This is a genomic window from Burkholderia sp. GbtcB21, from assembly GCF_019091065.1.
In the GTDB taxonomy this organism is placed as follows: domain Bacteria; phylum Pseudomonadota; class Gammaproteobacteria; order Burkholderiales; family Burkholderiaceae; genus Burkholderia; species Burkholderia pyrrocinia_C.
The window spans coordinates 515,419-630,761 of the sequence record NZ_JAGXKA010000001.1; the positions used below are offsets into that span (position 1 = coordinate 515,419).

Genomic DNA, 115,343 nt, shown 5'->3' on the forward strand with positions numbered 1-115,343 from the left:
GTCGCGCTGATCGTGTCGGTGATGCTCGGCGCGGGCCCGGAGAAATCGGGCCTCGCGCGCGACACCGTGTTCGCCGCCGTGATGATCATCTGCAACGGCATCGTCGGCATCTGCCTGCTGGTCGGCGCGTGGAAGCACGGCGAACAGGACTTCCAGGGGCGCGGCGCGAGCAAGGCGCTCGCGGTGCTGGCTTCGCTGTCGGTGCTGTCGCTCGTGATGCCGAATTACCTGAACGCCGCACCGGGCCCGTTCTTTTCGAAATCGCAGCTCGCGTTCGCCGGCGTGTCGTCGCTCGTGCTGTACGGCGCATTCGTGTTCGTGCAGACCGTGCGCCACCGCGACTACTTCCTCACCGAGCACGACAGCGCGAACGAATCGGTGCACGCGGCGCCGCCGAGCAACCGAACCGCGGCGATCAGCATGCTGCTGCTGTTCGCGAGCCTCGTCGCGGTCGTGCTGCTCGCGAAGCTGCTGTCGCCGGCCGTTGAGCACGCGGTGCTGAAGCTCGGCGCGCCGGAAGCCGCGGTCGGCATCGTGATCGCCGCGCTCGTGCTGCTGCCGGAAGGGCTCGCGGCCGTCACCGCCGCGCGCGCGAACCGCCTGCAGACCAGCATGAACCTCGCGCTCGGTTCGGCGCTCGCGAGCATCGGGTTGACGATCCCGACCGTCGCGGCCGTGTTCATCTGGATCGGCCAGCCGCTCACGCTCGGCATCGGCGCGATGGAAACCGTGCTGCTGGCGCTCACCTTGCTGGTCAGCACACTGACGCTCAGCCAGGGGCGCACGACGGTGCTGCACGGCGTCGTGCACCTGTCGCTGTTCGCCGCGTACCTGTTCCTGTCGATCACTCACTGACGCCAATATGCGCGCGGCCCGGCGGATCGCCTCCGCCGGGCCGCGCGTTTTTGCTTCCTTTCACAGACCTTCGTCCACGTCACGCCTCAGCTACCGGACCGGAATCACGAGATGCTGGCCCGCCAGGATCAGGTTCGGATTGGCGAGGTTGTTGCGGCGCTGGATTGCTTGCCATCGCGGCGCCGCAAGCTTCCGGATTGAAAACCTGTGACACGGCCCGAACGTGCTACGCCGCCGCGCCGCCCTGCTCCTGCGCGAGAAACCGCTCGACCATCGCGTTGAACACGGGCAGCGCCGGGTTGTCGTTGTCCGCCCGCCACGCGAGATACAGCTCCGCTGCGGCGTCGACGCCAGCGAGCGGCCGGAACACCACGCCGTCCACATGCAGCTCGCGCGCCGACGCCGGTACGAGCGCCGCGCCGAGCCCGGCCCGCACGAGGCCGAGGATCGTATGCGTCTGCCCGACGTAATGCAGGTAGTTCGGCAGCCTGCCTGCGTTCGCGAACAGGCCGGAGATCATGTCGTGGAAATACTTCCCCTCGTTCGGCGAATACGCGATGAACGGCTGCCGGTCGAGATCGTCGGGGCCGATGCGCTCGCACGCGGCGAGCGGCGCGCCTTGCGCGACCGCGACCAGCATCGGTTCGCGCTGCACGAGCCGGTATTCGAGCGGCTGGCGCGCGGCGCGCTGGCGCACGAAACCCGCGTCGAGCATCCGCGACGCGAGCGCGTCGATCTGCACGGTCGACACCATCTCGCGCAATTCGACGTCGACGTCCGGCAGCGCGTGCGCGGCGTGCGCCAGCAGCATCGGGATCATCCGGTACGCGCTGACGGCCGTGAAGCCGAGCGTGATGCGGCCAGCCCCGCCGTGCGCGACGCGCTGCGCGGCCTGCTCGGCCCGCGCGGAGAATTCGAGGATGTGCCGCGCGTCGCGCAGGAAACGCTCGCCGGCCGCGGTCAGGCTCACCTGCCGGCTGCTGCGTTCGAGCAGCGCGATGCCGAGCGCGTGCTCGAGCAACTGGATCTGCCGGCTGAGCGGCGGCTGCGTCATGAAGAGCCGCCTGGCCGCGCGGCCGAAATGAAGCTCCTCGGCCACCGCGACGAAGCAGCGAAGCTGGTGCAGTTCAATCATCCAGATTTTGTATCGATCGATGGTCTTTCGAGGTTAGACCGATATCGATACGATTTCCATGCTCGGTTGCACCTGATGCGCGGCCGCGCCCGCCCACACCGTCAAGCGCGCTTGCGGCCGCCCGGCATCTGCTCGACCGTCAGACGGTCGAGTTCGCGCAGGTCGTTCTCCAGCGCGGGCGTGAGCGTCGTGCGCAGGTGATCGAGGAACGTGCGGATCTTCGCGTCGAGATAACGGCGCGTCGCGTAGACGGCGTACACGCTCACCGTCTGCAGCCGGTACTCGGGCAGCACGCGGATCAGCCGCCCGGCGCGGATGTCGTCGAGCACCGTATACAGTGCGACGCACGCGATCCCGCGCCCGGCGCGCACCGCGACGCACAGCGCGTCCGGCACGTTGACCTGGAACGGTGCCGGCTGCAGTTCGTAGACGGCCACTTCTTCGTCATTGCGCTCGAGCCGCCATTCGCCGGCCGGCGATGCAGGCGTATCGAGGCGCAGGCACACGTGGTTCGGCAAATCGTCGGGCGACTGCGGCGTGCCGTGCCGCGCGAGGTATTCGCGCGACGCGACGAGCACGCTGCAGCTCGTGCCGCAGGTCTGCGCGACGTAACCCGAATCGGGCAACTGCGAAGCCGTCACGATCGACACGTCGTAGCCTTCCTCGACGAGATTCGGCATCCGCTGCGCGAGCGTCAGCTCGACCGACACGTCGGGGTTGTCCTCCTGGTAGCGGACGATCGACGACACGACATGACTCTGCCCGAGCCCCGTCATCGCATGAATGCGCATCTTGCCGCTCGGCCGCAGCAGTGCGTTGCGCGCCTCCGCATTCGCGTAGTCGATTTCCGCGAGGATCGATTTCGCGCGCTCGAAATAGCGTTCGCCGCTTTCGGTAAGGCCGAGATGGCGCGTCGTGCGATGCAGCAGGCGCGTCTGTACGTGCGCTTCGAGGTTCGATACCGCGCGGGAGACCTGCGCGGTAGTCGCGTCGATTTCCTTCGCGACCGCCGTAAAACTGCCGGCTTCGACAACGCGCACGAACAGGCGCATGTTTTCGAGCATGTCCATTGATTTGGCTTGGGGAGAGTCAGTGGGGAGGCGTCGGTGGCGCTCGCGTCAGGTGGGGAACGGAGCGCGGCCGCGAACCACGCCGAATCGATGAGCACCGTGCCGGGGGAAAGGCGGGAGAGCGGGCATCGCGTACGTGGTTCTGGTATGTCGGGGATTCAGTGGGCGGAATTGTACGCCGCCGCAGACAAATTTGCGCTATTGCCAACCACCCAAGCTTTCGTCCGATGAAAGGTTTATGCAAGGCGCGTACGTCGTGCGCGCGCAACGGCTTGATGCAGCGCGACAATTTGTATCACAACGCGATATAATTTCGCCCTTGTCGCCGCGCATACCCGCGCTGTCATTTTTACCGCTTACCCGTCCATGTCGTCAGGCTCCTCTTCGTCGCACCGCACGTTGCGTCAATGGCTGCACAGTTTCATTCCCCATCCGATGTCGCTCGGCTGGCGCGAGCGACTGCGTTCATGCACGGGCGCGCTCGTCGGCATCGCGACGGTCGGCGTCACGATGCGGTGGCTGCCCGGCGTGCCGGGCCTCGTGCCGCTGCTCGTCGCGCCGATGGGGGCATCGGCCGTGCTGTTGTTCGCGGTGCCGGCGAGTCCGCTCGCGCAGCCGTGGTCGATCATCGGCGGCAATCTCGTCGCGGCGACGGTCGGGGTCGCGTGCGCGTTATGGATCGCCGATCCGATTACGGCCGCCGCGGTCGCGATCGCATGCGCGATCGGCGGCATGTTCGCGCTGCGCTGCGTGCACCCGCCGTCGGGCGCCGTCGCGCTCACGGCCGTGGTCGGCGGCCCGGCAATCCATTCGCTCGGATTCAGTTTCGTGCTGGAGCCGATCGCACTGCAATCGGCGATCCTGCTGTCGGCCGCGCTCGCATATCACGCACTGACCGGGCACCGCTACCCGCATGGCGGCGCGCGCGCCGAAGCGAAACCGCAGGCAGGCGCCGCGCCGGCGCGCGGCGGCTTCACGCGCGGCGACCTCGACGCGGTGCTGAAGCGTCGCGGCGAGTGGCTCGACGTCGATCCGGATGATCTCGAAACGCTGCTGCGCGAAACCGAGATGCAGGCCTATACACGCACGTTCGGCCAGCTCAAGTGCGCCGACCTGATGACGAAGAATGCGATCGAGGTCGCGCCATCGACGTCGGTGACGGCCGCGCTCACGCTGCTCGACCGCCACCGCGTGAAGGCGCTGCCGGTCGTCGACGGCGAAGGCCGCCTGGCCGGCATCGTCACGCGCGCCGACCTCACGCGCCAGCTGCGCCGCCCGACCCCGCTGTGGCAACGCCTGTCCGCACGGCTGCCGCAATCGTTCGGCGGCCAGCCCGCGAGCGTCGCGGCGGTGATGACGCGCGACGTTGCGTTCGTGCAGGAAACGATGCCGATCACCGCGCTCGTGCCGCTGTTCACGCATTCGGGCCATCACCATATTCCGGTCGTCGACGCGTCACGCCAGCTCGTCGGGATCATTACGCAGACGGATCTCGTCACGGGCCTTTACCAGCAGACGCAGATGCCCGAGGCTGCTTGACGCAACGCGGAATGCAGTCATTCCGCATTAATTCGGCCATTTATATCATGTTGTGATATATTTATCGCTTCCGAAACCGACTGCCCGACCGACCTCGATGAACGATACCAGACGCGCGCTGAACAAAAGCGATTTCCAGCAACTGTCCGAGTTCCGCTACCAGATGCGCCGCTTCGAGCGCTTCTCCGAACGCGCCGCGCAAAGCGAAGGCGTGACGCCGCTGCAATACCTGCTGCTGCTGCACATCAAGGGTTATCCGCATCGCGAATGGGCAACCATCGGCGAGCTCGCGGAACGCCTGCAGGCGCAGCATCACGGCGTCGTCGCGCTGGTGACGCGCTGCGAAGCGCTCGGGCTCGTGAAGCGCAAGACGAGCGAAGCCGACCGCCGGCAGGTCGAGGTCCATCTCGAACAAGCCGGCGAGACGCTGCTCACCCGCCTCGCGGCGATGCATCGCGCCGAGCTGAAGTCGCTCAAGGGCACGTTCCAGGTTCCCCAGATCGATTACTGACCCTTGCTTTTACCACTCCGATGAACGCACCGCACAAACGCGATTTCTCGACCAACGAACGCCTGCCCAGGATCGCGTTGCTTGCCGCCGGGATCGGCCTGCTCAGCACGCTCGCCGCATTCGTGCTGTTGAGCCTGATCCACCTGTTCACGAACCTGTTCTTCTTCCAGCAGTTCTCGTTCGCCGACCGCTCTCCGGCGAACCATACGCTCGGCGCATGGGTGATCGTCGTGCCGGTGATCGGCGGGTTGATCGTCGGGATGATGGCGCGCTTCGGTTCGGAAAAGATTCGCGGCCACGGCATTCCGGAAGCGATCGAGGCGATCCTGTTCGGCAAGAGCCGCATGTCGCCTAAGGTCGCGATTCTCAAGCCGCTGTCGTCCGGCGTCGTGATCGGCAGCGGCGGCCCGTTCGGCGCCGAAGGCCCGATCATCATGACGGGCGGCGCGCTCGGCTCGCTGATCGCGCAGTGCGTACACGTGACCGCGGCCGAGCGCAAGACGCTGCTCGTCGCCGGTGCGGCCGCAGGGATGACGGCCGTGTTCGGCACGCCGGTCGCCGCGGTGCTGCTCGCGGTCGAACTGCTGCTGTTCGAATGGCGTCCGCGCAGTTTCCTGCCGGTTGCGCTCGCGTGCGCGGTGGCCGGTTTCGCACGCGCGCTGTTGTTCGGCGTCGATCCGCTGTTTCCGCTCGCCACGGCCGCGCCGACGCCCATCGCGCTGCTGTCGTGCATCGTCGCGGGCCTGTTGTCGGGCATGCTCGCCTGCGGCCTGTCGGCTGCGCTGTACCGCGTCGAGGACACCTTCGCGAAGCTGCCCGTGCACTGGATGTGGTGGCCCGCGCTCGGCGCGATCGTGATCGGCATCGGCGGCTGGCTCGAACCACGCGCGCTCGGCGTCGGCTACGACGTGATCGGTGATCTGCTGCACCAGCACATCGCGCTGAAGATCGCGCTCGCGCTGCTGATCGTGAAGGCCGTGATGTGGGTGATCGCGCTCGGCTCGGGTACGTCGGGCGGTGTGCTCGCCCCGCTGCTGATGCTCGGCGCCGGCCTCGGCACCGTGCTGTCGCCGGTGCTGCCGGGCGGCGATCCGGCGCTGTGGCCGCTCGTGTGCATGGCCGCGACGCTCGGCGCAACGCTCGGCGCGCCGCTGACCGCGATCGTGTTCGCGTTCGGCCTCACGCACGACGCCAACGCGCTGCTGCCGCTGCTCGCGGCGACGCTCGTCGCGCACGGCTTCGCGACCGTCGTGATGAAGCGCTCGATCATGACGGAAAAGATCGCGCGCCGCGGCTATCATATCTACCGCGAATACGGCGTCGATCCGCTCGAGCGGCATGACGTCGGCGAAGTGATGACGTCCGCCGACCGGCTCGTCGCGATCGACGGCGCGTCGACGCTCGACGCCGTCGACATGCAGTACTTCGGCGCGAAGCAGACGCACCGTGCGTACCCGGTCGTGCAGAACGGCCGCCTGCTCGGCCTCGTCGATCGCGCAACACTCGACGCGCAGCGCGCACACGCCGCGGCCGACACGCCGATCTCGGCCGCGTTCGCCGACCGCGTGCCCGCCGTCGCACTTGCGCACGAGACGTGCCGCGTCGTCGCATCGCGTCTCGCGATGCTCGGCCTCGAACGCCTGCCGGTCGCCGACGACGAGCAATCGCTGCGCATCACGGGCATCGTGTCGCGCAGCGACCTGATCAAGCCCGCGCTCCAGCACTTCGATGACGAACAGAAGCGCGAGCGCTTCCGTCCGATCGTCCCGGCCAACCTGCGCGACATCGGCGCGCGCAAGGCCGGCTGACACATCCCGCATGCGCGGGCGAGCAACGTGCCCTCGCCTCACCTCGCTGCACGATGCGGCGCGCGCCTCGCGCACCGCATCGCATTCCGCTGCTTCCCGCGTTTAAAGTTGGTTAACAATCCGACCGACGAAAGTTTGTCATCATGGTCCTCATGCGACGGGGCCAACACAATCAAGCCATTCCACTTCGCGATCAGATAAAGAGTCGCGGCACGGCATGCAGACACATGCCGCTCGCCGCGACCGTCATGTCACCACACGACCGGGCAGCGCGCCGACCGGGCAACGCATGACGTCGTTGCCGCATCGCCCGTCCACCGACGGGCCGCACACGATGCATGCCGCGCCGCAGCAGAGTGCACAGCACCGCAGCCGCCGTTTGGCAAGCGCGTTAACAACTTGTTTCGGAATAGCCGGAACCGTGCTTGTCCGCTGCGATCTCACTAGCACGCAGTACTGCTGCGCATCCCACTCAATCAATCACGACTCGAGGGAGATAACGTGAACGTGAAATACTTACCGCTCATCGCATTGACCGTGGCATTTTCTGCTCATGCAGCCGATTCTGCCCTGCAGAACGTGGGACAAAGCCAGAAACCCGCCGACCAGGTGGCGCAGTGCATCGCGAAGACCTGGGCCGACAAGTCGCAGCAACAGGTGACGTCGCAGTATGAACTGGCGAACGGCCTCGCGATGGCAGTTTATGCACCGGGCCAGCAGCCGCCGAATGGCGCCGCTGCCGTGGTGCGCCCGGCCAACGCCGCAAACGCGAAGACCTGGGTCGGTTTCCGCGGCGGCGATGCGTCGTCGGCCGGCGACATCAACGCCTGCCTGTAACGAGACGAGAACAGGCGCTCCGGATGGCCTTGCGCCATCCGCTTGCGACAAGCCCCGCTTCGGCGGGGCTTTTCTTTTTGTGCCGCCCGCGCTTACAGGTAGCTGCAGACGTAGTCGAGCGTCTCGAGCACTTCGATGTCGAAGCGGCTCTTGCCCGGCACCGAGAACGATTCGCCGGCGCCGTAGGTCTGCCATTCGCTGCTGCCGTCGAGCTTCACGCGGCACTTGCCGGCCTGCACTTCCATCAATTCGGGCGCGTCCGTACCGAAGTTGAGCGCGCACGGCAGGATCACGCCGAGCGTCTTGCGCGTGCCGTCCGGGAAGAGCACGGTATGCGACACGCACTTGCCGTCGAAATAGACGTTCGCGCGCTTGACGACCGATACGTTGTCGAATTGGGTTGCACTGGTCATGTGATGCCTCTGCTTGCTGGATGCCGGATGGCGATGTTGTTGGAAGCCGGCCGGAGCGGCGGGCCGGCCGCTATGATACCGGCTCGCGCGGCGTGCGCCGGAACTGCGCGCCCGGCGGGCAAGCGTCGTGCCGTTCAAACGACAGCGCGGCGCACCATATCGTCAGGATGACTCTGCGATGACGGTCGCTGCCCGAGATACCGGCTCACCGCAGCCCCTTGCGTCGCGCCGAATCGCGCAGGCAATCGAGCAGCATCGCCGCGGCCGGCGTCAGCGGGCTGTCGCGGCGCGTGACGACCTGCACCGACACGGCCGGCAAACGCTCGCGAATCGGCAGCACCGTCAACTGATCGCGTGCCCACTCGCCCTGAAGCAGTTGCTCGGGCATCGACGCGATCAGGTCGCAACCCGTCATCAGGCTGTGCGCGAGCCCGAAGCTCGGGCATTCGACGATGCGCGCCGGCACCGGCAACCCGTGCGCGACGAACGAATTGAACAGCGCCTGCGTCGAGCTTTCCGGTGACGGATTCATCAGCCAGTCGGCCTCGACGAGATCGGCGAGCGACGTGGCCGACGCGAGCGGATGCTCGTTGCGCGCGACGATCAGCGAGCGGCTCGCATAGAGCTCCGCATGATCGAACTCGGCCGCCAGCAATTCGGGCACGACGACAGCCACCGCAAAATCGAGCGAGCCGTCGTGCAGGCGCGGCAGCGCCACGCCCGGAAACCCTTCGATCAGGTTGACGCGCGCCACCGGAAAGCGGCGCCGGAACGCGCGAAACGCATCGGGCAGGATCGTCACCGCGGCGGCCGGCGTGATCGCCGCCGCGACGGAGCCCGTCGTCGCCCCCTGCGCCTGCTCGATGTCGTCGCGGGCGCGCTGCATCTCGGCGACGATCAGCCGCGCGCGCACCTGCAATTGCTGGCCGAACGCGGTGAGCTGCACGCCGCGCGCGGTGCGCACGACGAGCGACACGCCGAGCGCGATCTCCAGCTCCTTGACCGCCTTCGTCAGCGCCGCCGGAGACACGTTCAGGCGCCGCGCGGCCGCGCGGATGCTCCCCTCTTCCGCGACGGTAACGAACGCTTTCAACTGATGGTATTTCATGGCGGCGATGCGTGATCCGTGGAAACCCTGTGCGTGGCCGTGCGCGCCGGTTCAGGGTATTCCCGAGCGGCAACCGGTGGTGTGCACCAAAGCAATTTAGCAGCTTCTGGTGTGCAAAAGAAATTTATATGCTTGCACGTCATATGCGCGTCAAACGCCCCACCGGCCCCACAGGAGAGACCATGTTGCAAGCCGTGAACCCCGTCATCCCCGGCATCGCCGCGATCGCCCCCGAGCTGGTCGAGGTGCGCCGCCGCATCCACGCTCATCCCGAACTCGCGTTCGAAGAGACGCTCACGAGCGATCTCGTCGCCGAGCTGCTCACCGGCTGGGGTTATGAAGTGCATCGCGGCATCGGCAAGACGGGCGTCGTCGGCGTGCTGCGCGAAGGACAAGGCACACGCACGGTCGGCCTGCGCGCCGACATGGACGCGCTGCCGCTCGCGGAAGCCACGGGCTTGCCGTACGCGAGCCGCCATGCGAACAAGATGCACGCATGCGGCCACGACGGTCACACCGCGATGCTGTTGTGCGCGGCGCGCCACCTCGCGGCGACGCGCCAGTTCTCCGGCACGCTGAACCTGATCTTCCAGCCGGCCGAGGAAAACTTCGGCGGCGCGAAGGCGATGATGGACGACGGCCTGTTCGACCGCTTCCCGTGCGATGCGATCTTCGCGATCCACAACATGCCGGGCCGCGCGGCCGGCGACATGGCCTTCCGCACCGGTGCCGCGATGGCGTCGGCCGACCGCGTGACGATCACGCTGCGCGGCGTCGGCGGCCACGGCGCGATGCCGCATTTCGCGCGCGATCCGATGTCGGCCGCGGGCAGCATCATGGTCGCGCTGCAGACGATCGTCGCGCGCGAGGTCGACGCGCAGCATGCGGCCGTGATCACGGTCGGCAGCGTGCAGGCCGGCGAGACGTTCAACATCATTCCCGAAACCGTCGTGATGAAACTGTCGGTGCGCGCGCTGAACGCCGACGTGCGTGCGCTGCTCGCGCGCCGCATCGAAGCGCTCGTGAAAGGCCAGGCGGAAAGCTTCGGCGTCACCGCGGAAGTCGACTACGACTACGGCTACCCGGTGCTCGTCAACCACGCGGAACCGACCGCGTTCGCGGCCGACATCGCGCGCCGGATGCTCGGCGCCGAGCGGGTCGAAACCGAGGCCGCACCGCTGATGGGCAGCGAGGATTTCGCATTCATGCTGGAAGCGCGCCCCGGCTGCTATGCATTCATCGGCAACGGGATCGGCAGCAAGGGCGGCTGCATGGTGCACAACCCCGGCTACGACTTCAACGACGACATCCTCGCGATCGGCGCGAGCTACTGGGTTCGCGTCGCCGAAGCCTGGCTCGCGGCCTGACGGCCCTTCACCACGCAGTTTCGCGCTTACCCGGGGGAATCCCATGGAAACGTCTGTCCTTTCGTTCGCCGGCACGCCGGCCGATGCCCGCGCCGCCGCGAAGAAACGCCGGCTGATCGCGGCCGCCGCCGTCGGCAACGCGCTCGAGTTCTACGACTTCACGGTCTACAGCTTCTTCGCGATCCTGATCGGCAAGCTGTTCTTCCCGGTGCATTCGTCGTTCGGACAGCTGATGCTCGCGGTCGCGAGCTTCGGCGTCGGCTTCGTCACGCGTCCGCTCGGCGGGCTCGTGATCGGCATGTATGCCGACCGCGCGGGCCGCAAGAAGGCGATGATCCTGACGCTGCTGCTGATGGCGCTCGGCACCGCGATGATCGCGGTCACGCCGACCTTCGCGCAGATCGGCCTCGCGGCGCCGCTGCTGCTCGTGCTCGCGCGCCTGCTGCAGGGGTTCGCGTCGGGCGGCGAAGTCGGCGCGTCGACGACGCTGCTGCTCGAGCAGGCGCCGCAGCATCGGCGCGGCTTCTACGCGTCGTTCCAGTTCTCGAGCCAGGGGCTCGCCGCGCTCGCGGGCGCGCTCACCGGCGTCGCGCTGACGTCGACGCTGAATGCCGCGCAGCTCGAAAGCTGGGGCTGGCGCGTGCCGTTCATCATCGGCACGCTGTTCGTGCCGATCGGCTATTGGTTGCGCCGCACCGTCGAGGAAGTGCCGGCCGCTACGCCTGTCGCCGCGCACGACGAGCCGGTCGCGTCGCTGCCGCTCGCCGACGTGCTGCGCCATCACGGCAAGGCCGTGTTCGCGGGCCTCGGCGTGACGATCGGCGGCACGTCGATCCACTACATCATCGTGTTCTACATGGCGATCTACGGCGTGCAGGTGCTGCACCTGCCGACCTGGCTGTCGATGACGGCCGGCTGCGTCGCCGGCGCGATCCTGATGTTCGTGACGCCGATCGGCGGCCACCTGTCCGACGTGTACGGGCGCAACCGGATCGTCTGGTGGACGCGCATCGTGCTGATGGCCGCGATCTACCCGGCGTTCATCGCGCTGAACCGCTGGCCGGGCGCCGCGTCGCTGCTGTCGATCATCGCGGCGCTGTCGATCGTGCATGCGATCAACATCGGCGCAACGGGCGCGATGCTCGGCGAACTGTTCCCGCGTACGGTGCGCGCGACCGGCGGCGCGCTCGTGTACAGCGTCGGCGTCGCGATCTTCGGCGGCTTCGCGCAGTTCTTCGTCACGTGGCTGATCGCGGCAACCGGCAACCCGAATGCACCCGCTTGGTATGCGATCGGCTGCGGCGTGCTCACGCTGCTCGCGATACGCTGCATGGACGAAAAGGCCGGGAAGTCGCTCGATTGAGCGGCGGCCGATGCACGGCACGCGATTGACGCGGTGCGTGCGCGTCGGGCATGATCGCTCCATGCGCCACGCCACGACCACTTCTTCGACCACGACGCGCACGACCGCCTTCGGCGGGCTCGTGCGGCAAGTGCGCGCAAGGTCGTAGCGCCACCGATTCCTCACAGGCCCCGCCGGTTCCGGACGGGGTCTTTCCGCTTCTCCGTCCGTACCGGTCACTCAGGAGAATGCGATGTCCGAAGCCCCTTCCCCCAAACGCGCGCTGCTCGTCGTCGACATGCAGGTCGGGCTGTTTCATGGCCTCGATCGTCCGCACGACGGCGACCGTGTGCTCGCGAACATCAACCGGCTGATCGGCCGCGCACACGAAGCCGGTGCGCCCGTGTTCGCCGTGCGTCACACCGGCCCCGCCGGCTCGCCGATTGCGCCCGGCTCGCCGCTCACAGCGCTGCTGCCGGAACTCGCGATTGATCCCGCGCGCGACACCGTGTTCGACAAGACCAGGCCGAGCTGCTTCGCGGGCACACGACTCGCCGAGTGGCTGCGCGCGGCCAACATCGGAGAACTCGTCGTCACCGGGATGAAGACGCAGTACTGCGTCGATACGACCTGCCGCGCGGCCGCCGATCTCGGCTTTCGAGCGGTGCTCGTTGCCGACGCGCACACCTGCATGGATACGCCGGCCCTGTCGGCCGAGCGGATCGTCGCGCATCACAATGCGACGCTCGACGGCCCGTTCGCGATGCTGACGACGACCGAGGCGTGTCTGTTCTGACCGGCACCAGCCTCACGCCGTAAACGCAACAACGCACGGACGATTACCGCCCGTGCGTTGCTTGGTAGCTACCCCGCTCAGAACGTATGCATCATCCCCACATACGCCCCCGTCTGCGACTCGCCCGTCAGCGGGCTCGTGCCCGACGTCGCGTCGCGCGGCGTCGCGAGCAGCGAGAAGTTCGAGTTGCCGCCGTTGCGCACGTACGCGACGGTGCCGTACAGGAACGTGCGCTTCGACAGGTTGTACGTGGTGCCGAGCACGTACATCATCGCGTGGCCCGACGGATCGTGCGACGCATCGCCGCCGCCGTCGCCGACCTTCACGTAGTACCCGCCGCCCGTCACCGCCCACTGCGGCGTCGCGGTGTAGGTTGCGCCGAGCCAGTAGTGATCGGCGCGATCGGCGACACCGGCCGGGCTGTCCGGCGCCTGGTAGTGCGTATACGCGCCCTGGATCTTGAACTTCGACACCTTCACGTTCGCGCCGACGAAATACTCGCGCGACGCGGTGAAGATGTTGCTGAACTTGCCGTTGTTGTCGCGCAGTTCGTCGTAGATGCCGCGCACGTCGAGCACCGGCGAGTGGTACGAGATCATGATCCCGTCCGAGCGGCCGAAATCGTCGGCCGCGCCATAGTTGAAGCCGCGCGACTGGTTGCCGAACGCGTATTGCGCCTGCACGTCGAAGCCGCCGATCACCGGGCTGTGATATTCGATGTTGTTGCTGCTTTGCTGCCAGTTGCGGCCGCGCACGAGCGACGCCGACGAAAACGCCTGCTGGACGAACGGATCGAATTCCCACACGCCGTCGCTGTCGATGAACAGGTTGCGGCCGGCCTGCAGCTGGCCCCACGTGTCGCTCTTCAGGCCGACATACGCGCGCCGCGACCACATGCGGCCGCCGCCGGTCTGGCCGTTCATCACCTGGAACGCGGTTTCGAGGTTGAAGACCGTCGACAGCCCGCCGCCCAGATCCTCGATGCCCTTCAGCCCGAACATGCTGGTGCCCCAGTCGCCGCTTTCCGCGCTCCAGCGCGACTTGCTGCCGTTCGGCGTCGCGATGTGGTTCAGGTATTCGACGCCGCCGTCGACACGGCCGTAAAGCGTCACGCTCGTTTGTGCAAAAGCGGCCGCCGGTGTGGCGGCCGCGATCAGCCATGCGAAATGTTTGAGTCGCAAAATGATGCCCCCTCGGAGTCTCGACCTTCCAGCGCGCGCCCCATGCGCGCGCCACGGGCCCGTTTATCCGCGATCGATCGAAAAACGTCCGGGGCCCGCCGCGCAGAGCGCGAGCAGGCCGCCCGAGATCGCGATGTTCTTGTAGAAATGAATCATGTTGTTGATCTGCTCGCCGCCCGTCATCGTCCAGTAGTGGTGGCCGATGATGGCGGTGCCGATCGTATACAGCGCAAGCAGCAGCGCGAGCGGCCGCGTCTGGAAGCCGGCCAGGATCGCGACCCCGGCGAACAGCTCCATCGCGACGGAGATGGCCGCGGACACGATCGGCGCGGGCGCGCCTTCCGAACCCATGAACGCGATGGTACCGGGGAAGTCGACGATCTTCTTCCAGCCGAACATCACGAACAGGATCATGAGCAGGATCCGGGCAAGCAGCAGCAGCACATCGCGCTGGGACGCGAGAAACGGTTGATTCGGTGTCATGGTGTCGATCAACGAAAAACGATGCGCGGCTCGCGCACCGGATTGCCAATGAACCGGGACGGGCAGCCGCCTGCACTGCCCGCCCCGCTCTGCAACAACCGGCATCGGGGTCCGCCCGATGTGCTGTGCCCCTCCTCTCGTTCGATGCCGCTCTTCTTCGATGTTGCGCTGCGACGCCGTCGCGCGCCGCGTCAACGCAGCTTCGCGACGTCCTGCTCGGTCACCTTCGCGGCCGGATTGCCGAACTGCCCGGTCAGGTAGTTCGTCAGCGCGGCGATCTGCGCATCCGACAGCTCGTGGCGGAACGCCGGCATCCCGACGTCCTCGCTGCCGGCCTTGCGCTGCACGCCGTTCAGGATCACCTGCACGAGGTTGGTCGGATTCGGTGCGCCGACCGTCGAGTTGTGGAACAGCGGCGGGTAATACCCGTCCGGCGTGCCCTTGCCCTGCATCTGGTGGCAGGTCGCGCAGTTGCCGAGATACAGCCGCGCCGGATCGATGCCCGACGACGCGAGCGCGACGCCGCGCAGCTTCAGGCCATCCTCGGCCGGCTTGCCCCACGACGAGCGCGACTGCTTCGCGTCGCCGCTGGCGACGGCCGGCACCGTGCGGATGTACGTCGAGATCGCGCCGATGTCGGATTCCGTCATCTTCGAGAAGCTGTGCTCGATCGCCTCGGCCATCGGGCCGGCCGCCTGCGCGACGCCCGGCACGCTGCCGGTGCGCAGGTACTGCACGAGCTGCTGCTGCGTCCAGCCGCCGATCCCCGCGTTCGGGTCGGACGTGATGTTGTAGCCGTCCCAGCCCGCGAGCACCGAGCCCGACAGGAAGCTGCCGCCCGACTCGTCGAGCGATTTCTCCTGCATCGCGATGCCGCGCGGCGTGTGGCACGTGCTGCAGTGCGCGAGGCCCTGCACGAGATACGCGCCGCGGTTCCACTCGGCGCTCTGTGCCGGCTTCGGCTGGTACACGCCGTCCTTCAGGAACAGCCAGTTCCAGATCTTGAGCGGCCAGCGCATGCTCAGCAGCGCGGGAATCTCGTTCTTCGGCGGCGCCTGCTTGACCGGTTCGACGCCGTGCATGAAGTACGCATACAGCGCCTGCACGTCGTCGTCGTTGATCTTCGCGTACGACACGTACGGCATCGCCGGGTACAGGTTGTCGCCGTTCTTCGAGACGCCGTGGCGCACCGCGCGCTCGAAGTCGTCGAACGTCCAGTTGCCGATGCCCGTATCGGGATCGGGCGTGATGTTGCTCGTGTAGATCTTGCCGAGCATCGGCACGGGCATCCCGAGGCCGCCCGCGAACGGCTTGCCGCCCTTCGCGGTGTGGCACGCCATGCAGTCGCCCGCGATCGCGAGGTATGCGCCGCGCTTGACCTGCGCCGGATCGGCCGCGTCGGCCGCGCGCGCGAGCCCCGGCAGCGCGAGGCAGCCGGCGAGGAGGAAGGTGAGAGTAGATTTCCGCACGGTCAGACTTCCTTCTTCAGCGTGTCCGACATCCGCAGCGCGAGCGCCGCGATCGTCAGCGTCACGTTTACCGTACCGACGGTCGGCATCGTCGAGCTGCTCGAGATGAACAGGTTCGGATGGTCGAACGTGCGGCAGTCCTTGTCGACGACCGAGTCGCGCGCATCCGCGCCCATGATCGTCGCGCCCGTGATGTGGTTGTTCGGCGCGAACTCGTCGTTGAAGACGACTTCGGTGCCGCCCAGCACCTTCGCGGCCGTCGCATAGACCTCGCGCGTGTGCACGGCGCCGCGCTTCACATAGTCGTCGATCGCATACGTGATCTCGGGGCGCGGGATGCCGATCGCGTCGGTGGCCGTCTTGCTCGGCACGATGCGGTTCTCGGGTTGCGGCAGGATTTCATGGAAGCAGTCGAACTGCACGTAGCGCGCGGAACGGTCGCGGATCTGCGCGTCGAGCTCCTCGGGCTTCATCAGCTTGCCGCCCTTGAAGATCTTCTGCGTCTCCTGGTTGATGCGCGACATGTTCGACAGGTGGATCTTCTTCGCGGCTTCGGTCGCGCGGAACGGGCCGTCGCGGAAACCGATCAGCGACGTCATTTCCTGCGGGCCGCGGCCCGGCCACAGCTTCTCGTTCGCGTAGAACGACACGCCGGTGCCCGGGTGGTCCATCAGGTTGCGGCCGACCATGTCGGAGCTGTTCGCCACGCCGTTCGGGAAATCGCGGTTCGCCGACATCAGCAGGATCTTCGGCGTCTCGATGCCGTTCGCCGCAACCACGAAGTACTTGCCTTCGACGCGATGGTCGGCGCCGGACTTGTCCTTGTAGATCGCCGCGACGATGCGCTTGTTCGGGCCGGTTTCCAGCTTGTAGACGACCGCGTTCTCGATCAGCTTCGCACCGGCCTGCTCGGCCTTCTCGACGTGCACGATCCCGTTGTACATCGCGCCGATCGGGCAGATCGGCATGCAGTTGTTGTTCCCGCAACAGGTTGGCCGGCCGTCGTACGGGCGGCTGTTGCGCGCGACCGGCTCGGTCACCACGTGGAACTTCGGGTCGTAGCCGTTGAGCGCGCTCTTGATCGTCTGCTCGTTGAACGACAACGGCAGCGGCGGCATCGGGTACGGCTGCCTGCGCGGCGAGTACAGGTCTTCCTCGGGGCCCGGGCCCCACACGCCGAGCTCTTCCTCGGCGCGCTGGTAATAATGCTCGAGGTCGTCGTACTGGATCGGCCAGTCGCGGCCGACGCCGTACACGGTCTTCATCTTGAAGTCGTTCGGGATGAAGCGCCACGCGGACGCGGCCCAGTGCCACGTCGTGCCGCCCACCGCGCGGATGTACTGCGAGTTGAACTTGTGCTCGCCCTTCAGGACCAGGTAGTCGTTCGGCGGGCCGTATTCCGGATGCGGGGCCCACGGGCTCGACGGGTACGGCGCCATGAAATCGGTCTTGTCGGTCTGATTCCGAAAGCGCTCGACGATTTCCCAGCGCGGCATGCGCGGGCCGGCTTCCAGCAGGATCACCGACTTGCCCGCCATCGCGAGCTGGTGCGCCACGATCGCGCCTGCGACACCCGATCCGACGACGACGACGTCGGCCTTTTGCGTATCGGTATCGGCCATCAGGCTTGCCTCTCGATCGGTTTTTCGGCCCAGAAGCCGGGTTTGTTGGGGCAATACGAAGGGATCACGAGCGTATCGGATACGACGCTGAACATTAATGCTTCTTCGTAGGTAATCACGACGTTGTCGACGATGCCGAGATACCACGCTTCAAGAATCTTCAGCGCGAGCGCTTCCTGATCGGGATTCAGCGAGCCGGACGCGAGTGCGCCGGCGAGTTGCGGCAGGCTGTCGGCCGTCTTGAACGAGCCCTGCTGCAACGCCTGCAGGAAGCGCTGGCCGAGCACGCGGCTCAGCCCCTTCTTGCCGGTCAATGCTTCGGAGAGCGTCATGAACGTATCGAGCGGCGCGGTGCCGGGTGCATCGGCCAGGGCCCGCAACGCCAGCGAGCCCGTGAGGCCCGCCGCCGTCAGCGCCAGTGCGCCCTGCAGCCATTGACGCCGCGTGATGCCGGTTGCTGCGTCGCCGTCGCGACGCGAGTGGGGGGTGTTGTCGTTGTGCATGTTTCCTTCTCTCGAACGCCGGATTCGGGAAAACCACGCTTGATATTTCTCAAACTTCGGCGCGGACCTGAAATGTACGCGCACAAATCGGATCGAACAATCTTTTTATAGTCCATTAAATGTTCCGCAATCCGAGACAATCGACATTTCGCTGCATTTTTGTGTCGTCGGCGCGACAAATCTGCGGCGGACGCACCGGTGTCGCATGCCGGCGACACACTGCGACCGCGCGCGACGATGTGTGCGCATGACCGTCGGTTAGAATCGCGTGCATTGGCATCCTCCCTTCCCTCGGCCAGCCTGTGCTACGTAGCCGGGCATGAGATTCCTACGGTGCTATACGATGAGCCGTACAGCCACTTCGGTGGGTTCCTGCTTCACAGAGCGGCCCAACTGCACCCTCTCTCCACAGGCTGCAACGCGGTGCCCCCGCGCCAGCACATTGAGTGCACCGACCACGTCGGCGTGCTCCTCGAAACGACAATCGACACAAACAAACCGCGCTTGGGTCACTCGGCTGTCCCGCGAAATATAACCACAACGCGGACATGTCCGGCTCGTGTTCCGTGGTTGTACGGCGACAAGCCAACCCCCGCTCCACGTCAGCTTGTACTCCAATTGACGGCGGAACTCGAACCATCCTTGATCAAGAATGGATTTGTTTAGACCAGCCTTGCCCCTGACATTCCTGCCTGGTCTTGTGATACTGCCTGCCGCGGATCCCGACATGTTCTGCACCCGCAAGTCCTCGACACACACCATCGCGTGGTTCTGGCTGATTGTGGTCGTAACCTTGTGCAGAAAGTCGCGGCGAACATTGCCTATGCGGAAATGGAGGCGCTGAATTTTGGCTTTCGCCTTCTTCCAGTTGTTGCTGTACTTCGTTTTGCGGCTCAAAGACTGTTGAGCACGTCGTAATTGAGCCTCATGGCGTCGAAAGCTATTGACAGGGGGAACAAACGTGCCGTCACTGAATGTGGCGAATCGAGTAACGCCAACGTCGACCCCAATGGCACTGGTGGCCTGTGGCACCGGATTCTCAACTCGGCACTCGGTTTGAACCGAAACAAACCATCTTCCCGCCCTAAGGGATACCGTGACGTGTCGCAGCTCGCCCAGTACATCTCGACTGTTGCGGTATCGAACCCAGCCCAGCTTCGGCAAAAAGATACGACTGTTGACCTGGTCCAGCTTGATCTGTTTGCGATCCGGGTAGCGGAAGCTGTCCCGACTCCCCTTTTTCTTGAAGCATGGGAACGCCGATCGTTTGGCGAAAAAATTTTTGTACGCTTGCTCTAAGTTTCTAAGCGAATGTTGCAAAGCATGAACTGGAGCATCCTTCAGCCAGCCTGTTTCCAGATCATTGCGCCATTCCGTGAGACGTTTGGCCATCGCCACATAGCCGATAAACTTGCCGCCTGCTTCATAGTTCTCTTTTTGCAGCGCCAGAGCCTTGTTGTAGACGAACCGACATGAACCAGCGTAGCAGCACATATCGCGCCGCTGCTCGTCGGTCGGCATCAGTTCGAACATGAAAGCCTGGAATCGTTGCATCCGGCCATTGTATCCTTACGCCGCAATCAAACAGAAAGCTTCCCTCCGAGGGCATCGAGCGATGAAGCAGTACGACAAACAGAACAAAGCGAATCGAACCAACCACACCACTCGGCTCGTCTGGCGCATCGGCGCCGTCGCGGCGCTCGGCGGTGCCGTGGCCCTGTCGCTGCATGCGCTCGCGGCGCGCACGGTGAGCGTGTCGCCGCAAGGCACCGTCACCGAAGTCCGGCAGACCGTCGTCAAGTTCGACGAACCGATGGTCGCGTTCGGCTCGGCATCCGCGCCGAATCCCGCGCGCGTGACCTGCAACGACTCGACCGCCGCGCGTGGCCAGGGTCACTGGCTCGACGACAAGACCTGGGTTTACGATTTCGAAAACGACCTGCCGCCCGGCGTGCGCTGCTCGGTCGCGCTCAACGACACGCTGCGCTCGGTCGCCGGCAATGCGGCCAGCGGCCCGCGCCGCTTCACGTTCCAGACGGGCGGCCCGTTCCCGGTGAACGTGCGCCCCGGCTCGCGCGAGATCGAGGAACGGCAGGTCTTCGTGATGAAGCTGAACGGCCCGGCCGAACCGCGCTCGGCGCTCGCGAACATCTGGTGCGAAGCGGCCGGCATCGGCAACCGCATTCCCGTCACGGCCGCCGACGACGATACGCGCAACGCACTGCTCGACCATTTCGGGCTGAAGAAGGACGCCGCGCGCGTATTGACGCTGTCTTGCTCGCAGGCGCTGCCGGCGAGCGCCAAGATGCAGCTCGTGTACGGCAAGGGCGTCGCGAGCCCGAGCGGCATCGCGAACGAGACCGAACGACGCTTCGATTTCACCGTACGCGCGCCGTTCGCCGCGAGCTTCTCGTGCGAACGCGAGAACGCGAAGGCGCCCTGCACGCCGCTGCGCCCGCTCACGCTGTCGTTCAACGCGCCGATCTCGCGCAAGAACGCCGAGGCGATCAGGCTGCGCGGCTCCGACGGTTCGCTGTCGCCGACCTTCGCGGCCGACGACCGCAGCGAGGAAGTGACGACCGTCACGTTCAACCCGCCCTTGCCCGCGCAGGCTGCGCTGACGATCGAACTGCCGTCGGGCCTGCGCGACGTGACCGACCGCTCGCTGTCCAACGCCGACCTGTTCCCGCTGGCGACGCGCACCGCGCCGATGCCGCCGCTCGCGAAATTCTCGTCGGGCACCTTCGGGATCGTCGAGCGCTTCGCCGAACCCGATACGCCGGCGCTCGTGCCCGTCACGCTGCGCAACGTCGAGGCCGACCTGCATATCGCCGGCCTCAACGCGGGCGGCGCGCAGTTCGCGAACCTGAAGGTCGAGAACGACACCGCGATCCGCCAGTGGATGCGCACCGTCGACCGCTTCGACAACTGGTCGATGACGGCCGGCTCGATCGACAGCCAGATTCCGGGCCTGCTCCAACGCAAGGGCCAGCACCCCGTCTACGTGCCGCTCCAGGCCGGCGAAAAGCAGCCCGCGCCGAAGGATCGCCGCATCGACGTGCGCTCGCTGTCGCTGCTCAAGGGCGAGCCCGGCGCGCAGGCGCTGACGCTGCCGCAGGCCGACCCGAAGACGCTGCGCCCGTTCGAGATCGTCGGCGTGCCGATCGACAAGCCCGGCTTCTACGTGCTCGAACTCGCGTCGCCCGCGCTCGGCCGCTCGCTGCTCGCGAAGCCGTCGAGCATGTACGTGCGCACCACCGTGCTCGTCACGAACCTCGGCGTGCACCTGAAACAGGGCCGCGAGAACAACCTCGTGTGGGTCACGACGCTCGACAAGGGCAAGCCCGTGCCAAACGCGCAGATCCGCGTGTCGGACTGCAACGGCGATGAAATCGCCGCGGGCAAGACCGATGCGCAGGGCCTGCTGAAGATCGACGGGCCGTTCGAACCGAAGCACGAATGCCGCTCGTCCGAGCGCTTCGACGACTACTTCGTGTCGGCGCGCGTCACCGATCCGAAGACGGGCCCCGACATGGCGTTCGTCAGCTCGGGCTGGAACCGCGGGATCGAATCCTGGCGCTTCAACGTGCCGACCGACACCGACAGCGCGCCGACCGTGCGCGCGCATACAGTGTTCGACCGCACGCTGCTACGCGCAGGCGAAACCGTGTCGATGAAGCATTTCATCCGTACCGAGACGCTGCAGAGCCTCGCGTTCCCGTCGCAATACCCGACGCGCGTGACGATCCGCCATCTCGGCACGGGCCAGACGTACAAGCTGCCGCTCACGTGGGCCGCCGATCACAGCGCGGACACGCAGTTCACGCTGCCGCCGGCCGCGAAGCTCGGCGAATACAGCGTCGAACTCGCAGCCGGCCCGGAAGATGCGCCGACCGCCACCTACTACAGCGGCAGCTTCCGCGTCGAGGCGTTCCGCCTGCCGGTGCTGAAGGGATCGATCGGCGCGCGCGACGCGCAGAAGAGCCCGCTCGTCGCGGTGAAGGAAGCGCCGCTCGCGGTGCAGATCGACTACGTGTCGGGCGGCGGCGCATCGAACCTGCCGGTGCAGGTGTCGGCGCTGATGAAGTGGGCGTCTCCGCCGTTCGCGGATCGCTTCGAAGACTTCAGCTTCACGCCGTATCGCGCCGACAAGAGCGACGGCAACGCCGACGACGATGCGCAGGACGGCGACAACGCGTCGTCGTCGAACAACGATCCCGACGCGACCAAGCTGATCGCCGACAAGCTGCCGCTGACGCTCGACCGCAACGGCGCGGGCTCGGTCACGCTCAAGGGCCTGCCCGACGTCGACGCACCGAAGCGCATCGCGCTCGAAGCGACGTTCTCCGACCCGAACGGCGAAGTGCAGACGATCCGCGGCGACACGATCCTGTGGCCGGCCGCGGTGGTGGCCGGCATTAAGGCCGGCCGCTGGGTGTCGGTCGGCCAGCGCGTGCCCGTGCAGGCGCTCGCGGTCGACCTGCAGGGCAAGCCGCGCACCTCGGTGCCGATCGAGATCAAGGGCGTCGCGCACATCACGACGTCGTCGCGCAAGCGGATGGTCGGCGGCTTCTATGCGTACGACAACAAGAGCGACACGCGCGATCTCGGCGTGCTGTGCTCGGGCAAGACCGACGACAAGGGCCGCATGGCCTGCGACGCGACGCTCGAACAGGCCGGCAACGTGCAGCTGATCGCGGTTGCGAAGGACGGCGACGGCCGCACGTCGAACGCATCGACGTCGGTGTGGGTCACGCGCGAGGACGAACTCTGGTTCGGCGGCGACAACACCGACCGGATCGACGTGATCCCGGAAAAGACCTCGTACGAACCGGGCGAAACGGCCCGCTTCCAGGTGCGCATGCCGTTCCGCTACGCGACCGCGCTCGTCGCGGTCGAGCGCGGCGGCGTGATGGAAACGCACGTCGTCGAGCTGAACGGCAAGAACCCGACCGTCGACCTGAAGGTCGGCGAATCGTGGGGGCCGAACGTCTACGTGTCGGTGCTCGCGCTGCGCGGCCGGATTCGCGAAGTGCCGTGGTACTCGTTCTTCACGTGGGGCTGGAAAGCGCCGGTCGAATGGGCGCGCGCATTCTGGCGCGAAGGCCGCCACTATGAAGCGCCGACCGCGTTCGTCGACTTGTCGAAACCCGCGTTCCGCTACGGCCTCGGCGAGATCAAGGTCGGCACGGGCGTCCACCGTCTCGGCGTGACCGTGACGACCGACGCGACGCGCTACACGGTGCGCGGCAAGGCGCAGGCGCACGTGAAGGTCACGCTGCCGAACGGCCAGCCCGCGCCGGCCGGCACGCAGATCGCGGTCGCGGCCGTCGACGAGGCGCTGCTCGAACTGATGCCGAACAACAGCTGGGACCTGCTCGACGCGATGCTGCGGCGGCGGGCATACGGCGTCGAGACGGCCACCGCGCAGATGGAAATCGTCGGCCGCCGCCACTTCGGCCGCAAGGCCGTGCCGGCCGGCGGCGGCGGCGGCAGCGCGCCGACGCGCGAGCTGTTCGACACGCTGCTGCTGTGGAACCCGCGCGTGACGCTCGACGCGAACGGCAGCGCGAGCGTCGAGGTGCCGCTGAACGACGCGCTCACGCGCTTCAGGATCGTCGCGATCGCGGCGGTCGGCCCCGACCGTTTCGGCACCGGCAGCACGTCGATCCGCAGCACGCAGGATCTGCAGCTGATCTCCGGCCTGCCGCCGCTCGTGCGCGAAGGCGACGCGTTCCGCGCGCAGGTCACGCTGCGCAACACGACCGACCGCGCGATGCAGGTCGTCGTGACGCCGCGCGTGACGGGCCTCGACGTCGCGCCGCAAACCGTGTCGCTCGCGGCCAATACGGCGACCGAGGTCGCGTGGACGATCACCGTGCCCGAGCAGGCGCTCGACGCGGCCGGCGCGCTGAACTGGCGCATCGAAGCGGCCGAGCAAGGCGGCAAGCGCGCGTCCGACGCGCTGGCGGTCGCGCAGAAGGTCGTCCCTGCACTGCCGGTAACCGTGCAGCAGGCGACGCTCGCGCAGGTCGACGGCACGCTGACGGTGCCCGTGTCGGCACCGGCCGGCGCCGTCAGCAACGCACAGGGCGCGCCGCGCGGCGGCATCGCCGTGTCGCTGCAGTCGAAGCTTGCCGACGGGCTGCCCGGCGTGCGCCGCTGGTTCGAGCGCTATCCGTACCGCTGCCTCGAACAGCAGGCGTCGCGCGCGATCGGCCTGCGCGACCCCGCGCAATGGCAGGCGCTGGTCGCGCGCATGCCCGTCTATCTCGACAGCGACGGGCTCGCGAGCTATTTCCCGCCGTCGTCCGACGATTCGCACCACGGCAGCCCGACGCTGTCGTCGTACCTGCTCGTGCTGTCCGACGAGGCGAGCCGTGCCGACCCGCGCTTCGCGCTGCCGGAAGACCTGCGCACGCAGCTCGAAGCCGGGCTCGCGCGCTTCGTCGACGGCCGCCTCGAGCGCAACGCGTGGGCACCGCGCCAGGATCGCGACCTGCGCAAGCTCGCCGCGATCGAGGCGCTGTCGCGCTATGGTGCCGCGCAAGGCCGCATGCTCGGCTCGATCGAGATCGCGCCGAACCAGTGGCCGACGTCGGCGGTGATCGACTATCACGCGATCCTGACGCGCGTGAAGGACATCCCGCAGCGCGACGAGAAACGCGCGCAGGTCGAACAGATCCTGCGCGCGCGCCTCACGTACCAGGGCACGCAGCTCGTGTTCTCGACCGCGCGCGACGACGACCTGTGGTGGCTGATGACGAGCAACGAGACCAACGCCGCGCGTCTCGCGATGGAATTCGCGGGCGACCCGGCGTGGAAGGACGAGATGCCGCGCATCACGGCCGGCCTGCTCGCGCTGCAGCGCCAGGGCGCGTGGCAGACGACGACGTCGAACGCGCTCGGGCTGCTCGCGGTCGAGCGCTTCTCGCGCACCTACGAGAGCACGCCCGTCTCCGGCGCGACGAAGGTCGCGCTCGGCGGCAACGAGCGCTCGATCTCGTGGTCGCAGGCGCCGGCCCCGGCCGACACGCCTGCATCGGCCACCGCCGCGACCCGCGCCGCCGCCGCGCGCAGCGTGCTGATGCCGTGGCCGCGCGCGTCGCAGGCACCGGCCACGCTGTCCGTCACGCAGGAAGGCACGGGCCGCCCGTGGGCGACGGTCGAGAGCCTCGCGGCCGTGCCGCTGCGCTCGCCGTTCGCGGCCGGCTACCGGATCACGAAGACCGTCACGCCGGTGTCGCCCGCCGTCAAGGGCGTGCTGACGCGCGGCGACGTCGTGCGCGTGCATCTCGACATCGATGCGCAGAGCGACATGACGTGGGTCGTCGTCAACGATCCGATCCCGTCCGGCGCGACGATCCTCGGTTCGGGCCTCGGCCGCGATTCCGAAGCGGCAACGCAGGGCGAGAAGACTCCGGACGGCGCGTGGCCGGCGTTCATCGAGCGCGATTTCGACGGCTACCGCGCGTACTACGACTATCTGCCGAAGGGCAAATTCTCGGTCGAGTACACGGTGCGGCTGAACAACGTCGGCACGTTCGGATTGCCGCCGACGCGCGTCGAGGCGCTGTACGCGCCGTCCGTGTACGGCCTGTGGCCGAACCCGCCGATGACCGTGAAGCCGGCCGACGCGGCCAAGCAGTGAGCGCGTGATGATCGATCGGGTTTTGCCGCGGCCGGCGCGTTTTGCCGGCCGCATATTCGTCGCCGTCGTGCTGGCCGCGCCGCTCGTCGCGCATGCGCTGCCGAGCTACGACGACGTGCGCCGCAACTGGCGCAGTTCCGACTGGGTGCTGCTCGCGCGCGACGGCACGCCGCTGCAGCGCACGCGCGTCGACCTCGCCGAACGGCGCGGCGACTGGGTGTCGCTCGCGGACGTATCGCCCGCGTTCCGCGAGGCGATCGTCGTCTCCGAGGACAAGCGCTTCTACGAACACAGCGGCGTCGACTGGCGCGGGATCGCCGGCGCCGCGTGGGGCAACCTGTGGAACGAGCGCACGCGCGGCGCGTCGACCGTGACGATGCAGCTCGCCGGGCTGCTCAGCGATTCGCCGCGCCGCTCGGGCCAGCGCTCGCTGCCGCAGAAGGCCACGCAGGCGATGAACGCGCTGCTGCTCGAACGCGGCTGGCGCAAGGACCAGATCCTCGAGGCGTACCTGAATCTCGTGCCGTTCCGCGGCGAGACGGTCGGGCTCGGCGCACTGTCGCAGGTACTGTTCGGCAAGGCGCCGTCGGGCCTCGACGCGCGCGAGGCCGCGATCGCGGCCGCACTCGTGCGCGCACCCAACGCGACGCCCGCGAAGGTCGCCGAGCGCGCATGCCGGATCCTGCGCGACATGCATGCCGAGCAGGCGTGCGCGTCGCTCGACGGCTACGTGCAGCTCGTCACCGCGCGCCCGGCCAACGCCATACGCGATGACGGCGCCGCCCTCGCCCCGCACTTCGCGCGGCGCATCGCGGCCGAGGTCAGGCCGGCAGCCGGCGCGCAGGTCCGCACGACGCTCGATGCACCGCTGCAGCGCTTCGCGCGCGACACGCTGATGCGCGCGCTGACCGAACTCAATGCGCCCGCGCACCGGCGCAACGTACAGGACGGTGCGGTCGTCGTGATCGACAACGCGACCGGCGAGATTCGCGCGTGGGTCGGATCGTCGGGCGCGTTGTCGAGCGCGCGCGACGTCGATGCCGTGCTCGCACCGCGCCAGGCCGGCTCGACGCTCAAGCCGTTCCTTTATGCGCAGGCAATCGACGAAAAACGGCTGACCGCCGCGTCGCTGCTCGACGACGCGCCGATCAACCTCGCCACCGGCGGCGGCCTGTACATTCCGCAGAACTACGACAAGGATTTCAAGGGCTGGGTAAGCGTGCGCAGCGCGCTCGGCGGCTCGCTGAACGTGCCGGCCGTGCGCACGCTCGTGCTCGTCACGCCGCACCGCTTCGCGCGCACGCTGACCGCGCTCGGCCTGCCGCTCGCGCAGGAAGGCGACTACTACGGTTTCAGCCTCGCGCTCGGGAGTGCCGACGTCACGCTGCTGTCGCTGACCAACGCGTATCGCGCGCTCGCGAACGGCGGCGTCGCGCGCAAGGTCGTCGACCTGCCTGCGCCGGCGTCCGGCGCGTCGGCGCCCGCGCATGCGGACGGCGGCACGCGCGTGTTCAGCGAGGCGGCCAGCTTCGTCGTTACCGACATCCTCTCCGACAACAATGCGCGCGTACGCACGTTCGGCTTCGACAACCCGCTCGCGACGCGCTTCTTCTCGGCGGTCAAGACCGGTACGAGCAAGGACATGCGCGACAACTGGACGGTAGGCTTCACGTCGCGCTATACGGTCGGCGTGTGGGTCGGCAATGCGGACGGCTCGCCGATGTGGGACGTGTCGGGTGTCACGGGCGCGTCGCCCGTGTGGTCGGCCGTCGTCGGCTACCTGCACCGCGACCTGCCGAGCCGCGCGCCGCGCGCGCCGGCCGGCGTCGAGACGCGCCGCATCACGTTCGAGCGCGACATCGAACCTGCACGCAGCGAGTGGTTCATCGCGGGAACGGCGGTCGACACGATCCGGCTCGCCGCGCCCGTCACGCCGGGCAAGGACGGTGCGCGCGCGCCGCTGACGATCGGCGCGCCGACCGACGGCACGATCTTCGCGATCGACCCGGACATTCCGCCGAAGAATCAACGGATCTGGTTCGAACGCTCGGCCGGGCGCGCCGCGCGGTTCGCGTGGCGGCTCGACGACAAGGTGATCGGGCATGCCGACCGCGTCGCGTGGATGCCGTGGCCGGGCCGGCACCGGCTCGAACTCGTCGATGCGCGCGGCAACGTCGCGGATGCGATCAGCTTCGAGGTGCGCGGCGCGTTCGCGAAGACGGCTGCGCGCAAGCCTTGAGCGCGTGAGCCGGCTGCTCACAGGCCGGCCGCGTTGCCGCAAGGCTCGCGCCGCTGAACTTCACGCCCGCCCCCTCGGGAGCGGCGCGCTCTCGTCGTTTTCAGTCGTCGCGCGACATAGGCCATTACGAAGGAAACTGAAAGGTTTCCGGCTGGACGGGCAAACGGGCGAGCAGCCGGCGAATCGGGAACCTAGAATATGAGCAGCGCCGCCGTATTCCCGACGCCCACCGGTTGCCCCATTCTCCCGATTGCACGCGACCATGAACATTCGCCATACGCGCTTCACCCGCCCCGCGCTGCGCACACTCTGCGTCGCAACGCTCGCGACGCTCCAGGCCTGCAACGGCGACGCCTGCTTCGGCGTGGATGTCTGCTTCAACAACAACAACACGCAAACCGTCTCGCTGTCCGGCACGGCCGCCACGGGCAACGCGCTCGCGAGCGCGCCGGTGGCGGTCAGTTGCGCGGCAGGCTCCGCGACGACGCTGACGGACAGCGGCGGCAACTACCGTGTGACGGTCAACGCCGCGCTGCCGTGCGTCATCACCGTGACATCGGGCGGCACGAGCCTGCATTCGCTCGCATACGCGGGCGGCACCTTCAACACGACGCCCGAGACCGAACTGATGCTGGTCTATCTCGCGGCACAGCTCGGCACGAATACGGCCGGGTTGATCGGCAATTTCCAGGGCAATCTGCACTTCCAGCAGGTGATGGGCAGCCCGAATGCCGTGCAGGCCGCGCAATCGGCCGTCGTGACGAACCTGCAGCAGCGCTATGCGATCACGCTCACGACGCCGGCGTTCCTGACGACGTCGTTCGTGGTCGGGCAACCGGGCGTCGACAGCGATCTCGGTGCGCTGGCAAAAGCGGGCGCGATCGATTCGAATGGATTGCCGGATCCGGTTGCCGTTTCGCTTTTGACGCAGGCCGGCGCCGCGCATCCGCTGTAGGCGGCCTGCGGCGCGCAAGGAACCGAACGTCAGGCACCTGCTTCGTTCTCGTCGTCGGCCAGCAGCGCCCACCGTTCGTGGTCGCGCCATTCGCCGCCGATGCGCAGATAGCGCGGCGAAAACCCCTCTTTCCGGAAACCGAGCCGCCGAACCAGCGCGATCGACGCGTGGTTGCCGGGCTGGATGTTCGCTTCGAGCCGATGCAGCCCGAGTTCACCGAACGCGATGCCGATCGTCGCGCGCAACGCGTCCGTCATCAGCCCCTTGCGGCTGAAATCCGCCATCCCGTAGTACCCGAGATACGCGCTCTGAAACACGCCGCCGACGATCTCGTTGAGGTTCACCACACCGACCACCGCCCCGGACGCCCGCTCCCGCGCGACGAGGCCGATATTCGGCCCCGTCAGACAGCGGGCGAACCATTGGTCGAATCCTGCTTGATCGGTGAACGAGTCGACCCACGGCAGATGGTGGCTCCGGCTCGCGCGGTTGGCAGCGATCAAGTCGGCGGCGTCGGATCGGGCGACACGGTTCAGCAGGATCAGGCTCATGATTCGGTCGGATGCGGTGTGTTGCGCAAGCGGTCCGGCAAGCGAGGCTGTTCTCCCCCGTCGCCATCGCTCGCGATCGATCAACGAAACGAAACGCCTACGCCGCCTCCCCACTCCCGCACACGACGGTCGCGGCCTGCTGCTGCGTCAGGTACCGCAGCAGCTTCGTCACCATCCATACGACGATGAACGACAGCGCGACGAAAAACACCGCAAGCGGCGTCAGCACGTGGATCGACACGAACCCGGCCAGCCCCATCATCGCGGACGACACGAGCAGCAGCGCGCACCCGAGGATCGCGCTCGTCAGCCCCGCGATATGCGGAAACAGCGAATTGCCCTTGGCCATCAGCGTCGGATACATCGCGCCCGCGCAGAAACCCATCACGAGCACCGGCGTCGCGAGCGTCCACACGCGCAGGCCGACGGTCAGCGCCAGCACCAGCATCGCGACCGACGCACCCGCCATCACGCGTGCACCGATGCGCAGCCGTTGCTCGGCGCTCGGCAGCCCGCGCCCGTGAATCCGGTTCGACAGCCCGCCGAGGAAATACATCAGGCCGATGCCGAGCGCGAGATAGCCGAAGAAGGTCGGCGGCTTGTGCAGCGTGGTCTGCACCATGAACGGCCCGACGATGTTGAACACGAGCAGGATGCTGTAGCACAGCCCCTGCGCGAGGAAGCAGCTCTGGAACACCGGGCTCGCCAGCACCTTGCCCGCGTTCGCCATCAGCGTGCGCGGCTCGAGATGCACCGGTTTCGGCAAGGTCTCTCGATAGCGCCACAGCAGCGCCCACATCACCAGCGAATAGACGAGCAGGAACACGAGGCAGGCGCGCCAGCCGAACCATTCCTGAAGGTGCGCACCGATCACCGGCGCGACGATCGGCGCGAGCCCCCACGCGATCGACATGTACGTGAACGCATGCATCAGCGCCTGGCCGGAGAACGAATCGGTGATGATCGCCTTCGCGAGCAGGTTGGTGGTCGCGATCCCGAAACCCTGCAGGCAACGCGCCAGCACGAACGTCTCCAGGTTCTGCGCGCCGAGCGACAGCAGGCAGCCGATCGTGTAGATCACGAGCCCGAACGCGAGCACGCGCTTGCGCCCATACGCATCGGCGATCGGGCCGAAGATGAGCTGGCCGAGCGCGTAGGCCGCCATGTAGCCGGACACGCTCGACTGGATCGCCTGCGGTGTCGTCGCGAACGAACGCGCCATGTCGGGCAGCGCGGGCACGTAGATATCGATCGCAAGCTGGCCCGCGGACGCGAACAGGCAGATCAGGAACAGCAGGAAGCGCGGCGAATTCGACTCGCGCGCGGAAGTGAGCGTGGCGTTCATGACGACTGGGAAGGATTCGGGCGGCGGCGACGCGGCCGCACATGTTCGAATTGCGAACATGCGTACGATCGTAGCGAATTGCGTATTGTGCCCGTTGTTGCGTCGAGCGACCGTATTCCCCTGGCGCGGGCGAGGTTGAAAGCCGATTGCAGCACGCGGGGAAATGCGCTAGCCGGGCCCGCTCCCGTCATTGGGGCGGCCCGGCCGCGGGCATGTTCCGCTACCGCGGCGACGCACCGCCGCACGCGGGGCGTCAATCAACGCCGCACGTATGTCGCGCCCCGCTCGCCCCTGCCGTCAACTCCGCCGGCAGCGCCGGCGGGTTTTCATTGCGGCACCGCATTCGGATCAATACTGCGCCTGGTCAGTCGGATTCCTGAACAACTGCTTCATCTCCGCCGACAGCGGATAGTCGAGGCTCACGCCCTTCGGCGGAATCGGCTGCGTGAACCACTGGTTGTAGAGCTTCTCGGCCGCGCCCGACGTCTGCATCTTCGCGATCACGCCATCGACCACATGCTTGAACGGCGGATCGTCCCTGCGCATCATGCATGCGTAGTTTTCGTGGACGAGCGGCGTGCCCGTCACCGCGTACGCGCCCGGGTTGCGGTCCTTCGCGATCTCGCCGTACAGCAGCGGTTCGTCCATCACGAACGCCACCGCGCGCCCGGTCGTGACGTTCATGAACGCTTCGGCGTGATCCTTTGCGCTGATGATCGTCATGTTCATCGCCTTCTCTTCGTTGAGCTTGCGCAGCAGGCGCTCGTCCGACGTGCCGGCCGTCGTCGCGACCGTCTTGCCGGCCAGGTCCGAGAAATCCTTCACGCCCGAATCCTTGCGCGTGCTGAAGCGGATGCCGTACAGAAAGATGCTGTTCGAGAACGCAGCCTGTTTCTGCCGCTCGAGCGTGTTCGTCGTCGATCCGCATTCGAAATCGATCGTCCCGTTCTGCAGCAGCGGAATCCGGTTCTGCGACGTGATCGGAATCTCCTTCACCGTGAGGTTCGGCAGGTTCAGTTCGGTCTTCAACTGGTCGATGATGCGCGACGCGATGTCCCGCGAGTAGCCGATGTTCTTCTGCTGGTTGTCCGAATACGAGAACGGCACCGACGATTCGCGAATGCCCAGCGACACGACGCCCGTGTCCTTGATCTTCTTCAGCGTACCGGTGAGAGCCTGCGCATGCGCGGCGCCCGCCAGCGCACAGGACAGCGCGACAGCCAGCCAACGGAAGCGGCGATCCATGCTTTTCTCCTGACGAAACGTTGATCGAATCGCGATCGTACGCCCGACAAAATTCGCACCGTATCAGGGAAAGCGTCAGGCGCCCTCCGCTAGGGCTACGCCGCGGGCTGCCGTTTGCCGTGGCGCGCAAAAACGCCCGCGCCTGCGCGTTTCGCCCGACCGGCCGCTTGCGGGCTCGACCCCACCTTCTGTGCCACCCGTTCCAAACGCGTGTTCGTGCTGCGATGCCGCAACGTAATCGTTTGCGTCTTGCTCTTTTTTCACACAAAACATACTCAAGAAGCCGCCACAGCGGCCGTTACCCAGTGCATGGCGCGTCGCAGCAACCCCGCCGCGACCACCAGACAAAAAACGACAAGGTCCGGTTTTGCCGGACCGGGCACACCGCCGGCACGACGGTTCTATACGAGGATCGACTTTCAACATGAAAGCCAAACGTTTCAATTTCGCGCTGGCCAGTTCCGCTCATGCGCGCATGCTCGCCGGCATGTTGTCTGCCGCCGCCCTCCTGCCCCTCGCCGGCTGCGGCGGCGGAGGCGGCGACGGCAGCAACCCGTCGCCGACCAACGCAGCACCGGCCCCCGCCCCGACGCCCGCCCCCGCGCCCGCCCCGACGACCCCGCCCACCACGTCCGGCAGCAACGCCTGCACGTCCCAGCAGGCGGCCGTGCAGATGGCCGCCCAGACCACGCCCGACGAGCCGCCGGTCGACCATCTGATCGTCAAGCTGAAGACGCTGACGGCCACGCGTGCGATGGCGGCCATCGACGACGGCACGCGGCTCGATGCGGTGATCCAGCGTTCGATGACGCGCTGGACGGCACCGACGGCGACCGGCGCCGCACGTGCGTATGCGGCCTCGACGACGCAGACGCCGCTGACCGTGCAGGTCGAGCGGACGATCTCGAACGGCGCGGCCGTGCTGTCGCTCGGCCAGCGTGTCGCGGCCGCCGACGCGACGGCGCTCGCGCAGACATTCGCCGCCGACGCCGACGTCGACTACGCGGAACCGGATCACCCGATGAAGGTCCGCGACACGCCGAGCGACCCCAGCTACAGCCAGCAGTGGTATCTGTCCGACCCGACCGCCGGCGTCGACCTGCCGCCAGCATGGAACACGACCAAGGGTTCGCCGACCGTCGTCACGGCCGTGCTCGACACCGGCTATCGGCCGCACCCCGACCTCGTCGGCAACCTGCTGCCCGGCTACAGCTTCATCACCAACGTCAACACCAGCAACAACGGCCTGTCGCGCGGCCCCGACGCGACCGACCCGGGCGACTGGGTCACGCAGCAGGAACTCGACAACACGAGCGGCCCGTACTACCACTGCGCGAGCGAACCGAGCGCCAGCAGCTGGCACGGCACGCGCGTGATGGGCGTGATCGGCGCGACCGCCAACAACGGCATCGGCATCGCCGGCGTGTCATGGCTCGGCCGGATCCTGCCGGTCCGCGTGCTCGGCAAGTGCGGCGGCGTGACGAGCGACATCGCCGACGCGATGCGCTGGGCGGCCGGCATTCCCGTCACCGGCGTACCGACGAACCCGACGCCCGCGAAAATCATCAACCTGAGCCTCGGCGGCGTCGGCGCATGCAGCACGACGTTCCAGCAGGCGATCGACGACGTGAACGCGAAGGGCGTGACTGTCGTCGTCGCCGCCGGCAACGACGGCCTGTCGACCGGGCTCGACCAGCCTGCGAACTGCCGCGGCGTGATCAGCGTCGGCGCGACCGACGCGACCGGCCGCCGCGCATCGTTCAGCAACTTCGGCGCCAACATCACACTGAGCGCGCCGGGCGTCAACATCCTGTCGACGGCCAACAGCGGCACGACGACGCCGGGCGGCGACACCTACGGCCCGGCGAGCGGCACCAGCCTCGCGACGCCGCAGGTGACGGGTGTCGCCGCGCTGATGCTCGCGGTGAACGGCAACCTCACGCCCGCGCAGATCCAGCAGAAGCTGCAAGGCGGCACGCGCGTGGCGAAGCTGGCGGCCGGCACGTCGTGCACCGCGATGCCGGCGGGCTCGGGCATTCTCGACGCAGGGACCGCCGTCGCGGCAGCCAACCGGTAAGCGGCATCCTGCTTCGACGCAGCCGCGCGCATGCCGACATGGCGTGCGCGCGGTTTGTTTTTTTCAGGCGGCCGGCGATCGCTCATCGCCCCGGTTCCGTTTCTCAAAATAACACCTGACAAAAAGGTTGACGCTTCGCACGACGAGCCTTTACCATCGCCCCCGTCTAATTACATGGAGTGTTCTGTGAACACCGATGCGAGTTGTAGTTGGTGCTCGACCAACTTGACTGCTGCCTGAGGAAAACGCGCAGAGCCTCGTCTTCTGCCGCATCCCGGGAAGCAGGATGCGGCGTCCTTCCGGCCTGACAGGCCAGATTCCCCGCCGAATTTTTCGATGTTGTCGAATGCACGCGACGCGCCGTCGCGCGTGTGCGTTCGTGTTGCGCGCGGCGCCAGCCGCGTGCGTTTTCCGTTCGCGTGCCGTCCGGCCGCGCGCCTTCGTGCGTGCGCGGCTGCCGATCGCCCGTGCCGATTACTCGCAACCGACAGGAGTGCAGATGAACTCAGACGACAGTAGTCGATTACCGCTCGCCGGTGCGACGCTGCGCATCGACACTCCGACCGCACTCCACGCGCCGGCGAGCGTTCCAGCCTTTACCGATCCACAGCCGATCGCGTTTGACGCGACGCGGCGGGGAGCGCTCGTGCGTCGATAACGTCACGGCCGCTCCCCGCCCGCCGCCTCGCGCGCCAGGAGCGACCATGACACAACGAAATCATTCTCAGAAAAAACAGCGCGGCTTCATCAAGACCGGCCCCGGTCAGCAGAACGAACCGCGCATCATGCGCGCCGCGCAGGAAGCGGCCCGCCCGATCGAAGACACGCTGAAGTCGCTGCGCACCAGCACGCGCGGCCTCACCTACGACCAGGCCGCCGACCGCCTGCAGCACCACGGCCCGAACGAAATCGCGCACGACAAGCCGCCGCACTGGTCCCGCCAGTTGCTGATGTCATTCCACAACCCGTTCGTCTACGTGCTGCTGGTGCTCGCCGCCATCAGCTTCTTCACCGACGTCTGGTTCGCGGCGCCCGGCGATCGCGACTACGTCGGCATGACGATCCTGCTGACGATGGTCACGATCAGCGCGCTGCTGCGCTTCGTGCAGGAATTCCGTTCGCTGCGCGCGGCCGAGAAGCTCAAGGCGATGGTCCGCACGACGGCCACCGTGCAGCGCGCGATCACCGATATCGCCGAGCCGGCGCGCCGCGAGGTGCCGATGCGCGAGGTCGTGCCGGGCGACATCGTGCACCTGTCGGCCGGCGACATGATCCCCGCCGACGTGCGCCTGCTCGCGTCGCGCGACCTGTTCATCAGCCAGGCCGTGCTCACCGGCGAAGCGCTGCCCGTCGAGAAATACGACACGCTCGGCGCGGTCGCCGGCAAATCGGCGAGCACCGGCACGGCCGGCGCGGCGAACGATGCATCGACGCCGCTGCTCGATCTCGAGAATGTCTGCTTCATGGGCACCAACGTCGTCAGCGGCACGGCGACGGCCGTCGTCGTCGCGACCGGCGAAGACACGTACTTCGGTTCGCTCGCACGCAACGTCGTGAGCCACAAGCGCATCGAGACGAGCTTCGACCGCGGCGTCTCGAGCGTGAGCTGGCTGCTGATCAAGTTCATGTTCGTGATGGTGCCGATCGTGTTCATGATCAACGGCCTGACCAAGGGCGACTGGCTGAGCGCACTCACGTTCGCGCTCGCGGTGGCCGTGGGTCTCACGCCCGAGATGCTGCCGATGATCGTCAGCGCGAACCTCGCGCGCGGCGCGATCGCGATGGCGCGCCGCAAGGTCGTCGTCAAGCGGTTGAACTCGGTGCAGAACTTCGGCGCGATGGACGTGCTGTGCACCGACAAGACCGGCACGCTCACGCAGGACAAGATCATCCTCGAACACCACCTCGACCTGTCCGGTCATAAAAACGAGGAAATCCTGCGGCTCGGCTGGCTGAACAGCTTCCACCAGAGCGGCCAGAAGAACCTGATCGACATCGCGGTCGTTGCACGCGCCGACGAGATCGGCGATCGCGCGAAGCCGCAGGGTTACAAGAAGATCGACGAGCTGCCGTTCGACTTCGTGCGGCGCCGCCTGTCGGTGGTCGTCGAGGATACGCGCGGCACGCACCTGCTGGTCTGCAAGGGCGCGGTCGAGGAAATGCTGGCCGTCTCCACGCATGTGCAGGATGAAGACGGCGTCCGCCCGCTCGACTTCGTCGCGCGCAAGCGGCTGCTCGAACAGGCCAACGCATACAACGAGGACGGCTTCCGCGTGCTCGTGCTCGCAACGCGCATGATCCCGCGCGGCGACGAACGCGAGCAGTACCGCACCGCCGACGAACGCGACCTCGTCGTGCGCGGCTTCCTCACCTTCCTCGATCCGCCGAAGGAATCGGCCGCGCCGGCACTCGCCGCGCTGCGCGAGAACGGCGTCGCGGTGAAGGTGCTGACCGGCGACAACCCGACCGTCACGATGAAGGTGTGCCGCCAGGTCGGCCTCGAACCCGGCAAGCCGATCCTCGGCGCGGAAATCGAGGCGCTCGACGACGCAACGCTCGCGCAGGTGGTCGAACGCACGACCGTGTTCGCGAAGCTGACGCCGTTGCAGAAGGCGCGCATCGTCAAGGCGCTGCAGGCGAACGGGCACACGGTCGGCTTCCTCGGCGACGGCATCAACGATGCGCCCGCGCTGCGCGACGCCGACGTCGGCATCTCGGTCGACAGCGGCGCCGACATCGCAAAGGAAACCGCCGACATCATCCTGCTCGAAAAGAGCCTGATGGTGCTCGAGGAAGGCGTGATCAAGGGCCGCGAGACGTTCGGCAACATCCTGAAGTACCTGAACATGACCGCGAGCTCGAACTTCGGCAACGTGTTCTCCGTGCTCGTCGCCAGCGCGTTCCTGCCGTGGGAGCCGATGCTCGCGACGCAGCTGCTCGTGCTGAACCTGGTCTACGACACGTCGCAGATGCTGCTGCCGTGGGACAAGATGGATCCCGAGTTCCTGAAGAAGCCGCGCAAGTGGGAAGCCGGCAACATCAGCCGCTTCATGCTGTGGGTCGGGCCGACGTCGTCGGTGTTCGACATCACGACCTACGTGCTGATGTGGACCGTGTTCGGCGCGGGCGCGATGTATCACCTGAACGGCGGCACCGGCGGCCAGATCGTGATGAACTCGGGCTGGTTCATCGAGAGCCTCGTATCGCAGACGCTCGTCGTGCACCTGCTGCGCACGCAGAAGATCCCGTTCCTGCAAAGCACGGCCGCGCTGCCGGTGCTGCTGTCGACGTTCACCGCGATCGCGATCGGCTGCTGGCTGCCGTTCTCGCCGTTCGCGGATGCGCTCGGCTTCATGCACCTGCCGGGCACCTTCTGGCTGTGGCTCGCCGCGACGATGATCGGCTACATCCTGCTCGCGCAGATCGTCAAGACGATCTACGTGCGCCGCTACAAGCAGTGGTTCTGATTCCGTTCGGATAACGACGTGCCGGCCCGCGCAACGCGCGCGGGCCGGCCGCTCACGATGCAATACGGGTGATGCAATGAAAAGAATCCTTCCGCTCGCAGCCGCGAGCGCCCTCCTCGCACCGCTCGACGCCTATCCGGCCCACCCGCTCGTCAGCGACGATACGGGCACGCAGGGCAATGCGAACTGGCAGTTCGAGTTCAACGCCGAGGAAACCTCGAAACAGGAAGACAGCGGCCGCCACCAGCTGTGGAACGCGACGCTCACGCGCGGGTTCGGCGAACACGTCGACCTCTACGTCAACGCGCCTTATACGCATCTGCAAACGCGCACCGACGAAAACGGCGCGGGCATCGGCGATGTCGAGATCGGCATGAAATGGCGCTTCGTCGAACGCGGGCCGCTGTCGCTCGCGCTGAAACCGAAGGTGACGATGCCGACCGGCAACGACGGTCGCGGGCTCGGCACGGGCCGCGTCGGCACCGGTGCGACGCTGCTCGCGCAGGCCGACGTCGCGCGCTTCTCGCTGCTCGCGAATGCGGGCCTCGCGTACCAGCCGAATCGTCAGGGCGACCTGACGTCGATCTGGGCCGTGTCGGGCGCGGCGCTCTACAAGGCGACCGACCGGCTGCAGCTCGCGGTCGACGTCGGCATGTCGCGCAACACCGAAAGCACCGCCGGCGCGAATCCGGCGTTCGTGCTCGCGGGCGCGATCTATTCGCCGATGCGCTGGCTCGATCTCGACGTCGGCTACCGGCACGGGCTGAACGACCAGACCTACCGTCATTCGGTGATGGGCGGCGTGACGGCGCGGTGGTGATACACAGGCTGGCGCGGTGAATGCGTCGGGCTGCAACACGACGGGCCGCATCAGCGGCCCGTTCCTTTATCCGGCGTCGTTCGCGCCGAACAGTTGCGCGCACATCGCGCGCCCTTCGTCGGTCAGCGTGGCGCTGCCGGTACCGTCCTCGTTCAGCGTCGTCGCGCTCAGGCCCGCGGCATCGAGCTGCGTCAGCACGCGGCGCAACGTGCTCATCGGCAGTTGCGCGCGTTTCGCGATCTTCGGCAGCGACCACGTCTTGCCCGCCGGATCGTTCGCGGCCTCGTTCAGCGTCGCGAGTGTCGCAACGAGTGCGGGATCGAGCGGGGATTCGTCGGATTCTGAAGTCATCGGTTCGGGTTCGTGAGCCGGTGCCGGACCGGCATTCATTCAGGATGAGGATGCAATCGCGAGCACTATACGCCGCGTCACGCACCCTTGATCGCGGCGCGCATGAACGACACGAAATGCGTCGTGACGGGATCGTCGCGGCCCGACAGCCACGCGAGCCCCACGCGCCACTTCGCGTCCCTGCCGTCGAGCGGCAGCACCGTCGCGTCGCGCAGCAGGTACTGCGCGCGCGACGGGATGAACGCGACGCCAACGCCGGCCGCGACCGAGGTCAGCACCGATTGCACATCTTCGGCCTGCTGCGTCACGTGCGGCACGAAGCGGCGCTCGACGCACCATCGGTCGATCTGCGCGGCGAGCCCCGGGCCACGCGCACGCTGCAGCGCGATGAAACCGATCTCGTTGAGCACGTCGAGGTCGGCCGGCACGCGCTTGAAGCCGAGATGCGGCGGCACCGCGAGCGCGAGCCCTTCGTCGATCACCTTGAACGACGACAGCCCGTCGTCGGACGGCAGGCGCAGGAACCCGGCATCGAGCTTGCCCGCACGCAGCCGGCGCGTCTGCTCGGACGACGACAGGTCGCTCAGCGTGACGGCGATGCCCGGATTGCGGCGACGAAATTCCGCGACCAGCTTCGGCACGAGCGTCAGCACGGACAGGCAGATGCCGAGCCGCAGATGCCCGCGCTGCCCGCTGGTCGCCTCCCGCGCACGCGCAAGAATCTCGTCGGCATCGCGCACGAGCGCCTGCGCATCGGGCAGGAAGCGTTCGCCGAACGGTGTCAGCTCCGCGCCGTGCCGCCCGCGCTCGAACAGCTTGCCGCCGAGGCTCGCCTCGAGCGCGCCGATCTGCTTGCTCAGTGCCGGCTGGCTCATGTGCAGCGCATCGGCCGCGCGGCTGAAATGGCACAGCTCGGTGACCGTCAGGAACGTTCGCAGCAGTTTCAGTTCCATTCTTTAAGGGAATCGTAACGATCGAAATATTCATTTTACTGATCGAATGCGATGACGTTCAATACGGGCATGCCCTTCCCGGAATTTACTGTCATGTCACTAGATCCCGTGTCCGAATGCGTGGCGGTCCCATCCTGCGATGGCGCGGTTGCAAACGAACGCACCGCCGCCGTCGATACGCGCGCACCGAAGCGTCGTGCCGAACGCAGCGACGGACGCAGCCGCCGTTTTCGCTTCGGCGATGCGATCGAAGACGCGCCGCCACGCGCGGTGACGGGTTCGATCGCGATCAGTTTTGCGGTCGTGTCGCGGCGGAACTGGCCGCGCTGAACCACGCCGCATCCTGCGGTGTGCCGGCCCGGAACGGCACGCCTTTACGATTCTTCACTGCATGCGTGCCGTTGATCGACAGCAAAAGAACGACCCGAATCTGCCTGCATCACACGCCATTGCGCGCGATCCAATCTTCATCGCCACGCGATCGACCGTATAATTTCCCGCACCCGCTGACCGCCCATGCATTCCGCGCAGCCGCATCGCGCGTGAAAAGGAGACTTTCGCTTGACCGGCCTCATCGCGCGCCTGCGTCGCGCCCGGACCACCCTGATCCTCGCCCTCTCGTTCCTGCTGCTCGCGTTCGCCGCGAACGCGTCCGCGCAGCGCGCGCAGCCGCATCGCACCGCACATGTCCATGCGCATGCGAAAGCCGTCAAGAAGAAGCCCGCCCACCGCAAGATCAAAGCCGTCAAGCATCGCCGCCCGCACGCGAAGCATCGTGCGGTCAAGCGTCATGCGGCGCCCGCCCCGCAGCATCGCCGCGCGAAGCGCACGACCGCCGTACGCCCGCGCCCGGCCGCCGCCAAACCGCGCCTGATGGCAAGCTGCGGCTATAGCCCGCGCGCGGTCAGGTCGTTGCATTCACGCGCGGCCTATGTGCTCGACGTCGACTCCGGCACGCCGCTGCTGGCCCGCAACGCGCGCACCGTGCGGCCGATAGCGTCGATCTCGAAGCTGATGACGGCCGTCGTCGCACGCGACGCGGATCGTCCGCTGAACGGCGTGCTGCGCGTCACCGCGCACGATCGCGACACGATCAAGTTCACCGGTTCCCGATTGCAGGTCGGCTCGGAGCTGTCGCGCCGCGACATGTTCCATATCGCGCTGATGTCGTCGGAAAACCGCGCGGCCGCCGCGCTGAGCCGCGACTATCCGGGCGGGCGCGCCGCGTTCGTCAAGGCGATGAACCGAGAAGCGCGCCGGCTCGGCATGCGCCACACGCACTTCAGGGAGCCGACCGGCCTGTCGCCGCACAACGTGTCGACGGCCGAGGATCTCGCGAAGCTCGTCGGCGCGGCGGCGCAGGATCCGCTGATCCGCTATTTCTCGACGGATACGTCGACCACCGTGCGCCCCGGCGACGGCGAGCTGCTGTACGTGAATTCCGACCCGCTCGTCCGCTATCGCCGCCTGCCGATCCGGCTGCAGAAGACGGGCTTCATCAACGAATCGGGGCACGGCGTCGTGATGGGCATGCGCGTGAAGGGCCGCCGCGAAACGGTCGTGCTGCTCGGCGCGCCGACGCGCGCCGGCGTATCGAGCGATGCACTCAAAATCCATCGCTGGCTGACCTGCTCGATCCAGTAAGCGCGCACAGGCGGCCGGCGCGTTCACCCTACGGGAGCGATGCCATGCAGGACGAATACCGCTTCAGCGCATTCGGACGGCTGCTCGCCGTCGTGCGTACGAACGGCCACTGGGCCGTGTTCGATCTCGGCGCCGAAGGCAAGCGGCGCCCGGCCAACCTGCAGATTCCATCCGCGCTCGCCGCGGACGAACTCGCGCAATATCTCGGCGACCTGCTGCACGAGGACGCCACGCCTAAATACAGCGAAGTCGTGCCGGTCGCCCTGCCGCGCCGCACGTAACCGCCCGCCTGGCGGTGACGCGGCCTGCCGGTCAATTCGACAGTTAAACTTGCAAGTTTAACTGTCGTGTTCTATGATCCGCCGCATGAACCCGCCACGCAAACCCGGCGTTTCCGCCGACCTCGTCGCCGCCGACCTGACCCTCGCGGTCGGCCAGTTGATCCGCCGGCTCCGCTCCGAGATCGAATCCGAAGGGCTCGGCATGTCCCAGACGAGTGCGCTCGCGCGGCTCGAACGGCACGGGCCGATGACGACCGCCGATCTCGCGCGCGCCGAGGCGATGAAACCGCAGTCGATGAAGGCGATCCTCGCGAGCCTCGAGGAAGACGGTCTCGTCGAACGCGAACCGCATCCGACCGACGGCCGCCAGATCCTGTTCATGCTGACCGCCGCCGGCCTCGCCGCACGCCGCAAGCGCAATGCCGCGAAGCACAAGTGGCTTGGCGCGGCGATCGAAAGGCTCGATCCAGAAGACATCGACACGCTCGCCGCCGCGATCCCGCTGATCCGTCGCATCGGCGAGCAATGACCCCGGCCTGCGCGCCACGCGGCATTCGCGCGCCCGCCTTCCTTCGTCCATTCCACGGAGCCCCATCATGAGCGCAACCCGTCTCGACACGAACACGGCACTCGTCGTCATCGACCTGCAGAAAGGCATCGTCGCCCTCCCCACCGCACACCCGGTCGCGCCGGTGGTCGCGCATGCCCGCGAACTGCTCGACGCATTCCGCAGCCGCGGCCTGCCGGTCGTGCTCGTCAACGTCGCCGGCGTCGCACCGGGCCGCACGCAGCAGCAGGTGCGCCTGGACGCGCTGCCCGCCGACTGGACCGAACTCGTGCCCGAACTGAACCGGCAACCGGGCGACCACGTCGTGACGAAAAAAACCTGGGGCGCGTTTACCGGCACCGATCTCGACGCGCACCTGAAGGCGGCCGGCGTCACGCAGATCGTGCTGACCGGCGTCGCGACGAGCATCGGCGTCGAATCGACCGCGCGGCAGGCCCACGAACTCGGCTACAACGTGACGCTCGCCGTCGACGCGATGACCGACCTCAACGCGGACGCGCACGCGAACAGTATCGAACGTCTGTTCCCGCGCCTCGGCGAAACGGGCTCGACGCAGGACATCGTCGCGCTGCTCGACCGGCGCGGCGCGTGAGCGACCGACGCGCACAGCCGGCGCCGGGCCGCGCGGCCGGCCGGCTCGCTCCGTCGATCTGGAAGGTCAGCGCGGTCGCGACGCTCGGCTCGCTGCTGTCGCAGCTCGACGCGACGATCGTCAACGTATCGCTGTCGAGCCTCGCGACCGACCTGCATGCGGGCCTGTCGACGATCCAGTGGGTGACGAGCGGCTACCTGCTCGCGCTGACGCTGGTGCTGCCGCTGAACGGCTGGCTCGTCGACCGCATCGGCGCGAAGGCGCTGTACCTGTGGTGCTTCTCCGCGTTCACGCTCACGTCGGCGCTGTGCGGGCTCGCGTGGTCCGCGCCGTCATTGATCGCGTTCCGCGTGCTGCAAGGCGTCAGCGGCGGGCTGCTCGCGCCGATGGCGCAGATGATGATCGCGCGCGTCGCCGGCCAGCAGATGGCCCGCGTGATCGGCTACGCGGCGGTGCCCGTGCTGCTCGCGCCGATCCTCGGCCCCGTGGTCGCCGGCGCGATCCTGCAGTACGCGTCGTGGCGCTGGCTGTTTCTCGTGAACCTGCCCGTCGGCGTGCTGGCGCTCGCGCTGGCCGCGCGGTTCCTGCCGGGCGACCGGGACGACGCGCAACCGCGCAAACTCGACTGGATCGGCCTCGCCTTGCTGTCGCCCGGCCTCGTGCTGTTCCTGTATGGCGCCGAGCGGATCGGCACGGCGCTCGGCATCGCCGCGATCGCATGCTCTGCGCTGCTGCTCGTCGCGTTCGTGCGCTTCGAGCAACGCAAGGGCGAAAACGCACTGATCGATCTCGCGCTGTTTCGCTCCCGCGTATTCGGCGCGGCGGCCGGCACGCAGTTCCTGTCGAACGGCGCGATGTACGCGGGCCAGATGCTGATTCCCGTGTTCCTGATCCAGGCGTGCGGGCGCTCGCCGGGCGAGATGGGCTGGCTGCTCGCGCCGCTCGGGCTCGGCATGCTCGTCACCTATCCGTCGATGGGCGCTTTGACGAGCCGGTTCGGCGTGCGCCGGCTGGCCGCCGCCGGTGCGTTGCTCGCCTTCGTCGCAACGCTGCCGTTCGTGTCCCTCGCGCTGACCGGCTACGATCCGTACGTGCTCGTGCCGGCGCTGTTTCTGCGCGGCATGGGCCAGAGCGCGATCGGTGCGCCGTCGATCTCCGCCGCGTATGCGTCGGTCGAGCACCGCAACCTGCCGATGGCGACGACGTCGCTCAATATCGTGCAGCGCCTCGGCGGCCCGACGTTCACGACGCTGTGCACGCTGTTCCTCGCGTGGCGGCTGCAAGCCGAATCGATATCGGGCGGCGGCACGCAAGCCGTCGCGTACGCGTGGGCGTTCGGCCTGCTTTGCGCGCTGCACGCGGCGAGCTTCGTCACGACGCTGCGGCTGCCGTTGTGGTCGGCCGGTACGGGCGGGCGATCGGCCGGCGCCGCGCGCTTCGGTTCGCGCTGAGCGCGAGGGGCGCCGCACGACGCGCGCGGCTTCCCGGCTACGGCAGCCACATCGGCACGATCGACACCACGAGCAGCACGCCCAACCCGACATTCAGGCAGCGCCACTGCCGCTCCGTGCGCAACACGCGCGCGAACAGCAGCCCGGCGAAACACCACAGCGACAGCGACGCCATCGCGGCCACGCCGAACGCCAGCCCGAGCAATACGCCGAGCCGTGCCGGCCCGGACGCGAGCGCGGCGAACGACGCGGCCGCGCCGAGCGTCATCGCCCAGCCCTTCGGGTTGTGCCAGAGCATCCAGACGCCGCTGACGAACCCCTGTGGCCGGTGGACGGCGGCATCCAGCCGCGGCTTGCCGCCGCGCCCGATGCGCACGGCCAGCCACACGAGATACAACGAGCCGGCCGCCTTCATCGCGAGCTGCAATGCGGGCAGCGCAAGCAACACGCTGCCGAGCCCGGCCGCGGCGGCTGCCGCCATCGACGCCAGGCCGGCCGCGATGCCGGCCATCAGCGGCAGCGACCGCCGATAGCCGAAATGGGCACCCGATGCGGTTGCGAGCGTCGTCGCGCCGCCCGGCGTCACGGTGGACACGATCACGAACAGCATCAGCGGCAGGTAGTCGCGAAGCAGCACGGAGGCTCCCGGTTGTCGTCGTCGAAGCTCCGTTTTACCTGCGATCTACCCATTACGAAAGCGAAAGCTTTTTATGCCTGCCATTAGCATTCATAATGCGACGCATGACACGCAATCTCGACATCGCGCTGCTGCGCGCCTTCGTCACGGTCGCCGATCATCGCAGCATGACGGCGGCCAGCCACGCGCTGCACCTGACGCAAGGCGCGGTCAGCCAGCAGGTCGCGCGGCTCGAAACGCTGTCCGGCCCGCTGTTCGTCCGCGAGCATCGCAACCTGCTGCTCACCGCGGCCGGCGAGCGGCTGCTCGAACAGGCGCGCCGGCTGCTCGCCGTGCACGATGCGCTGCTGACCGACCTGACGGCCGGCGCGGTCGAAGGCGCCGTTCGCGTCGGCGCACCGCAGGATCTCGTCGGCACCTGTCTCGCGCCGATCCTGAAAGGCTATGCGCAAGCGCATCCGCAGGTCGCGCTCTCGCTCGTGTGCGCGGCATCGCCGGAACTGCGCCGGGGGCTCACGCAGGGCGATCTCGACGTCGCGCTGATCGAGGCGCCGGTCGGGCCGTCGCGCGGCGAATGCATCGCGGTCGACCGGCTGGTCTGGGTCGGCGCGAAAGGCGGCACCGCGCATCGGAACATGCCGCTGCCGGTGTCGATGGTCGCGCCGGCCTGCGCGTTCCGCCCGACCGTGCTCGACGCGCTGCGCGGCAGCGATCGCGCATGGCGCACCGTGTTCGAGAACGGCAGCTTCGACGCGACGGCCGCGACCGTGCGCTCCGATCTCGCGGTGACCGTGTGGCTCGCGTCCACCGTGCCGGCCGACCTCGACATCCTGCCCGCCGGCAGCGGCCTGCCCGCGCTGCCGAACTTCGCGATCAACCTTCATCTGCCGCGCGGCCAGCGCACGCCGGCCGCGACGGAACTGACCCGCCACCTGCGCAACGGCTTCGCGCGCTTCCGCACGGCCGCCTAGCGCCGGTTCACGCTACACGGTGCCCGGCTCCTGCGGCGACGGTGTCGTGCCCGCCGCCTCCAGCGCCTGATGCAGCGTCGCGAAGATGCACGACGCGCCGACGACCTCGGTGATCCGGTGACGATCCATGTCCGCGCGCAGATAGCGGCTGACGCGCCCGAACAGCACGCCGATCCCGCGCGCGTGCAGCGTCTCGACCAGATCGGTTACGGTGCGCGCGGCCGAATAGTCGAGATCGGTGATCGCGCCCGCGTCGACGACGAACCAGCGCGGCAGCACCGGCGCCGCATCGACGAGTTCGGTCACCTCGGCAGCGAACAGATGGTCGTTCGCGAAGAACAGGCCGGAGCCGAACCGGTAGACGATCAGCCCCGGCGCCGTCATCGCGCCGGGCCGCGTCGGCACCGGCTGCCACCGTCCGTTGCCTTCGACCGGTTCGAGCACCATCGTGTGCGGCTGGTAGCTGTGGCGCACGTGCCGCATCAGCGACAACGCGACGGCCAGCAGGATGCCCTGCTCGACGCCGACCGTCACGACGGCCACGGCCGTCACCAGCGCGAGCGTGAATTCGCCGGGGCTTTCGTTGCGGATCGCCGCGAGGCTGCGCACGTTGATCAGCCCGAGCGCGATCGTAAACACGATGCCGGCCAGCACCGCATGCGGCAGATACTGCAGGGTCGTGCCGAGGAACAGCAGCACGACGGCCACAACGGCGGCGAACGCAAGATGCCCGATCTGGCTGCGCACGCCCGCGCCATCGGCCATCGCCGTCTGTGTCGGGCTGCCGTTGACGACGAACGCGCCGCCGACCGCGGCGGCCGCATTCGCGGCCGCGAGCCCGAGGATGTCGGCGTTGGTGTCGACGTCCTCGCCGTACTGCTGCGCGAACACGCGCGCGGCGGCCGCGCTCTGCGCGATGATCATCACGAAGCACGACGCGGCGACCGGCACGAGATCGAGGAACTGCTGCCACGTGACGGACGGCCAGCGCAGCGGCGGCAGCCCGCCCGCGACGGGCCCGAGCACCGCGATGCCGTGCGCGGCGAAGCCGAACGCATGGCTCGCGGCGATGCTGCCCGCGACCGCGATCATCGGCACCGGCACGCGCGGCAGGAACCGCTTGCACACGAGAATCGCGACGACCACGAGTGCCGCGAGCGCGAAGGTCGGCCGGTTCGCGTCGACGAGATGCGTGACGACATAGGCGAATTGCGCGAGGCTGCGCGATGCCGGGTACGGCACGGCCAGGCCGAGCATGTCGCCGAGCATCGCGATCGACACCTGCACGCCGACGCCGGCGAGAAAGCCGACCAGCACCGTGCGCGACAGGAAATCGGCGAGAAAGCCGAGCTTGAAGATGCGCGCGAGCAGCAGCATCGCGGCGGTCAGCAGCGCGACCATGCCGGCCAGCGCCGCATAGTCGGCGCTGCCGGCCGGCGCCATCTTCGCAAGCCGGCTCGCGAAGATCGTCGCGGTCGCGGAATCGGCGGCGACCACCAGATGGCGCGACGCACCGAAGCACGCGAACGCGATGAGCGGCAGGAACACCGTGTAAAGGCCCGTGACGGCAGGCATGCCGGCGATGCGCGCGTAACCGAGCACCTGCGGGATGTCCATCGACGCGAGCGAAATGCCCGCGAATACATCGCGGATGGCCCCCGCGCGGCGGATCGGCAGGATGCCTTTCAGCAACCGCACGCGTGACGGAGGGTTTTCGCTGGAATCTTGCATGCGTGAAATGCGTGATGACGAAGTAACGGGGTGACGCGGTTCGCGAAGTCGTTCGCGCATCGTGCCTCGGGCAGGCATCGCATGGCAAGTGCGCGAAGCTGCCGCGTATCGCTCACCGTAGGCGGATCGGCCGCACGCAACGGCGAGCGACGCACCGGCAGCGCATGCGACGCCCGCATGATTGCATGGATCGCCGGTCCGGTGCTGTCACCCGCGAGGGCCCGCCGCAAAGGCTTCGAGTCGACTGCGGGCATACGCGCGACGCATCCGGTAACCGGTGCGCACACCGGCTTGCGGTGATGCGGATTCGCCTTTCACCCTCACCCGATTACAGAGGATACCTGCGCAATGGTGAGAAGGTTCGGGAGCCGCGCGACGCGCGTCAGACTCATGCGCCCGGAACCCGATGGCACAATCACGGTCCCTTTCATGTGCCCTTCACCGGGCGCGCGTCGCGTCGCGGCGCCGATTCAACGCACAAGAAGGCCCCTGTCTGCCCCTATGACCCTGAACGAATCCTGGTTTTCGCCGCTCGTCGGCCTCCTCGTCCTGCTCGCCGCCGCCGGCGCAATCACCGCGGCCGTCCATTTCCTGCTGTTTCGCGTGGTCGCGCGGCTCGCGCGGCTGTCGGCCACGCGCGTCGACGACGCGCTGTTCGAGTTCGGCGCGTTCAGGTGGCTGAACCGCATCGTCCCGTTCGTCGTGATCAAGCTCGGCCTCGGCGCGGTGCCCGGCATTCCCGATAAAGCCGCGCAAGTCGCCGACAAGGTGCTGTTCGCGCTGATCGTGTTCCTCGTGACGATGACCATCAGCGCGACGCTGTCCGCGCTCGAACACACGCACCGCACGCACCATCGCGACCAGCCGCGCCTGTCGCTGAAAGGCGCGATGCAGCTCGTCAAGCTCGTGATGTTCATCACGGCCGCGCTGGTCGTGATCGGCGATGCGACCGGCAAGCAGATCGGCCTGCTGCTGTCCGGCATCGGCGCGATGTCCGCGGTGCTGATGCTGATCTTCAAGGACACGCTGCTCGGCCTCGTCGCGGGCGTGCAGCTGTCGTCGAACGACATGCTGCGGATCGGCGACTGGATCACGATGCCGTCGGCCGGCGCGGACGGCACGGTCATCGACATCACGCTGAACACCGTGAAGGTCGCGAACTTCGATCACACGATCATCACGGTGCCGACGTGGAAACTGATCACCGAGAGCTACCAGAACTGGCGCGGGATGACCGAGGCGGGCGGCCGCCGCATCAAGCGCGCGCTGTTCGTCGACGCGACGAGCGTGCGCTTTCTCTCCAGCGACGAGATCGAGCGGCTCGAACGCCTGACGCTGCTGAAGGACTATCTCGAGGACAAGGTCGACGCGATCGAGCAATGGAACGGTACGCTCGGCGCGGCGGGCGATTGCCCGGCAAACCGCCGCCAGCTGACGAATCTCGGCACGTTCCGCGCGTATGTCGCGAACTACCTGAAGGGCCATCCGCGGATCCGCCGCGACATGACGTGCATGGCGCGGCAGTTGCCGCTCACGGCCGAAGGCATTCCGCTCGAACTGTACTGCTTCACCGATACGACGTCGTGGGTCGACTACGAGACCATCCAGTCCGACCTGTTCGATCACCTGATCGCGGTGCTGCCGGAGTTCGGGCTGCGCGTGTACCAGCACCCGTCGGGCTTCGACATGCGGCAGATGGCCGGCGCCGTGCAAGCCGGGCTGCAAGCGCCGCACGCGGGTTGAACCATGCCACGGCGGCCGGCCACCGGCCGCCGCCTGCCACCCGGCATTGCGCCGTTCACCTCGCCGCGCACTCCGATGCGAGCCGCCCCAGCACCTTCAGCGCTTCCTCGATCTGCCGCGACCACGGATAGCTGTAGTTGAGCCGGATGAAATGCCGGTAATCGGTGCCCGCAGAAAACATGTGCCCGGGCCCAACGGTGATCCGCTGCGCGAGCGCGAGCGTGTAGAGCTTCATCGCATCGACCTGCGGCGGCAGCTCGACCCACAGCACATACCCGCCCTGCGGCTGCGACAGCCGCGTGCCTTCCGGAAAGAACCGCCGCACCATCGCGCTCATCAGGCTTGCCTGCTGCGCGTACTGCTTGCGCATGCGCCGCAGGTGGAAATCGTAGCCGTCATGTTTCAGGTACTCGGCGATCGCCAGTTGCTCGATCGCGGGCGTCGCGAGCGTGTTCAGGAATTTCAGCTTTTCGACCTGGTCGCGGTAGCGGCCCGGCATCGCCCAGCCGATCCGGTAGCGCGGCGACAGGCTTTTCGTGAACGACGCGCAATGCAGCACGAGCCCGTTGCGGTCGAACGATTTCAGTGCGCTCGGCGTCGTGTCACCGAAGTGCAGCTCGTGATAGACGTCGTTCTCGATCGCCGGCACGCCGTGCTTCGCCAGCAGCTCGACGAGCGCGCGCTTGCGCGCGTCGGGCATCTGGAAGCCGAGCGGATTCTGGAAATTCGGCATCACCATGCACGCGGCGATGCGCTCGCGCTCGAGGATCCGTTCGAGCGCGTCGAGATCGATGCCGTCGACCGGATGCGTCGCGACTTCGAGCGCGCGCATGCCCATCCGCTCGATCGCGTGCAGCATTGCGTAGAACGTCGGCGACTCGACGGCGATCGTGTCGCCCGGCTTCGCGACGGCCTGCAGGCACAGGTTGATCGCCTCGGTCGCGCCGATCGTCATCACGATCTCGCCCGGCTCGACCGCGATTCCGCGCTCCGCGTAGCGCCGCGCGATCTGGCGGATCAGTTCCTGGTTGCCGGGCGGCAGGTCGTCGATCACGCCCCAGCGCGTGCGGCGGCGCCCGATCGCCTGCGCATAGCGCGCGAGGCGCTGCACCGGGAACTGCGATGCATCGGGATACGGCGAACCGAGCGGCACCGCGTCGTCGCGCGCGATCGAGCGCAGCGTCGACAGCACGAGCCGGCTCACGTCCACCGCCGACGGCTCGGCGGCCGGCGCCGACATGTGCAGCTCGGCCTCGGCCGGTGCCGCCGCGCGCGCCCGCACGAAATAGCCCGACTGCGGCCGGCTTTCGATCAGGCCGCGGCTTTCCAGCACGAGGTACGCGCGCAGCACGGTCGTGACGCTGAGCTGCTGCTGCCGGCTCGCCTGCCGCACCGACGGAATCCGCTCGCCGGGCCGATACACGCCGCGCTCGATCTGCGCCTGGAGATCGTCGGCCAGTTGTTCGTAACGCTTCACGCGCCTCCCTTTCAACTTCCCTTCAACAACACAGTTGCGATCCGCACTGTCTGAATGGCCGAAACTGTACTCTTTTTTGAAGTGAACAGGTGTACACACAGCCGCACGGGTGCCGCGCGTACTCTGCACCCATCGACCCCGACACCTGCTGCACCATGAAAAAGAAATCCGCCACCGCGCGCATCGAACCGTACACCCACCCGGCCGCCGGCTGGGGCGCGCTGAAAGCCGTCACGATCAACCTGATCAAGGAAAAGGTCGCCGGCGGCAACTACCGCACGCTGCTGCGCCAGAACCAGCCGGACGGCTTCGACTGCCCCGGCTGCGCGTGGCCCGACCGCCAGCACGCATCGACGTTCGAATTCTGCGAGAACGGCGTGAAGGCAGTGGCCGCCGAAGCGACGAGCAAGCGCGTGACGCCCGAATTCTTCGCCGCGCATACCGTCACCGAGCTGCTCGAACAGTCGGATTTCGAACTCGAACAGCACGGCCGGCTCACCGACCCGATGGTGTACGACGCGCAGACCGACCGCTACGTGCCGATCGCGTGGGACGACGCGTTCGCACTGATCGCGCGCCACCTGCGCGCACTGCCCGACCCGAACCAGGCCGCGTTCTACACGTCCGGCCGCGCGAGCAACGAAGCAGCGTTCCTGTACCAGCTGCTCGTGCGGCGGTACGGCACGAACAACTTTCCCGACTGCTCGAACATGTGCCACGAGGCGACGAGCCGCGGGCTGCCCGCGTCGGTCGGCGTCGGCAAGGGCACCGTCACGCTCGACGATTTCGAGCACGCGGACACGCTGCTGATCTTCGGCCAGAACCCCGCGACCAACCATCCGCGGATGATGGGCGAACTGCGCGAGTGCGCGAAGCGCGGCGCGACGATCGTGTCGATCAATCCGTTGAAGGAACGCGGCCTCGAACGCTTCGCCGATCCGCAAAGCCCGCTCGAGATGCTGACGATGTCGGGCACAAAGATCGCATCGACGTTCGTCCAGCCGACGATCGGCGGCGATTTCGCGCTGATCAAGGGGATGGCGAAACGCGTGCTCGAACTCGACGACGCCGCGCGCGCCACCGGTGCGCCGCGCGTGCTCGACACCGCGTTCATCGGCGAGCACACGGCCGGCTTCGACGCGTTCGCCGACGATCTGCGCAACGAAAGCTGGTCCGCGCTGACGGCCGAAAGCGGCGTGCCGTACGAGCAGATCGACGGCCTTGCACAGCTCTATGCGCGCAGCGAGCGCGTGATCGCGACGTGGGGCATGGGCATCACGCAGCACAAGCATTCGGTCGCCACCGTGCAGATGCTGACGAACCTGATGCTGATGCGCGGCAACATCGGCCGCCCCGGCGCCGGCCTGTGCCCGGTGCGCGGCCACTCGAACGTGCAGGGCAACCGCACGGTCGGCATCGAGGAAAAGCCGTCACAGGCGTTCCTCGACCGGCTCGGCCACGTGTTCGATTTCGAACCGCCGCGCCACCACGGCTACGACGTCGTCGAGACGATCGAGGGGATGCTCGAAGGCCGCGTGAAGGTGCTGATCGGCCTCGGCGGCAACTTCGCGATGGCGACGCCCGACACACCGCGCACGTGGGAAGGCATGCGCCGCTGCGACCTGTCGGTGCACATCACGACGAAACTGAACCGCAGCCACCTGATCCACGGCCGCGACGCGCTGATCCTGCCGACGCTCGGCCGCACCGAGATCGACCTGCAGGACAACGTCGCGCAAGGCGTGACGGTCGAGGATTCGATGAGCATGGTCCACGTGTCGTACGGGATGAACAAGCCGGCGTCGCCGAACCTGATGTCGGAGCCCGCGATCGTCGCGCATATGGGCCACGCGCTGTTCGGCAGCGGCAAGATCGACTGGCTCGCGTACAAGGACGATTACGCGAAGATCCGCGACGCGATCGAGGCGACGCTCGACGACTTCTACGACTACAACACGCGCATCGCGCGGCCGGGCGGCTTCCACCTGCGCGTCGCATCGCGCGACCGCGAATGGCTCACGCCGACGGCCAAGGCGAACTTCATCGCGCACGCGCTGCCGACCGACACGCCGATCCAGCGCGCCCGCGCGTTGCACGGCGAACGCCTGATGACGCTGATGACGACGCGCTCGCACGACCAGTACAACACGACCGTCTACGGGCTCGACGATCGCTATCGCGGCGTGTTCGGCCAGCGCCGCGTGGTGTTCGCCAACCGCGACGATCTCGCGATGCTCGGCCTGAAGGCCGGCGAATGGGTCGACATGGAAACCGTGTGGCACGACGGCATCGAGCGGCGTGCGGACGGCTTCCTGCTCGTAGAGTACGACATCCCGCGCGGCTGCATCGGCGCGTACTACCCGGAAACCAACCCGCTCGTGCCGCTCGACAGCGTCGGCGACGTGTGCAACACGCCGACGTCGAAGTCGGTGCCCGTGCTGCTGCATCGCGCGGCCGCGCCGGCATCGACCGCCGCCTGACGGAGCCCGACGATGATCGTTCGTCCGCGCGAGCACTGGCTGCGGATGCTGCTCGTCTGGAACGGCTCGGTGCTGCCGACCATCCTGCCGCAGCTCGTGCTGACGCTCGCGATCAGCCTCGTCGCGGTGTGGGGCGGCGGCCGCGTGCTCGGCGAGAAAGTGCCGCTGAACCCGACGCCGTTCACGCTGATCGGCCTGACGCTCGCCATCTTCGCCGGGTTTCGCAACAACGCGAGCTACGACCGCTACCGCGAGGCGCGGCAACTGTGGGGCGGCGTGCTGACCGCCACGCGCACGCTGGTGTCGCAGGCGCTCTGCTACGGCGCGGTCGATAAGGATGACGATGCGCGGCGCGCGTTCGTGCGGACGGTCGTCGCGTTCGTCTATGCGCTCAAGCATCAACTGCGCGGCACCGATCCGGCCGCGGACCTGCGCGCGCTGCTCGACAGCGGCACCTATGCGCACGTCGCCGCCGCGCGGTTCCGCCCGATCGCGATCGTGCACGGGCTGCGCGAAGCGTTCGCCGCGCGCGCCGATGCGGGCCGCCTCGCCGACACGCGCCTGTGGATGCTCGACGCGCGCCTCGACGAGCTCGTCGCGATGGTGAGCGGCTGCGAGCGCATCGCGTCGACGCCGATCCCGTTTTCGTACGACGTGCTGCTGCACCGGACCATCTATGCGTACTGCGTGCTGCTGCCGTTCGGCCTGGTCGACTCGATCGGTGCGGCGACGCCGTTCGTCACCGTGTTCGTCGCGTATACGCTGATCGCGCTCGATGCGATCGCGCATGCGATCGCCGAGCCGTTCGGCGACGGGCCGAACCATCTCGCACTCGATGCGATCACGCGGCAGATCGAACGTACGCTGCTCGAGCTGAACCGCGAGCCGCTGCCGGCGGAAGTGACGCCCGGCCGGTCCTATCGGCTCACCTGACCCACCGCCCGCGCCGCTCAGCCGTGGCGCGCGCGCAGGAAGCCGCCGTGCGCGGCAGCTGCATCGGCAATGCGCCGCAGCAACACGATGCCGCGCAGCAACGCGTACGTATCGTCACCGTCGCGAGCAGCCACGCGCCGCCGCAGCACGCGAGCCGCCGCGTCGCAGGTCCGGTCGAGCTGCGCGAATTCCCAGCGCGCGACCCGTCCACGCACCACGGTCGCCGCACGGCGCACGGCCGGCTCGCGCGCCGCCAGTTCGGCGAGCGACAGCAGGCTGTCGCCGATTCCCCAGATCGCCAGCAGGTCGCGCATGTCGCGCTCGATCAGCGTCTGCGGCAGGCTCCCCGCGAACCCGAGTTCGCGCGCGAGACGGTCGGCCGTGCGGCTCAACCACGTGCTCGCGGACCACGCACTCGGGTCGCGCGCAATGGCGGCCAGATCGCGGCGCACCGCGCGATGCAGGCGCCGCCGGCTGGTGCCGGGATCGCCCGGAAACACGAGCGCGAACACCAGCGCGCCGAACGCGATCCCGAGCAGCGTCGAGACGGCGTCATTCAGGAACGCGGCGTCGCCGATGCGCGCCGTATTGTCCGGCGACGTGAAATTCCAGAAGAAGATCGAAAACGCGCTGCCCATCGCGGCCGTGCGCGGATGACGCATCGCGATGCCGGTGCCGATCAGGAACACGCCGAGGATGTAGGCCAGCATCTCGAAGCCCGACACCGCGGGCAGCAGGATGAAATTGCAGACGACGCCCGCGACGGCCGCGCACGCCGAGCCCTTCAGGAAGCCGACGACTGCACGCACCGAGTTCGGGCGGGTCGAGAACAATGCGCCGACCACCGCCGTGATCGCGACGAAACCGGCGCCCGACGGCCACGCGGTGACGATCCAGAGCGCCGACGCGGCCAGCACCGCGACGAACGCGCGGATGCCGTTGTGCCAGGCGAGCACCGCATCGTGATGGAACGCATAGCGCACGCGCGTCGGCGGCGGCTCTGACCGATCGAGCCGCGCCTGGCTCGCAAACGCGTGGTCGAAGCCCGCGAGCAGCGCCGCCAGCCGGTCGAGCATCAGCAGGCGCGACGTGTCGGGGCCAGCCGACCCGGCGGCCTCCGAGCGCAGCGCGTCGTTCACGCGCGAGCGCAACGCCGCCATCTCGCGCCCCAGGTCGCCTGACGCGCCCGGCTCGCGCGATGCGGCGACGCCGTCGAGCAAGCGTGCGGCATCGTCCACCAGCGGGTCCGGCGCATCGCCGCCGCGCGCGCCATGTTCGCGAATCGCCTGCCCCGCCGCCTGCGCGGTCAGCACACCCAGCGCCGCGGCACGCAGATGGCCGATCGCGTTGCGCACCGGCGGTGCGCCGGCCGCCGCGTATTCGGCCGCCGTATCGAGTTCGAGCGCGTCCGCGAACAGCCGGTGTACCGCTGCGCCGTTCGGCTCGCGGCGCAGCGCGCCCGCGCCGACGGCAACCGCGCGATCGAGATAGCGCGCGAGCCGCGTGCGCACGTCCGTCAGCGGCGCGCCCGGCGCGAAGATCGTTTCGAACGCCGCGCCGCACAGGATGCCGATCACCACGTACAGGAAACGCGCGATCGCGATGTCGAACGCATGCAGCGGCGCGGACGCCGCGTCCATCGCGATGATCGCGGCCGTGTAACCCGCGAGCACCGCCGCATACGCACGGAAATTCCTTTGGAACGTCGCGACGCCCGCGCACAGGCCGATCCACGCGGCGAGCGCCGTCAGGAACAACTCGGGCGTCTGCGCAAATGCGCCGGTCAGCGCGAGCGCGACGGCCGCGCCGATCGCGGTGCCGAGAATCCGGTACTGGCTCTTCGACAGCCCCATCCCGCGGCTGCCCTGCGCGACGATCCACACGGTCGACGCGGCCCATTTCGGGTCGTCGAGGTTCATCCGGAATGCAATGTAGAGCGCGAGCAACGACGCGGCCGTATTGCGCAGCGCGAACGCGACGGCACCGGGCGGCAGCGTCGGACGCGCGTCGCGCAGCGCGGCCCGGACGGCCGCGAGCGGCGGCAGGCTGGGGAAAGCGAATTTCATTCGGCGAGCATACGGTCGCGCGCAGCCCGCCACTACGGGGCGCCGACAGGATGCGTTATTGCGCCGCGCAGGATAATCGGCTCGACACGAAGCGATCCGGCGCGCGACGGTAAGATGCCCACTGACCGAACACTGAAACGAGCCGTATGGACTTCGAGAGCATCCGGATATTCTTGCGCGTGGTGGAACGCGGCAACTTCACCGCCGCCGCCACGCAACTCGACATGCCGCTCAGCCGCGTGAGCCGCAAGGTCAGGCAGCTCGAGGACGATCTCGGCGTCCAGCTGCTGTACCGCACCACGCGCCGCGTGTCCGTCACCGAAGCCGGGCGCGACTACTACGAGCGTTGCCTGCGCGCCGAGGACATCCTGCTCGATGCGGACCGTCAGGTCCGCGCGCTGCGCACGGAGCCCGAAGGGACGCTGCGCGTGCTGGTGCCCTACTCGATCGGCCTGTTCGAGCTGGAGCCGGCGCTCGCCGAGTTTCACCGGCGTTACCCGCTGGTCCAGCTCGTGCTGATCTACGACAACAGCGCGCTCGACCTCGTCGAACACGGCTTCGACGTCGCGCTGCGCGCGGGCGTGCTGAACGATTCCGGCTATATCGCGCGCTCGCTCGGCTGGTCACATGCGAAGCTCGCCGCAAGCCCCGCCTATCTCGATCGCGCCGGCCGACCGCAAACGCCGCAGGATCTCGTCGAACACGACATCCTGTTCGTCGGCCGCGACACGCCTGGCCTGACGCTGCGGCTCACCAACGCGGCCGGCGACGTGGCCGACGTGCCGGTGCGGCCCGTGCTGATCTCGAACGAATCGGTCACGGTGCTGCGCCAGGCCGCGAGCGGCGGCGGCATCGCGCTGATCTCCACGCATTACACCGCGCGGCGGCTCGCGAAGAACGAACTCGAAATCGTGCTGCCCGACTGGCACCGCACCGACGACATCGAGCTTCACGTGCTCTACCCGCGGCGCGCGACGCTCGACAGCAAGGTGCGCGCGTTCGTCGAGTTCCTGACGGAAGTCTTCACCGCGTGGCGGACCGTGCCTTGACCGGCAATCGATGTGTCACATTCGGATTATTGCGGCACACGAAAGGATTTAATGAGCGCGCGAGCGTTGATCGTCGTTCGACGCATCGTTAGCCTGTGCCGATGAAAAACGACCACAGCCGCTACGGCAGCCACGTGCCAACTGCCCGCCGACGCGTCACGCGCGTCGCGCCTTCCTGACCGGCTATATCCCGCCTCCCGGAACCCGCCACGGCTTCGTCGATCCGTTTGAACGCTTGAACCGCGCGCGGTGCGTATCGGTTCCGTTCGTCCATTTCGCGGCTCGCCCGCGCTGGCACCTTGCGCGCGTGCGCAACGGTCGGCGTGCGCGCCGCGCCAGGCGCCCCTCCATCACGCAGGAACACCATGTCATCTCCGTCCTCCCCGGGCCCGTTGTCGGGCGGCCGGCTCGCGATCGGCACGATCGCGGTATCGCTCGCCATGTTCATGAACGTGCTCGACTCGTCGATCGCGAACGTCGCGATTCCGACGATTTCCGGCGATCTCGGCGTGTCGGTCGACGAAGGCACGTGGGTGATCACGATCTTCGCGGCCGCGAACGCGGTGTCGATTCCGCTGACGGGCTGGCTCACGCAGCGCTTCGGCCAGGTGCGCCTGTTCGTCACGTCGATCCTGCTGTTCGTGTTCGCGTCGTGGCTGTGCGGGATCGCACCGAACCTGCCGACGCTGCTCGCCGCGCGGATTTTGCAGGGCGCGGTCGCGGGGCCGCTCGCGCCGCTGTCGCAGGCGCTGCTGCTCGGCGCGTGGCCGCGGCAGAAATCGTCGAGCGCGCTCGCACTGTGGTCGATGACGGCGCTCGTCGGCCCGATCGCGGGGCCGTCGCTCGGCGGCTGGATCACGTACGACTACAACTGGTCGTGGATCTTCTACATCAACATCCCGGTCGGCTTCTTCGCGGCGGCGGTCACATGGATCGTGTTCCGCGATCGGGAATCGGCCACGCGCCGCATGCCGATCGACACGGTCGGCCTGCTGCTGCTCGTGCTGTGGGTCGCGTCGCTGCAGATCATGCTCGACAAGGGCAAGGACCTCGACTGGTTCAACTCGCCCGTCGTCGTCGCACTGGGCATCGTCGCGCTGATCGGCTTCGCGTTCTTCCTCGTGTGGGAGCTGACCGAGAAGAATCCGATCGTCGACCTGCGGCTCTTCACGCAGCGCAATTTCGCGGGCGGCACGATCGCGATCTCGGTGGCCTACGGGATGTTCTTCGGCACGCTGGTGCTGCTGCCGCAGTGGATGCAGGGCTATCTCGGCTACCGCGCGGTCGATTCGGGGCTCGCCACCGCGCCGCTCGGGATCTTCGCGATCCTGCTCACGCCGGTCATGGGGCGCCTGCTGCCGCGCACCGATCCGCGCTACATCGCGACGCTCGCGTTCATCGGCTTCGCGGTCGTCTTCATGATGCGCACCACGTTCTACACCGATGTCTCCCACTGGGACCTCGTGCTGCCGACGCTGCTGCAAGGCATTCCGATGGCGATGTTCTTCGTGCCGCTGACGTCGATCATCCTGTCCGGGCTGCCGCCGGAAAAGATCCCGGCCGCGGCCGGCCTGTCGAATTTCGGCCGCACGTTCTGCGGCGCGGTGGGCACGTCGCTGATCGGCAATGCGTGGAACGACCGCACGATCCTGCATCATGTGCGGCTCACCGAACAGGCGAGCGTCACCAACCCGATCTTCGCGCAGCAGGTCGGCGCGACGCGCTCGCTGCTGCACCTGAGCCCCGATTCCGCACTCGCGTTCTTCAACGCATCGGTCGATTCGCAGGCAGCCGTGATGGGGTTGAACGACATCTTCTACGTGTCGGCGATCATCTTCATCGCGATCATTCCGCTGATCTGGATCACGAAACCGTCGCGCTCGGGCGGCGGCGATGCCGATGCGGCGGCGGCCGGCGCGCATTGATTCGCGGCGGCCGGGCCCCGCGCCGCAAACCGCAGACGTAATAAAGACTTGCAATCGATACAGGCCGACACGTCAACAACCGGTGCCCGCTCCGCGTTTTCTCATCAAGCGCCCACGATTCGGACGCGCAACGACAGGAGAAAACACCGTGCGAGCCCTTCGCGATCGGCGCCACGCCGTGCCAGCACGCGCATCCGCGCCGCGAAGAGGTCAACCGGCGTCTCGCAAACCAGAATCGCCGCATCCATCACGAAGTGAAGGAAGGCGAGATGTCGCACGCACAGGCCGCGCGCCTGCACCGTGACGACCGCAAGATCCGCCGGGAAGAGCGGGACATGGCCGCGCAGGATCACGGCCACATTACGAAGAGCGAACAGCGCGTGCTGAACCGGCAGGAAAATGCGGTCAGCAACAAGATCGGCCAGTAAGCGACCACAACAAGCGCCCAAGCGCCATCGCCTGAAACGCCCGCTGCCGCCGTGCGGCAGCGGGTGCTTGTCGTATCGAATCGTTTCAACGTGCCATCCGCGTCAAATGCCGCGGGTATACTCCGTCGTCAGCCGCTCGCCGTATCGACCGTCAAAAACGGCCCGATTCCGGGCGGTTTCGTCGCGAAGCTTCGCGTTTCGCCTCCCCCGCGCCCCAGCCTCGACACGAGACACTCGACGATCCGACCATGAAACGATTCCTGCTGCTCCTCCCCGCCGCCCTGCTCGCCGCCTGCGGTTCCGCCCCTTCGTCCAACTCGGCCGCATCCGGCGCAGCGCCGATGATCTACGTGTCGTCGCAACGTCCGGCCCACGCGATCGCCAACTGCCTCGACAGCCGCCTGTCGGGCACCGAGCAGTCGCAGCACAACGGCGTGACCGACATTGCCGTCGGCTCGAATGCGTACTTCGTCACGCTGACGCCGTCGGGCAACGGCTCGGTCGTCAAGGTCGTGCGCGGCTCCGGCAGCGAGCCGCCCGAGGAAGCGATGCGCTTCGCGATCGCGCGCTGCGTGATCTGATCCGACACCTGCCGGCGCCGGGCGCCCGCCCGGCCCGCTCCCGCGCGCCACCGCGCGCGCATCGAATATTTTCATCCGGGTAGCCGTCGATGAGAGAATCGCACCCACGATTCCCTTTCAACGGAGCCCGCATGAAGCACCTGCTGTCCCGGCTGTTCGTCAGCGCCGCGCTCGTCGCGCTTGTTCCGGCGCTGCCGGTGCAGGCCGCCACGCCGCCCGGCATCTTCGTCGTCGCCACGCAGCTCGGCGAATTCACGACCCTCGACCCGAGCGGGATCTACGAACTGGTGCCGTCCGAGTACGTCGCGAACACCTACGAACGCCTGGTGCGCGTCGACCTGAAGGACCCGACGCGCTTCGACGGGCAGATCGCGCAATCGTGGACGGTCGGCGCCGACGGCATGACCTACACGTTCAAGCTGCGCCCCGGCCTCGCGTTCCACTCCGGCAACCCGGTGACCGCCGACGACGTCGCGTGGTCGCTGCAGCGCACCATCCTGCTCGACAAGGGGCCGGCCGGCGTGCTCGCCGATCTCGGCCTCACGAAGGCGAACGTGACGCAGAAGGTACGCGCGATCGACCCGCAGACCGTCGTGCTCGAAACCGACCGCAAGTACGCGCCGAGCTTCGTGCTCAACGTGCTGAGCGCATGCCCGGCATCGGTGTTCGACAAGCTGCTGCTGCTGTCGCACCAGCAGGGCAACGATTTCGGCAGCGGCTGGCTCAGGACCAACGACGCGGGCTCGGGCCCGTACCAGCTCGTCAAGTGGACGCCGAACGAAAGCATCGTGCTGCAGCGTTTCGACAAATACCGCACGCCGTACCCGATGAAGCGCGTCGTGCTGCGCCACGTGCCCGAAGCGTCCGCGCAGCGGCTGCTGCTGGAGAACGGCGACGCCGACGCCGCGCGCAACCTGAGCCCCGACAGCCTCGCCGCGCTGACGAAGGCCGGCAAGATCAAGGTCGCGTCGTGGCCGGTGTCCGCGCTGCTGTACCTGAGCCTGAACACGAAGAACCCGAACCTCGCGAAGCCCGACGTGCAGCAGGCGATGAAATGGCTCGTCGACTACGACGGCATCCAGCGCAACATCGTCAGCACGACCTACAAGGTGCATGAAACCTTCCTGCCCGAGGGCTTCCTCGGCACGCTGAACGCGCGGCCGTACAAGCAGGACGTCGCGAAGGCGAAGGCGCTGCTCGCGAAGGCCGGCTTGCCGAACGGCTTCGACGTGACGATGGACATGCCGAACGACTATCCGTACCTCGAGATCGCGCAGGCGCTGCAGGCAAACTTCGCGCAGGGCGGCATCCGCGTGAAGCTGATCCCCGGCGATGCGAAGCAGGCGATCGGCAAGTACCGCGCGCGCCAGCACGACATCTTCATCGGCGAATGGTCGCCCGACTACATGGACCCGAACAGCAACGCGCGCGGCTTCGCGTGGAACCCGGACAACTCGGACCAGTCGCCGACCAAGATGCTCGCGTGGCGCAATAGCTGGGACATTCCGCAACTGACGAAGGATACCGAGGCCGCGCTCGTCGAGCCGTCGCCCGCGAAGCGCGCGCAGCGGTACGAAGCGCTGCAGAAGGCCGTGCTCGCGAACTCGCCGTTCATCATCATGTTCGAGAAGGTCGTGCAGGTCGCGACGCGCCCCGGCGCGACCGGGCCGGAAATCGGGCCGATCAACGACCTCGTGTCATACCGGACGCTCGCGAAGTAATCGCGGCCGCGGTGCGACGTGCTGGCCGACGGGCAGGCGCAGCGCAAGGGCACCGGACTGATGGCGCATTTCCGGTATCGGGTCGCGGCCGGCTCGGTCATCACGCTGCGCTCGACGAGCCTCGGCGGCCAGCAGCGCAACGCGATCTGGCGGCTGCGCGAGGCGCAGGACATGCAGCAGCAGGCGGCGGCCCGGCGGTCGCCGCGCACCGCTGCCGTTCAATTGAACGCCGCCCACACCAGATACCCATTCAGCCCGACGATCACGATCGTCGCCGCGCCGGCGACGATCCGCAACGGCATCCGCATCGCGTAGGCGCCCATCACGTCCTCGCGCGCCGACAGCATCAGCAGCGCGATCATCGGCATCGGCAGCACGAAACTCAGCACGACCTGGCTCGCCACCATCGCGCGCGTGACGTCGCAGCCAAATGCGACCACCGCGAACGCGGGTGCGATCGTCACCGCGCGCCGCCCCCATATCGACATGCGGCGGCGGATGAACCCCTGCATCACGACCTGCCCGGCCATCGTGCCGACCACCGAACTCGACACGCCCGACGTCAGCAGCGCGACGAGAAACAGCGCACCGGCCGCCGGCCCGAGCACCGGGATCAGCGTGTGATACGCGTCGCCGATGTCGGTCATGCCCGGCGCGCTCAGGTGGAACGCCGACGACGCCATCATCACCATCGCGAGATTCACGAACCCGGCCAGCCCGAGCGCGACGACGACCTCGCGGTTCGAGAAACGCACGAGCCGCCGCCGTTCCGTGTCGTCGCGCGGCGCGGCGCGATCCTGCGTCAGGCCCGAATGCAGATACAGCGTGTGCGGCATGATCGTCGCGCCGATGATCCCGACCGCGATCGTCAGCGCCGCATGATCCGGAATCTGCGGGACGACCAGGTGGAACGCGGCTGCGTGCCAGTCCTGCGGCGCGATCAGCAGTTCGCCGAGATAACACGCGCCGATCACGCCAACCAGCGCCGCGATCGCGGCTTCCAGCGGCCGGAAGCCGCGCTTCTCGAGCGCGAGGATCGCGCAGGTCGCGCACGCCGTCGCGATCATTCCCGCGAACAGCGACAGGTGGCACAACAGCCCGAATGCGAGCGCGCCGCCGAGGAATTCGGCGAGATCGGTCGCCATCGCAGCGATCTCGGACGCGGCCCACATGCCCCACACGACCGGCGCGGGGAAACGGTCGCGGCACAGCTCCGCGAGATTGCGGCCGGTCACGATGCCGAGCTTCGCCGACATCGCCTGGAACAGCATCGCGATCGCGTTCGCGGCCAGCACGACCCACAGCAGCCGGTAGCCGTACGCGGCGCCGGCCTGGATGTTGGTCGCGAAGTTGCCGGGATCCATATAGCCGATCGACGCGATCACGGCCGGGCCGACGAACGGCAGCAGCGCGGCGACACCGGTGCGGCGCCCTTCCAGCGCGGCGCGCGCCGCGTCGTCGGCGCGCTCGGGAGACAGAGCCGGCAGCGCGAAGCCGCCGGCGGATTTGCTCGTGACGGGAATCATGGTGTGTTGTATTCCGTTCGGATAAGGAAGGCTGGCCCTGAAGCGGGCACCGCGGCCGGCCTGCCGCCTGCCGGCCACGGCAGAACGACGGCGGCGTTACAGCGGCACGACGTCCGGGCGGTTGCGCGGAAACTGCGCGATCACGTCCGGCGCGAGGTTCAGGTGCGCCTCGACGAGCTTCGGCGGCGTGTGCGCGAGCCAGTCGGACAGCGACACCTCGGCGTAGCGGTCGGTCTTGAAGATCTCGAGGAACACCAGGTCGGTCTTGCCGGTGTTCTGCACGTAGTGGCCGAGGCTCTTCTTCACGTAGCCGACGTCGCCCGCGCGGAAGTCGGCCGTCTGCGCCTTCGGCCCCGTGTCGAACACGGTCATCCGGGCCTCGCCCTGCAGGTAGTACTGCCATTCGTCCGCGTTCGGATGCCAGTGCAGCTCGCGCATGCCGCCCGGATGCACGGTGACGAGCGCCGCCGCGACGGTCGTCGACACGTTGAAGTTGGTGCTGTCCGCGATCCGCACTTCGCCGCCGCGCGTCTTCCTGACCGGCTTCATGTCGCCGAGCGAGAAGATGAACGGATGCGGCGGCGCACCGGCCGACGAAGCCGACGCGCGCTGGGCTTGCGCGAGCGGGCCGGGCTCGTCGCCCTGGAAGATCCACAGGTTGTCGAGCGGAACGTTCCTGAACGCATCGGCCGGCACGCCGAAGTTCAGCGCGAGCACGTCGGGCGGCGTATGCGCGATCCAGTCGGTCAGCAGCAGCGTATTGAATTCCGACGCACGGCCGTTATCGAACGCGAGCAGGAATTCGGCGCCGTCGGTACCGAGGCCCTGCAGTGAATGCGGCAGGCCCGGCGGGAAATACCAGAGATCGCCGGTTTTCACGTCCTGCACCGACGGCCGCCCCAGTTCGTCGAGCACCGTGATCCGGCAGCGGCCGTCGAGCATGATCGCCCACTCGGCCTGCTGGTGCCAGTGCATCTCGCGAATGCCGCCGCGCGTCAGGCGCATGTTGACGCCGGAAATGGTTTCCGAAATCGCAAAATCGTCCTGCGTGACTTCGCGCGCCCATCCGCCATTTTGAATTCGTTTATGGGCATTATTGAACGACGCCCAGAATAATGGCATCCCATTGATATCGGTGGCCGGCGGATCCTGAAAAGACGGAAACTGGTTGGCGATTGCCGGATTTTTCGGACCAGGATCGGTCAGGCTCTGGCGGTTGCGCGCATTCACAGCGCCTTCCGGCGGGCTGTCCGGATTGCCGAACGAGGCGGCCTTGGCCGATACCGCGATGCCCGCGGCGGCAATGGCGCCGGCCGTACCCGCCAGCATCTTGCGTCGAGAAAGATTCGTCATGATTTCCTCTTCATTCTTGCGATTGAGCGAATTTCCATTACGGAATACTTGCCGTTTTTCTGATTATCGAAAATCGAACATCCCGTGACACAAGTTAAATCCAAATCGTCGCAAAACTTAAATGAATTATTAACCTGAATTAATGATTTAATCTGATCGACTTTAATTTTGTAATTATTGCGGTGCGGAGGGGTGCCGGGCGGCGACGGATGTCGGCGAATCGGTCAGGTCCGGTGAATACGGAAATACGACCGTGGTAGGTCGTGATGCACCGAATGGCGACGAGAGGAGATCGAGACACGCATCGACAGGCATAAACGCAAATTATTCCTCACATGCATAAACGCGAAATATGCCTGTCAGACATAAAACTCCCCTTGCACACCACCACCCCGCCGCCGAACGCGCTTTCGACCCTATCACCCATCCTCACACCATAGTTTTTATCCGCTGGCGCGAATGATTTTGGCTTTGTTAGATGGATGACATTCGATCAACAGACGACAACGATCTAACATCCAATGACCTGCGCGTTTGCCCGTACCGTCGAATCCCGCTATGCCGAGCTGACGCCGACCGCCAAGCGCATCGCGAGCTACATGCTCGCGAACCTCGACCGGCTCGGGCTCGAGACGGCCGACCAGATCGCGCAGCAGGCCGGCACGAGCGGCATCTCGGTCGGGCGCTTCCTGCGCAGCGTCGGCTACCGCAATCTCGACGACCTGAAGCGCGAACTGCGCGGCGGCGGCGATCGCCCGTGGATGATCACCGACCGGCTCGACGAATACCGCCGCGTCGCCGGCACGCAACCGGCCGAAGACAGCGGCAGCGACGGCACGCTCGCGTCGTCGCTCGAACGCGAGCTCGATGCGATCCGCCACGTGTACCGGCTCGCCGAAGGCCCCGTGTTCGCGCAGGTCGCCGATCGCATCGCGCATGCCGACGCCGTATTCATCCTCGGCATCCAGTCGACGCGCGGCATCAGCAACGCGTTCAGCAGCTACCTCGAATACCTGCGCCCGCGCGTGTTCTATTCCGACGGCCAGTCGGGTTCGTATGTCGATTCGCTGAACTCCGAATTCGAGCGGCCGTACTGCATCGTCACCGACACGCGCGCGTATTCGCGCAGCGCACGCCGCTATTGCCAGGCGGCCGCCGAGCTTGGGCAGCCGTTCGCGCTGGTCACCGATCTCTCGTGCCCGTGGGCACGCGAATGGCCGGCCGACCTGCTGCAGGTGAAGACCGACGTCGGCCAGTTCTGGGATTCGCTCGCGCCGCTCACCTGCCTGTTCAACCTGCTGATCACGGCCGTCGTCGACCGCCTCGGCCCCGCGATCGACCGGCGCGTCGCGCGCAACCGCGAACTGCAGCACACGTTCGACCAATTCGAATCCTGAGCGAGCCTGAACCAACCTGAACCGCCGATGAACGACCACCGCCTCGTCGAAATCACGCCCGCCACGCATCGCGTCGACCTCGATCTCGTCTACGCGACCGACCGCAACCTGACCGGCAAGCCGATCTACCGCCGCGCGCACTGCCTGCTGCTGGAGCCGGCCGAAGCCGCATTGCGCCGCGCGGTGGACGTCGCCGCGCAGGCCGGCTTCACGCTGCGCATCTACGACGCGTACCGGCCGCCGCAAGCGCAGCAGGTGCTGTGGGATTTCCTGCCCGATCCGAACTTCATCGCCGATCTCGGCCGCGGCTCGAATCACAGCCGCGGCACCGCGCTCGACCTGACGCTGGTCGGCGCGAACGGCGAGCCGCTCGACATGGGCACGGGCTTCGACGAGATGGTCGCCGCGTCCGGCCATTTCCACGCAGGGCTGCCCGAAGCCGTGCAACGCAACCGCCTGCTGCTGCTCGGCGTGATGCACGCGGCCGGCTTCGCGCACATCGACAGCGAATGGTGGCACTACGAACTGCCCGGCTCGCACGCGTTGCCGCAGATCGACAACGCGGCGAGCGGCCCGTGGCGCCTGATGTGATGCACGTCCCGTTATCGTTTTACGTTCACCCATTGCACGTTCACCTCACGATGGAGCGCACATGAAACCCCTGACATCCCGGCTCGTCGCGGCGCTGGCCGCCGCGTCCGTTCTCGCCGCCGTTCCGCTTTCCGCCGCGTACGCGGAAACGCCGAAGGACCTGTTCGTGATGGCCACGCTGCTCGACGAATTCACGACGCTCGACCCGGGCGAGATCTACGAGCTGGTGCCGGAGGAATACGTCGCGAACACGTACGACCGGCTCGTGCGCGTCGACCTGCGCGATCCGTCGAAATTCAATGGCGATGTCGCGCAGTCGTGGACGGTGAGCACCGACGGGCTGACCTATACGTTCAAGCTGCGCGCCGGCCTCAAGTTCCATTCGGGCAACCCGCTGACGGCCGACGACGTCGCGTGGTCGATCCAGCGCGCGGTGCTGCTCGACAAGGGCCCGGCCGCCGTGCTGACCGGCATCGGCCTCACGAAGGCGAACGTCGCGGCGAACGTGAAGAAGCTCGACGACCTGACTGTGTCGGTCACGACCGACCGCAAATACGCGCCGACCTTCGTGCTGAACGTGCTCGGCTCGTGGCCCGCGTCGGTGCTGGACAAGAAGCTGCTGCTGTCGCACCAGCAGGGCACCGACTTCGGCAACGCATGGCTGAAGACCAACGAGGCCGGCTCCGGCGCGTACAAGCTGGTCAAGTGGACGGCCGGCGACAGCATCGTGCTGCAGCGTTTCGACGGATACCGGCTGCCGCTCGCGATGAAGCGCATCGTGCTGCGCCACGTGCCCGAAGCCGCGAGCCAGCGCCTGCTGCTGGAAAACGGCGACGTCGATGCGGCGCGCGACCTGAGCCCCGACGATCTCGCTTCCGTCGTGAAATCCGGCAAGGCGAAGGTCGCGGCGTCACCGCAGGCGACGCTGCTGTATCTCGGCCTGAACACGAAGAACCCGACGCTCGCGAAGCCCGACGTGCAGGAAGCGCTGAAGTGGCTCGTCGACTATGCCGGCATCCAGGGCAATGTCGTGAAGACGACCTACAAGGTACACCAGACCTTCCTGCCCGAAGGCTTCCTCGGCACGCTGAACGCGAACCCGTACAAGCTCGACGTCGCAAAGGCGAAGGCGCTGCTCGCGAAGGCTGGCGTGCCCGGCGGCTTCACGGTGACGATGGACGTGCGCAACGACTATCCGTACACGGAGATCGCGCAGGCCGTGCAGGCGAACTTCGCACAGGCGGGCATCAAGGTGCAGCTGATCCCCGGCGACAACAAGCAGACGCTCGCGAAATACCGCGCGCGCCAGCACGACATCTACATCGGCGAATGGTCGGCCGACTACATCGATCCGCACAGCAACGCGCAGGGCTTCGCGTGGAATCCGGACAATTCCGACAAGTCGAGCTATAAAATGCTGGCCTGGCGCAACAGCTGGGACATCCCGCAGCTCACGAAGCAAACCGACACCGCGCTCGCCGAACCGACCGCCGCGAAACGCGCGCAGCTCTACCAGGCGATGCAGAAGGACGTGCTCGCGCGCTCGCCGTTCGTGATCATGTTCGAGAAAGTCGCGCAGGTGGCGACGCGGCCCGGCGTGAGCGGGCTCGAAGTCGGGCCGATCAACGATCTCGTGTCGTACCGCAACCTGAAGAAGCAATAAGATTCGCCGCATGTCGACTCCCGCCTCCTCCCTCGAAGCACTGCGCACGCTGCCCGCGCGGCGCCCGGCCGTACGCTGGGCACTGCGCGTGCTGCGCTGGGCGCTCACGCTCGCCGTCACGTTCGCCGGGCTGCTCGCGTTGACGTTCGTGATCGGCCGCAAGGTGCCGATCGATCCCGTGCTCGCGATCCTCGGCGATCGCGCGTCGGCCGATGCGTACGCAGCCGAACGCATCGCGCTCGGGCTCGACAAGCCGCTCGTCACGCAATTCCTGATCTACGCGCGCGACGTGCTGCACGGCAATCTCGGCGTGTCGCTGCTGACCGCGAACCCCGTGCTCGACGACATCAGGCGCGTGTTCCCGGCCACGCTCGAACTGGCGACGATCGCGACGCTGATCGGCATCGCGATCGGCGTGCCGCTCGGCGTCGCGGCCGCCGTGAAGCACAACCGGCCGATCGATCACATCGCGCGCTTCGTCGGGCTGATCGGCAATTCCGTGCCGGTGTTCTGGCTCGGGCTGATGGGGCTGCTGCTGTTCTACGCGCGGCTGCACTGGGTCGGCGGGCCCGGCCGGCTCGATCCCGTGTACGACGGGATGGTCGATCCGCGCACGGGCAGCCTGCTGATCGACGCGGTGCTCGCCGGCGAGTGGGACGTGTTCCGCAACGCGGTGTCGCACATCGCGCTGCCGGCCGCGATCCTCGGCTACTACTCGGTCGCGTATCTCAGCCGCATGACGCGCTCGTTCATGCTCGACCAGTTGAGCCAGGAATACATCGTCACCGCGCGCGCGAAGGGCTTGTCCGAGCGCCGCGTGATCTGGCGGCATGCGTTCGGCAACATCGCGGTGCCGCTGCTCACCGTGATCGCGCTCACGTACAGCAACCTGCTCGAAGGCTCGGTGCTGACCGAGATCGTGTTCGCATGGCCGGGGCTCGGCTCGTACCTGACCGGTGCGCTGCTGAACGCCGACATGAGCGCGGTGCTCGGCGCGACGCTCGTGATCGGCGCGATGTTCATCACCGTCAACCTGCTGACCGACGCGCTGTACCGCGTGTTCGATCCGCGAGCGCGCTGAGGGCCGTTTCGACATGACCGCTTCCACCCTGCTTCTTTCATCGCCCATGCCGAAGGTCGTCCAATCATGAACGCCGAGCGCCTCACGCTGCGCGCGTGGCTGCTTTCCGATGCGCCCGCGTCGCGCTCGCAGGCCGCGCTCGGCCTCGCGTACCGACGCTGGCGCCGTTTCGCCACGAATCCGCTCAACCTGTTCGGGCTCGCGATCCTCGTCGCGCTGATCGTCGTCGCGATCGTCGGTCCGCTGATCATGCCGCACGATCCGCTGCGCCAGGTGCTGTCCGACCGCCTGCTGCCGCCCGGCTCGCCGTCGCACTGGTTCGGCACCGACCAGCTCGGCCGCGACATCCTCTCGCGGCTGATCGCCGGCTCGCGCCTCACGCTCGGCATCGCGCTGCTCGTCGTCGTGATCGTCGTGCCGATCGGCCTGCTGATCGGCACGACGGCCGGCTATTGCGGCGGCTTCGTCGACAGCGTGCTGATGCGCATCACCGACGTCGCGCTCGCGTTCCCGAAGATCGTGCTTGCGCTCGCGTTCGCGGCCGCACTCGGACCCGGCGTGATCAATGCGGTCGTCGCGATCTCGATCACCGCATGGCCCGCGTATGCGCGGCTCGCGCGCGCCGAGACGATCCGCATCGCGCAGGCCGACTACATCCATGCCGCGCGGCTGCAGGGTGCATCGGGCCCGCGCATCCTGCTGCGCTACATCGTGCCGCTGTGCATGTCGTCGGTGATCGTGCGTGCGACGCTCGACATGGCCGGCATCATCCTGACCGTCGCGGGCCTCGGCTTTCTCGGCCTCGGCGCGCAGCCGCCGAGCCCCGAGTGGGGCTTCATGGTCGCGTCGGGCCGCAACGTGCTGCTCGACGCATGGTGGGTCGCGACGCTGCCCGGCATCGCAATCCTGCTCGTGAGCCTCGCGTTCAACCTGCTCGGCGACGGGCTGCGCGACGTCTTCGATCCCCGCCATGGAGCGTGACATGCCGATGAATACCGCCACCGCGCCCGCGCCGCTCTGCGAGATCGACGGGCTGAAGATCGGCTTTCGCGGGCACGACGGTGTCGTGTCCGATGCCGTGCGCGACCTGTCGCTGACGCTCGCGCCCGGCGAACGGCTCGGCATCGTCGGCGAATCGGGTTCCGGCAAATCGCTGACGGGCCGCGCGCTGCTCGGCCTGCTGCCCGACGCCGCGCGCTGGTCGGCGCGCACGATGCGCTTCGGCGGCCACGACCTGCTCGCGATGAACCCGCGCGAACGCCGGCGGCTGTGCGGCAGCCAGATGGGCATGATCCTGCAGGACCCGAAATATTCGCTGAACCCGGTGATGACGGTCGCGAAGCAGATGGGCGAAGCGTTCCGCCTGCACGAGCCCGGGCTGCGCGGCCGCGCGTTGCGCGAACGGATCGTCGACGCGCTCGCGGCCGTGCAGATCCGCGACCCGGCGCGCGTCGCCGATGCGTATCCGCACGAGTTGTCGGGCGGCATGGGCCAGCGCGTGATGATCGCGATGATGGTGTCGACCGGCCCGCGCCTGCTGATCGCCGACGAACCGACGTCCGCGCTCGACGTCGCGGTCTCGATGCAGGTGCTCGCGGTGCTCGACGCGATGATCGCGCGGCACGGCACGGGCCTGATGTTCATCAGCCACGACCTGCCGCTCGTGATGTCGTTCTGCGATCGCGTCGCGGTGATGTACGCGGGCCGCGTGGTCGAAACCTGCGCCGCGCGCGACCTGCGCGACGCGTCTCATCCCTATACGCGCGGGCTGCTCGCGGCGAACCCGCCGCTCGCGAACCCGCCGGACGAACTGCCCGTGCTGCGGCGCGATCCGGCCTGGCTCGATCCCGCGCCGCCGTCCATCCCGCCCGCCGATCGACAGGAGGCTGCACGATGATCGACGTCGATCACGCATCGATCCGTTTCCCGACCCGCACGGGTCACGTCGACGCCGTGCGCGACGCAAGCTTCGCGGTGCGCGACGGCGAGGTGTTCGGGCTCGTCGGCGAATCGGGCTCCGGCAAGTCGACGCTGCTGCGCGCGCTGACCGGCCTCGTGCCGCTCGCGGCCGGCAGCCTGTCGATCGACGGACGGCCGGTCGGCGGCACGCTCGATCGAGCATTCCGCCGCCACGTGCAGATGGTGTTCCAGGATCCGTACGCGTCGCTGCATCCGCGCTTCACGGTCGACCAGACGCTGCGCGAACCGCTGTCGATCCACGAGATCGGCGACGCCGACACACGGATCGCCCGCGCGCTGGCCGAGGTCGGCCTCGGTCCCGCGTTCCGCTTCCGCTATCCGCACCAGTTGTCGGGCGGCCAGCGGCAGCGCGTCGCGATCGCACGCGCGCTGATCGTCGAGCCGCGCGTGCTGCTGCTCGACGAACCGACGTCCGCGCTCGACGTGTCGGTGCAAGCCGAGATCCTGAACCTGCTGCGCCGCCTGCACCGCGAACGCAACCTGACGATGATCCTCGTCAGCCACAACCTCGCGGTGATCGGCTTCCTGTGCCAGCGCGTTGCCGTGATGCAGCATGGCGAGATCGTCGAGCAGCTTCGGGTCGAGGACGTGCGCGCCGGGCAGGTCGCGCGCGACTACACGCGCACGCTGCTGCAAGCGACCGAAGGCTACCGCCGTCTCGCCCCGGTGACTGGCGCACCGCACGCCTGACATCTGCGCGACGCGCCGGCATGCGATACTCCGCACACCACGCGCCGGCTTGCCGCCGCGTGGAACGCTTGTGCGCCGCACGGGTCAATTTCCTTTCGTCAACAGCTCAACAGCAATAGGGAGGCGTTCATGCTGCAATTCATCGAAACCCTGGTCGTCGGGCTCATCGTCGGCCTCCTCGCCCGCGCGCTCAAGCCCGGCGACGACAAGATGGGCATCCTGATGACGGCCGTACTCGGCGTCGTCGGCGCGCTGGTCGCCGGCTACGTCGGCCGCGCCGCCGGCTGGTATGCGCCGGGCCAGGGTGCGGGCTGGATCGCATCGATCATCGGCGCGATCGTGCTGCTCGTGATCGTCGGCGCGGTGCGCAAGCGCATGGCCTGATCGCGCCGCCGCACCGCCCTCCCCCCCGCAAAACGGCCGCTCGTCATCACGAGCGGCCGTTTTCTTTTGGCGAACGACGCTTCGCGCTAATACCGATTCGTTGATTCCGCAACGATTCACCCGCAAAAAACGGCGTCCGCCGGCGACCGTCCCTCTGGTTTACTACACCGGCATTACCCGGGCTTGCGGCCGCTCAATTTTGAGATAAATTGATTGAAGGAATACGCCGCAGTTTGCTTATTCCCGTTACTTCCAATTTTTCATTCAAGAGACTCGATGGATTTGCCGTTTACGCAGTCAGCATCGCGGCGATGACGGACTGCCACCCGAGCGGCCCCGCTGCGACGCGCTTCCTCTCTGGAGCCTGTCATGAAGCATCGCCTGTTCGCCGCCTCGTTCGCCCTGGCTGCCTCGCTTCTGGCCACGTCCTCGTCCTTTGCCGCCGGCGCGTCCGGCACCATCTACTTCTCCGGCATGATCGTCGAGCCGCCCTGCTCGTTCGCGCTCGATACGCCCAACGCCGCGCCCGCTCGCGTGCGCGCCGACTGCCCGCGGCCGGCAACCGGCCAGATCGCGTTCGTCGACGCGGCGAGCATGCAGGCCGTCAAGACCACGACCTTTACTCAGGCCTCGCGCGCAATCGTTTTACCGAACCGTCCGGGCAACAATCTCGCGCCGATGATCGCCGTCGTGACCTACCAGTAACACCGGCCGCCCGCGCGGCGCGCGGCGGGTCCGGCGGGTCCGGCGGGTCCGGCGGGTCCGGCGCGGCCGCGCGTCAGTCGCGATGGCGCGCGATCCAGTCGCTGAACGCGCGGATCTTCTGCTGGTTGCCGATGTTCTCGGGATAGACGAAGAAGTAGCGTGCGCCGGTCTCGAGCACGATGTCGAACGGCCGTTCGAGCCGGCGCGCGCTGACGTCGTCGTCGACGAGCGTCACGTCGCCGATCGCGACGCCGAAGCCCTGCATCGCCGCGTTCGTCGCGAGATCGAGCGTGTCGAAGGTGGGCCCGCGCGCGGGATCGACGCCGCGCTCGCCCGCATGATCGAGCCAGGCACGCCAGTCGCGATGGTCGCGGGTCGGATGCAGCAGCGTATGACGCGCGAGATCGCCCACCGCCTCGAGCGGCGACGCCTGCCGCAACTCCGGTGCGCATACCGGCGTCAGCCGTTCGTCGAACAGCGGCAGTGCGAATATGCCCGCGCCGGGGGGCGACGTGCCGTAGACGATTGCCGCGTCGAACGGCTCGGTCGAGAAATCGACGACGTGCTGCCACGCGGTCGTGATCTGCACATGGAGATCGGGATGCTCGCCCTGGAAGCGCATGATGCGCGGCAGCATCCAGCGGATCACGCAGGTCGGCACCTTCAGCGCGAGATCGGTGCGCTGACGCGTGAGCTTCATCGAGATGTCCTCGATCCGCGCGAAGCTCTCGTTGACCACCGGCAGCAGCTGCTCGCCCTCGGCCGTCAGCGTGAGGCCCTTCGCATGGCGCTTGAACAGCGGAAAGCCGTAATGCGCCTCGAGCGTCTGGATCTGCCGGCTCACCGCGCCCTGCGTGATGCATAGCTGCTCGGCCGCGCGCGTGAAGCTGCGGTGGCGAGCCACCGTCGAGAAGATCTGCAGCGCGTGCAGGGGCGGAAGTCGGCGCATGAAAAGGCACAGGAAACGGAAGGACCGCGCGCCGACGCCGGCGCGCGCTGACCGACACGATAAGCCAAACGCCGGCTTTGCGCGAGGCGCGCGCCGCTCAGGCCGTCGCGGCGAGTGCGCCCGCCGCGATGCGCGCCGCCGATGCGACGACGTCCGCGCGAGCCGCAGCGTCGGCCTGCGGCTGCGTGAACGACACGGCCATCACGAGCGGCGCGCGCGACGGCGGCCACAGCACCGCGACGTCGGTCGTCGTGCCGTACCCGCCCGTGCCGGCCTTGTCCGCGACGCGCCAGCCGGGCGGCACGCCCGCCGCAATGCCGGTCGCGCCGCGCGCGCCGCCGACCATCCATTCCGTCAGTTGCGCGCGCTGCGGTTCGCGCAGCGTGTCGCCGAGCAGCAGCCGCTGCAGCGTGTCGACCATCGCGACCGGCGTCGACGTATCGCGTTCGTCATCCGGCACGGCCTTGTTCAGTTCGGGTTCCCAGTGATCGAGGCGAAACGTCGTGTCGCCGCTCTCGTGTGCGAACGACGTGACGGCCTGCGGGCCGCCGAGCACGCCCATCAGCAGGTTACCCGCGCCTTTGTCGCCCGAGCGCAGCATCGCGTCGCAAAGCTGCGCGATCGTCATGCCCGTGTCGACATGGCTTTCCGTGATCGGCGAACCCGACACGACTTCGTAGCGGCGGTACAGGATGCGGCGCGGCAGCAGCGACGCGTCGAGCGCGCCGCGCGCGAGTATCGCGCCGGCGGCGACGACCGCATACGTGCCGCACAAAGGAAAGCGCTCGCGCGCGTGGTGGGCGATGCGCACGCCGTTCGACGTATCGAGCGCGGCGACGCCGAGCCGGCCGTTCGACGCTTTCTCGAGTGCGGCGAGTTCGGCTTGCGCGGCGTGGGCGCGCCCCTGGTCGGCGACCGGCGCTGACGTGCACGCGGCGACGAACGGCGCGGCAACGGCGGCAAGCAACAGCGAGCGGCGTGTCGGAGAGTGTTCCATGGATGAGGTGTGTTCTGTCGGAAACGATGGCACGAAGCAACGCGGGCGCGCATCGGCGATGCACGCCCGTTCACGCCGACGGCCGCCCGCGACGGCATTCGTCGCCGCATCCCCGAAAGACGCCCGTCGGCCCCGCGCGAAGCGCGGGATTCGCAAACAGCCCCTAGCCTAGCAGCGACAGTCGTCGCGTTCCAGCAGAACGGCCCGGCTTCATCCTTGCGAAGAAGGCAGGTACGGCATCGGATTCACCGGCTTGCCGTCGCGCCGCACCTCGAACAGCAGCGCGACGCGCGAATTGTCGAGGTCGCCCATCTCGGCGATCGCATCGCCCTGGCGCACGATGTCGCCCGTCTTCACCAGCAGCTTGCGGTTATGCGCATAGGCGGTCAGGAAATCCGCGTTGTGCTGGACGATGATCAGGCTGCCGTAATCGTTCAGGCCGGTGCCCGCGTACATCACGCGGCCGTCGGCCGCCGCGCGAACCGGGTCGCCCGGCCGGCCGGCGATCTGGATGCCGCGGTTCTGGCCCGGCCGAAACCCCTCGACGATCTTGCCGTTTGCGGGCCACTTGAGCGCGACGCCGCCCGCATGCCGCTTCGTTTCCTTCACGACCTGACGGTCGCTCGCCGTCGATGCGGTTGCCTGTGCCGTCGCCTGATTGCCGGCCACCGCATCGCTCGCGGCGGCCGGCGCGGCGGCCTGCGTGCCGGCCGCGCCCGACGGCGGCAGCGGCTGCTGCCTGACGATGCGCAGCACCTGCCCCTTGCGCAGCTTGCCGTTCGCGCCCAGCTTGTTCCAGGTGCGCAGGTCGGCAACGCTGCAGTTGTTCGCGGACGCGATGCCCGTCAGCGTGTCGCCGCGTTTCACGACGTACTTTTGCGCGACGAGAATCGGCGCCGGCGGCAGCGTGGCGGCCGACGGCGCAGCGGCGGGCTGGCTCGACGGCGACGGCTGCCCCGCCAGCGTATCGCTCGGCGGGACGGACTGCGTATTTGCACAACCGGCCATGACGAGCACGGCGGCCAGGCCCGTCAGCCACGCCGCGTTGCGGCAAATCTCGCGCGTTTTCATGGACGATCAACTCCGATTTGACAATCTTTCAAGCATCTCAAAAACGGAACGGCCGACGTGTAACCGGATGCAAACAATGATGACAAACGATCACGAACGGGACGTCGGCCGACATTCGCTACCGGTAATACGGTCCGATCCCGAAAAACTTGATGGTCTTTTCGCGTGAAAACGGAAGAATTTTCGTCTCAGGAGGCTATGGCGGATTGATTTCAATAGGAGCGTGCCGCCGCGCTCAACGCAGCCATGCGACGAGTTCGGAACAGGCCCACGCAATGCCGATGCACAGGAACAACACATGCAACGCGATCTTGAACGACACACCCCACGACGAATCGATCTGCATGACTGGCTCCCCGGTATTGAGATGCGGCCATGATCGGGCATCGATCGTGCCCCGAAAATGCGGAACCGGCGAATCGGGTCTCAGGCTGCGCCTGAGACCGACGCCGCGGTTCCTGCTAATTTATCGGCCATTCCAACGCTATCGCTCCCCGCCCATCATGCGCTTCGACCTGACCGACCTGCGGCTCTTCCTGAACATCTGCGAGGCCGGCACGATCACGAGCGGCGCCGAACGCACGCACATCACGCTGCAGGCCGCGAGCGAGCGCATCCGCGGCATGGAGGACGAGCTCGGCGTGCCGCTGCTGCACCGGACCAAGTCGGGCGCGCAGGCGACCGACGCCGGCCGCGCGCTCGAACACCACGCGCGCACGGTGCTACAGCAGATCGACCACATGCGCGGGGAACTGCAGCAATACGGTCAGGGGCTGCGCGGCCATATCCGGCTGCTGTGCAACACGGCGTCGCTGAGCGAATACCTGCCCGACGCGCTGGCCGATTACCTGCCGCATCATCCGAAGCTGTCGATCAGCGTCGAGGAGCGTTCGAGCCAGGAGATCGTGCATGCGATCCGCAACAAGACGGCCGAGGTCGGCATCGTGGCCGATTCGGTCGGGCTCGGCGGACTCGAACAGAAACCGTTCCGCGAGGACTGGCTGATCGTCGTCGTGCCGGCCGCGCATCCGCTCGCGTCGCACGACAAGGTCGCGTTCGACGCGATCGCCGACGCCGATTTCATCGGCCTCACCGACGGCAGCGCGCTGCAGGTGCACCTGGCCGACCAGGCGCGCGCTCTCGGCAAGCGGATCCGCTATCGCGTGCAACTGAAGAGCTTCGACGCGATCTGCCGCGTGATCGCGAGCGGCGTGGGTATCGGCATCGTGTCGCGGCACGCGGCCGAGCGCGCGATGCAAACGCTGGACGTGCGGCTCGTCGAGCTGGCCGATCCGTGGAGCCACCGGAAGCTGACGCTCTGCGCGCGGTCGTTCGATGCGCTGCCGAAGTACACGCGGGAGTTCGTGGCGTTTTTGTCCGGCGAAACAGCACCGCGGTGACGCGCGCCGCATTCGACCCACCCCACCGACACACGGAGGCACGGCCATGACCGACACCGATCTCGCCACCCGCTACCGCGCGTATATCGACTGCCTGAACCGGCAGGACTGGCCGTCACTCGGCCAGTATGTCGACGACAACGTGATCCACAACGACCGGCCGCTCGGCCTCGCCGGTTACCGCGCGATGCTGGAACAGGACTTTCGCGACATTCCCGATCTCCGTTTCGACATCCGGCTGCTCGCGTGCGAGCCGCCGCGCGTCGCGAGCCGGCTTCGCTTCGCGTGTTCGCCGACAGGGACGTTCATGGGGCTCGCCGTCGACGGCAGGAAGGTCACGTTCGCCGAGAACGTGTTCTACGAGTTCCACGACGGCAAGATCCGCCAGGTCTGGTCGGTGATCGACAAGGCGGCGATCGAGGCTCAGCTTTAGCAGCGCCTGCGCGGCCGGGCGCCGGTCATGATCGATGCGCCGACGCCCGGCTCGATTCGTTTCGATCCTTATGGATAACGTTTTCTCTAAAATGTGATCAAACGCGCATCGCAGGAGAGCGAGCCCGCCTGCCGCTTCAGTATCGGTATCCTGCGCTGCACCCAATCGACTTCGGAAAAAATTCCCCGCAATTTCCGCGTAATCCCGATCTCGCCCCACACCTCCCTCTTCCCACTATTCGGGTTTCTACCGGCGCTTCCGACGTCAAAGTTCATTGACATCAAGCCGTTCGATGCCTAAATTTGGAAAACGTTTTCCAATGTATCAGCGCGACGCCGGCCTCGGCCCGCGCAGGGGGAACGCTTGCCCGCTCGAGTTGTGATTCAGGCCATCCGTCTTCAGGGATCAGGGTTCAAGGCGGAGGTCAGGTACGGGCGTCGAGCGCGGCAACGGCCACACCTGCCCGTCCTTCATCACTATTCAAACTGGAGACACAATGCATCCGCGCAGCAGATTCGCGCTCGGCGCCGCGCTCAGCGCCCTTTCCGTCCTGTTCGTCAGCGCGTGCGGCGGCAGCGACGTGACCGACACGCCGCCGCAGTCGTCGTCGCCCCCGCCTTCGACACCCACACTCGCGGCGAACTCGCTGCAGGCGCTCGTCTACGGCGCGCCCGACACCAGCGTGCCGGCCGGCACGAACATTCCCGCCACGATGATGGGCCAGATGCGCGCGCTGTTCGACCTGATCCGGAAATCGCCCGACTTCACGCAGGTCGTGATGGATCTCGGCGACGGCACGCCGGTGCACGTGCTCGATACCAACACCGGCGACAAATTCCTGCCCGGCAAGCTCGCGCTCGGCCTGTCGTACATCCTGATCGACATGAAGTCGAAGGGCGACCCGCAATACGCGAGCTACCTCGCGACGTACCAGACGATCACGACCGCGATGATGGCGCAGTCGGGCAGCAATTACGCGTATGCGAACACGTCGTGGGGCGAGTACTACTACCTCGTCGCGCTGAACAACCTCAAGGCGCACGGGATGCTCAACGAAGTCTTCAGCGACGCGATGCTCGCGACGCTGCAGCAGCGGCTCACCTTCTGCGACATGTTCGGCCCCGACGCGAGCGGCAAGACCAGTACGTGCCCGGCCGCCGGCACGCCGATCGACATCGCGTCGCTCAACACCGCGCAGAACTACTATGCGGTGTCCTACGGAATCGCCGGGCTGCGGCAGAAGCTCGGCTGGAGCAGCCCGTCGTTCGCGTCGGCGACCGATCCGTCCGTCGCGACGATGGGTGCGCGCGACGCGCTGCTGTACACGCTCGCGAACCACATCCGCAAGGATTCGTCGGGCGGGTTCTCGGACGAAGCGTCGAACACGCACACGACCTATTACGACCAGGCGCGCTTCGACCGCTACAGCACGCTGCTGATCGGCGAAGTGGTCGAGCGCACGTTCGAGATGGGTAACGAAGCGAATCTCACGCCCGAGCTGAAGGGTTATCTGCGCAAGTCGGTCGACCTGATCCTGCCGCAGCTGAACACCGACGGCCAGGGCTTCAACTACGGCCGCTCGATCGGCCCGTACGGCGATTCCGCGTTCATGGAGGTGCTGACGGCCGCGGCCAACGCCGGTGTGCTGTCCGACCAGGAGAAGCAGGTCGCGTATGCATTCATCTACCGGGCCGCGCATCGCTTCGACACCTACTGGTACGACCCGTCGCTGCCGACGCCGTCGGTGAACATGTGGGTCAAGGGCCGCGGCACCGACACGTATCGCGGCAAGCCGCGCGTGATGGGCGAGAACTTCAGTCTGCTGCACCAGTACCTGTACGTGAACGCGTGGTGGAACAAGCTCGGCTTCGGCGGCAAGGCGCCGATGGCGGATGCGGACTACAACGCGTGGCTCGACGCGCTGCCGCGCTACACGCTCACCTGGTACAACCAGCCCGGCGACACCGCGCATCCGTACAGCGCGGCGCTGCTCACCGTACGCGACGGCCGGCGCGTGATCAACCTGAACCTCAGCCAGGCGCCCGACTACAACTCGTTCACGCCGTACTACCCGGTACCGTTCTCCGACAAGCTGATCTATGGCACGACCGATCTAGGCTATGCGCTGCTGGTGCCGCAGGTGTCGTACAACGGGAAGACCTACATTCCCGTCACGTACTACAGGAACCTGAACGTGCAGCAGGCCAACGGCCAGGTGATCGTGTCGTTCGATACCGCGAAATTCCGTCTCGCGTCGAAGAACGCGGCGTACACGACCGATCTCGACCTGCAGGTGCATACGGTGCTGACGTTCGCGCACGGCACGGTCGCGCGCAGCGATACGCTGAGTTCGGGCACGCTCGCCGGCAACCTGTCGGTCGAGACGGACTTCACGTCGTTCGCGGATTTCGCGTCCACGCACACCAACGGCGACGGCGTATCGGTGGCATACGCGAACAGCGCTGCGACCGGCTATGCGGCATCCGGGTTCGACAACTGCGTGCTGTCCGCCTTCGACACGGCAAACGGCACGACGAATCCGTTGTCGACGACGCCGATCGGCCAGTTGCATTCGAACTTCGCGTGCACGACGAAGCCGTTTGCGCTCGGCGCGGGCGCGACCCGCACGCTCGGTTGGACGCTGAAATACGCCGATCCGGCCTGAGCGGTGCGACCGCCGTCCTGTTATCGCTCCCGAAGCCGGCAGCAGAAACCGGCTTCGGGATGTTTCGGGACGGCGGGCATCACGCTCCGCGGCGATACCCGCTTACAGCCACCCCGAGGCGGCCATGTACGCACCGAGCGCAATCAGCCCGACGAAGAAGCAGCGCCTGAACGCCTGCTCGCTCATCACGCGCCGCGCGTATTGCCCGCCGGCCATTCCGGCCAGCGCCGGCACGAGTGCGAGCGCCGACACGCCGAGATCGACCGTCTGCAGCGCGCCCGTCACGCGCAACTGCAAGCCGAGCGCGATCGTCGATGCGGTAAACGACAGCCCGAGCGCCTGGATCAGGTCGTCCTTCGACAGCCGCAGCGCCTGCAGGTACGGCACGGCCGGCACGACGAACACGCCGGTCGCGGCCGTCACGATGCCCGTCAGGTAGCCGACCACGGCCGACAGCCAGGTTTCGTGACGCCCCGGCGCGGGCAGCCGCGCGGCGGCCAGCCCCCACAGCCCGTAGGCGATCAGCACCACGCCCAGCGCCGCATGCGTCCATGTGCTGCCGGCCGCGAGCGCGGGCAGTCCGCCCGTCAGCGTGCCGATCGCGAGACCGGCGAGCAGCGGCCACAAGCGACGCAGCAACGGCCCGAACGACGGGCCGAGCCACAACTGCCACACATTGGTGATGAACGACGGCACGAGCAGCAGGCTCGCCGCGGCCGACGGCGGCATCGCGAGCGTCAGCAACCCCATCGCGATCGTCGGCAGCCCGAGCCCGATCATTCCCTTCACCGCGCCGGCCAGCAGGAAAACCAGCACGATGATCGTCAGCGTATGAATTTGCATGGAGGGCGTTCCGTCCGGTCGGGTTGAATACGGCGCCGATGGTGAACCGCCGTCAGTCCGCCCGCCATCTGGTTTTGCCTGAGGCTGGCTAGGGCCCGTCGGGCGGGCATGTCGGGCAACCGTTCAGGCCCCATGGATCACCCCCGCGCCTGCTCGCTGTCGAGGTGAGCCATCGGTGAAGCCGGATAGCGGTCACCGGTAGCCGCCCCGGCGGGAACCGCCGTTTCGATGCGAGAGGGATCATTGACCGTTAGTTGCAATTCAGGCGCGTGCGATGCGTCTTTCAATTGCGTGCGCTTGCGCGCGCCGACCAGCGGCACGATGTCGATGCCGTGCGACAGCACCCACGCGATCGTGACCCGGGCCGGATTGCTGCCCTTCTCGTCGGCGATCGTGCGCAGCGCGTCGACCTTCACGGGTGGACTATCGGTGCATCGCGGCGCGCGATAAACGCGAAACGCTCCACCCAACCATTCCGCGCTGATTAACAATGGAGCCTGTTCCAACCCGCCAACGCTCCTGCCCCGCATGGACCACCTGCAAGCAATGCGCATCTTCGCGCGCGTCGCCCATCTCGGCAGCTTCACGAAAGCGGCCGAGCAGTTGCAACTGCCACGCCCGACGGTGAGCAACGCCGTCCAGTATCTGGAAAAGCACCTGAATATCCGCCTGCTGCAGCGCACGACGCGGCGCGTCGCGCTGACCGCCGAGGGCGCGACCTATTACGAGCGCTGCGTGCAGTTGCTGGCCGATCTCGACGATGCGGAATCGCTGTTCGAGGACGCCCGCGCGTCGCCGCGCGGCGTGATCCGCGTCGACCTGCCCGAGCGCTTCGCGCTGAACCAGGTGATTCCGGCGCTGCCGGATTTTCATGCGCGCTACCCCGACCTGCGCGTCGTGATCAGCACGACCGACCGCTTCGTCGATCTCGTCTCCGACGGCATCGACTGCGCGGTGCGGGTCGGCGTGCTGTCCGACACGTCGCTCGTCGCGCGGCGGATCGGCGAGATGGCGCAGGTCAACTGCGCGTCGCCCGCGTATCTCGCGCGCCACGGCACGCCGCGATCACCGGACGAACTGCCCGACCACGTCGCGGTCGGCTATTTCTCGAGCCGCACGGGCCGCGAGCTGGACTGGGAATATGCGGACATGGATACGGGCGAACTGCACACGGTGAAGATGCGCAGCATCGTGTCGGTGAACAGCTCGCAGGCGTATCTCGCGTGCTGTCTCGCGGGCCTCGGGCTGATCCAGGCGCCGCGCGACGGGCTCGCGCCGCTGTTCGCCGACGGCTCGCTGGTCGAAGTGCTGCCGGAATGGCATGCCGAGCCGCTGCCCGTGTCGGTGGTGTTCCCGCACGGGCGCCATCTCGCGCCGCGCGTGCGGATCTTCGTCGACTGGCTCGCGGAAACGCTCGGCGGCACGCGCCAGGCGGGCTGACAAGGGCCGGCCCGGGGCACCCCGGCCCCGGGCCGCCGCCCGTTCAGAACTTGTGGCGGATCGCGGCGCGCACCGCGAACTGGTTCGACGACGACGACGGGCCGTCCGTCCCGACGACGTAGCCGCCGTCGGCCGCCGTGCCGGTCTTGTCGCCGCCGACCTTCTGCCACGCGCCCTGCAGATAGACGTCGGTGCGCTTCGACAGGCTGTAGTCGGCCATCAGGCCGACCGTGTGGTACTTCGGCTTGAACGAGCCGGCCGCGGCATCGAACTTGCCGTCCGTGTATACGTACTGCGCGCCGAGATAGAAATCGGGCGTGAGCTGGTACTTGCCGTTGATCTCGAAGTTCTGGAACTTCGTCGCGGTCAGCCCGAGGCCGGCGAACGTCGAGGCCGGCAGGTAGACGGTCGACACCGGGTTCTTCACGTCCGTCTTCGTGTAGACGAAGCCGACCGTTGCCGGGCCGAACGTGTAGTTGACGCCGCCGCCGAAGATGCGCAGGCGGTCGGCGACGAAGTTCGCGTCGTCGGCCGCGATCGCGCCCGCGCTGCCGACGCCCGGGTTGTTCGCCTGCAGGTACGCGGCCGCGACCTGCAGCCCGGCCAGCGAATACTGCGCACCGATGCTGTACTGGCGGTTGTTCGAGAAACCGGTGCTGTTGCTGAAGCTGTACGTGCCGCCCAACGTCAGGCCGTTCCAGTCGGGGCTCGCGTACTTGACCGTGTTGTTGACGCGGAACGAGTTGTCCGTGTTGTCGTTGTCGAACGGGTGCGAGAACAGCGTGCCGCCCCAGTTGCCGTTCGCGGTCAGCGGCGCGAGATAGTCGACGACGGAATCGTACTGGCGGCCGAAGGTCAGCGTGCCGAAGCGCGACTCGCTCAGCCCGACGAACGCCTGGCGACCGAACATGCGGCCGCCCTGGTTGAGCCGGCCGTTGTTCACGTCGAAACCGTTTTCCAGCGTGAAGATCGCCTTGAGCCCGCCGCCGAGATCCTCGCTGCCCTTCAGGCCCCAGCGGCTGCCTTGCGCGAAACCGCTCGCGAGCTGGTAATTCGTCTTTCCGACCCCATTGACGTTCACGTTGTTCGTGTAATTGAAGCCTTCGTCGATCAGGCCGTACAGCGTCACGCTGTTCTGGGCAAAGGCCGGCGCGGCGAAGGCAGCGAGCGCGGCTGCAAAAATGACGTGCTTCTTCATGACGGATCTCCGGAGCCGAGGGCCGGACGGGCCGAGCGCCCGGCGAATTGTTTCGTCTGTTTTGTGTATGGCCCGCAGGGCGGACGACGCGGTGTGCGGCCGCGTGAGGACAAAATGGTGTCACGTCGCAAATCGTCCGTCCATCGGGGTAAGGAAACCGCGCGCAAAGCGTTGCGCTCTCCCAACTGCCCCGTTACGCAGACAGCCTGACCGGGCTTGTCGGCAGCGGCAGTCCGGCCCGCCATCCGCGTAAACCCGACAAGCGTCGCATCGGTGGCACAATGCGCATCCGTTCGCCATTTCTTCACGAAGTCATGCTTCACCCCGATTCATGCGCGGCATGTGCCGGCCGCGCACGCGACCCGCGCCGGGCGGCGGTCCGATGACCGCGCCTGCCCGGGCCGGCCGCTACGCCGAGCTCGATTTCTTCCGCGGCCTCGTGCTGCTCGTCATCGTCGTCGACCATATCGGCGGCAGCATCCTGTCGCGCGTGACGCTGCACGCGTACGCGCTGTGCGACGCGGCCGAGGTATTCGTGTTCCTCGGCGGCTTCGCGACCGCGATCGCGTACAACTCGCTCGCCGAGCGGCACGACGAGGCCGCCGCGCGCCAGCGCTTCATCCTGCGCGCGTTCGAGATCTACCGCGCGTTCCTCGTGACGGCCGGCCTGATGCTGCTGATCACGGCCGCGCTGAACGCGTTCGCGATCGACGGCCCGAACATGCCGACCAACGATCTCGACGGCCTGCTCCACAAGCCGCTCGCCGCGCTGCGCGACATCCTGCTGTTCCGCCGCCAGCCGTACCTCGCGTCGGTGCTGCCGATGTACGCGTTCTTCGCGCTGCTCGTCCCGCTCGCACTGCCGCTCGCGCGCACGCAGCCGTGGCTGATGCTCGCGTTCAGCGGATCGCTGTGGTACGCGGCACCGCACGTCGCGCGCTTTTTGCCGACCGTCGAAGGCGCGCCGTGGGACTTCAACCCGTTCGCGTGGCAGTTCCTGTTCGTGCTCGGCGTGATCGCGCGCTGCCAGCCCGTCTACCAGACGCTCGCGCCCAGGCCGCAGGGCTGGCTGCTCACGGCCGTGTCGCTCGCGATCGTCGCCGCCGGCGCGTACTACCGGCTGCGCATCGAACCGTTCCCGACCGATCCGTCGATCAAGCAGAATCTCGGCGCACTGCGGCTCGTGAATTTCCTCGCGATCGCGTGGCTCGCGGCCAAGCTCGTGCACCTCGGCTGGATGAAGAAGGTCGCGCACGCGATGCCGTGGATCGGCACGATCGGCCGGCAGGGGCTGCTGTGCTTCGTCGCGGGCACCGGCATCTCGCTCGCGGTCGATTCGCTGCTTTACCAGGCGACCGAAGGCTATCTCGACGTGCCGCTCGGCCTGACCGCCGATGCCGTCGCGATGGGCCTGCTGTATCTCGTCGCCAAACTCTACGGGCCGCTCGTCGCGCGGCTGCCGTTCCGTTCGCGGCAATGACGCGCCGCGCCGTCATGCGCCGCTGCTACGATAGCCGGCGCCTCTCCTGAAACGATTCGCCATGCGCCGACTCGCCCTACCGTTCGCCGTCGCCCTGATCGCCGGCTCCATCGCCACCGCCCGCGCCACACCGGCCGCGCCGACGGTATCGCCCGCGCCGCCGTCGGCCACCCAAGCCACCCAGGCCGCGCCGGTCACGCCGGCCGCCCAGGAGCCGCCGGTCAATCCGGGCAGCAGCGTCGCGCTGCGCACGTTCCGGTCGGCATCGCTGAAGCGCGACTGGTCGTACACGGTCTACCTGCCGCCCGGCTATAACCCGGAAGGCGCGCGCTACCCGGTGATGTACCTGCTGCACGGCAATGCCGGCAACGCGAACGACTGGATCACGCAGGGCCGGCTGCAGGCCACCGCCGACACGCTGATCGAGCGCCGCGAAATTCCACCCGTCGTGATCGTGATGCCGCAGGGCGGCACCAACTGGTACGTCGACCGCAAGGAGAAGATGCAGAGCGCGTTCCTCAACGACCTGCTGCCCGAAGTCGAAGCGCACTTCGCGGTGTCGAACCAGCGCGCGGGCCGCGCGATCGGCGGCGTGTCGATGGGCGGTTTCGGTGCGCTGCGCTTCTCGCTGCTCGAACCCGGCCTGTTCTGCGGCGCGATGCTGCTGAGCCCCGCGATCTATGCGAACGAGCCGCCGCTCAATTCCGCCGCGCGCTATGTCGGCGTGTTCGGCGACCGGCAGTTCGACTCGCGCGTGTGGCACGAACTCAACTACCCGGCGCTGATGCGCGGCTATTTCGCGCGCAGCTGGCGCGTGCCGATGTACATCGCGGCCGGCGACGACGACCTGACGATCCAGGCCGAATCGAGCGTGCTGTACACGCAGCTGCGCCGTGCGCAGAACCCGGCCGAGTTGCGCATCGTCGACGGCGGGCATACGTGGGACGTATGGCGCGGGCTGCTCGGGCAGGGGTTGAAGTACGCGCTCGAGTGCGTGAGGTGACGGCGGGCGGGCGTTGCCCCGCCCGTTTTCGTCAAGCCGGCCGATGCCCGGCCCGCCGTCCGTCGACAGGAGCGATGCGCTGCGCGCGCGACCCACGCGCACACTTCGGGCTCAAAGCCACGTGCCGCCCTGCCGCTCGCTCGGCGCCTCGGCGAGCGCATCGAAATCGTGAATCCAGTCCAGGTGATGCAGCACGCTGTCGCGTTCGGCCAGACGCGCGTTGCGCGCCTGCGCGGCCGGCCCGTCGGGCAGGTGCAGCACGTCGGCCGCGGAAATCGACGCGTACTGCACCTTGCGCGTACGGCCGCGACGCAGGCGCTCGTACGCTTCCTGCGCTTCGCGCCAATTGCCCGGGCCTGCCTTCGCCAGTTGCGCCGCCAACACCATCGCATCCTCGATCGACTGGTTCGCGCCCTGCCCGTGATGCGGCACGAGTGCATGCGCGGCGTCGCCGATCAGCGTCACGCGCCCGCGGCGCCAGCGGCCGAGCGGCGGCCGATGGAACAGCCCCCAGCGCTGGCTGATCGGCACGGCGGTGATCATCTGCACCACCGCCGGATGCCAGCCCCTGAACACGCGCAGTTGCTCGCCCTCTTCCGCCGGCATGACCCAGTCGCGCGACGGCCACGGTGACGGATGACGCTCGACCAGCAGGAAATTCTGGTCGCCGTTGTCGCCGATCGGGTAGTGCAGCAGATGCCCATGCGGCCCGACCCAGAACTGGATCGTGTCGGGATCGGGCAGCAGGTCCATGCGCGCGGCCGGTACCACGCCGCGAAAGCCCGAGCAGCCCGAATACAGTACATCGTCATAACCGAGCATCCAGCGCCGCGTGATCGAGCGCGCGCCGTCCGCGCCGATCACGAGATCGGCTTCGACGCGCTCGCCGTTGTCGAACGCGAGCGTGACGCGATCGGCATCCTGCGCGAGATCGACCAGCCGATGGCCGAGATGGATGCAGTCGAGACCGACCGCCTTCGACAGCACGGCCTGCAGATCGGCGCGATGCACGCCCCAGTACGCGCCGTCGAATTGCCGGCGATAGTCGGGTTCGCCGCGATGATGGCCGATCACCGCGCCGCTGCGCCCGTCGCGATAGACCAGGCCCGGGATGTCCGCGCACACCGCGTCGAAAGCCGCGCGCAAACCCATGCGTTCGTAGAAGCGCGTCGCGTTGGCCGACAGCGCGACGGCCGCGCCGACTTCGCGCAATGCGTCGGTCTGCTCGTAGAGCTGCGCGTCGATGCCGTGTTCGCGCAAAGCAAGTGCGAGCGTCAGGCCGCCGATGCCGGCGCCGACGATCGCAATCTTCGGGTTCGTCTGCATGATGAAGGTGTCTCCGATATTCAGATGTGGGGTCTGCGGGCTGCGCAGCGGTCATGTCGAATGCATGCGCCGTATCGGTAGTTTCAGGAGTGGACATTCATCCCGCAATAAAATGAAATGAATCTGCTTCATCACCAAATGCAATGAGCCGGGCAAGGCGAAACCCATGGAACTGAGCGAGATCGACCTGAACCTGTTGCTGCTATTTCAGCGGCTGATGCAGGAGCGGCGCGTGTCGAGCGTCGCCGAGCAGATGAACATGAGCCAGCCGGGCGTCAGCAACGCGCTCGCGAAGCTGCGCCGCCGGCTCGGCGATCCGCTGTTCATGCGCGGGCCGGGCGGCGTGGTGCCGACGCCGTTCGCGCTGCGTCTGGCGGAGCCCGTGTCGCACGCACTCGCGACGCTGCATGCCGCGCTCAATCCCGAGACCGGCTTCGATCCGCTGCGCGCCGCGCGCACGCTGACGATCGGCATGACCGATATCGGTGAAGTCGTGTTCCTCCCCGCGCTGCTCGAACACCTGTCGCAAGCGGCGCCGGGCATCGCGCTCAATACCGTGCGCAACACGAGCGTCAACCTGAGCGACGAGATGGCCGACGGCCGCGTCGATCTCGCGATCGGCCTGCTGCCGCAACTCAAGGGCGGGTTCTATCAGCGCCGGCTGTTCGATCAGCGTTATGTGTGCCTGTTTCGGCACGGGCATCCGCTCGAGGATGCGCCGCTGACGGTCGAGGCATGGCGCGACGCCGAGCATCTGGTCGTGGTGTCGGCCGACACCGGCCACGGGCAGGTGGACGAATGGCTGAAGCGGCGCCGCGTGAAGCGCCGGGTGCGGCTGACGGTGCCGCATTTCATGAGCGTGGGCTACATCCTGCAGCGCACCGACCTGATCGCGACCGTGCCGGAGCATCTCGCGCTGCAGCTCGCCGCGCCGTTTTCGCTGGGTTGGCGCGCGTTGCCCGTCACGCTGCCCGGTGCGCCGATTCATATGCTGTGGCATACGCGGGTCAATCAGGACGAAGGGAACCGATGGCTGCGCGGCGTGGTGGTCGATCTGTTCGCGGAGACGGGTGTGCGGGCGCGGAAGGCTGGGCCCGGGCGGAAGAAATGATCGCCGTCACCGCGTGGTCGGACGCGATTGTCGATATCGCTCGAATCCGTGCGCCGCGCATTTCGACTACATTGCCGAAGGGCTGACGACATCGAACCTCGGTCGCCTCGTTCCTTACTCAACCCGCAGGAAATCAAGCCATGTCTGTCTCGAAGAAATTCGCCGCCGTCACGGGCGCCGGCTCCGGCATCGGTCGGGCAGCAGCAATCGCACTCGCCCAGGCCGGCTTCACCGTCGCGCTGCTCGGACGCACGGAGGCGTCGTTACGCGAAACGCAGGACACCATCCGCACCGCCGGCGGCGACGCGCAGGTGTTTCCCGCCGACGTCACCGACGAGGCGTCGGTCGACCGCGCGTTCGAGCAGATCGCGCAGCAGTTCGGCCGGCTGGACGTGCTGTTCAACAATGCCGGACGCAACGCCCCGCCCGTTTCACTCGGCGAATACGAATTCGACGTGTGGAACAGCGTCGTCGCGACGAACCTGACCGGCGTCTTTCTGTGCGCGCGGGCCGCGTGGCGGCTGATGAAAGCGCAAACGCCGCAGGGTGGCAGGATCATCAACAACGGCTCGATCTCGGCGCACGCGCCGCGCCCCGATACGATCGCGTACACGGCCACCAAGCATGCGGTGACCGGGATCACGAAATCGCTGGCGCTGGACGGCCGCCGGTACAACATCGCATGCGGCCAGATCGACATCGGCAACGCGGCGACCTCGCTCACGGAACGGATGACGCAAGGCGTCCCGCAGGCGGACGGCAGCCTGGCGCCCGAGGCGCGCATGGACGTCGCGCATGTCGCGAACGCAGTCGTCCAGATGGCGAACCTGCCGCTCGACACGAACATCCTGAACATGACGATCATGGCGACCGCGATGCCGTTCGTGGGGCGCGGATAGCGCGCTGCAGGCGAAAGCGCGTTGCGCTCGCCGCACCGGCCGATTCTTCAGAGCCCGATCACTGAGTCACCCTGCAGTATCGCTCCAGGCGCTTCGCGACTTCGTCGATCACCTTGACGGGGGCGACTTCCAACTGCAAATCATGCGTTGTCAGCACCCTGGCGAAAAGATGGAATGCGTCGCCATCGAAATGGAAATGCCCTTGGCGGCCGGAGGAAAACGCGTGGTTTGCGATCTTTTCCAGGTCCTTGTACGAAGCGTCCTCGACATCCCCGTACCCGTATTCGCACAGGATGCCCGTGGCGATCACGGTCCTCATCAGGACCTGAAGCGCGACAAGCGACCCCACACCGGCATGCAGCGCTTCGAGCTGAAGGTGATACTCCAGTGACAAGGCATCGCGTATCGGCCTCGCCAAGGGCAGCAGTTCCGTTTTCGCCTCACGTTGCGTGCGGCTGGACTGACTGAGACGATGAGCCCATTTGTTCACGTTCTATTCCACCGGCAATGCGCCGCCTCGACGGCCACGACTACGCGGTGCCTCCGACGGTCATTTCATCCACCCTCACGGTCGGTTGGCCCACGCCCACCGGGATCGACTGCCCCGCCTTGCTGCACGTCGCCCTGCCGGGATCGCAGGCGAGATCGTTGCCGACCAGGCTGATGTTCCGTATGGTGTCCGGGCCGTGGCCCGTGATCGTCGCGCCCTTGACCGGCTCGGTAATCCTGCCGTTTTCGATCAGGTAGGCCTCGGATGCCTCGAAAACGAACTGACCGCTCGTGATGTCGACCTGGCCGCCCTCGAGGCCCGACACGTAGATACCGTTGCGCACCGACTCGATGATTTCCTGCGGCTCGTGGTCCCCGTTCAGCATGAACGTGTTCGTCATGCGCGGCATGGGCGGCGAGGCGTAACCCTCGCGGCGGCCGTTTCCGGTCGGCTCCATTCCCATCAACCTCGCGCTCAGCGCATCCTGCATGTACGCGCGCAGCACGCCGTTCTCGATCAAGGTCGTGCGCCGCGTCGCACACCCTTCGTCGTCGATATTCAAGGAACCGCGGCCCCCCTGGAGCGTTCCGTCGTCGACGATGGTCACATTCCCGGATGCCACCTTTTCGCCGAGGCGTCCCGCGAAGGCGGACGTCCCGCGGCGCGCACCATCGGCTTCCAGTCCATGGCCGACCGCTTCGTGCAACAAGACGCCATTCCAGCCCGGGCCGACCACCACCGTCATTTTTCCGGCCGGCGCCGGCCGCGCCTGCAGCTTCGTGAGGGCGGCCGTCACACGTTCCCGCACGAATGTGCGAAGTTCGTCGTCATCCCACGTCTGGATGCCATAGCGCCCGCCGATCCCCCCGCTAGCGCCCTCCACGCGCGCGCCGGACCTGACGCGCACGTTGATCCACAAGGACAGTTGCGGACGCACATCGCCGCAACTCAGGCCGTCGCATCGCGCGATCCAGATCGTTTCGTGCACGGCGCTCAGCACGGCATGCACTTCGATCACGCGCGGGTCGGCGGCCCGGGCGATCTCGTCGAGCGTCTTCAGAAGCGCGATCTTGTCCGCTCCATCCATCGTCCGCAGTGGATGAGCCGGGTCGTAGAACGATCGTGCCGATGCGGCCGGCCTGCGCTGCATCGCTGCCGAGCCGTCACGCGAAATGCCGCTTCCGGTTTCGCACAGCCGCGACGCAACATTCCGGAGCGCCATCGCGTCGATGCGTTGCGAACTCGCCAGCGTCGCCTGTTCTCCCTTCAACACGCGCAGTCCGAAGCCGCTATCGCAACGATACGAACTCGCGCGCACGGCCCCCCCTTCCAGCGACCATGATTCCGCGGTCGTTTCCTTGAGAAAGATATCCGCAAAATCCCATCGCTGGCCGAGCGCGACGCCCATCGCGGAAAAAAGCGCCGTCTCGTCGACGCCATGCCGGTCCAGCAGCGCGTGCCGCGCCAGCGTGCGGATCTCCTCGCGGGCAGGCCGTAATACCTGCCGCTGCTTCATGTCACTCATGTTTCAAGCTCCCCCGATCTTCATTGCATCGATCAGCCACGATCCGGAGGTCGCCCATCCCCTCGTCAACGCGTCGCTGCCGATCGCCTGTAGTCCGCCGAACATCCGGCGGAGATTCGACGCTATCGTGATACCGCTCACCGGGAACCGGATCTCGCCGTCTTCCACCCAGAACCCCTTGGCGCCGCGGGAGAAATCCCCCGTCAAGCGGTTCACGCCGCCGCCAACCATCTCCGTGACCAGAAGTCCGCGATGCAGCTTCCTCAGCATCGCGGCGAAGTCGTCGCCGGGCCGGGTCCGTGTACTGCGCATCTCGAGGTTGTGGGGCCCATAGCCGTTGCCGGTGGGCGTCAGGTTCAAGCGGCGCGCCGCATAAAGCCCGAGAAACAGCCCGCGCAGGCGGCCGTCCTCCACCACCTTGCGGCGCCCGCCCGGAATGCCGTCTCTGTCGAAGCAGCGGCTGGCCATCCCGCGCTTGACGAACGGATCCTCGTCAAGCTGGACATGCGGCGGAAACAAGGACGAATCGATGTCATCCTTCAAGAACGATCCGCTCCGGTAGAGCGCATCCCCCGATGCCGAGGACACCAGTTCGGCCAGCAGCCCCAGCGACGCCGACGGCTCGAACAGAACCGGGCATTGCTGCGTGGGGACTTGCGTCGCGCCGAGCGCGTCGATGGCTCGCCTGGCGGCCAGCGCCCCGACCTCCTCCGGTTTCGCGAGATCGTCGAATGCGCGACTTGCATGGCCCCAGAAACCGATCTGCTTTTCGCCGGCGCCGAACGCGACGGGCGCACATGCGATCGAATGGACGGACCACGGCGCTGTCGCATGGAACCCCGCCGACGTGGCCAGCAACGACGTGCCCGACATCGTTCTCACCGTTACGCCCTTCGACGCCTTGATCGACGGGTCATGTGCGAGCGCCGCATCCTCGGCGCGTTGCGCATGGGCACCGATGTCGTCGAGCGACCAATTCAGCGGGTGATGGAGATCGAGATCGGGAAAGTCCCTGGCCAACTGGCTCGAATCGGCGAATCCGGCCGCGGGATCGGGCTCGGTTGCGGCGGTGCTCTCGATCGCCGCGCGAACGATCTTTCTCAGCCCGTCGTCCGACAGGTCCGACGATTTCGCGAAAGCACGTTTTCCGTCGCGAAACACCGTCACCGTCATCTCCAGGGTGCCGCAAAAACTGCGTTCCGTCTGCACCCGGTTCGTCACGGTCACGGCGCTCGATTCGGCGGCCTCGATCTCCACGCGCGTCCCCTCCGCGCCCGCCTGCCGCGCGAACGCGATCACTCGCTCCGCCGAACTCGCCAGCTCAGCAGCGACGGTTTGCAACTGCGTACTGCTCGATTGCATCAGCCTGCTCCTCCGCCATGCGGCATCGTGTCGTTGAATGCCTCAGGCGGTCTGCCCGGTGAGCTGAATCAGCATGTCGCCGATCGCGCTGCCCCGCTCGGCCGCGGCGAGATGGCCGTCCTCGTAATAAGACAGGAAACGCCCCACGAGTTGAGGATCGACCTCCGCCACACGCTCCATCAGCGCGCTGCCCCTCGGCGGCTCGACGCCGGCGTCGATTGCCTGCTTGAAGACCCCTTCCGCCAATTGATTCAAGCGCGCATCGTCCTGCGCGCCCCAGTTGCATTTGACCTGCAGCCATTTCCGCATGGAGCCGCAAAGTGAAAAGACGAACTCCTTCAACATGTCCGGATTCCGGGCCAACGAGGACGAAGCGACCTCCAGCACCTCGGCGGCCACGGCAGCACTCCCGTCGCCGAGTTCGGCCGCCGCGTCCCTGGATGCCTGCCTGACGTCCGCCCAGTTCGCGTCCGCCACCGGGGAGCCGTCCATTTCCGCCGCGTGCAGCGAAACCAGCTCGTCACGAATCGCCAGCAACCTCGATTCCCCCTCCAGCGTGTCCGAGACGATCCGGCTCGACAGGATCGACATCAGCAGCCGGCCGGGCAGCGTCGAGAGGTTCGCGCCGACCGGTACGCTTTCCAGCCAGTCCGCCACGAACAGCGCCGCCTTGAAATGGGTGCCTCGATAGCTCGACAGGACCGTCACCGCCTCGACCACATCGGTCGGCATGCCCAACACGGACGCGCACTCGTCCGGATCACGCGAGTCGGCAACGAATTCCAGTGCGCCGCTGATCTTTTCCGGCCACATGGGGGTGTCCAGCGCGGCTTGCTTGTGCTCCAGATAATCGAGCAACCGTGCGATGCGAGCCGCTTTCACCTGCGGATCGCCGCCGAACGCGCGAAGCGTCACTTCGGGCTTGGCCAGCTGCGTGACGGTTCCCAGGTGCGCATCGAGATAACTCGCCAGCTGCGTGGCCGACCGCGGTCCCACGATGCGGCCCGCCTCATGGCCGCCGTTCATGAGCACCAGGGCGGGAATACCGCGCACACCGAAACGCTCGCGCAAGGACGGATGCTCGTCGACGTTGACCTTGACGATGTCGACCTTGCCGTCGAAGTTCCGCGCCACCTTCTCGAGCGTCGGCGCCAGCGCCTTGCACGGCCCGCACCATTCGGCCCAGAAGTCGACCAGCACCGGACGGCTGTTCATCATCACGTCGGCCTCGAAGCTCGCGGCGGTCACACTTTTCAAATCGCTCATTTCACGTTCCTGTCCATAAGTTCGGTTTCGTCGGACCTTGCCCCCGGTGAGGAGCAAGCGTCCTGACGGGATCACGGTGTCATGCCGGGCAAGCAGACGAAGCCGTGCCGGTCAGGCCGGCCGCGACCGCGGATGCCCATTCCGGTGAAAAGTCGAGGGTCTGCTGATGAAAGGCCAGCAACTCCTTTCGATGCGCGACGCTGAGGATCGTGGCCTGAGGTAGCCGGTCGATCAGCAGTTGGTAGAGCGTTCGCTCGCTCTCGGTGTCGAGCGCCGACGTGCATTCATCGAGAAATATCGTGGTCGGGCTGGCCAGCAACACGCGTGCGAACGCCACCCGCTGCTGCTCTCCGCCGGAAAGCCGGTCGCTCCAGCGATCGGCGTCCAGCATCGATGCAACGTGCGCATCGAGGCCGCATGCGCGCAGGACGTCCGCGCATTGGCCGTCGGTGTACGTCGATTCCTCGTGCGGATACGCGATCGCCGCCTTCAACGTGCCGACAGGGATGTAGCTGCGCTGCGGAACGAACATCGTTCCTTCGGCACCGCAGGTGACGATACCCTCGCCGTAGGGCCAGAGGCCCGCGAGCGCTCTGAGCAGCGTGCTTTTCCCGCTTCCGGAGCGCCCGCGGATCAGACAGCGCGAACCGGGTGCGAGCGAGAAGTCGGGCACGCGAGCAATCTCCGCGCCGGCTGCGTCGCGCAGAACCAACCCGTGGGCGCCTACGGCTCCGCGCTCGCCGGCGGTCAACACGACGTTTCCCCGCGAATCCAGCGCGTTCACGTAGAGAAATTCCCGAAGCCGGTTCGCTTCGGCGCGCCACGCGGTGAATCCCAGATAAGCCTGGGGAAAGAATGCCAGGGAACTGGACACGGAACTGAATGCTGCGTTCGATTGCATCAGCCCGCCCAGCGTCAGCCCCCCCGTTATCAGTTGCGGCAATACCAGCAACGTGGGCACCACGGGCACCACCGAGCTGAATTGCCCGACGATGTTGGTAAACAGCGAGACCCGCGTGTTGACCCAAAGCAGCGCATAAAGATTCGAAACGACCTGGCGAAAAGCCCCGTTCAATCGCTTGCCTTCCGCGCCGCTTCCATCGAAGAAGGCGATCTGCTCGGCGAATTCGCGCACCCGCACCATCAGCACGCGGAAGTCGCCCTCCACGCGGTTCTGCTTGGCATTGAGGGTGATCAAGCGTCGGCCGAGCAGGTGCGTGGCCCAGAAAAACAGGCCTTGATAGAGAAAGACGGCATAGACCAGGTATCCGTGGATGCTGTACGTGTGTCCACCGATATCGAGATCCAGGGAATGGCCGATCGACCACAGGATCACGCTGAAGCTCACGATGCTCACCGGCACCTGAAGCACGCCCATCGACAGCTGCAAGGTGTCCTTGACGAACTGCTTCGCATCCTCCGCGATACGCTGATCGATGTTCTCGAGCGCGCGGTCGCGCTCGATGCGGTAGTAGGTATGGCGGGCCAGCCACTGATCGGCCAGCCAGGTCGTCAGCCATCGCCGCCAGCGAATCTCGACGATCGATTGCATCACCACCGTGGACACCGTCAGCGCGGCGGCGGCCATGGACACCAGCAGGAACTGCAACAGCAGGTTCGGCAGCGCCTGAAACCTCCCGGATCCCACGGCGTCGTAGAACGTGCCGGTCCATCGGTTGAGCCACACGGCGATATAGGTGTGGCTCCAGCCCGCCCCAAGCACGTAGGCGAGCATCAATGCCGACAGCATGCCCTCCCTGGTGGTCCAGTACGGCGTGATCAACTTCCAGACGGAAGGAAAGTGACGCCTGGCATCCCGATCCTCGGCCCGGTCCGTCGGGAATGCCCGATTCCCGATCATTGCTGGCCCTTGGTCGGTTGCATGACGAAATTGATCTTGTTCAGCCCGCCGCCCTGCAGCGCCGCGAGTATCGTGGCGACCTTCCCGTATTCGACGTGCTCGTCGGCATTGATGTTGACGGCCGGAGGATCGCCCTGCTTCGAAGCCGCCTCGACACGCAGCTTCAGCGCCGCATCGTCGACCACGTCCTTGTTCCACAGCACGGTCTTGTCAGCCGTGATCGACAGGTCGATGTCCTGCGTTTTCGACTGGGCGGGCTGTGCCGCGGCCTTGGGCAGATCGACCTTCACCGCCTTGTTGATGACAGGCAGCGTCACGATGAAAATGATCAGCAGAACCAACATGACGTCGATCAGCGGCGTCATGTTGATGTCGTTCATCACGCCTTCGTCGTTGTTGCCATCCATGAGAATCGACACGATTGGCTCCCGATCAGGCGGCGGCGTTGACGCGCTTGCTCGTCGCCGGCGCCGCGGGCACCGGGCGAACGTCGCAGCGGGCCTTGGCGCCTGTCACGAAGTACACGTGCAACTCGTGCACGAACCGGTTCAGGCGATGGCTCACCCGCTTGTTGCCTCGATTGACGTAGTTGAATCCGAGCACGGCGGGGATCGCCACGAACAGGCCGATCGCCGTCATGATCAGCGACTCGCCGACCGGGCCCGCGACATGATCGAGGCTGGCCTGTCCCGACACGCCGATGGCCATCAGCGCGTGATAGATGCCCCACACGGTCCCGAACAGGCCGACGAACGGCGCGGTACTGCCGATCGACCCGAGGATGGCCAGGCCGTTCTGCAGGCGGGCAACCTCGTCGTCGAAGGCGTTGCGCAGGCCGCGCGCCACCCATTCGCTGCTGCTGAGGCTTCCTTGCAGCGACGCGTCGCCACCGGCCTGCTGGTCGTTCGCCTCGCGGCCGGCAAGCGCCACGGCGCGATACGGATTGTCGGTGCCGTCACCCAGGGCCTCGATGCCGTCATCGAGCGACGGCGTGGACCAGAAGCGCGTCTGCGCACGTTTTCCCATGGTCTCGAGGCGTCGATTCGCCAAGCCCTTGGTCACGATGACGAACCACGACACGATCGACATGCCGAGAAGAAAGACGAAGATGAACCGGGTGATGAAGTCGCCCTGCTGCCAGACGTTGGCGATGCCGTACTGTTCCATTTTTTGCTCCGTAGATTCCAGGTCAATCATTCAGGTTGAAGGCGATCGGCTGCTCGGCCTCTACGGCACGGGCAATACCGGCGGTCGTGTAGGGCTGGCAATGGCCGGCTTCGATCGCCGCCAGCGCGGCCGCATCCAGCAGCGGGTAGCCGCTGCTTTGCGCAACCCGCGCCGTCTTCACCGCACCGTCCACGCCGATGTTCAGCCTCACCACCACCGTGCCTTGCTGCTCCAGCCGCCGGGCCTTCGGCGGATAGTCCGGCCGCGGGATACGGCAACCGAGCTGCTTGAGCTCCGCGCTGCTAATCTGCTTCGGGCTATCGAGCAGTTGGGGACCCGGCGCGGGTGCAGGCGGTGTCGCAGCGGAGGGCGCGACCGCGCTGGGCACCGGTACCGGCGGCGCCGGCGGCGCCGGCTCGACCGGTTTGACGGGCTCGGTCTTGGCTGGCGCGATGGTCCGGGCAGCAGGAGCCTCCGAGGAAAGCAAGGGTGCCGTCTTCCGCACCACCGGCTTTTCGACGGGCTTGGGTTCCGGCTTCCGCTGAGGCTCCTGCTTGGGCTTCGGTTCCGGCCGCGCGACGGGCTCGGGTGTCGGCGCGGCAACGAGCCTGACCTGAACCGACGCACCGGAGGCCCGGTCGGCCTCCAGCCTGATCAGGTCCACGCTGCGATGAACGATCAGATACAGCCCCAGTGCGTGCGCCAGCACGACCGCGCCCCCGATCGCCGCGCGCCGCCATCGCGCCCGCGAATGAGTGATGCGCTCAGGATTCGACATGCCGCCGCTCCACGGCCGAGTCTCGAGGGTGTCAGAAATCATAGGTGCCGGTGAGCATGATGGTCCGCTCCGGTCCCATCGGGATCAGGCTAGCGGTCGTGCTGCTGTAGTAGAGCTTGCGATTGAATACGTTCTTGACCGAAAGATTCAGGCCGTAACCCTTCTTCCGATAGAACACGCCGAGGTCCGTCTCCACCTGGCTGGGGATGCGGTACGCCGAGCCCGAACCGATGTACTGCCCGCTCGCGAAGAACAGCCCCGCGCCGACACCGAAACCCTGGAGCTTCTCTGAGCGGAAGTTGTAGGTCGCCCACAGGCTGGCGCTGTTCTTGGGTAGGTTCACCGCCAGCTTGCTGTTCGGCGGCTGCACGAAGTCGTTGTACGTGTAGCTGCCCACCACGTTGACACCGGGCAGCGGCTGCCCGGTAATCTCCGCTTCGAATCCGCGGCTGACGGCGCCGCCGGCAGGAAGATAGAAGCCGCGATGGGCCGGGTCGGCAACGTTGTAATTGCTGAACGAGGTGCGGTAAGCCGAGGTCGTGATGGCCAGCTTGTCGTCCAGCAGGTTGAACTTCATGCCCACTTCGACCTGCTGGCTGGTTTGCGGGGGGAGCACACCGCCGCCGAATTTAAGCGCCGTGCCCGGCTGAAAGCCACGGTTGTAGCTGGCGTAGGCGGCAACCTCGGACGTCAGTTCGTAGAGCAGGCCGAGGCTCGGGCTATACGCATTCTGATGGTTTCCCGGTGGTGGGTTACCGGCGTAGGTCGCATGTGTCAGATAGGTATCCCGGCGCACGGACGCGAGTGCATGGAAATTCTTGTAGGAGAACTGATCTTGTAGATACAAGCCGGTTTGGGTGAAGTAGGTAGTCCCATTCGGCATCAGGTTTCCCGTGTCGGAAGACGGAAGCGTAAATGAGCCGAAGACATTCGGAATGGAAATGAATTTCGATGTCGTGGTGTCAGACTGATGCTGGCTGTAGCGAAGAACGTCCCAGCCAGCAATCACCGTATTTTTCGCAGCGCCGACATTGAACTTGGCGCGCAGGTAGTTCTGGAAGCTCCAACTGTAGAAATCCGAAAGCGAATCGAAATTGTGGAACAACACGCCGTTGGTCGCCGAGAGCGGCGTGGCCGTAGTCCAGGCTTGCTGCGTTTGTTGGGTCCGCGTATAGGAACCCTTGCTCACGAAGGTCAGCGCCGAGCCGAGCTTTTGTTCGAGATGAATGAAAATATTGTCCGTTTGCGCGCCGAAATGGTCGGACGGCGTGCCAAGCGGCTTGTCGATATAGTTTCGATAGATATCGCCGGCAGCATGGCCGAGCGTGAACTGGGGAACCGGCTCGCGGTAGACCGTGCGCTCATAGCCGACCGTCACATCCGTGGTCGAGTCCTTCCATTGCACAGTCGGCGCAAAGTAGAAATTTCTCTTGCCGTCATATCCCATCGAATTCTGGCCGACCCGTTCACCCGAGATGATGAAGCGATACCGGAGTTTCTTGTCGGCGGTGATCGCGCCCGTGCTGTCCAGCGCGATCTGGGTGTCGCCGTACGATCCGTAGCCCACCTGGATTTCATGAAACGGATCGGCCTGCGGCGTCTTCTTGACGAGATTGATGACGCCTCCCGGCGGACTGTTGCCATTCACGATGGCCGAGGGTCCCTTGACCACTTCCACGCTCGAGATGGCGATCGTCGGCGTAACGTTAGGGGCCGTCCCGACAGTCGCCAATCCATCCGACGTGACGTTTTGCGCTACAAACCCGCGAATCGTGTAACTCGGCACGCCCAGCGGCCCCGGCCGCGTGACGACACCGGAAGCATTCCTCAGCACATCGGAGAGCGACTGAGCACCCTGGCTCTGGATCACCGCGGCATTGATGACGCTGACCGATTTCGGCGTCTCGCTCAGCGGCACATCCGAGCGCGCATAGGTGGAGGACGATTCCGCGACGAAGCCGGTACCGCCTGAATCCCGGCTGGCCGCCACGCTGATGAGGGGCAAGGTGGTGTCTACCTGCGCCGTGGTCGCCGCGACTGCGGCAGCGGCCGGCGCCGACGAAACCCCCTTGGCATCCGCCTTGACGTGAGCCAGCGTGTAACCGCCGTTCGCCGTCGGAACCAGGTCGAGGCCCGTGCCCTGCAAGGCCTTGCGAATCGCGGCCTCGGCCGAATACGTGCCGTCCACCGGCGCCGATTTGAGCGACTGCACCAATGACGCGTCATAGCTCAACGGAAGCTGCGCGACCCGGGCGATCTCCACCAACGTGCGATCCAGCGGACCGCTCGGCAGATGATAGGTGTGTTGTTCCGCCTGCTGCGCATACGCCGCGGACACCATGAAAGTCTGGGCAACCGCCATTGCGATCGCCATTGCCGCAACGTTGCGGGCCATACCCTTGCCGTCGAACTTGATCCCCACGATGCACCCATCCCTAGTCGGTTGTATTTCGGCAAAACGCCTGTCTTGTCCCACACGATCGAGAAGTCGAGAAGCGGTCAACCGCAACGGCATGCCTTCCCCCTTCACTCCCGGCTTCGCTCGAGGCCGCCGGCCCCGGCAGGCTTGCCGGCTCCTCATCCACATGAAAAAGTCTAGCGATCCTGCCCGGAATACTTTTTTGAAAGAATTCGTCCTTCGCGCCATTTCCGGTTTTTTATTCCCACCGACCGCGCCGTCTTTGAAAATTCAATCCAGCAGGCGGAATCCGCAGACAAGAAAATCAGCAAACGTAATCGAGGGGCAACCTCGTCGTATGCTTGATGGTCTCCATCGAGAAACTCGAACTCACATCGAAAATTTCCAGCTCGCTGATCAAGCGCTTGTACACGCCGTCATACCCGGCAATGTGCGGAACGACCACCTTCAGCAGGTAGTCGATATGACCGCTCATGCGGTACACCTCGATCACCTCGGGGATGTCGGCGACCACGTCGCAGAAGCGTTTGAGCCAGGCTGCGGTATGCTGCGCAGTCCTGATTTCGACGAGCACGGTCACGCCGACATTGAGCTTGTCGGCGTCGAGCAGGGCAACCCGGCGGGCGATGACGCCGTCCTGCTCGAGCTTCTGTATGCGGCGCCAGCAAGGCGTCGTCGACAAATGCACGCGATCGGCGATTTCCGCCACTGAAAGCGTGCTGTCCTCTTGCAGGACTGTCAGGATGGCCTTGTCGATATGGTCGATCACAGTTCCCCCCTTCGGGACAAGGTAAGCGTCGCAGGCATTCGGACGCCTTCATTCACCTTGTGCAACGAAGCGGGAAAAGTGACACCGGGAAAGAAAAAATTTTTGCGCCCCGGCTGAACGGGGCGCGGCGTCAAGCCTCTGAGGCGACGGCCAGAACCTTGCCATACACGGCAAGGGAAAGTCCCAGGCCGTTGGCGAGCTGGCGCAGCGCCGCCTCGGCGTCGTCGAGTGGGAACACGCCGCTGACCCGGCGAGCGAGCGCGGCCCGCGGAAACCGGATATAGCCGCCGTAGTAGCGGCCCAGCGTCTCGAGGATGTCGGGCAGCGGGCGATCCAGGACGACGAGCGTGCCGCGGCTCCAGGCGAAGATGTCGGCGGCCGTCTCGGGCATGCGGGCGATGCGCCCCGGCGATAGCGACCAGACCGAACCATCGCCGATGCGGACACTGCCGCCGCGCGGCGTCGCAAGGGTTGCATCCCCCCCCTGCACCGCGACCACGGTGTGATATCGCAATGTATCGACGCTCAGGCGAGCGTGGCTCGTGATTGCCGTCCCGTCCCGCGTCCTCACGGCGAACTGCGAGCGGTTCGTCGTGGCGGGACTCGTCAGGATCTGGCCGGACGCAAGATAGACGTCGCCGCGTGCGCCGTCCCGTGTCCAATAAACACGCGCCGATGCCCCGAGGACGATCGGTGTCCCGTCTTTCAGCGCCACGGCCTGCGGCGTCCGATCGCCATTGTGATAGTCGGCGTCGAGCGAATACGCCCGGACCAGTTCTCGCGTTCCGATCGCGGCCAGCGCCAGCGCCCCCACCCCGGCGCCAGCCTTCAACATGCGGCGCCTCGCACGAGACGGCTCGTTCAGCGCGCTTCGCACCGCCGTGCCGGGCGCGTTCCGCAGGGAGGCAAACCGCGCCAGCCCTTCCTGGAGCCGTATCCACGCCGCTTCGTGCGCGGGATCGGCGCGGCGCCATGCCTCGAAGCCATCGCGATCCTGCTGCGTGGCGTCCTCGGCACGCAACCGGACCTCCCACTGAACGGCTTCCTCCGCGCACGCATCGACCGGGCCGGCGCCACGCGGGGCCTTCAACTGATCAGAAAGCATCGGGTAAGCGCCTGGGCGATATATTTGCGAACCATGCTTGTCGAGACGCCGAGTCGAGCGGCAATCTCGGAATACGTGAGGCCGTCGATCTGGCTGTAGATAAAGGCACTTTTCGCTTTCGGAGACAATCCATCGAGCGCCTGATCGATCAGGAACAATGCCTGGGAAATCTCGACGATCGATTCGGCGGACGGCGCGAGGGGCTCCTCGACGGTGAGGAGCGCCTCATGATAAGCGCGCTCGAGATCCCGGCGGCGCCACATCTCGAAGGTGAGACGCTGGGCGATGACGGTCAGCCACGCTCGAGGCTCGCGAATACCCGGCGGGTCATCGACGCCGGCAAGCGCCTCGAACGACGACGACGCAAGATCCTCGGCATCGGCCGGCGATCCGACACGACGCAGCAGCTTCGCCTTCAGCCATCCGTAGCTGGCCCGAAACTCGTTGGCAAGCCAAACCGAGCGGGAATGAGGCGACTCGTCGTCGCTCCTTTCCAGCTTGTCGAGAGGCTGTGCTGCCGGGCCAGTGCTCATGTGCCAATTTCCAAAGCGATGGCGCGATGGGCGTGCGCTGCAGGATGCCAATCATCTGCCCAAATGCAACGTCATGCCCCGCTAGATTGGTGTCGTAGTATGCCATTTCAAAATCGCCGCATACCGGCGCGATACCAATCCAAAACCCGACGTCCGGGGCGGTCATTCGCGACGCCGGGACGACCAGGACGCCCCGATCACGTCGCGGAGCCGCAGGCCGCCCCGAATCATGCTCGCTCAACTGGCTGCCAGATATCGCTGCGGCGATTCGCCCCTGATCCGTCGGAACATGACGACGATTGTGGTTGTATGACCTGCCCCATCAATAGCGCCAATGGACTTCTAGCAAAGTCCCTTTAAACCAGCTCCTGGAATGCGGCAGGAGCATCCGCTGTTGCCTGATGTTTCGCCGCGAACTCCGATGGCGAGAGGTAATTCAGTGCGCTGTGCGGCCTTTGCTCGTTGTAGTCTTGACGCCATGCCGCGATGACAGCGCGAGCGTGGGCAAGCGTCGTAGACCAGTGCTCGTTAAGGCATTCATCGCGGAACTTGCCGTTGAACGATTCGATGTACGCATTCCGCGTCGGCTTGCCGGCCTGAATCAACTTCATGGTGACGCCACTTGCGTAGGCCCACTGGCCGAGCGCGCGGCTCGTGAATTCGGGCCCCTGGTCTGTTCGCACCGCTTTGGGATCGCCTCGGAAGCGGGCGCCCGTTTGTGATTGGCGTGCGTTCCTTCGCGTTCCACCAGGGCATGCAGCCGACGGTGGCCGAAGCGGCGACGCTCGTGCGCCAGCTCCACCAGACGCGCCGTCAACGCTTCATTCTCATGGTCCGGCTTCGCACTCGTAGTGCAACATGCTGCGAGAAAGCCCGACAAGCCGGCAGGCGCGGCGCTCCGATAGCACTGGACGTCTCATCGAGGACGCATTGCCATCGATCGACGTGGATCGAAGTTGCCCCAGATCGCCTGGCATAGCGCCTACACACTAGAAATGAAACGAATAATCGGAGAAAACTTAAACGATAATCCATTGAAAATACTGACGCTTACTCCACGCACAATCCTCACACATCCGCATCCGGAATCCGCGCCGACTGAATCACGACCAGCGTGTCCCCCTTCTCGATCCGGCATGGCGGATCTTCATAAAACGACTGGATCTTCCCGCAGCGATCGAGCCCGACCACGATCGCGCCCGGCACGACATTGGTCATGCAGCCGATCTCGTGCGGCAGCGCCTCGCGCTCGATCAGCGTCGCGCGCCCGCGCGTCGACAGCATGTCGTTCACGAACGGCACGATGTAGCGGCTATGCACCGCATCCGCGAGCAGCAGCGCGCCGATCTTCGTCGACGACACGATCACGTCCGCACCGGCCTGCCGCAGTTGCCGCTGGTACAGGTTCTCCTGGATCCGCACGACGATCTTCGTCTCGGGCGCGATGCTGCGCACCGACAGCGTCAGCAGGATCGCGGTCGGATCGTCGGTCACCGAGATGATCACGGCCTTCGCCGCGCGCACCTGTGCCTGCTGAAGCAGATCCTCATGCGCGGGATCGCCGAGCAGCCCCGTCACGCCGAGCGACGTCGCGGCCTCGAGCGCCTGCTGCTGCGAATCGATCACGATGATCGTCGCGGCATCGACGCCGCTCTCGAGCAGCTCGCGCACGGCGATCGACCCCGACAGGCCGTAACCGCACACGACGATGTGATCGGACAATTGCTTTTGCAGACGTTTCATGCGGAATTCCTCGATGACGCGCTGGATCACGAACTGATACGCCGTGCCCAGGAAAATGAACCAGATGACGATGCGGATCGGCACGATGAAGAACGCATCGATCAGGCGGGCGCGCGCGGTGACGGGCACGATGTCGCCGTAGCCGACCGTCGCGACGGTGACCATCGTGAAGTACACGAGATCGGCGACGGTCATCGGCGTGCTCTTGGTCGAATCGCGCAGGCCGTCGCGATCGACATACAGCACGAGGAACGCGAGCACGCACAACAGCGCGACCGCACCGACGCGAAACAGCAGCGTGCGCCGCGGCGACGTCGCGGGACGCGTGAACAGCATGCGCGCACGCGGCGCCTGCCACGGATTGCGGGCGCGACGCAGGCGTGAGCGCAACGAACGGCGCTGGGCGGAAGGCGAGGCCAACGGGGAATCTCCTGAAGGATGCGGGCTCGATTCTACGACGGGAAGGCAGCGATCCGACCCGACATCATTGCATCGATTTGTCCGCTACAGCATGCTGCGCGGCCGCACCATCGTCCCGTCGACGAAACGCTGCGCGCGAAACGCCGACAGGTCGAGCGACGGCGCGCCCGTGTCGATCCATTCGGCCAGCAGCCGGCCGACGATCGGCCCCATCGCGAAACCGTGACCGCAGAACCCCGTCGCGATCGCGAGCCCCGACGGCGCGCCCGACGCATCGATCACCGGAATGCCGTCGGGCAGCACGTCGATCAGGCCGGCCCATGCCTCGACGATCTGCGCGTCCTTCAGCGCGGGGAAGATCGCCTTGAGCTTCGCAAGCGCGCGCGGCGCATGCGCGCGATTCGGCTGCGGCTGCGGATCGCGCGGCTCGATCGGCCCGGCCGCGCCGTTGATGCGCGCAAGCGCATCGCGCCACGCGGCCGAATTCACGTGCAGCCGGAATTTGTCGCGCTGCGACCAGAACTCCGGCCAGAACAGGCTCAACCCGCGCAGGTGGCCGAGCGTCAGGTCGACGTCGACCTGCATGTCGTCGGCGAGATTGATCGCGCCGTTCTTGCGCTGCCGGATGCCGAGGCCGTGCCCCCACACCGTCGACGCCGATACCGGCGGCACCACGTTGGTGCGCATGCAGGTACCGCGCACGGCCTGCTGCGGCAGCCGGATGCCGACGCCGTCGAGCAGCCGGAAGCTGGTCGCGCCGGCCGCGCAGATCACGCGCCGCGTGCGGATCGTGCCGCGCTCGGTCGCGACGCCGACGACCGCGCCGCCGGCCGTCTCGATCGCCGTCACGCCGCAGCCTTCGAAGAAGCGCGCGCCGGCCTCGGTTGCTCGCGCGGCGAACGCCGCGGCCACGCGGCGCGGCTCGGCCTGCCCGTCGGTCGCGGTGTACAGCCCGCCGAGCGTGCGCGCCTGCGGCGAAAGGCCGCTGACGCGCTCGTCGATCTGCGCGCGGGTCAGCGTGCGCGTATCGAGCCCGTGCTCGCGTGCGACGGAAAGCCACGCGTTGAACGACGCCCAGTCAGTTTCGTTGTCCGCAATATAGAGACAGCCGCCCTGCCGCCATTCGAGATCGAAACCGAGGGTTTCCTCTAACCCCTCCCAGATCCGCATGCCGGCCATCATCAGCGGCACCTCGGCGGCTTCGCGCCCCTGCTGCCGCACGAAGCCCCACGCGCGCGTCGACTGCTGTCCGGCGATGCGCGACTTGTCGAGCACGACGGCCTTCAGGCCGCGCAGGCCCAGGTAATACGCGGCCGCGCAGCCCATGATGCCGGCGCCGGCGATCACGACGTCGGCTTCGGCCGGAAGCGCCGTTTCGGCGCGGGTCAAGGCATCGTGCAGCGGATAGGTTGTCGTCATTGTTTCCTGTCGGGCGTTAATACGTTCGAGATATGAGCTGCTACGGTAACGTCGTGACACACCTTTCACACAAACGCACCTTTCATGACACTGAATGACGACCATTTTGCGGTAAAGTTATCTTTTCCGCGCGTGGCCGGTCGGCTCGCCACTGGACGTCATGAAGACTGTCCGTCGAGACTGCCGCAAGGCGTCGTTCTGAACGTCACGATCCGTTCCCGTAGCATGACCACTGAAGCAATCACCACGGATTCCCTCGCGGTTGCCGAGCGCGTGCGCGAGCTGATGACCCGCAACGGCATCGGCAAGCGCCAGCAGACCACCGAGCTGTGCCGCATCCTCGACCTGAGTTTCTCGCAAGGCCACCGCAAACTGCGCGGCAGCAGCCCCTGGACGCTCGCGCAAATCAAGAAAGTCGCCGAAGCGTACGGCGAACCCGCCGCCCAGCTGTTCGGCGCGCAAACGCTCGACCCCGGCATGGTCGGCGCCTGTTCGCAGGAGGCCGTACTTTACGCGGGCGTCGCCGAGATTCCGTGCACCGCATGGATCGGCGCGCCGCTCGAAGCCGGCGCGCGCCCCGAGTTCGTCGCGTACGAACAGAACGGCCGCTGGCGCGTGCTGCGCCACACGGGCGTGCTGTACCAGAACGCATACGACGTGCACAAGATCGAAATCTATCCGCGCCGCGCGGAGAGCGACAAGCTCGTCGTCGCCGTGATCGATCCCGATCGCGTCAGCGCGACCGAGCTGTGCCGCTATCTCGAACGGCAGGGTTTCGCGACGGCCGCGTTCGACGGCCTCGCGCCGTTCGTCGACGCGCTGCAGGGCCAGGCTTTCGATGCGGTGCTGACCGAATGGCTGTTCGACGACGGCACAGCCGCGACCGCGATCAAGGCGGTGCGTACGTCCGACAACCCGGGCGCGCCGATTTTCGTGCTGACGGGCGACCTGCTCACCGGCCGTGCGAGCGAAGCCGACATCAGCGAAGTGATCCGCACGTTCGACGTCGTCTGCTACGAAAAACCCGCGCGCATGGCGATCCTCAGCGCCGATCTCGCGAAACGGCTCGCGCGCGGGTAACTTCCGCCCGCCTCCGCCCCTCTCCCGGACGGCCTGCGTCCGTGCGGCCGTGAACAGGTTCCTCAGTACAATAGCCGCACCTGTTCACGCCTACGCCGCCCGACTCCATGGCCCGCCTCATTCCCGACGACTGGAAAAGCCTCGCCGCGACCGGCGCGGCCGAACGCGAGCGCGAAACGCTCGCCGCGCTCGAACACGCGCTGCCCGACACCTACACCGTGTATCACGGCGTGCACTGGACGCGTGCCGACCAGGCCTTCTCGGTGTTCGGCGAGGCCGCGTTCGTCGTCGTGAGCCCGGCCGGCCGCGTGCTGCTGATCGAGCAGAAGGCCGGCTTCCTGCGTGAAACGCCGAAGGGGCTCGTGAAGGTCTACCTGCAGACCGAGCGCAACGTCGCGATCCAGCTCGCGCGCACGCAGGAAACACTGCACCGGCGCCTGACGGCCGCGCTCGGCGCGGGCGTCTACGGCGTCGAGGCGCTGCTGTACTGCCCCGACTATTCGATCCGCCAGGCATCGATCGCCGGCGTCGCGGCCGACCGCATCGTCGACGCGTCGCGCAAGGCGCAGCTCGCGCAGGTGATCCTGCAGATCCTGCCCGAGGACGACGAACGTCTCCCGAACGCGCCGAAGCTCCACCATTTCCTCGCGGACGAACTCGCGCTCACGCCCGACACGAGCGCGCTCGTCGGGCAAGCCGGCACGCTCGTCACGCGGCTGTCGGGCGGCCTCGCCGCGTGGGCGCGCCAGCTCGAATTCGCGCCGTTCCGGCTGCGCGTCACCGGCACGGCCGGCTCGGGCAAGACGCAGCTCGCGGTGCAGGCGATGCGCGATGCCGTCGCGGCCGGCAAGCGCGTGCTCTACGTATGCTTCAACCGGCCGCTCGCCGACTACATCGCGCGCATCGCGCCGCCCGGCGCGAAGATCGCGAACTACCACCAGCTGTGCGACTGGGTCGCGCGCGACGGCGGCTATACGCCCGACTTCCAGGTGCCCGGCGAATTCGAGCGGCTCGAGACGCGCTTCGCGCAGGCTCCGATCCCCGAGCGCTGGCGCTTCGACGTGCTGGTCGTCGACGAAGGGCAGGATTTCCATGCGCCGTGGGCGGCCGCACTGGAGCGTTTGCTGGCGCCGGACGGTGCGTGGTGGTGGCTCGAAGATCCGCTGCAGAACCTGTACATGCGCGAGCCCGTCGCGCTGCCCGGCTGGGTGACGCTGAAGGCACTGACGAACTACCGCAGCCCGCGCGACCTGCTCGACTTCGTGCGCGAAGTCGTCGGGCGCGTCGAGCCGCTTGCGGCCGAGCTGCGCTCGGGCAGCCCGTTCGACGGGTCCGATCCGTCGGTATCGGCCTACGGGGAAGAAGGCATGCCGGGCGACGCGTTGGCGGAAGCCTGCATCGACGCGACCAAGCGCGCGATCACGCACGCGCTGTCGCTCGGCTTCCGCAAGCAGGACATAGCGGTGCTGTCGTATCGCGGCCGCGAAGGCTCGGTGCTCGCGCCGCTCGACCAGCTCGGCCCGCACCGGCTCAAGAGCTTCACCGGCAAGTACGACCTGTTCGGCAACCCCGAATATCGCGAAGGCGACGTGCTGCTCGATTCGATCTACCGCTTCAAGGGCCAGTCGGCGCCGTGCGTGATCCTCACCGAAGTCGACTTCGACACGCTCGACGCGCGTGCCGCGCGCAAGCTGTTCGTCGGCGCGACGCGCGCGACGATGAAGCTGCTGATCGTCGCGTCGTCACGCGCGGCCGCGCAGCTCGCGGCGGGTTGACGCAACGGGCGGGCCGCCGGCAGGCGAATGCCCGCCGCGTCGCCGCCCGTTATCCATCAAGCCACCCGGAACGCCCCCACCGCACGACGCAACCCGTCCGCCTGCTCCTCCAGCGACGACGCCGCAGCCGCGGCCTGCTCGACGAGCGCCGCATTCTGCTGCGACACCTGGTCCATCTGCGACACCGCGCGGTTCACCTGCTCGATCCCGTCGCGCTGCTCGTTCGACGCGGCCGCGATCTCGGTCATGATCCCCGTCACGCGCCCGATCGCCTGCTGGATGTCCTGCATCGTCGCGCCGGCCACGCCGACGAGCCGCGAGCCGTTCGCGACGCGCTCGACCGATTCGCCGATCAGCGTGCGGATCTCCTTCGCCGCGGACGCCGAGCGTTGCGCGAGCGTGCGCACCTCGCCCGCGACCACCGCGAAGCCGCGGCCCTGCTCGCCCGCGCGCGCGGCTTCGACCGCCGCATTCAGCGCGAGGATGTTGGTCTGGAACGCGATCCCCTCGATCGTGCCGATGATGTCGGCGACCTTCTGCGAGCTCTGGTCGATCTCGTTCATCGTGCCGATCACCTCGCCGACCACCGTCGCGCCGCGCGTCGCGATCTCGCTCGCGCTGTCCGCGCACGCCTGCGCCTCGAGCGCATGGTCGGCGTTCTGCTTCACGGTCGCGGTCAGTTGCTCCATGCTCGCGGCCGTCTCCTGCAGCGCGGACGCCTGTTCCTCGGTGCGCTGCGACAGATCGGTGTTGCCGGCCGCGATCTGGTGCGTCGCCGTCGAGATCGCTTCCGAACCCTGGCTGACCTGGCGCACCGTGTCCGCGAGGCTGCGCTGCATGCCCGTCACGCCATTGACCAGTTCGGCCATCTCGTCGCGCGACGACCAGCGCACCTCCGACGTCAGGTCGCCGTCCGACAGGCGGCGGAAATGCGACAGCAGCCGGTTCACCGGCTGCGTGATCGCGTAATGCAGGCCGATCGCGCAGCCGAGGCACGCGGCCAGGCCGAACGCGATGCCCGCGATCGCGCCTGCGCGCATCCAGCCGTAATAGGTCTGCGCGGTGTCGTAGACATCCTTGCCGCGCGCCGCCTGATACGTATCGAGCGCATCGGTCGCCTGCGTGAGCGCGACCGACAGCGGCGGCGCAACCGACATCAGCAAGCGGTCGGCCTCGTCGCGCCGGCCGTCGCGGATCGCATCGATCAGCGGCTTCAGCGCCTGCCCGATCAGCGCCTGGCGCGCGGCGTCGAGACGGCTCGCGAGCGGGCCTTCGTCGCCGTCGTGCGGCATCGCCGCGTAGCCGCGCCACGCAGCGTCGGCCTTCGCGAGATAGCCCTCGGCCTTCTTGACGAGATCGGGCACTTCCGCCGCTTCCGGATGCAGCAGCGCGCGGTCGAGCGTCGTGCGCACGATCGTCAGGTTCAGGCTCGCCGTGGACAGCGCGGTCTTCGCAGCCAGTTGCTGCGTGTAGGCCTCGTCGAGCGCGCGATTCGAGCTCTGCATGCCGGCGAGGCCGATCAGCCCCGACACGACGAGCAGCGCGGCAACGAGACCGAGCGTGGAGAAGATCCGCGTGCGGATCGAGAAACGGGAAAACAGGGCGTTCAGGTTCATGGCGGCACGTGAGCGATGAAAAGTGCCGCGGCAATCGGTCCGCGGCACTCTGGATTACGGTTTGCCTGCAGAAAACTTGAGTCCGGCCCCGCTTTCTGTCTGATCCCGATCAATTTTTTTCGCGCCGGCAATCTCCTGTTACGGCTGCAACATATCGAGGCTGGGCAGAAATTGACTAGTCAATCACCGGTCGTTATATTTCGAACCAATTCCCTGCCATGGCAGATATCTCGATGACAACCGACACCCTCCTTACTCCGCCGGCCGCCGAGACGGCCCGCCGCGACGCGCCGACCGGGCTGATCGTCGCCGCGCTGCTGCTTGTCATGCTGCTGTCCGCGCTCGACCAGACGATTGTGTCGACCGCGCTGCCGACGATCGTCGGCGAGCTCGGCGGCCTCGACCAGTTGTCATGGGTCGTCACCGCGTACCTGCTGTCGTCCACCGTCGTGCTGCCGCTGTACGGCAAGCTCGGCGACCTGTATGGCCGCAAGATCGTGCTGCAGGCCGCGATCGTGCTGTTCCTCGCGGGCTCGGCGCTGTGCGGCATTGCGCAGGACATGACGCAGCTGATCGTGCTGCGCGCGCTGCAGGGGCTCGGCGGCGGCGGCCTGATGGTCGTCACGATGGCCGCGATCGGCGATCTGGTCCCGCCCGATCGCCGCGCGCGCTACCAGGGGATGTTCGGCGGCGTGTACGGCCTCGCGACGATCGTCGGTCCGCTGCTCGGCGGCTTCCTGGTCGAGCATCTGTCGTGGCGCTGGATCTTCACGATCAACCTGCCGCTCGGTTTTCTCGCGCTCGCGGTGATCGGCATCGCGTTCCGGCCGCACAGCGCGCACGTGAAGCACCGGATCGACTACATGGGCGCCGCGTTCCTCGCGACGGCCCTCACCTGCGTGATCCTGTTCACCAGCGAAGGCGGCTCGCTGCTGCCGTGGACGTCGCCGCAACTGTGGATGACGCTCGTGCTCGGCCTCGTCACGATCGGCGGCTTCATCTACGAAGAGCGGCTCGCGGCCGAGCCGATCATCCCGCTCGAACTGTTCCGCCATCGCACCTTCGTGCTGGTCAGCCTGATCGGCTTCGTGGTCGGCACCGCGCTGTTCGGCTCGGTCACGTTCATTCCGCTCTACCTGCAGGTCGTGAAGGGCTCGACGCCGTCGCAGGCCGGGATGCAGTTGCTGCCGATGATGGGCGGCATGCTCGCGATGTCGGTGATCAGCGGCCGGCTGATCTCGCGGCTCGGCTCGTACCGGATCTTTCCGATCGCCGGCACGCTGACCGGCGGGATCGCGCTGGCGCTGCTGTCGACGCTGTCGCTCGATACGCCGCTGCAGACGATGTACGCGTACATGGCGCTGCTCGGGATCGGCCTCGGGATGGTGATGCCCGTGCTCACGCTCGCGGTGCAGAACACGGTCGAGTTCCGGCACATGGGCGTCGCGACATCGGGCGCGACGCTGTTCCGCTCGATCGGCAGCTCGATCGGCGTCGCGGCGTTCGGCGCGCTGTTCTCGCACGGGCTGCAGGCGCGGATGCTGCAGGCGCTGCCGGCCGGCACGGAGCTGCCGCCCGCGCTCGGCCCCGGTGCCGTGCACCAGTTGCCGAACGCGGTGCGCGACGCGTACCTGCATGCGTTCGCGGGCTCGCTGCACGTCGTGTATCTCGCTGCGGCCATCGTGGTCGCGATCGCGTTCGTGCTCGCTTGGTTCGTCGACGATGCGCCGCTGCGCACGCACAACTGATCGGCATGCGAGCCGCGCCGCGACCGGCACCGGAAGCGCGCCACGCCGCGGCCTTTGGCCCGTTGCCCCGCAGCGCGCCCCATCCGCCGCGGCCCGCCGTTACGGCACCAGCACCACCGCGCCCGTCGTCGCGCGCGACTCCAGCAGCCGGTGCGCATCGGCCGCCTGTTCGAGCGGCAGCCGCGCGCCGATCTCGACGTGCATTCCGCCCGCGAGCCGTTCGAGCGTCGCGCGCGCGGCTTCGCGATACCCTGCGACGTCGCGTGCGATGAAGCCGAGCACGCTCGGCCGCGCGAGCGCGATCGAGCGGGCCGGCCCCAGTTCGTCGAGATCGACCGTCTGCCGCGTGCCGATCGCGGCAACCTGCCCGATGCTCGCGACCATCCCGAACGGACGGATCGCACCGAGCGTGCGCGTCAGCACGTCGCCGCCGATCCCGTCGATCGCATAATCGACACCCGCGCCGCCGCCAAATGCACGCGCGGCCGCGACGAAATCCTCCTCGCGATAATCGACCACCGCGTCGGCGCCATGCGTGCGCACGAGCGCGGCTTTCGCGGCCGACCCGACCGTGCCGATCACCCGCGCGCCGAGCGCGCGCGCCCACTGCGTCGCCAGCAGCCCGACGCCGCCGGCAGCCGCATGCACGAGCACCGTGTCGCCGGCGCCGACCTGCCGGACGCGATGCAGCAGCATATAGACGGTGATCCCTTTCAGCAGCCCGGCGGCGACCGCGTCGTCGCTCAGGCCGTCGGGTATCGGCACCACGCGCCCGGCCGGCATCGTGCGCAGGCTCGCATAGCTGCCGGTCGGCATGCCCGCATACGCGACCCGCTGGCCGGGCACGAGATCCGTCACGCCGGGCCCAACCGCGTCGATCACGCCGGCCGCCTCGACGCCGAGCACGTCCGGCAGCGCGGGCAATGCGTGCGCCCCCGTCCTGAAATAGATGTCGACGAAATTCACGCCGACGGCGGTCTGGCGAATCCGCACCTCGCCGGCGCCGGGCGGCGCAACGGGCGCATCGACGCGGCGCAGCACGCCGGCGTCGCCGTAGCGGTCGATCCCGATCCGGATGGCGGTAGCAGTTTGGGTCATGACGTTCCTCGCAATCGAATGAAGTGACACGATCATCCCATCGTGCATAATCGATCGGAATTCCCGTTTATCGCCCACCTACTGTGCAAAATTCGACCGATCTGGATCCCATCCCCGCGTCCGCGCTGCCGATGAGCTGGGACGACATCCGCACCTTCCTCGCGGTGATGCGCGGCGGCAGCCTGTCGGCCGCCGCACGCGCGCTGCAGGTCCAGCATTCGACGGTCGCACGGCGCATCGACGCGCTGGAGTCCGCGCTCGGCATCCGGCTGTTCGACCGCCTGCCGCGCGGCTGGCCGCCGACCGACGAAGGGCTGCGCCTCGCCGAGCACGCCGCGCGCGTCGAAACCGATGCACATGCGTTCGCGCGCGCCGCGCAGGGTGCGGCAGCGCTCGACGGCGTCGTGCGCGTGTCGGCGTCGCCGGTGTTCGCCAGCCATTTCCTCGCGCCGCGGCTCGCCCGCGCGCAGCGCGCATGGCCGGCGCTGCGGATCGACCTGATGGGCGAGATGCATGCGGCGAACCTGTATGCGCGCGAAGCCGATCTCGCGGTGCGGCTGTCGCGGCCGAGCGAGCCGGGGCTCGCCGCGCGCCGGCTCGGCACGATGCGCTTCGCGCTGTGCGCGTCGCCGGAATGGGCGGACGCGCCGCCCGACACCTGGCCGTTCGTCGGCTACGACGACGCGCTCGCGCAAACGCCGCAGCAGCAATGGCTCGAACGCTTCGCGGCCGGTCGCCGTTTTGCGTTCGTCGCGAACGACCTCGCGGCGCTGCATCGCGCATGCGTCGCCGGCGCGGGGGTCGCGCTGTTGCCGCGGTTTCTCGTCGACGATTCGCTCGCCGCAGCCGGTGCGGCACCGTCGTCCGCACCCGCGCCGCTCGTCGAGCTGACTTCCGCGCCGCGCTGCGACATCGAGCGCGAGATCTGGCTCGTCGTCCATCCGGACGTGCGCCGCTCGCCGCGCGTGCAGCGCGTCGCGGACGCGATCGCAGATGCGGTGCGCGCGGCGGAC

95 protein-coding genes and 3 pseudogenes (2 of these 98 only partly in view) are annotated in these 115,343 nt (G+C 67.2%); 52 read left to right on the forward strand and 46 right to left on the reverse strand.

Features of this window, described 5'->3' with window-relative positions:
* Positions 1–855 carry the 3' portion of a calcium:proton antiporter gene (locus KVT39_RS02230; protein WP_034180236.1) on the forward strand. It extends 234 nt beyond the left edge of the window, so only the last 855 of its 1,089 coding nucleotides appear in the window; the start codon falls outside the window, past its left edge; the stop codon is at positions 853–855.
* 90 nt (positions 856–945) lie between these two features.
* Here the strand turns inward: KVT39_RS02230 and KVT39_RS38630 are convergent, their stop codons facing one another.
* The 3 genes from KVT39_RS38630 to KVT39_RS02245 form a co-directional block, all read right to left on the reverse strand.
* Positions 946–1,182 (reverse strand): LysM domain-containing protein, encoded by a 237-nt coding sequence (locus KVT39_RS38630; protein ID WP_347814852.1) that lies wholly within the window; start codon positions 1,180–1,182, stop codon positions 946–948.
* Entirely contained in the window at positions 1,082–1,990 is a 909-nt protein-coding gene (locus KVT39_RS02240; RefSeq protein ID WP_034180237.1) for a LysR substrate-binding domain-containing protein, read from the reverse strand. The genes KVT39_RS38630 and KVT39_RS02240 overlap by 101 nt, the downstream gene beginning before the upstream one ends.
* Positions 1,991–2,091: 101 nt before the next feature.
* Entirely contained in the window at positions 2,092–3,060 is a 969-nt protein-coding gene (locus tag KVT39_RS02245) for a LysR family transcriptional regulator (RefSeq protein ID WP_034180238.1), read from the reverse strand.
* A 366-nt stretch (positions 3,061–3,426) separates the two neighbouring features.
* Here KVT39_RS02245 and KVT39_RS02250 point away from each other — a divergent pair, with 366 nt between their 5' ends.
* The 4 genes from KVT39_RS02250 (at position 3,427) to KVT39_RS02265 (ending at position 7,755) form a co-directional block, all read left to right on the forward strand.
* Positions 3,427–4,599, forward strand: a complete 1,173-nt coding sequence (locus KVT39_RS02250; protein WP_217587635.1) for an HPP family protein — start codon at positions 3,427–3,429, stop codon at positions 4,597–4,599.
* Between the two features lie 97 nt (positions 4,600–4,696).
* Positions 4,697–5,110: a MarR family winged helix-turn-helix transcriptional regulator gene (locus tag KVT39_RS02255; RefSeq protein WP_034180240.1), complete on the forward strand. Its 414-nt coding sequence runs from the start codon at positions 4,697–4,699 to the stop codon at positions 5,108–5,110.
* A 20-nt stretch (positions 5,111–5,130) separates the two neighbouring features.
* The gene (locus KVT39_RS02260; protein ID WP_217587637.1) at positions 5,131–6,918 is read left to right on the forward strand and encodes a chloride channel protein; all 1,788 of its coding nucleotides are present in this window, start codon (positions 5,131–5,133) and stop codon (positions 6,916–6,918) included.
* A 501-nt stretch (positions 6,919–7,419) separates the two neighbouring features.
* Complete coding sequence (locus KVT39_RS02265; protein ID WP_174418674.1) at positions 7,420–7,755, forward strand: hypothetical protein; 336 nt, start codon at positions 7,420–7,422, stop codon at positions 7,753–7,755.
* A gap of 92 nt (positions 7,756–7,847) precedes the next feature.
* On the opposite strand, the gene KVT39_RS02270 is transcribed toward KVT39_RS02265, so the two are convergent.
* Entirely contained in the window at positions 7,848–8,168 is a 321-nt protein-coding gene (locus KVT39_RS02270; RefSeq protein WP_006478890.1) for a pyrimidine/purine nucleoside phosphorylase, read from the reverse strand.
* A 205-nt stretch (positions 8,169–8,373) separates the two neighbouring features.
* Entirely contained in the window at positions 8,374–9,276 is a 903-nt protein-coding gene (locus KVT39_RS02275; RefSeq protein ID WP_034180242.1) for a LysR substrate-binding domain-containing protein, read from the reverse strand.
* A 182-nt stretch (positions 9,277–9,458) separates the two neighbouring features.
* On the opposite strand from KVT39_RS02275, the gene KVT39_RS02280 reads away from it, so the two are divergent.
* From KVT39_RS02280 to KVT39_RS02290, 3 genes are all read left to right on the forward strand, one after another.
* The gene (locus tag KVT39_RS02280) at positions 9,459–10,643 is read left to right on the forward strand and encodes a M20 aminoacylase family protein (RefSeq protein WP_128841371.1); all 1,185 of its coding nucleotides are present in this window, start codon (positions 9,459–9,461) and stop codon (positions 10,641–10,643) included.
* Positions 10,644–10,686: 43 nt separating this feature from the next.
* Positions 10,687–12,006: an MFS transporter gene (locus KVT39_RS02285; protein ID WP_217587645.1), complete on the forward strand. Its 1,320-nt coding sequence runs from the start codon at positions 10,687–10,689 to the stop codon at positions 12,004–12,006.
* 232 nt (positions 12,007–12,238) lie between these two features.
* Positions 12,239–12,781, forward strand: a complete 543-nt coding sequence (locus KVT39_RS02290) for a cysteine hydrolase family protein (RefSeq protein WP_217587646.1) — start codon at positions 12,239–12,241, stop codon at positions 12,779–12,781.
* Positions 12,782–12,858: 77 nt separating this feature from the next.
* Here KVT39_RS02290 and KVT39_RS02295 read toward each other — a convergent pair whose 3' ends face one another.
* From KVT39_RS02295 to KVT39_RS02320, 6 genes are all read right to left on the reverse strand, one after another.
* The gene (locus tag KVT39_RS02295) at positions 12,859–13,962 is read right to left on the reverse strand and encodes a porin (protein WP_034180246.1); all 1,104 of its coding nucleotides are present in this window, start codon (positions 13,960–13,962) and stop codon (positions 12,859–12,861) included.
* 63 nt (positions 13,963–14,025) lie between these two features.
* The gene (locus KVT39_RS02300; protein WP_034180247.1) at positions 14,026–14,445 is read right to left on the reverse strand and encodes a DoxX family protein; all 420 of its coding nucleotides are present in this window, start codon (positions 14,443–14,445) and stop codon (positions 14,026–14,028) included.
* 191 nt (positions 14,446–14,636) lie between these two features.
* Positions 14,637–15,914, reverse strand: a complete 1,278-nt coding sequence (locus tag KVT39_RS02305; protein WP_034180248.1) for a cytochrome c — start codon at positions 15,912–15,914, stop codon at positions 14,637–14,639.
* A gap of 2 nt (positions 15,915–15,916) precedes the next feature.
* Complete coding sequence (locus tag KVT39_RS02310; protein ID WP_034180249.1) at positions 15,917–17,536, reverse strand: GMC family oxidoreductase; 1,620 nt, start codon at positions 17,534–17,536, stop codon at positions 15,917–15,919.
* Positions 17,536–18,039, reverse strand: a complete 504-nt coding sequence (locus KVT39_RS02315) for a sugar dehydrogenase complex small subunit (protein WP_105392389.1) — start codon at positions 18,037–18,039, stop codon at positions 17,536–17,538. Before KVT39_RS02315 ends, KVT39_RS02310 begins: the two co-directional genes overlap by 1 nt.
* Before the next feature lie 336 nt (positions 18,040–18,375).
* The gene (locus tag KVT39_RS02320; protein WP_081938400.1) at positions 18,376–19,593 is read right to left on the reverse strand and encodes an RNA-guided endonuclease TnpB family protein; all 1,218 of its coding nucleotides are present in this window, start codon (positions 19,591–19,593) and stop codon (positions 18,376–18,378) included.
* A gap of 61 nt (positions 19,594–19,654) precedes the next feature.
* Between KVT39_RS02320 and KVT39_RS02325 the strand changes: the two genes are divergently transcribed.
* The 3 genes from KVT39_RS02325 (at position 19,655) to KVT39_RS02335 (ending at position 28,884) form a co-directional block, all read left to right on the forward strand.
* Positions 19,655–25,690 (forward strand): alpha-2-macroglobulin, encoded by a 6,036-nt coding sequence (locus tag KVT39_RS02325; protein WP_217587647.1) that lies wholly within the window; start codon positions 19,655–19,657, stop codon positions 25,688–25,690.
* 7 nt (positions 25,691–25,697) lie between these two features.
* Entirely contained in the window at positions 25,698–27,929 is a 2,232-nt protein-coding gene (pbpC, locus tag KVT39_RS02330; protein WP_217587649.1) for a penicillin-binding protein 1C, read from the forward strand.
* 262 nt (positions 27,930–28,191) lie between these two features.
* Complete coding sequence (locus KVT39_RS02335) at positions 28,192–28,884, forward strand: hypothetical protein (protein ID WP_217587651.1); 693 nt, start codon at positions 28,192–28,194, stop codon at positions 28,882–28,884.
* A gap of 29 nt (positions 28,885–28,913) precedes the next feature.
* Here the strand turns inward: KVT39_RS02335 and KVT39_RS02340 are convergent, their stop codons facing one another.
* The 3 genes from KVT39_RS02340 to KVT39_RS02350 form a co-directional block, all read right to left on the reverse strand.
* Entirely contained in the window at positions 28,914–29,435 is a 522-nt protein-coding gene (locus KVT39_RS02340) for a GNAT family N-acetyltransferase (protein WP_131949535.1), read from the reverse strand.
* Positions 29,436–29,532: 97 nt separating this feature from the next.
* Complete coding sequence (locus KVT39_RS02345; RefSeq protein ID WP_217587653.1) at positions 29,533–30,780, reverse strand: multidrug effflux MFS transporter; 1,248 nt, start codon at positions 30,778–30,780, stop codon at positions 29,533–29,535.
* A 348-nt stretch (positions 30,781–31,128) separates the two neighbouring features.
* Positions 31,129–32,025 carry a glutamate/aspartate ABC transporter substrate-binding protein gene (locus tag KVT39_RS02350; RefSeq protein WP_105392394.1) on the reverse strand — a complete coding sequence of 299 codons (897 nt, stop codon included), beginning with the start codon at positions 32,023–32,025 and terminating at the stop codon, positions 31,129–31,131.
* Positions 32,026–32,449: 424 nt separating this feature from the next.
* Between KVT39_RS02350 and KVT39_RS02355 the strand changes: the two genes are divergently transcribed.
* The 4 genes from KVT39_RS02355 to KVT39_RS02370 all read left to right on the forward strand — a co-directional run bounded on the left by KVT39_RS02355 (position 32,450) and on the right by KVT39_RS02370 (position 38,389).
* Positions 32,450–34,102, forward strand: coding sequence for a S8 family peptidase (locus KVT39_RS02355; RefSeq protein ID WP_217587655.1), 1,653 nt, complete (start codon positions 32,450–32,452; stop codon positions 34,100–34,102).
* A gap of 499 nt (positions 34,103–34,601) precedes the next feature.
* Positions 34,602–34,760, forward strand: coding sequence for a hypothetical protein (locus KVT39_RS02360; RefSeq protein ID WP_175747622.1), 159 nt, complete (start codon positions 34,602–34,604; stop codon positions 34,758–34,760).
* Positions 34,761–34,806: 46 nt separating this feature from the next.
* Positions 34,807–37,569, forward strand: coding sequence for a magnesium-translocating P-type ATPase (mgtA, locus tag KVT39_RS02365; RefSeq protein WP_217587658.1), 2,763 nt, complete (start codon positions 34,807–34,809; stop codon positions 37,567–37,569).
* A gap of 76 nt (positions 37,570–37,645) precedes the next feature.
* Positions 37,646–38,389 carry a transporter gene (locus KVT39_RS02370; protein ID WP_034180257.1) on the forward strand — a complete coding sequence of 248 codons (744 nt, stop codon included), beginning with the start codon at positions 37,646–37,648 and terminating at the stop codon, positions 38,387–38,389.
* Positions 38,390–38,455: 66 nt separating this feature from the next.
* Here the strand turns inward: KVT39_RS02370 and KVT39_RS02375 are convergent, their stop codons facing one another.
* Both KVT39_RS02375 and KVT39_RS02380 read right to left on the reverse strand, forming a co-directional pair.
* Positions 38,456–38,779 (reverse strand): hypothetical protein, encoded by a 324-nt coding sequence (locus KVT39_RS02375; RefSeq protein WP_051983654.1) that lies wholly within the window; start codon positions 38,777–38,779, stop codon positions 38,456–38,458.
* A 38-nt stretch (positions 38,780–38,817) separates the two neighbouring features.
* Positions 38,818–39,693, reverse strand: a complete 876-nt coding sequence (locus KVT39_RS02380; RefSeq protein ID WP_034180258.1) for a LysR family transcriptional regulator — start codon at positions 39,691–39,693, stop codon at positions 38,818–38,820.
* 51 nt (positions 39,694–39,744) lie between these two features.
* On the opposite strand from KVT39_RS02380, the gene KVT39_RS02385 reads away from it, so the two are divergent.
* From KVT39_RS02385 to KVT39_RS02410, 6 genes are all read left to right on the forward strand, one after another.
* Complete coding sequence (locus tag KVT39_RS02385) at positions 39,745–40,023, forward strand: hypothetical protein (RefSeq protein ID WP_034180259.1); 279 nt, start codon at positions 39,745–39,747, stop codon at positions 40,021–40,023.
* A 231-nt stretch (positions 40,024–40,254) separates the two neighbouring features.
* Positions 40,255–41,337 (forward strand): serine hydrolase, encoded by a 1,083-nt coding sequence (locus KVT39_RS02390; protein ID WP_105392402.1) that lies wholly within the window; start codon positions 40,255–40,257, stop codon positions 41,335–41,337.
* A gap of 44 nt (positions 41,338–41,381) precedes the next feature.
* The gene (locus tag KVT39_RS02395; protein WP_034180261.1) at positions 41,382–41,618 is read left to right on the forward strand and encodes a hypothetical protein; all 237 of its coding nucleotides are present in this window, start codon (positions 41,382–41,384) and stop codon (positions 41,616–41,618) included.
* 73 nt (positions 41,619–41,691) lie between these two features.
* Positions 41,692–42,147 carry a MarR family winged helix-turn-helix transcriptional regulator gene (locus KVT39_RS02400; RefSeq protein WP_051983655.1) on the forward strand — a complete coding sequence of 152 codons (456 nt, stop codon included), beginning with the start codon at positions 41,692–41,694 and terminating at the stop codon, positions 42,145–42,147.
* 67 nt (positions 42,148–42,214) lie between these two features.
* Entirely contained in the window at positions 42,215–42,778 is a 564-nt protein-coding gene (locus KVT39_RS02405; protein WP_034180262.1) for an isochorismatase family protein, read from the forward strand.
* Positions 42,775–44,229, forward strand: coding sequence for a DHA2 family efflux MFS transporter permease subunit (locus KVT39_RS02410; protein ID WP_217587660.1), 1,455 nt, complete (start codon positions 42,775–42,777; stop codon positions 44,227–44,229). The genes KVT39_RS02405 and KVT39_RS02410 overlap by 4 nt, the downstream gene beginning before the upstream one ends.
* A gap of 37 nt (positions 44,230–44,266) precedes the next feature.
* Here KVT39_RS02410 and KVT39_RS02415 read toward each other — a convergent pair whose 3' ends face one another.
* The gene (locus KVT39_RS02415; protein WP_217587661.1) at positions 44,267–44,866 is read right to left on the reverse strand and encodes a LysE family transporter; all 600 of its coding nucleotides are present in this window, start codon (positions 44,864–44,866) and stop codon (positions 44,267–44,269) included.
* Between the two features lie 95 nt (positions 44,867–44,961).
* Here KVT39_RS02415 and KVT39_RS02420 point away from each other — a divergent pair, with 95 nt between their 5' ends.
* Positions 44,962–45,837: a LysR substrate-binding domain-containing protein gene (locus tag KVT39_RS02420; RefSeq protein ID WP_217587662.1), complete on the forward strand. Its 876-nt coding sequence runs from the start codon at positions 44,962–44,964 to the stop codon at positions 45,835–45,837.
* Between the two features lie 12 nt (positions 45,838–45,849).
* Here KVT39_RS02420 and KVT39_RS02425 read toward each other — a convergent pair whose 3' ends face one another.
* A complete protein-coding gene (locus tag KVT39_RS02425; RefSeq protein WP_217587663.1) occupies positions 45,850–47,568 on the reverse strand; it encodes a SulP family inorganic anion transporter in 1,719 nt (572 codons plus the stop codon).
* Positions 47,569–48,069: 501 nt separating this feature from the next.
* Between KVT39_RS02425 and KVT39_RS02430 the strand changes: the two genes are divergently transcribed.
* On the forward strand, positions 48,070–49,311 hold the full coding sequence (locus tag KVT39_RS02430) for a mechanosensitive ion channel family protein (RefSeq protein WP_217587666.1): 1,242 nt from the start codon (positions 48,070–48,072) through the stop codon (positions 49,309–49,311).
* 55 nt (positions 49,312–49,366) lie between these two features.
* Here the strand turns inward: KVT39_RS02430 and KVT39_RS02435 are convergent, their stop codons facing one another.
* On the reverse strand, positions 49,367–50,788 hold the full coding sequence (locus KVT39_RS02435; RefSeq protein ID WP_034180266.1) for a PLP-dependent aminotransferase family protein: 1,422 nt from the start codon (positions 50,786–50,788) through the stop codon (positions 49,367–49,369).
* A 155-nt stretch (positions 50,789–50,943) separates the two neighbouring features.
* On the opposite strand from KVT39_RS02435, the gene KVT39_RS02440 reads away from it, so the two are divergent.
* Together KVT39_RS02440 and KVT39_RS02445 are read left to right on the forward strand one after the other, a co-directional pair.
* Positions 50,944–53,268, forward strand: coding sequence for an FdhF/YdeP family oxidoreductase (locus KVT39_RS02440; protein ID WP_034180267.1), 2,325 nt, complete (start codon positions 50,944–50,946; stop codon positions 53,266–53,268).
* 12 nt (positions 53,269–53,280) lie between these two features.
* Positions 53,281–54,201 (forward strand): bestrophin family protein, encoded by a 921-nt coding sequence (locus KVT39_RS02445; RefSeq protein WP_034180268.1) that lies wholly within the window; start codon positions 53,281–53,283, stop codon positions 54,199–54,201.
* Positions 54,202–54,218: 17 nt separating this feature from the next.
* Here KVT39_RS02445 and KVT39_RS02450 read toward each other — a convergent pair whose 3' ends face one another.
* Complete coding sequence (locus KVT39_RS02450; protein ID WP_034180269.1) at positions 54,219–56,267, reverse strand: FUSC family protein; 2,049 nt, start codon at positions 56,265–56,267, stop codon at positions 54,219–54,221.
* A 146-nt stretch (positions 56,268–56,413) separates the two neighbouring features.
* Between KVT39_RS02450 and KVT39_RS02455 the strand changes: the two genes are divergently transcribed.
* From KVT39_RS02455 to KVT39_RS02480, 6 genes and pseudogenes are all read left to right on the forward strand, one after another.
* Positions 56,414–57,316 (forward strand): LysR family transcriptional regulator, encoded by a 903-nt coding sequence (locus KVT39_RS02455; protein WP_217587668.1) that lies wholly within the window; start codon positions 56,414–56,416, stop codon positions 57,314–57,316.
* Positions 57,317–57,681: 365 nt separating this feature from the next.
* Positions 57,682–59,241: a DHA2 family efflux MFS transporter permease subunit gene (locus tag KVT39_RS02460; RefSeq protein ID WP_217587669.1), complete on the forward strand. Its 1,560-nt coding sequence runs from the start codon at positions 57,682–57,684 to the stop codon at positions 59,239–59,241.
* 191 nt (positions 59,242–59,432) lie between these two features.
* Positions 59,433–59,669, forward strand: a pseudogene (locus KVT39_RS02465) (hypothetical protein); the annotation flags it as partial.
* A gap of 248 nt (positions 59,670–59,917) precedes the next feature.
* A complete protein-coding gene (locus KVT39_RS02470; RefSeq protein WP_034180272.1) occupies positions 59,918–60,250 on the forward strand; it encodes a sugar ABC transporter ATPase in 333 nt (110 codons plus the stop codon).
* 131 nt (positions 60,251–60,381) lie between these two features.
* Complete coding sequence (locus tag KVT39_RS02475; protein ID WP_217587670.1) at positions 60,382–61,971, forward strand: ABC transporter substrate-binding protein; 1,590 nt, start codon at positions 60,382–60,384, stop codon at positions 61,969–61,971.
* Between the two features lie 18 nt (positions 61,972–61,989).
* Positions 61,990–62,286, forward strand: a complete 297-nt coding sequence (locus tag KVT39_RS02480) for a hypothetical protein (protein WP_034180274.1) — start codon at positions 61,990–61,992, stop codon at positions 62,284–62,286.
* Here KVT39_RS02480 and KVT39_RS02485 read toward each other — a convergent pair.
* Positions 62,190–63,497: an Nramp family divalent metal transporter gene (locus KVT39_RS02485; RefSeq protein WP_217587674.1), complete on the reverse strand. Its 1,308-nt coding sequence runs from the start codon at positions 63,495–63,497 to the stop codon at positions 62,190–62,192. The genes KVT39_RS02480 and KVT39_RS02485 overlap by 97 nt on opposite strands.
* A gap of 96 nt (positions 63,498–63,593) precedes the next feature.
* Positions 63,594–64,850: an oxalate decarboxylase family bicupin gene (locus KVT39_RS02490; RefSeq protein ID WP_034180276.1), complete on the reverse strand. Its 1,257-nt coding sequence runs from the start codon at positions 64,848–64,850 to the stop codon at positions 63,594–63,596.
* Positions 64,851–65,371: 521 nt separating this feature from the next.
* Between KVT39_RS02490 and sapR the strand changes: the two genes are divergently transcribed.
* From sapR to KVT39_RS02535, 9 genes are all read left to right on the forward strand, one after another.
* Positions 65,372–66,247, forward strand: a complete 876-nt coding sequence (gene sapR / locus KVT39_RS02495) for a sap1 transcriptional regulator SapR (protein WP_217587675.1) — start codon at positions 65,372–65,374, stop codon at positions 66,245–66,247.
* A 27-nt stretch (positions 66,248–66,274) separates the two neighbouring features.
* Positions 66,275–66,838 (forward strand): D-alanyl-D-alanine dipeptidase, encoded by a 564-nt coding sequence (gene ddpX, locus KVT39_RS02500; protein WP_217587676.1) that lies wholly within the window; start codon positions 66,275–66,277, stop codon positions 66,836–66,838.
* A 61-nt stretch (positions 66,839–66,899) separates the two neighbouring features.
* Positions 66,900–68,501, forward strand: coding sequence for an ABC transporter substrate-binding protein (locus KVT39_RS02505; protein WP_217587677.1), 1,602 nt, complete (start codon positions 66,900–66,902; stop codon positions 68,499–68,501).
* 10 nt (positions 68,502–68,511) lie between these two features.
* Complete coding sequence (locus tag KVT39_RS02510; protein WP_034180280.1) at positions 68,512–69,582, forward strand: ABC transporter permease; 1,071 nt, start codon at positions 68,512–68,514, stop codon at positions 69,580–69,582.
* Between the two features lie 66 nt (positions 69,583–69,648).
* Entirely contained in the window at positions 69,649–70,563 is a 915-nt protein-coding gene (nikC, locus tag KVT39_RS02515; protein ID WP_096474060.1) for a nickel transporter permease, read from the forward strand.
* A gap of 1 nt (position 70,564) precedes the next feature.
* Positions 70,565–71,479 (forward strand): ABC transporter ATP-binding protein, encoded by a 915-nt coding sequence (locus tag KVT39_RS02520; protein WP_034180282.1) that lies wholly within the window; start codon positions 70,565–70,567, stop codon positions 71,477–71,479.
* Positions 71,476–72,252 (forward strand): ABC transporter ATP-binding protein, encoded by a 777-nt coding sequence (locus KVT39_RS02525; RefSeq protein WP_217587678.1) that lies wholly within the window; start codon positions 71,476–71,478, stop codon positions 72,250–72,252. The genes KVT39_RS02520 and KVT39_RS02525 overlap by 4 nt, the downstream gene beginning before the upstream one ends.
* 129 nt (positions 72,253–72,381) lie before the next feature.
* Complete coding sequence (locus KVT39_RS02530) at positions 72,382–72,636, forward strand: GlsB/YeaQ/YmgE family stress response membrane protein (RefSeq protein WP_034180284.1); 255 nt, start codon at positions 72,382–72,384, stop codon at positions 72,634–72,636.
* Between the two features lie 369 nt (positions 72,637–73,005).
* The gene (locus tag KVT39_RS02535) at positions 73,006–73,341 is read left to right on the forward strand and encodes a type 1 fimbrial protein (RefSeq protein WP_175747584.1); all 336 of its coding nucleotides are present in this window, start codon (positions 73,006–73,008) and stop codon (positions 73,339–73,341) included.
* Positions 73,342–73,414: 73 nt separating this feature from the next.
* Here the strand turns inward: KVT39_RS02535 and KVT39_RS02540 are convergent, their stop codons facing one another.
* From KVT39_RS02540 to KVT39_RS02550, 3 genes are all read right to left on the reverse strand, one after another.
* A complete protein-coding gene (locus KVT39_RS02540; RefSeq protein ID WP_175747582.1) occupies positions 73,415–74,290 on the reverse strand; it encodes a LysR substrate-binding domain-containing protein in 876 nt (291 codons plus the stop codon).
* 97 nt (positions 74,291–74,387) lie between these two features.
* On the reverse strand, positions 74,388–75,287 hold the full coding sequence (bla, locus tag KVT39_RS02545; RefSeq protein WP_034180287.1) for a class A beta-lactamase: 900 nt from the start codon (positions 75,285–75,287) through the stop codon (positions 74,388–74,390).
* Positions 75,288–75,497: 210 nt separating this feature from the next.
* The gene (locus KVT39_RS02550; protein WP_217587680.1) at positions 75,498–76,358 is read right to left on the reverse strand and encodes a peptidoglycan DD-metalloendopeptidase family protein; all 861 of its coding nucleotides are present in this window, start codon (positions 76,356–76,358) and stop codon (positions 75,498–75,500) included.
* A gap of 503 nt (positions 76,359–76,861) precedes the next feature.
* On the opposite strand from KVT39_RS02550, the gene KVT39_RS02555 reads away from it, so the two are divergent.
* The 3 genes from KVT39_RS02555 to KVT39_RS02565 all read left to right on the forward strand — a co-directional run bounded on the left by KVT39_RS02555 (position 76,862) and on the right by KVT39_RS02565 (position 80,856).
* Positions 76,862–77,758 (forward strand): LysR substrate-binding domain-containing protein, encoded by an 897-nt coding sequence (locus tag KVT39_RS02555; RefSeq protein ID WP_131949495.1) that lies wholly within the window; start codon positions 76,862–76,864, stop codon positions 77,756–77,758.
* 46 nt (positions 77,759–77,804) lie between these two features.
* Positions 77,805–78,191, forward strand: a complete 387-nt coding sequence (locus KVT39_RS02560; RefSeq protein ID WP_034180290.1) for an ester cyclase — start codon at positions 77,805–77,807, stop codon at positions 78,189–78,191.
* A 496-nt stretch (positions 78,192–78,687) separates the two neighbouring features.
* Positions 78,688–80,856, forward strand: a complete 2,169-nt coding sequence (locus tag KVT39_RS02565) for a hypothetical protein (RefSeq protein ID WP_217587682.1) — start codon at positions 78,688–78,690, stop codon at positions 80,854–80,856.
* A 102-nt stretch (positions 80,857–80,958) separates the two neighbouring features.
* Here the strand turns inward: KVT39_RS02565 and KVT39_RS02570 are convergent, their stop codons facing one another.
* Together KVT39_RS02570 and KVT39_RS02575 are read right to left on the reverse strand one after the other, a co-directional pair.
* Positions 80,959–81,699 carry a sulfite exporter TauE/SafE family protein gene (locus KVT39_RS02570; RefSeq protein ID WP_217587684.1) on the reverse strand — a complete coding sequence of 247 codons (741 nt, stop codon included), beginning with the start codon at positions 81,697–81,699 and terminating at the stop codon, positions 80,959–80,961.
* Positions 81,700–81,836: 137 nt separating this feature from the next.
* Positions 81,837–82,109 (reverse strand): annotated as a pseudogene (locus KVT39_RS02575) (aldo/keto reductase); the annotation flags it as partial.
* 118 nt (positions 82,110–82,227) lie between these two features.
* Between KVT39_RS02575 and KVT39_RS02580 the strand changes: the two are divergent.
* Positions 82,228–83,139, forward strand: a complete 912-nt coding sequence (locus KVT39_RS02580; RefSeq protein WP_105392502.1) for a LysR family transcriptional regulator — start codon at positions 82,228–82,230, stop codon at positions 83,137–83,139.
* A gap of 43 nt (positions 83,140–83,182) precedes the next feature.
* On the opposite strand, the gene KVT39_RS02585 is transcribed toward KVT39_RS02580, so the two are convergent.
* Positions 83,183–84,337, reverse strand: a complete 1,155-nt coding sequence (locus tag KVT39_RS02585) for a porin (RefSeq protein WP_105392501.1) — start codon at positions 84,335–84,337, stop codon at positions 83,183–83,185.
* 382 nt (positions 84,338–84,719) lie between these two features.
* Between KVT39_RS02585 and KVT39_RS02590 the strand changes: the two genes are divergently transcribed.
* Both KVT39_RS02590 and KVT39_RS02595 read left to right on the forward strand, forming a co-directional pair.
* A complete protein-coding gene (locus KVT39_RS02590; protein ID WP_034180944.1) occupies positions 84,720–85,817 on the forward strand; it encodes an OpgC domain-containing protein in 1,098 nt (365 codons plus the stop codon).
* A 61-nt stretch (positions 85,818–85,878) separates the two neighbouring features.
* Positions 85,879–86,820, forward strand: coding sequence for an esterase family protein (locus KVT39_RS02595; RefSeq protein WP_217587688.1), 942 nt, complete (start codon positions 85,879–85,881; stop codon positions 86,818–86,820).
* A 111-nt stretch (positions 86,821–86,931) separates the two neighbouring features.
* Here KVT39_RS02595 and KVT39_RS02600 read toward each other — a convergent pair whose 3' ends face one another.
* The gene (locus tag KVT39_RS02600; RefSeq protein WP_217587690.1) at positions 86,932–88,146 is read right to left on the reverse strand and encodes an NAD(P)/FAD-dependent oxidoreductase; all 1,215 of its coding nucleotides are present in this window, start codon (positions 88,144–88,146) and stop codon (positions 86,932–86,934) included.
* Positions 88,147–88,312: 166 nt separating this feature from the next.
* On the opposite strand from KVT39_RS02600, the gene KVT39_RS02605 reads away from it, so the two are divergent.
* On the forward strand, positions 88,313–89,257 hold the full coding sequence (locus tag KVT39_RS02605; RefSeq protein WP_217587692.1) for a LysR family transcriptional regulator: 945 nt from the start codon (positions 88,313–88,315) through the stop codon (positions 89,255–89,257).
* 140 nt (positions 89,258–89,397) lie between these two features.
* Positions 89,398–90,156, forward strand: a complete 759-nt coding sequence (locus KVT39_RS02610) for an SDR family oxidoreductase (RefSeq protein ID WP_131949490.1) — start codon at positions 89,398–89,400, stop codon at positions 90,154–90,156.
* Between the two features lie 58 nt (positions 90,157–90,214).
* Here KVT39_RS02610 and KVT39_RS02615 read toward each other — a convergent pair whose 3' ends face one another.
* The 15 genes and pseudogenes from KVT39_RS02615 to KVT39_RS02685 form a co-directional block, all read right to left on the reverse strand.
* The gene (locus tag KVT39_RS02615; protein WP_105392495.1) at positions 90,215–90,646 is read right to left on the reverse strand and encodes a Fis family transcriptional regulator; all 432 of its coding nucleotides are present in this window, start codon (positions 90,644–90,646) and stop codon (positions 90,215–90,217) included.
* A gap of 40 nt (positions 90,647–90,686) precedes the next feature.
* Positions 90,687–92,162, reverse strand: a complete 1,476-nt coding sequence (gene tldD / locus KVT39_RS02620; protein WP_217587940.1) for a metalloprotease TldD — start codon at positions 92,160–92,162, stop codon at positions 90,687–90,689.
* A 12-nt stretch (positions 92,163–92,174) separates the two neighbouring features.
* Positions 92,175–93,533, reverse strand: a complete 1,359-nt coding sequence (locus KVT39_RS02625; RefSeq protein ID WP_217587693.1) for a TldD/PmbA family protein — start codon at positions 93,531–93,533, stop codon at positions 92,175–92,177.
* 42 nt (positions 93,534–93,575) lie between these two features.
* The gene (gene trxA / locus KVT39_RS02630; RefSeq protein ID WP_217587694.1) at positions 93,576–94,799 is read right to left on the reverse strand and encodes a thioredoxin; all 1,224 of its coding nucleotides are present in this window, start codon (positions 94,797–94,799) and stop codon (positions 93,576–93,578) included.
* A gap of 79 nt (positions 94,800–94,878) precedes the next feature.
* Positions 94,879–96,549, reverse strand: coding sequence for an ABC transporter ATP-binding protein/permease (locus KVT39_RS02635; protein WP_243566614.1), 1,671 nt, complete (start codon positions 96,547–96,549; stop codon positions 94,879–94,881).
* Positions 96,550–96,656: 107 nt separating this feature from the next.
* On the reverse strand, positions 96,657–97,079 hold the full coding sequence (locus KVT39_RS02640; RefSeq protein ID WP_082146233.1) for a biopolymer transporter ExbD: 423 nt from the start codon (positions 97,077–97,079) through the stop codon (positions 96,657–96,659).
* A 13-nt stretch (positions 97,080–97,092) separates the two neighbouring features.
* A complete protein-coding gene (locus KVT39_RS02645; protein WP_131949485.1) occupies positions 97,093–97,827 on the reverse strand; it encodes a MotA/TolQ/ExbB proton channel family protein in 735 nt (244 codons plus the stop codon).
* A gap of 22 nt (positions 97,828–97,849) precedes the next feature.
* Positions 97,850–98,605 carry an energy transducer TonB gene (locus tag KVT39_RS02650; protein ID WP_244099528.1) on the reverse strand — a complete coding sequence of 252 codons (756 nt, stop codon included), beginning with the start codon at positions 98,603–98,605 and terminating at the stop codon, positions 97,850–97,852.
* A gap of 31 nt (positions 98,606–98,636) precedes the next feature.
* On the reverse strand, positions 98,637–100,979 hold the full coding sequence (locus KVT39_RS02655; RefSeq protein WP_254640341.1) for a TonB-dependent receptor: 2,343 nt from the start codon (positions 100,977–100,979) through the stop codon (positions 98,637–98,639).
* A gap of 349 nt (positions 100,980–101,328) precedes the next feature.
* The gene (locus KVT39_RS02660; protein ID WP_034188004.1) at positions 101,329–101,790 is read right to left on the reverse strand and encodes an Lrp/AsnC family transcriptional regulator; all 462 of its coding nucleotides are present in this window, start codon (positions 101,788–101,790) and stop codon (positions 101,329–101,331) included.
* A gap of 133 nt (positions 101,791–101,923) precedes the next feature.
* Positions 101,924–102,898, reverse strand: coding sequence for a DUF4880 domain-containing protein (locus KVT39_RS02665; protein WP_131949483.1), 975 nt, complete (start codon positions 102,896–102,898; stop codon positions 101,924–101,926).
* Entirely contained in the window at positions 102,880–103,431 is a 552-nt protein-coding gene (locus KVT39_RS02670; RefSeq protein WP_105392523.1) for a sigma-70 family RNA polymerase sigma factor, read from the reverse strand. The genes KVT39_RS02665 and KVT39_RS02670 overlap by 19 nt, the downstream gene beginning before the upstream one ends.
* Before the next feature lie 356 nt (positions 103,432–103,787).
* Positions 103,788–104,336, reverse strand: a pseudogene (locus KVT39_RS37850) (integrase core domain-containing protein); the annotation flags it as partial.
* A gap of 163 nt (positions 104,337–104,499) precedes the next feature.
* Positions 104,500–105,594, reverse strand: a complete 1,095-nt coding sequence (locus KVT39_RS02680) for a TrkA family potassium uptake protein (protein ID WP_034180323.1) — start codon at positions 105,592–105,594, stop codon at positions 104,500–104,502.
* An 84-nt stretch (positions 105,595–105,678) separates the two neighbouring features.
* On the reverse strand, positions 105,679–107,013 hold the full coding sequence (locus KVT39_RS02685) for an FAD-binding oxidoreductase (protein WP_175747561.1): 1,335 nt from the start codon (positions 107,011–107,013) through the stop codon (positions 105,679–105,681).
* Between the two features lie 225 nt (positions 107,014–107,238).
* Between KVT39_RS02685 and KVT39_RS02690 the strand changes: the two genes are divergently transcribed.
* Together KVT39_RS02690 and KVT39_RS02695 are read left to right on the forward strand one after the other, a co-directional pair.
* Entirely contained in the window at positions 107,239–108,093 is an 855-nt protein-coding gene (locus tag KVT39_RS02690) for a helix-turn-helix domain-containing protein (protein WP_034180325.1), read from the forward strand.
* 107 nt (positions 108,094–108,200) lie between these two features.
* Entirely contained in the window at positions 108,201–109,868 is a 1,668-nt protein-coding gene (locus KVT39_RS02695; RefSeq protein WP_217587695.1) for an ATP-dependent helicase, read from the forward strand.
* Positions 109,869–109,924: 56 nt separating this feature from the next.
* Here the strand turns inward: KVT39_RS02695 and KVT39_RS02700 are convergent, their stop codons facing one another.
* On the reverse strand, positions 109,925–111,484 hold the full coding sequence (locus tag KVT39_RS02700) for a methyl-accepting chemotaxis protein (protein ID WP_034180327.1): 1,560 nt from the start codon (positions 111,482–111,484) through the stop codon (positions 109,925–109,927).
* Positions 111,485–111,717: 233 nt separating this feature from the next.
* Between KVT39_RS02700 and KVT39_RS02705 the strand changes: the two genes are divergently transcribed.
* Entirely contained in the window at positions 111,718–113,232 is a 1,515-nt protein-coding gene (locus KVT39_RS02705; RefSeq protein WP_217587696.1) for an MDR family MFS transporter, read from the forward strand.
* Between the two features lie 99 nt (positions 113,233–113,331).
* On the opposite strand, the gene KVT39_RS02710 is transcribed toward KVT39_RS02705, so the two are convergent.
* A complete protein-coding gene (locus KVT39_RS02710; RefSeq protein WP_217587697.1) occupies positions 113,332–114,330 on the reverse strand; it encodes a quinone oxidoreductase in 999 nt (332 codons plus the stop codon).
* Between the two features lie 131 nt (positions 114,331–114,461).
* Here KVT39_RS02710 and KVT39_RS02715 point away from each other — a divergent pair, with 131 nt between their 5' ends.
* Positions 114,462–115,343: the 5' portion of a LysR family transcriptional regulator gene (locus KVT39_RS02715; RefSeq protein ID WP_034180949.1), read on the forward strand. Its footprint extends 12 nt past the window's final position; the window shows 882 of its 894 coding nt (coding positions 1–882); the start codon lies at positions 114,462–114,464; the stop codon falls past the right edge of the window.

Bases quoted from the DNA above. Each gene is read 5' to 3' on its own strand.
- KVT39_RS02240 (WP_034180237.1), bottom strand. From the start codon at position 1,990: ATGATTGAACTGCACCAGCTTCGCTGCTTCGTCGCGGTGGCCGAGGAG.
- KVT39_RS02245 (WP_034180238.1), bottom strand. From the start codon at position 3,060: ATGGACATGCTCGAAAACATGCGCCTGTTCGTGCGCGTTGTCGAAGCC.
- KVT39_RS02250 (WP_217587635.1), top strand. From the start codon at position 3,427: ATGTCGTCAGGCTCCTCTTCGTCGCACCGCACGTTGCGTCAATGGCTG.
- KVT39_RS02255 (WP_034180240.1), top strand. From the start codon at position 4,697: ATGAACGATACCAGACGCGCGCTGAACAAAAGCGATTTCCAGCAACTG.
- KVT39_RS02260 (WP_217587637.1), top strand. From the start codon at position 5,131: ATGAACGCACCGCACAAACGCGATTTCTCGACCAACGAACGCCTGCCC.
- KVT39_RS02270 (WP_006478890.1), bottom strand. From the start codon at position 8,168: ATGACCAGTGCAACCCAATTCGACAACGTATCGGTCGTCAAGCGCGCG.
- KVT39_RS02275 (WP_034180242.1), bottom strand. From the start codon at position 9,276: ATGAAATACCATCAGTTGAAAGCGTTCGTTACCGTCGCGGAAGAGGGG.
- KVT39_RS02280 (WP_128841371.1), top strand. From the start codon at position 9,459: ATGTTGCAAGCCGTGAACCCCGTCATCCCCGGCATCGCCGCGATCGCC.
- KVT39_RS02285 (WP_217587645.1), top strand. From the start codon at position 10,687: ATGGAAACGTCTGTCCTTTCGTTCGCCGGCACGCCGGCCGATGCCCGC.
- KVT39_RS02290 (WP_217587646.1), top strand. From the start codon at position 12,239: ATGTCCGAAGCCCCTTCCCCCAAACGCGCGCTGCTCGTCGTCGACATG.
- KVT39_RS02300 (WP_034180247.1), bottom strand. From the start codon at position 14,445: ATGACACCGAATCAACCGTTTCTCGCGTCCCAGCGCGATGTGCTGCTG.
- KVT39_RS02310 (WP_034180249.1), bottom strand. From the start codon at position 17,536: ATGGCCGATACCGATACGCAAAAGGCCGACGTCGTCGTCGTCGGATCG.
- KVT39_RS02315 (WP_105392389.1), bottom strand. From the start codon at position 18,039: ATGCACAACGACAACACCCCCCACTCGCGTCGCGACGGCGACGCAGCA.
- KVT39_RS02320 (WP_081938400.1), bottom strand. From the start codon at position 19,593: ATGCAACGATTCCAGGCTTTCATGTTCGAACTGATGCCGACCGACGAG.
- KVT39_RS02325 (WP_217587647.1), top strand. From the start codon at position 19,655: ATGAAGCAGTACGACAAACAGAACAAAGCGAATCGAACCAACCACACC.
- pbpC (WP_217587649.1), top strand. From the start codon at position 25,698: ATGATCGATCGGGTTTTGCCGCGGCCGGCGCGTTTTGCCGGCCGCATA.
- KVT39_RS02335 (WP_217587651.1), top strand. From the start codon at position 28,192: ATGAACATTCGCCATACGCGCTTCACCCGCCCCGCGCTGCGCACACTC.
- KVT39_RS02340 (WP_131949535.1), bottom strand. From the start codon at position 29,435: ATGAGCCTGATCCTGCTGAACCGTGTCGCCCGATCCGACGCCGCCGAC.
- KVT39_RS02345 (WP_217587653.1), bottom strand. From the start codon at position 30,780: ATGAACGCCACGCTCACTTCCGCGCGCGAGTCGAATTCGCCGCGCTTC.
- KVT39_RS02350 (WP_105392394.1), bottom strand. From the start codon at position 32,025: ATGGATCGCCGCTTCCGTTGGCTGGCTGTCGCGCTGTCCTGTGCGCTG.
- KVT39_RS02355 (WP_217587655.1), top strand. From the start codon at position 32,450: ATGAAAGCCAAACGTTTCAATTTCGCGCTGGCCAGTTCCGCTCATGCG.
- KVT39_RS02360 (WP_175747622.1), top strand. From the start codon at position 34,602: ATGAACTCAGACGACAGTAGTCGATTACCGCTCGCCGGTGCGACGCTG.
- mgtA (WP_217587658.1), top strand. From the start codon at position 34,807: ATGACACAACGAAATCATTCTCAGAAAAAACAGCGCGGCTTCATCAAG.
- KVT39_RS02370 (WP_034180257.1), top strand. From the start codon at position 37,646: ATGAAAAGAATCCTTCCGCTCGCAGCCGCGAGCGCCCTCCTCGCACCG.
- KVT39_RS02375 (WP_051983654.1), bottom strand. From the start codon at position 38,779: ATGAATGCCGGTCCGGCACCGGCTCACGAACCCGAACCGATGACTTCA.
- KVT39_RS02380 (WP_034180258.1), bottom strand. From the start codon at position 39,693: ATGGAACTGAAACTGCTGCGAACGTTCCTGACGGTCACCGAGCTGTGC.
- KVT39_RS02385 (WP_034180259.1), top strand. From the start codon at position 39,745: ATGACGTTCAATACGGGCATGCCCTTCCCGGAATTTACTGTCATGTCA.
- KVT39_RS02395 (WP_034180261.1), top strand. From the start codon at position 41,382: ATGCAGGACGAATACCGCTTCAGCGCATTCGGACGGCTGCTCGCCGTC.
- KVT39_RS02400 (WP_051983655.1), top strand. From the start codon at position 41,692: ATGATCCGCCGCATGAACCCGCCACGCAAACCCGGCGTTTCCGCCGAC.
- KVT39_RS02405 (WP_034180262.1), top strand. From the start codon at position 42,215: ATGAGCGCAACCCGTCTCGACACGAACACGGCACTCGTCGTCATCGAC.
- KVT39_RS02420 (WP_217587662.1), top strand. From the start codon at position 44,962: ATGCGACGCATGACACGCAATCTCGACATCGCGCTGCTGCGCGCCTTC.
- KVT39_RS02425 (WP_217587663.1), bottom strand. From the start codon at position 47,568: ATGCAAGATTCCAGCGAAAACCCTCCGTCACGCGTGCGGTTGCTGAAA.
- KVT39_RS02430 (WP_217587666.1), top strand. From the start codon at position 48,070: ATGACCCTGAACGAATCCTGGTTTTCGCCGCTCGTCGGCCTCCTCGTC.
- KVT39_RS02440 (WP_034180267.1), top strand. From the start codon at position 50,944: ATGAAAAAGAAATCCGCCACCGCGCGCATCGAACCGTACACCCACCCG.
- KVT39_RS02445 (WP_034180268.1), top strand. From the start codon at position 53,281: ATGATCGTTCGTCCGCGCGAGCACTGGCTGCGGATGCTGCTCGTCTGG.
- KVT39_RS02450 (WP_034180269.1), bottom strand. From the start codon at position 56,267: ATGAAATTCGCTTTCCCCAGCCTGCCGCCGCTCGCGGCCGTCCGGGCC.
- KVT39_RS02455 (WP_217587668.1), top strand. From the start codon at position 56,414: ATGGACTTCGAGAGCATCCGGATATTCTTGCGCGTGGTGGAACGCGGC.
- KVT39_RS02460 (WP_217587669.1), top strand. From the start codon at position 57,682: ATGTCATCTCCGTCCTCCCCGGGCCCGTTGTCGGGCGGCCGGCTCGCG.
- KVT39_RS02470 (WP_034180272.1), top strand. From the start codon at position 59,918: ATGAAACGATTCCTGCTGCTCCTCCCCGCCGCCCTGCTCGCCGCCTGC.
- KVT39_RS02475 (WP_217587670.1), top strand. From the start codon at position 60,382: ATGAAGCACCTGCTGTCCCGGCTGTTCGTCAGCGCCGCGCTCGTCGCG.
- KVT39_RS02485 (WP_217587674.1), bottom strand. From the start codon at position 63,497: ATGATTCCCGTCACGAGCAAATCCGCCGGCGGCTTCGCGCTGCCGGCT.
- KVT39_RS02490 (WP_034180276.1), bottom strand. From the start codon at position 64,850: ATGACGAATCTTTCTCGACGCAAGATGCTGGCGGGTACGGCCGGCGCC.
- sapR (WP_217587675.1), top strand. From the start codon at position 65,372: ATGACCTGCGCGTTTGCCCGTACCGTCGAATCCCGCTATGCCGAGCTG.
- ddpX (WP_217587676.1), top strand. From the start codon at position 66,275: ATGAACGACCACCGCCTCGTCGAAATCACGCCCGCCACGCATCGCGTC.
- KVT39_RS02505 (WP_217587677.1), top strand. From the start codon at position 66,900: ATGAAACCCCTGACATCCCGGCTCGTCGCGGCGCTGGCCGCCGCGTCC.
- KVT39_RS02510 (WP_034180280.1), top strand. From the start codon at position 68,512: ATGTCGACTCCCGCCTCCTCCCTCGAAGCACTGCGCACGCTGCCCGCG.
- nikC (WP_096474060.1), top strand. From the start codon at position 69,649: ATGAACGCCGAGCGCCTCACGCTGCGCGCGTGGCTGCTTTCCGATGCG.
- KVT39_RS02520 (WP_034180282.1), top strand. From the start codon at position 70,565: ATGCCGATGAATACCGCCACCGCGCCCGCGCCGCTCTGCGAGATCGAC.
- KVT39_RS02525 (WP_217587678.1), top strand. From the start codon at position 71,476: ATGATCGACGTCGATCACGCATCGATCCGTTTCCCGACCCGCACGGGT.
- KVT39_RS02530 (WP_034180284.1), top strand. From the start codon at position 72,382: ATGCTGCAATTCATCGAAACCCTGGTCGTCGGGCTCATCGTCGGCCTC.
- KVT39_RS02535 (WP_175747584.1), top strand. From the start codon at position 73,006: ATGAAGCATCGCCTGTTCGCCGCCTCGTTCGCCCTGGCTGCCTCGCTT.
- KVT39_RS02540 (WP_175747582.1), bottom strand. From the start codon at position 74,290: ATGCGCCGACTTCCGCCCCTGCACGCGCTGCAGATCTTCTCGACGGTG.
- bla (WP_034180287.1), bottom strand. From the start codon at position 75,287: ATGGAACACTCTCCGACACGCCGCTCGCTGTTGCTTGCCGCCGTTGCC.
- KVT39_RS02550 (WP_217587680.1), bottom strand. From the start codon at position 76,358: ATGAAAACGCGCGAGATTTGCCGCAACGCGGCGTGGCTGACGGGCCTG.
- KVT39_RS02555 (WP_131949495.1), top strand. From the start codon at position 76,862: ATGCGCTTCGACCTGACCGACCTGCGGCTCTTCCTGAACATCTGCGAG.
- KVT39_RS02560 (WP_034180290.1), top strand. From the start codon at position 77,805: ATGACCGACACCGATCTCGCCACCCGCTACCGCGCGTATATCGACTGC.
- KVT39_RS02565 (WP_217587682.1), top strand. From the start codon at position 78,688: ATGCATCCGCGCAGCAGATTCGCGCTCGGCGCCGCGCTCAGCGCCCTT.
- KVT39_RS02570 (WP_217587684.1), bottom strand. From the start codon at position 81,699: ATGCAAATTCATACGCTGACGATCATCGTGCTGGTTTTCCTGCTGGCC.
- KVT39_RS02580 (WP_105392502.1), top strand. From the start codon at position 82,228: ATGGACCACCTGCAAGCAATGCGCATCTTCGCGCGCGTCGCCCATCTC.
- KVT39_RS02585 (WP_105392501.1), bottom strand. From the start codon at position 84,337: ATGAAGAAGCACGTCATTTTTGCAGCCGCGCTCGCTGCCTTCGCCGCG.
- KVT39_RS02590 (WP_034180944.1), top strand. From the start codon at position 84,720: ATGACCGCGCCTGCCCGGGCCGGCCGCTACGCCGAGCTCGATTTCTTC.
- KVT39_RS02595 (WP_217587688.1), top strand. From the start codon at position 85,879: ATGCGCCGACTCGCCCTACCGTTCGCCGTCGCCCTGATCGCCGGCTCC.
- KVT39_RS02600 (WP_217587690.1), bottom strand. From the start codon at position 88,146: ATGCAGACGAACCCGAAGATTGCGATCGTCGGCGCCGGCATCGGCGGC.
- KVT39_RS02605 (WP_217587692.1), top strand. From the start codon at position 88,313: ATGGAACTGAGCGAGATCGACCTGAACCTGTTGCTGCTATTTCAGCGG.
- KVT39_RS02610 (WP_131949490.1), top strand. From the start codon at position 89,398: ATGTCTGTCTCGAAGAAATTCGCCGCCGTCACGGGCGCCGGCTCCGGC.
- tldD (WP_217587940.1), bottom strand. From the start codon at position 92,162: ATGAAGCAGCGGCAGGTATTACGGCCTGCCCGCGAGGAGATCCGCACG.
- KVT39_RS02625 (WP_217587693.1), bottom strand. From the start codon at position 93,533: ATGCAATCGAGCAGTACGCAGTTGCAAACCGTCGCTGCTGAGCTGGCG.
- trxA (WP_217587694.1), bottom strand. From the start codon at position 94,799: ATGAGCGATTTGAAAAGTGTGACCGCCGCGAGCTTCGAGGCCGACGTG.
- KVT39_RS02635 (WP_243566614.1), bottom strand. From the start codon at position 96,549: ATGCTGTCGGCATTGATGCTCGCCTACGTGCTTGGGGCGGGCTGGAGC.
- KVT39_RS02645 (WP_131949485.1), bottom strand. From the start codon at position 97,827: ATGGAACAGTACGGCATCGCCAACGTCTGGCAGCAGGGCGACTTCATC.
- KVT39_RS02650 (WP_244099528.1), bottom strand. From the start codon at position 98,605: ATGTCGAATCCTGAGCGCATCACTCATTCGCGGGCGCGATGGCGGCGC.
- KVT39_RS02655 (WP_254640341.1), bottom strand. From the start codon at position 100,979: ATGGCGATCGCAATGGCGGTTGCCCAGACTTTCATGGTGTCCGCGGCG.
- KVT39_RS02665 (WP_131949483.1), bottom strand. From the start codon at position 102,898: ATGCTTTCTGATCAGTTGAAGGCCCCGCGTGGCGCCGGCCCGGTCGAT.
- KVT39_RS02670 (WP_105392523.1), bottom strand. From the start codon at position 103,431: ATGAGCACTGGCCCGGCAGCACAGCCTCTCGACAAGCTGGAAAGGAGC.
- KVT39_RS02685 (WP_175747561.1), bottom strand. From the start codon at position 107,013: ATGACGACAACCTATCCGCTGCACGATGCCTTGACCCGCGCCGAAACG.
- KVT39_RS02690 (WP_034180325.1), top strand. From the start codon at position 107,239: ATGACCACTGAAGCAATCACCACGGATTCCCTCGCGGTTGCCGAGCGC.
- KVT39_RS02695 (WP_217587695.1), top strand. From the start codon at position 108,201: ATGGCCCGCCTCATTCCCGACGACTGGAAAAGCCTCGCCGCGACCGGC.
- KVT39_RS02700 (WP_034180327.1), bottom strand. From the start codon at position 111,484: ATGAACCTGAACGCCCTGTTTTCCCGTTTCTCGATCCGCACGCGGATC.
- KVT39_RS02705 (WP_217587696.1), top strand. From the start codon at position 111,718: ATGACAACCGACACCCTCCTTACTCCGCCGGCCGCCGAGACGGCCCGC.
- KVT39_RS02710 (WP_217587697.1), bottom strand. From the start codon at position 114,330: ATGACCCAAACTGCTACCGCCATCCGGATCGGGATCGACCGCTACGGC.